Origin of the sequence: Serratia sp. OLAL2, from assembly GCF_002752475.1 — a bacterium.
Lineage (GTDB): Bacteria > Pseudomonadota > Gammaproteobacteria > Enterobacterales > Enterobacteriaceae > Serratia > Serratia bockelmannii.
The window spans coordinates 1-112,104 of record NZ_MSTL01000002.1 but is presented as its reverse complement, the minus strand read 5'-3'; the positions used below and the strand labels follow the sequence as shown (position 1 = coordinate 112,104).

The 112,104-nt window shown below is 56.4% G+C and carries 124 protein-coding genes, 2 tRNA genes and 1 pseudogene (1 of these 127 only partly in view); 87 read left to right on the top strand and 40 right to left on the bottom strand.

The features are described 5' to 3' along the window. Positions 1-559: the 5' portion of an MgtC family protein gene (locus tag BVU99_RS02660; protein WP_025303346.1), read on the bottom strand. It extends 140 nt beyond the left edge of the window; only the first 559 of its 699 coding nucleotides appear in the window; its start codon is at positions 557-559; its stop codon lies off the left edge, out of view. Positions 560-992: 433 nt separating this feature from the next. Here BVU99_RS02660 and BVU99_RS02655 point away from each other — a divergent pair, with 433 nt between their 5' ends. Together BVU99_RS02655 and BVU99_RS02650 are read left to right on the top strand one after the other, a co-directional pair. Then, positions 993-1,250 carry a glycoside hydrolase gene (locus BVU99_RS02655; RefSeq protein ID WP_235614446.1) on the top strand — a complete coding sequence of 86 codons (258 nt, stop codon included), beginning with the start codon at positions 993-995 and terminating at the stop codon, positions 1,248-1,250. Between the two features lie 33 nt (positions 1,251-1,283). Next, positions 1,284-2,669, top strand: a complete 1,386-nt coding sequence (locus tag BVU99_RS02650; RefSeq protein ID WP_025303347.1) for a CoA transferase — start codon at positions 1,284-1,286, stop codon at positions 2,667-2,669. Here BVU99_RS02650 and BVU99_RS02645 read toward each other — a convergent pair. Continuing rightward, on the bottom strand, positions 2,666-3,541 hold the full coding sequence (locus tag BVU99_RS02645) for a LysR substrate-binding domain-containing protein (RefSeq protein ID WP_049203960.1): 876 nt from the start codon (positions 3,539-3,541) through the stop codon (positions 2,666-2,668). The genes BVU99_RS02650 and BVU99_RS02645 overlap by 4 nt on opposite strands. A gap of 101 nt (positions 3,542-3,642) precedes the next feature. Between BVU99_RS02645 and BVU99_RS02640 the strand changes: the two genes are divergently transcribed. Next, positions 3,643-5,058 (top strand): pyridoxal-dependent decarboxylase, encoded by a 1,416-nt coding sequence (locus tag BVU99_RS02640; protein WP_049296076.1) that lies wholly within the window; start codon positions 3,643-3,645, stop codon positions 5,056-5,058. 12 nt (positions 5,059-5,070) lie between these two features. Here BVU99_RS02640 and BVU99_RS02635 read toward each other — a convergent pair whose 3' ends face one another. Beyond that, positions 5,071-5,775: a GNAT family protein gene (locus tag BVU99_RS02635; RefSeq protein ID WP_025303350.1), complete on the bottom strand. Its 705-nt coding sequence runs from the start codon at positions 5,773-5,775 to the stop codon at positions 5,071-5,073. A 732-nt stretch (positions 5,776-6,507) separates the two neighbouring features. Here BVU99_RS02635 and rcsA point away from each other — a divergent pair. Next, positions 6,508-7,137, top strand: a complete 630-nt coding sequence (gene rcsA, locus BVU99_RS02630; RefSeq protein ID WP_025303351.1) for a transcriptional regulator RcsA — start codon at positions 6,508-6,510, stop codon at positions 7,135-7,137. 217 nt (positions 7,138-7,354) lie between these two features. On the opposite strand, the gene dsrB is transcribed toward rcsA, so the two are convergent. The 4 genes from dsrB to BVU99_RS02610 all read right to left on the bottom strand — a co-directional run bounded on the left by dsrB (position 7,355) and on the right by BVU99_RS02610 (position 9,885). Next, entirely contained in the window at positions 7,355-7,555 is a 201-nt protein-coding gene (dsrB, locus tag BVU99_RS02625) for a protein DsrB (protein ID WP_004935117.1), read from the bottom strand. 361 nt (positions 7,556-7,916) lie between these two features. Beyond that, a complete protein-coding gene (locus BVU99_RS02620) occupies positions 7,917-8,930 on the bottom strand; it encodes a tyrosine-type recombinase/integrase (protein WP_099817121.1) in 1,014 nt (337 codons plus the stop codon). Between the two features lie 2 nt (positions 8,931-8,932). After that, positions 8,933-9,496 carry a BRCT domain-containing protein gene (locus BVU99_RS02615; protein ID WP_099817120.1) on the bottom strand — a complete coding sequence of 188 codons (564 nt, stop codon included), beginning with the start codon at positions 9,494-9,496 and terminating at the stop codon, positions 8,933-8,935. Between the two features lie 86 nt (positions 9,497-9,582). Further along, a complete protein-coding gene (locus BVU99_RS02610) occupies positions 9,583-9,885 on the bottom strand; it encodes a helix-turn-helix transcriptional regulator (protein ID WP_343227011.1) in 303 nt (100 codons plus the stop codon). Positions 9,886-9,980: 95 nt separating this feature from the next. Between BVU99_RS02610 and BVU99_RS02605 the strand changes: the two genes are divergently transcribed. The 13 genes from BVU99_RS02605 to BVU99_RS02550 all read left to right on the top strand — a co-directional run bounded on the left by BVU99_RS02605 (position 9,981) and on the right by BVU99_RS02550 (position 17,951). Further along, positions 9,981-10,331: a hypothetical protein gene (locus BVU99_RS02605; protein WP_134942542.1), complete on the top strand. Its 351-nt coding sequence runs from the start codon at positions 9,981-9,983 to the stop codon at positions 10,329-10,331. A 15-nt stretch (positions 10,332-10,346) separates the two neighbouring features. Next, on the top strand, positions 10,347-10,547 hold the full coding sequence (locus BVU99_RS02600) for a hypothetical protein (RefSeq protein WP_099817119.1): 201 nt from the start codon (positions 10,347-10,349) through the stop codon (positions 10,545-10,547). Further along, complete coding sequence (locus BVU99_RS02595) at positions 10,544-10,816, top strand: hypothetical protein (protein WP_099817118.1); 273 nt, start codon at positions 10,544-10,546, stop codon at positions 10,814-10,816. The genes BVU99_RS02600 and BVU99_RS02595 overlap by 4 nt, the downstream gene beginning before the upstream one ends. A gap of 287 nt (positions 10,817-11,103) precedes the next feature. Next, positions 11,104-11,301, top strand: a complete 198-nt coding sequence (locus tag BVU99_RS02590; RefSeq protein WP_060417854.1) for a hypothetical protein — start codon at positions 11,104-11,106, stop codon at positions 11,299-11,301. Then, on the top strand, positions 11,298-11,441 hold the full coding sequence (locus BVU99_RS25080; protein WP_168186795.1) for a hypothetical protein: 144 nt from the start codon (positions 11,298-11,300) through the stop codon (positions 11,439-11,441). The genes BVU99_RS02590 and BVU99_RS25080 overlap by 4 nt, the downstream gene beginning before the upstream one ends. Before the next feature lie 9 nt (positions 11,442-11,450). After that, positions 11,451-11,669, top strand: a complete 219-nt coding sequence (locus BVU99_RS02585; RefSeq protein WP_099817117.1) for a TraR/DksA family transcriptional regulator — start codon at positions 11,451-11,453, stop codon at positions 11,667-11,669. Between the two features lie 3 nt (positions 11,670-11,672). Next, the gene (locus tag BVU99_RS02580) at positions 11,673-12,494 is read left to right on the top strand and encodes a Dam family site-specific DNA-(adenine-N6)-methyltransferase (RefSeq protein WP_099817116.1); all 822 of its coding nucleotides are present in this window, start codon (positions 11,673-11,675) and stop codon (positions 12,492-12,494) included. Then, entirely contained in the window at positions 12,491-12,760 is a 270-nt protein-coding gene (locus tag BVU99_RS02575; protein ID WP_033654158.1) for a DUF3850 domain-containing protein, read from the top strand. The genes BVU99_RS02580 and BVU99_RS02575 overlap by 4 nt, the downstream gene beginning before the upstream one ends. Further along, complete coding sequence (locus BVU99_RS02570; protein WP_099817115.1) at positions 12,754-13,671, top strand: DNA cytosine methyltransferase; 918 nt, start codon at positions 12,754-12,756, stop codon at positions 13,669-13,671. Before BVU99_RS02575 ends, BVU99_RS02570 begins: the two co-directional genes overlap by 7 nt. A 38-nt stretch (positions 13,672-13,709) precedes the next feature. Next, on the top strand, positions 13,710-16,196 hold the full coding sequence (locus BVU99_RS02565) for a replication endonuclease (protein ID WP_099817280.1): 2,487 nt from the start codon (positions 13,710-13,712) through the stop codon (positions 16,194-16,196). A gap of 1 nt (position 16,197) precedes the next feature. After that, positions 16,198-16,542 (top strand): hypothetical protein, encoded by a 345-nt coding sequence (locus BVU99_RS02560; protein ID WP_049187601.1) that lies wholly within the window; start codon positions 16,198-16,200, stop codon positions 16,540-16,542. Between the two features lie 123 nt (positions 16,543-16,665). Next, positions 16,666-17,175, top strand: a complete 510-nt coding sequence (locus BVU99_RS02555) for an S-4TM family putative pore-forming effector (protein WP_049298275.1) — start codon at positions 16,666-16,668, stop codon at positions 17,173-17,175. Then, entirely contained in the window at positions 17,172-17,951 is a 780-nt protein-coding gene (locus tag BVU99_RS02550; protein WP_075201102.1) for a nucleotidyltransferase, read from the top strand. The genes BVU99_RS02555 and BVU99_RS02550 overlap by 4 nt, the downstream gene beginning before the upstream one ends. Before the next feature lie 883 nt (positions 17,952-18,834). Here BVU99_RS02550 and BVU99_RS02545 read toward each other — a convergent pair. Both BVU99_RS02545 and BVU99_RS02540 read right to left on the bottom strand, forming a co-directional pair. Next, positions 18,835-19,869, bottom strand: a complete 1,035-nt coding sequence (locus tag BVU99_RS02545; protein ID WP_049233645.1) for a phage portal protein — start codon at positions 19,867-19,869, stop codon at positions 18,835-18,837. Further along, positions 19,870-21,639, bottom strand: a complete 1,770-nt coding sequence (locus tag BVU99_RS02540) for a terminase family protein (RefSeq protein ID WP_099817114.1) — start codon at positions 21,637-21,639, stop codon at positions 19,870-19,872. Positions 21,640-21,826: 187 nt separating this feature from the next. Between BVU99_RS02540 and BVU99_RS02535 the strand changes: the two genes are divergently transcribed. From BVU99_RS02535 to BVU99_RS02420, 25 genes are all read left to right on the top strand, one after another. Beyond that, positions 21,827-22,627: a GPO family capsid scaffolding protein gene (locus tag BVU99_RS02535; RefSeq protein ID WP_099817113.1), complete on the top strand. Its 801-nt coding sequence runs from the start codon at positions 21,827-21,829 to the stop codon at positions 22,625-22,627. A 60-nt stretch (positions 22,628-22,687) separates the two neighbouring features. Continuing rightward, positions 22,688-23,782, top strand: coding sequence for a phage major capsid protein, P2 family (locus tag BVU99_RS02530; protein WP_049187593.1), 1,095 nt, complete (start codon positions 22,688-22,690; stop codon positions 23,780-23,782). A 3-nt stretch (positions 23,783-23,785) separates the two neighbouring features. Further along, a complete protein-coding gene (gpM, locus tag BVU99_RS02525; protein ID WP_099817112.1) occupies positions 23,786-24,442 on the top strand; it encodes a phage terminase small subunit in 657 nt (218 codons plus the stop codon). Positions 24,443-24,533: 91 nt separating this feature from the next. Continuing rightward, positions 24,534-25,055, top strand: a complete 522-nt coding sequence (locus BVU99_RS02520) for a head completion/stabilization protein (protein ID WP_099817111.1) — start codon at positions 24,534-24,536, stop codon at positions 25,053-25,055. After that, positions 25,055-25,258, top strand: a complete 204-nt coding sequence (locus BVU99_RS02515; protein WP_033654167.1) for a tail protein X — start codon at positions 25,055-25,057, stop codon at positions 25,256-25,258. The genes BVU99_RS02520 and BVU99_RS02515 overlap by 1 nt, the downstream gene beginning before the upstream one ends. Positions 25,259-25,281: 23 nt before the next feature. Continuing rightward, positions 25,282-25,548: a phage holin gene (locus tag BVU99_RS02510; protein ID WP_099817110.1), complete on the top strand. Its 267-nt coding sequence runs from the start codon at positions 25,282-25,284 to the stop codon at positions 25,546-25,548. Next, positions 25,548-26,033 (top strand): lysozyme, encoded by a 486-nt coding sequence (locus BVU99_RS02505; protein WP_099817109.1) that lies wholly within the window; start codon positions 25,548-25,550, stop codon positions 26,031-26,033. Before BVU99_RS02510 ends, BVU99_RS02505 begins: the two co-directional genes overlap by 1 nt. Then, entirely contained in the window at positions 26,030-26,467 is a 438-nt protein-coding gene (locus BVU99_RS02500; protein WP_099817108.1) for a lysis protein, read from the top strand. Before BVU99_RS02505 ends, BVU99_RS02500 begins: the two co-directional genes overlap by 4 nt. Positions 26,468-26,475: 8 nt before the next feature. Then, on the top strand, positions 26,476-26,943 hold the full coding sequence (locus BVU99_RS02495; protein ID WP_033654171.1) for a phage tail protein: 468 nt from the start codon (positions 26,476-26,478) through the stop codon (positions 26,941-26,943). Then, on the top strand, positions 26,931-27,389 hold the full coding sequence (locus BVU99_RS02490) for a phage virion morphogenesis protein (protein ID WP_099817107.1): 459 nt from the start codon (positions 26,931-26,933) through the stop codon (positions 27,387-27,389). Before BVU99_RS02495 ends, BVU99_RS02490 begins: the two co-directional genes overlap by 13 nt. Before the next feature lie 56 nt (positions 27,390-27,445). After that, positions 27,446-27,658 (top strand): hypothetical protein, encoded by a 213-nt coding sequence (locus BVU99_RS24910; RefSeq protein ID WP_131164858.1) that lies wholly within the window; start codon positions 27,446-27,448, stop codon positions 27,656-27,658. A gap of 93 nt (positions 27,659-27,751) precedes the next feature. After that, the gene (locus BVU99_RS02485) at positions 27,752-28,390 is read left to right on the top strand and encodes a phage baseplate assembly protein V (protein ID WP_099817106.1); all 639 of its coding nucleotides are present in this window, start codon (positions 27,752-27,754) and stop codon (positions 28,388-28,390) included. After that, positions 28,387-28,734, top strand: a complete 348-nt coding sequence (locus BVU99_RS02480; RefSeq protein WP_244590488.1) for a GPW/gp25 family protein — start codon at positions 28,387-28,389, stop codon at positions 28,732-28,734. Before BVU99_RS02485 ends, BVU99_RS02480 begins: the two co-directional genes overlap by 4 nt. Beyond that, positions 28,734-29,642: a baseplate assembly protein gene (locus BVU99_RS02475; protein WP_099817105.1), complete on the top strand. Its 909-nt coding sequence runs from the start codon at positions 28,734-28,736 to the stop codon at positions 29,640-29,642. Before BVU99_RS02480 ends, BVU99_RS02475 begins: the two co-directional genes overlap by 1 nt. After that, positions 29,635-30,234, top strand: a complete 600-nt coding sequence (locus BVU99_RS02470; protein WP_099817104.1) for a phage tail protein I — start codon at positions 29,635-29,637, stop codon at positions 30,232-30,234. The genes BVU99_RS02475 and BVU99_RS02470 overlap by 8 nt, the downstream gene beginning before the upstream one ends. A gap of 1 nt (position 30,235) precedes the next feature. Continuing rightward, on the top strand, positions 30,236-32,395 hold the full coding sequence (locus BVU99_RS02465) for a hypothetical protein (RefSeq protein ID WP_099817103.1): 2,160 nt from the start codon (positions 30,236-30,238) through the stop codon (positions 32,393-32,395). Positions 32,396-32,399: 4 nt separating this feature from the next. Further along, on the top strand, positions 32,400-33,140 hold the full coding sequence (locus tag BVU99_RS02460; RefSeq protein WP_099817102.1) for a hypothetical protein: 741 nt from the start codon (positions 32,400-32,402) through the stop codon (positions 33,138-33,140). A gap of 34 nt (positions 33,141-33,174) precedes the next feature. After that, a complete protein-coding gene (locus BVU99_RS02455) occupies positions 33,175-34,257 on the top strand; it encodes a phage tail protein (RefSeq protein WP_256376341.1) in 1,083 nt (360 codons plus the stop codon). Positions 34,258-34,429: 172 nt separating this feature from the next. Continuing rightward, on the top strand, positions 34,430-35,602 hold the full coding sequence (locus BVU99_RS02450; RefSeq protein WP_099817101.1) for a phage tail sheath protein: 1,173 nt from the start codon (positions 34,430-34,432) through the stop codon (positions 35,600-35,602). 10 nt (positions 35,603-35,612) lie between these two features. Next, a complete protein-coding gene (locus BVU99_RS02445; protein ID WP_049233671.1) occupies positions 35,613-36,128 on the top strand; it encodes a phage major tail tube protein in 516 nt (171 codons plus the stop codon). A 71-nt stretch (positions 36,129-36,199) separates the two neighbouring features. Beyond that, positions 36,200-36,526 carry a phage tail assembly protein gene (locus BVU99_RS02440; RefSeq protein ID WP_099817100.1) on the top strand — a complete coding sequence of 109 codons (327 nt, stop codon included), beginning with the start codon at positions 36,200-36,202 and terminating at the stop codon, positions 36,524-36,526. Positions 36,527-36,537: 11 nt separating this feature from the next. Further along, positions 36,538-36,660 (top strand): GpE family phage tail protein, encoded by a 123-nt coding sequence (locus BVU99_RS02435; RefSeq protein WP_072008420.1) that lies wholly within the window; start codon positions 36,538-36,540, stop codon positions 36,658-36,660. Next, complete coding sequence (locus BVU99_RS02430; protein WP_099817276.1) at positions 36,653-39,571, top strand: phage tail tape measure protein; 2,919 nt, start codon at positions 36,653-36,655, stop codon at positions 39,569-39,571. The genes BVU99_RS02435 and BVU99_RS02430 overlap by 8 nt, the downstream gene beginning before the upstream one ends. Positions 39,572-39,580: 9 nt before the next feature. Beyond that, positions 39,581-40,045 (top strand): phage tail protein, encoded by a 465-nt coding sequence (locus BVU99_RS02425; protein ID WP_084969780.1) that lies wholly within the window; start codon positions 39,581-39,583, stop codon positions 40,043-40,045. Beyond that, a complete protein-coding gene (locus tag BVU99_RS02420; RefSeq protein WP_064290908.1) occupies positions 40,042-41,133 on the top strand; it encodes a phage late control D family protein in 1,092 nt (363 codons plus the stop codon). Before BVU99_RS02425 ends, BVU99_RS02420 begins: the two co-directional genes overlap by 4 nt. Before the next feature lie 147 nt (positions 41,134-41,280). Here the strand turns inward: BVU99_RS02420 and BVU99_RS02415 are convergent, their stop codons facing one another. Further along, the gene (locus BVU99_RS02415; RefSeq protein WP_099817099.1) at positions 41,281-42,090 is read right to left on the bottom strand and encodes a chaperonin; all 810 of its coding nucleotides are present in this window, start codon (positions 42,088-42,090) and stop codon (positions 41,281-41,283) included. Positions 42,091-42,397: 307 nt separating this feature from the next. Here BVU99_RS02415 and BVU99_RS02410 point away from each other — a divergent pair, with 307 nt between their 5' ends. Next, positions 42,398-42,619, top strand: a complete 222-nt coding sequence (locus BVU99_RS02410) for an ogr/Delta-like zinc finger family protein (RefSeq protein WP_072008418.1) — start codon at positions 42,398-42,400, stop codon at positions 42,617-42,619. Positions 42,620-42,812: 193 nt separating this feature from the next. On the opposite strand, the gene cspE is transcribed toward BVU99_RS02410, so the two are convergent. After that, entirely contained in the window at positions 42,813-43,025 is a 213-nt protein-coding gene (gene cspE, locus BVU99_RS02405; protein WP_004935122.1) for a transcription antiterminator/RNA stability regulator CspE, read from the bottom strand. Between the two features lie 375 nt (positions 43,026-43,400). Between cspE and BVU99_RS02400 the strand changes: the two genes are divergently transcribed. The 3 genes from BVU99_RS02400 (at position 43,401) to BVU99_RS02390 (ending at position 45,659) form a co-directional block, all read left to right on the top strand. Beyond that, the gene (locus BVU99_RS02400; protein ID WP_025303352.1) at positions 43,401-43,778 is read left to right on the top strand and encodes a hypothetical protein; all 378 of its coding nucleotides are present in this window, start codon (positions 43,401-43,403) and stop codon (positions 43,776-43,778) included. Positions 43,779-44,288: 510 nt separating this feature from the next. Then, positions 44,289-44,498: a hypothetical protein gene (locus BVU99_RS02395; RefSeq protein WP_004935132.1), complete on the top strand. Its 210-nt coding sequence runs from the start codon at positions 44,289-44,291 to the stop codon at positions 44,496-44,498. Between the two features lie 153 nt (positions 44,499-44,651). Further along, entirely contained in the window at positions 44,652-45,659 is a 1,008-nt protein-coding gene (locus tag BVU99_RS02390) for an NAD(P)H-quinone oxidoreductase (RefSeq protein ID WP_049203962.1), read from the top strand. A gap of 44 nt (positions 45,660-45,703) precedes the next feature. Here the strand turns inward: BVU99_RS02390 and BVU99_RS02385 are convergent, their stop codons facing one another. Next, positions 45,704-46,756 carry an SDR family oxidoreductase gene (locus BVU99_RS02385; protein WP_049203963.1) on the bottom strand — a complete coding sequence of 351 codons (1,053 nt, stop codon included), beginning with the start codon at positions 46,754-46,756 and terminating at the stop codon, positions 45,704-45,706. A 110-nt stretch (positions 46,757-46,866) separates the two neighbouring features. Between BVU99_RS02385 and BVU99_RS02380 the strand changes: the two genes are divergently transcribed. Then, positions 46,867-47,799, top strand: a complete 933-nt coding sequence (locus BVU99_RS02380) for a LysR family transcriptional regulator (RefSeq protein WP_049203964.1) — start codon at positions 46,867-46,869, stop codon at positions 47,797-47,799. Between the two features lie 3 nt (positions 47,800-47,802). Here the strand turns inward: BVU99_RS02380 and BVU99_RS02375 are convergent, their stop codons facing one another. From BVU99_RS02375 to BVU99_RS02365, 3 genes are all read right to left on the bottom strand, one after another. Beyond that, on the bottom strand, positions 47,803-48,192 hold the full coding sequence (locus BVU99_RS02375; protein WP_025303356.1) for a YidB family protein: 390 nt from the start codon (positions 48,190-48,192) through the stop codon (positions 47,803-47,805). Between the two features lie 95 nt (positions 48,193-48,287). Then, positions 48,288-48,536 (bottom strand): GlsB/YeaQ/YmgE family stress response membrane protein, encoded by a 249-nt coding sequence (locus tag BVU99_RS02370; RefSeq protein ID WP_004935146.1) that lies wholly within the window; start codon positions 48,534-48,536, stop codon positions 48,288-48,290. A gap of 14 nt (positions 48,537-48,550) precedes the next feature. Beyond that, the gene (locus tag BVU99_RS02365) at positions 48,551-48,748 is read right to left on the bottom strand and encodes a membrane protein (RefSeq protein ID WP_025303357.1); all 198 of its coding nucleotides are present in this window, start codon (positions 48,746-48,748) and stop codon (positions 48,551-48,553) included. Between the two features lie 628 nt (positions 48,749-49,376). Between BVU99_RS02365 and BVU99_RS02360 the strand changes: the two genes are divergently transcribed. Both BVU99_RS02360 and yjdN read left to right on the top strand, forming a co-directional pair. Continuing rightward, entirely contained in the window at positions 49,377-50,297 is a 921-nt protein-coding gene (locus BVU99_RS02360; RefSeq protein WP_043140536.1) for a Kdo(2)-lipid IV(A) acyltransferase, read from the top strand. A gap of 176 nt (positions 50,298-50,473) precedes the next feature. Further along, entirely contained in the window at positions 50,474-50,893 is a 420-nt protein-coding gene (yjdN, locus tag BVU99_RS02355; RefSeq protein ID WP_025303359.1) for a VOC family metalloprotein YjdN, read from the top strand. Positions 50,894-50,908: 15 nt separating this feature from the next. Here yjdN and BVU99_RS02350 read toward each other — a convergent pair whose 3' ends face one another. Next, on the bottom strand, positions 50,909-51,103 hold the full coding sequence (locus BVU99_RS02350; protein ID WP_060447861.1) for a hypothetical protein: 195 nt from the start codon (positions 51,101-51,103) through the stop codon (positions 50,909-50,911). 160 nt (positions 51,104-51,263) lie between these two features. On the opposite strand from BVU99_RS02350, the gene BVU99_RS02345 reads away from it, so the two are divergent. Beyond that, on the top strand, positions 51,264-52,817 hold the full coding sequence (locus BVU99_RS02345; RefSeq protein ID WP_099817098.1) for a sensor domain-containing diguanylate cyclase: 1,554 nt from the start codon (positions 51,264-51,266) through the stop codon (positions 52,815-52,817). Between the two features lie 479 nt (positions 52,818-53,296). Then, entirely contained in the window at positions 53,297-54,190 is an 894-nt protein-coding gene (locus BVU99_RS02340; RefSeq protein ID WP_025303361.1) for a Kdo hydroxylase family protein, read from the top strand. Between the two features lie 43 nt (positions 54,191-54,233). On the opposite strand, the gene paaZ is transcribed toward BVU99_RS02340, so the two are convergent. After that, entirely contained in the window at positions 54,234-56,300 is a 2,067-nt protein-coding gene (gene paaZ, locus BVU99_RS02335; RefSeq protein WP_099817097.1) for a phenylacetic acid degradation bifunctional protein PaaZ, read from the bottom strand. 317 nt (positions 56,301-56,617) lie between these two features. On the opposite strand from paaZ, the gene paaA reads away from it, so the two are divergent. From paaA to paaY, 13 genes are all read left to right on the top strand, one after another. Next, positions 56,618-57,556, top strand: coding sequence for a 1,2-phenylacetyl-CoA epoxidase subunit PaaA (paaA, locus tag BVU99_RS02330; RefSeq protein ID WP_033647856.1), 939 nt, complete (start codon positions 56,618-56,620; stop codon positions 57,554-57,556). 21 nt (positions 57,557-57,577) lie between these two features. After that, the gene (paaB, locus tag BVU99_RS02325; protein ID WP_004935173.1) at positions 57,578-57,865 is read left to right on the top strand and encodes a 1,2-phenylacetyl-CoA epoxidase subunit PaaB; all 288 of its coding nucleotides are present in this window, start codon (positions 57,578-57,580) and stop codon (positions 57,863-57,865) included. Between the two features lie 8 nt (positions 57,866-57,873). Then, positions 57,874-58,632: a 1,2-phenylacetyl-CoA epoxidase subunit PaaC gene (gene paaC, locus BVU99_RS02320; protein ID WP_049203969.1), complete on the top strand. Its 759-nt coding sequence runs from the start codon at positions 57,874-57,876 to the stop codon at positions 58,630-58,632. 9 nt (positions 58,633-58,641) lie between these two features. After that, a complete protein-coding gene (paaD, locus tag BVU99_RS02315; protein WP_025303365.1) occupies positions 58,642-59,139 on the top strand; it encodes a 1,2-phenylacetyl-CoA epoxidase subunit PaaD in 498 nt (165 codons plus the stop codon). A 13-nt stretch (positions 59,140-59,152) separates the two neighbouring features. Next, positions 59,153-60,211 (top strand): 1,2-phenylacetyl-CoA epoxidase subunit PaaE, encoded by a 1,059-nt coding sequence (paaE, locus tag BVU99_RS02310; protein ID WP_060433462.1) that lies wholly within the window; start codon positions 59,153-59,155, stop codon positions 60,209-60,211. Between the two features lie 8 nt (positions 60,212-60,219). After that, on the top strand, positions 60,220-60,993 hold the full coding sequence (gene paaF, locus BVU99_RS02305; RefSeq protein WP_099817096.1) for a 2,3-dehydroadipyl-CoA hydratase PaaF: 774 nt from the start codon (positions 60,220-60,222) through the stop codon (positions 60,991-60,993). A 3-nt stretch (positions 60,994-60,996) separates the two neighbouring features. Next, positions 60,997-61,788 carry a 2-(1,2-epoxy-1,2-dihydrophenyl)acetyl-CoA isomerase PaaG gene (gene paaG, locus BVU99_RS02300; protein ID WP_060433466.1) on the top strand — a complete coding sequence of 264 codons (792 nt, stop codon included), beginning with the start codon at positions 60,997-60,999 and terminating at the stop codon, positions 61,786-61,788. A 2-nt stretch (positions 61,789-61,790) separates the two neighbouring features. Then, the gene (locus BVU99_RS02295; protein WP_099817095.1) at positions 61,791-63,323 is read left to right on the top strand and encodes a 3-hydroxyacyl-CoA dehydrogenase; all 1,533 of its coding nucleotides are present in this window, start codon (positions 61,791-61,793) and stop codon (positions 63,321-63,323) included. Beyond that, positions 63,320-63,760: a hydroxyphenylacetyl-CoA thioesterase PaaI gene (gene paaI, locus BVU99_RS02290; protein WP_016927190.1), complete on the top strand. Its 441-nt coding sequence runs from the start codon at positions 63,320-63,322 to the stop codon at positions 63,758-63,760. Before BVU99_RS02295 ends, paaI begins: the two co-directional genes overlap by 4 nt. Further along, a complete protein-coding gene (gene pcaF / locus BVU99_RS02285) occupies positions 63,757-64,962 on the top strand; it encodes a 3-oxoadipyl-CoA thiolase (protein ID WP_025303370.1) in 1,206 nt (401 codons plus the stop codon). The genes paaI and pcaF overlap by 4 nt, the downstream gene beginning before the upstream one ends. Before the next feature lie 15 nt (positions 64,963-64,977). Then, positions 64,978-66,285 (top strand): phenylacetate--CoA ligase PaaK, encoded by a 1,308-nt coding sequence (paaK, locus tag BVU99_RS02280; RefSeq protein WP_016927188.1) that lies wholly within the window; start codon positions 64,978-64,980, stop codon positions 66,283-66,285. Between the two features lie 79 nt (positions 66,286-66,364). Next, on the top strand, positions 66,365-67,303 hold the full coding sequence (paaX, locus tag BVU99_RS02275; protein ID WP_049209448.1) for a phenylacetic acid degradation operon negative regulatory protein PaaX: 939 nt from the start codon (positions 66,365-66,367) through the stop codon (positions 67,301-67,303). A gap of 12 nt (positions 67,304-67,315) precedes the next feature. Beyond that, positions 67,316-67,912: a phenylacetic acid degradation protein PaaY gene (gene paaY / locus BVU99_RS02270; RefSeq protein ID WP_021505794.1), complete on the top strand. Its 597-nt coding sequence runs from the start codon at positions 67,316-67,318 to the stop codon at positions 67,910-67,912. A gap of 37 nt (positions 67,913-67,949) precedes the next feature. Here the strand turns inward: paaY and BVU99_RS02265 are convergent, their stop codons facing one another. The 5 genes from BVU99_RS02265 to BVU99_RS02245 form a co-directional block, all read right to left on the bottom strand. After that, positions 67,950-69,347 (bottom strand): amino acid permease, encoded by a 1,398-nt coding sequence (locus tag BVU99_RS02265; RefSeq protein WP_099817094.1) that lies wholly within the window; start codon positions 69,345-69,347, stop codon positions 67,950-67,952. Positions 69,348-69,367: 20 nt separating this feature from the next. Beyond that, complete coding sequence (locus BVU99_RS02260; protein ID WP_099817093.1) at positions 69,368-70,555, bottom strand: amino acid aminotransferase; 1,188 nt, start codon at positions 70,553-70,555, stop codon at positions 69,368-69,370. 58 nt (positions 70,556-70,613) lie between these two features. Then, positions 70,614-70,985: a RidA family protein gene (locus BVU99_RS02255; protein ID WP_025303374.1), complete on the bottom strand. Its 372-nt coding sequence runs from the start codon at positions 70,983-70,985 to the stop codon at positions 70,614-70,616. Between the two features lies 1 nt (position 70,986). Then, on the bottom strand, positions 70,987-71,784 hold the full coding sequence (locus tag BVU99_RS02250; RefSeq protein ID WP_099817092.1) for an alpha/beta hydrolase: 798 nt from the start codon (positions 71,782-71,784) through the stop codon (positions 70,987-70,989). A gap of 147 nt (positions 71,785-71,931) precedes the next feature. Continuing rightward, positions 71,932-72,843 carry a LysR family transcriptional regulator gene (locus tag BVU99_RS02245; RefSeq protein ID WP_099817091.1) on the bottom strand — a complete coding sequence of 304 codons (912 nt, stop codon included), beginning with the start codon at positions 72,841-72,843 and terminating at the stop codon, positions 71,932-71,934. 98 nt (positions 72,844-72,941) lie between these two features. On the opposite strand from BVU99_RS02245, the gene BVU99_RS02240 reads away from it, so the two are divergent. Together BVU99_RS02240 and BVU99_RS02235 are read left to right on the top strand one after the other, a co-directional pair. After that, positions 72,942-73,559, top strand: a complete 618-nt coding sequence (locus tag BVU99_RS02240; protein ID WP_049295914.1) for a glutathione S-transferase — start codon at positions 72,942-72,944, stop codon at positions 73,557-73,559. Positions 73,560-73,563: 4 nt separating this feature from the next. Then, complete coding sequence (locus BVU99_RS02235; RefSeq protein WP_099817090.1) at positions 73,564-74,478, top strand: pyridoxamine 5'-phosphate oxidase family protein; 915 nt, start codon at positions 73,564-73,566, stop codon at positions 74,476-74,478. 37 nt (positions 74,479-74,515) lie between these two features. Here the strand turns inward: BVU99_RS02235 and BVU99_RS02230 are convergent, their stop codons facing one another. Next, positions 74,516-74,731, bottom strand: coding sequence for a glycogen synthase (locus BVU99_RS02230; RefSeq protein WP_004935234.1), 216 nt, complete (start codon positions 74,729-74,731; stop codon positions 74,516-74,518). Between the two features lie 214 nt (positions 74,732-74,945). Between BVU99_RS02230 and gabD the strand changes: the two genes are divergently transcribed. The 3 genes from gabD (at position 74,946) to BVU99_RS02215 (ending at position 77,325) form a co-directional block, all read left to right on the top strand. Continuing rightward, on the top strand, positions 74,946-76,421 hold the full coding sequence (gene gabD, locus BVU99_RS02225; RefSeq protein WP_025303379.1) for an NADP-dependent succinate-semialdehyde dehydrogenase: 1,476 nt from the start codon (positions 74,946-74,948) through the stop codon (positions 76,419-76,421). A gap of 99 nt (positions 76,422-76,520) precedes the next feature. Further along, positions 76,521-76,934, top strand: coding sequence for an effector binding domain-containing protein (locus tag BVU99_RS02220; protein WP_025303380.1), 414 nt, complete (start codon positions 76,521-76,523; stop codon positions 76,932-76,934). 22 nt (positions 76,935-76,956) lie between these two features. Beyond that, a complete protein-coding gene (locus BVU99_RS02215; protein ID WP_025303381.1) occupies positions 76,957-77,325 on the top strand; it encodes a glyoxalase superfamily protein in 369 nt (122 codons plus the stop codon). 6 nt (positions 77,326-77,331) lie between these two features. Here BVU99_RS02215 and BVU99_RS02210 read toward each other — a convergent pair whose 3' ends face one another. Beyond that, positions 77,332-77,727, bottom strand: coding sequence for a cupin domain-containing protein (locus tag BVU99_RS02210; protein WP_060433478.1), 396 nt, complete (start codon positions 77,725-77,727; stop codon positions 77,332-77,334). 172 nt (positions 77,728-77,899) lie between these two features. Here BVU99_RS02210 and BVU99_RS02205 point away from each other — a divergent pair, with 172 nt between their 5' ends. Beyond that, the gene (locus BVU99_RS02205; RefSeq protein ID WP_043140030.1) at positions 77,900-78,793 is read left to right on the top strand and encodes a LysR family transcriptional regulator; all 894 of its coding nucleotides are present in this window, start codon (positions 77,900-77,902) and stop codon (positions 78,791-78,793) included. Here the strand turns inward: BVU99_RS02205 and BVU99_RS02200 are convergent. Beyond that, positions 78,790-79,779 (bottom strand): aldo/keto reductase, encoded by a 990-nt coding sequence (locus BVU99_RS02200; protein WP_099817089.1) that lies wholly within the window; start codon positions 79,777-79,779, stop codon positions 78,790-78,792. The genes BVU99_RS02205 and BVU99_RS02200 overlap by 4 nt on opposite strands. A 362-nt stretch (positions 79,780-80,141) precedes the next feature. Between BVU99_RS02200 and pqqU the strand changes: the two genes are divergently transcribed. The 3 genes from pqqU (at position 80,142) to BVU99_RS02180 (ending at position 85,332) form a co-directional block, all read left to right on the top strand. Beyond that, positions 80,142-82,223 carry a TonB-dependent receptor PqqU gene (gene pqqU, locus BVU99_RS02195; RefSeq protein WP_099817088.1) on the top strand — a complete coding sequence of 694 codons (2,082 nt, stop codon included), beginning with the start codon at positions 80,142-80,144 and terminating at the stop codon, positions 82,221-82,223. Positions 82,224-82,370: 147 nt separating this feature from the next. Continuing rightward, positions 82,371-84,743, top strand: coding sequence for a glucose/quinate/shikimate family membrane-bound PQQ-dependent dehydrogenase (locus BVU99_RS02190; RefSeq protein ID WP_025303386.1), 2,373 nt, complete (start codon positions 82,371-82,373; stop codon positions 84,741-84,743). A 409-nt stretch (positions 84,744-85,152) separates the two neighbouring features. Continuing rightward, a complete protein-coding gene (locus BVU99_RS02180) occupies positions 85,153-85,332 on the top strand; it encodes a hypothetical protein (RefSeq protein WP_019453466.1) in 180 nt (59 codons plus the stop codon). A 30-nt stretch (positions 85,333-85,362) separates the two neighbouring features. Here the strand turns inward: BVU99_RS02180 and BVU99_RS02175 are convergent, their stop codons facing one another. The 3 genes from BVU99_RS02175 to BVU99_RS02165 form a co-directional block, all read right to left on the bottom strand. After that, complete coding sequence (locus tag BVU99_RS02175) at positions 85,363-86,796, bottom strand: EmmdR/YeeO family multidrug/toxin efflux MATE transporter (RefSeq protein ID WP_099817087.1); 1,434 nt, start codon at positions 86,794-86,796, stop codon at positions 85,363-85,365. Between the two features lie 113 nt (positions 86,797-86,909). Then, positions 86,910-87,308: a type II secretion system pilot lipoprotein GspS gene (gene gspS / locus BVU99_RS02170; RefSeq protein WP_099817086.1), complete on the bottom strand. Its 399-nt coding sequence runs from the start codon at positions 87,306-87,308 to the stop codon at positions 86,910-86,912. A 76-nt stretch (positions 87,309-87,384) separates the two neighbouring features. Next, positions 87,385-87,585, bottom strand: coding sequence for a hypothetical protein (locus tag BVU99_RS02165; RefSeq protein ID WP_016927170.1), 201 nt, complete (start codon positions 87,583-87,585; stop codon positions 87,385-87,387). A 183-nt stretch (positions 87,586-87,768) separates the two neighbouring features. Between BVU99_RS02165 and BVU99_RS02160 the strand changes: the two genes are divergently transcribed. Beyond that, the gene (locus tag BVU99_RS02160) at positions 87,769-88,101 is read left to right on the top strand and encodes an NIPSNAP family protein (protein WP_099817085.1); all 333 of its coding nucleotides are present in this window, start codon (positions 87,769-87,771) and stop codon (positions 88,099-88,101) included. Positions 88,102-88,136: 35 nt separating this feature from the next. After that, a complete protein-coding gene (locus BVU99_RS24905) occupies positions 88,137-89,186 on the top strand; it encodes a hypothetical protein (RefSeq protein ID WP_144334740.1) in 1,050 nt (349 codons plus the stop codon). Between the two features lie 194 nt (positions 89,187-89,380). Here the strand turns inward: BVU99_RS24905 and BVU99_RS02155 are convergent, their stop codons facing one another. The 4 genes from BVU99_RS02155 to BVU99_RS02140 all read right to left on the bottom strand — a co-directional run bounded on the left by BVU99_RS02155 (position 89,381) and on the right by BVU99_RS02140 (position 92,676). After that, the gene (locus tag BVU99_RS02155; RefSeq protein ID WP_025303392.1) at positions 89,381-90,013 is read right to left on the bottom strand and encodes a helix-turn-helix domain-containing protein; all 633 of its coding nucleotides are present in this window, start codon (positions 90,011-90,013) and stop codon (positions 89,381-89,383) included. Positions 90,014-90,168: 155 nt separating this feature from the next. Further along, positions 90,169-90,639, bottom strand: coding sequence for a MarR family transcriptional regulator (locus tag BVU99_RS02150; protein ID WP_049209459.1), 471 nt, complete (start codon positions 90,637-90,639; stop codon positions 90,169-90,171). Beyond that, positions 90,629-92,116 (bottom strand): UbiD family decarboxylase, encoded by a 1,488-nt coding sequence (locus BVU99_RS02145; protein ID WP_099817084.1) that lies wholly within the window; start codon positions 92,114-92,116, stop codon positions 90,629-90,631. Before BVU99_RS02145 ends, BVU99_RS02150 begins: the two co-directional genes overlap by 11 nt. Before the next feature lie 470 nt (positions 92,117-92,586). Then, positions 92,587-92,676: transfer RNA gene (locus BVU99_RS02140), tRNA-Ser, on the bottom strand. A 92-nt stretch (positions 92,677-92,768) separates the two neighbouring features. Between BVU99_RS02140 and mtfA the strand changes: the two genes are divergently transcribed. The 3 genes from mtfA (at position 92,769) to BVU99_RS02125 (ending at position 95,174) form a co-directional block, all read left to right on the top strand. Beyond that, positions 92,769-93,569 carry a DgsA anti-repressor MtfA gene (gene mtfA, locus BVU99_RS02135; protein WP_025303395.1) on the top strand — a complete coding sequence of 267 codons (801 nt, stop codon included), beginning with the start codon at positions 92,769-92,771 and terminating at the stop codon, positions 93,567-93,569. 99 nt (positions 93,570-93,668) lie between these two features. Further along, positions 93,669-93,744: transfer RNA gene (locus tag BVU99_RS02130), tRNA-Asn, on the top strand. Positions 93,745-93,905: 161 nt separating this feature from the next. Further along, positions 93,906-95,174 (top strand): integrase arm-type DNA-binding domain-containing protein, encoded by a 1,269-nt coding sequence (locus BVU99_RS02125; RefSeq protein ID WP_047739401.1) that lies wholly within the window; start codon positions 93,906-93,908, stop codon positions 95,172-95,174. Between the two features lie 149 nt (positions 95,175-95,323). On the opposite strand, the gene BVU99_RS02120 is transcribed toward BVU99_RS02125, so the two are convergent. Together BVU99_RS02120 and BVU99_RS02115 are read right to left on the bottom strand one after the other, a co-directional pair. Then, positions 95,324-96,070 (bottom strand): sulfite exporter TauE/SafE family protein, encoded by a 747-nt coding sequence (locus BVU99_RS02120; protein WP_197769051.1) that lies wholly within the window; start codon positions 96,068-96,070, stop codon positions 95,324-95,326. After that, positions 96,057-96,953 carry an oxidoreductase gene (locus BVU99_RS02115; RefSeq protein ID WP_047739400.1) on the bottom strand — a complete coding sequence of 299 codons (897 nt, stop codon included), beginning with the start codon at positions 96,951-96,953 and terminating at the stop codon, positions 96,057-96,059. Before BVU99_RS02115 ends, BVU99_RS02120 begins: the two co-directional genes overlap by 14 nt. 75 nt (positions 96,954-97,028) lie before the next feature. On the opposite strand from BVU99_RS02115, the gene BVU99_RS02110 reads away from it, so the two are divergent. From BVU99_RS02110 to BVU99_RS02100, 3 genes are all read left to right on the top strand, one after another. Beyond that, positions 97,029-97,913: a MurR/RpiR family transcriptional regulator gene (locus BVU99_RS02110; RefSeq protein ID WP_099817083.1), complete on the top strand. Its 885-nt coding sequence runs from the start codon at positions 97,029-97,031 to the stop codon at positions 97,911-97,913. Further along, complete coding sequence (locus tag BVU99_RS02105; protein ID WP_047740689.1) at positions 97,913-98,770, top strand: DMT family transporter; 858 nt, start codon at positions 97,913-97,915, stop codon at positions 98,768-98,770. The genes BVU99_RS02110 and BVU99_RS02105 overlap by 1 nt, the downstream gene beginning before the upstream one ends. 467 nt (positions 98,771-99,237) lie before the next feature. Further along, positions 99,238-102,012 carry a winged helix-turn-helix domain-containing protein gene (locus BVU99_RS02100; RefSeq protein WP_047740687.1) on the top strand — a complete coding sequence of 925 codons (2,775 nt, stop codon included), beginning with the start codon at positions 99,238-99,240 and terminating at the stop codon, positions 102,010-102,012. Here the strand turns inward: BVU99_RS02100 and BVU99_RS25390 are convergent. Beyond that, entirely contained in the window at positions 101,989-102,483 is a 495-nt protein-coding gene (locus BVU99_RS25390) for an MFS transporter (protein WP_323808333.1), read from the bottom strand. The two genes, BVU99_RS02100 and BVU99_RS25390, sit on opposite strands and share 24 nt — an antisense overlap. Then, positions 102,417-103,175: an MFS transporter gene (locus tag BVU99_RS25265; protein WP_227505319.1), complete on the bottom strand. Its 759-nt coding sequence runs from the start codon at positions 103,173-103,175 to the stop codon at positions 102,417-102,419. The genes BVU99_RS25390 and BVU99_RS25265 overlap by 67 nt, the downstream gene beginning before the upstream one ends. Positions 103,176-103,347: 172 nt before the next feature. Here BVU99_RS25265 and BVU99_RS02090 point away from each other — a divergent pair, with 172 nt between their 5' ends. Both BVU99_RS02090 and BVU99_RS02085 read left to right on the top strand, forming a co-directional pair. Beyond that, positions 103,348-104,154 (top strand): SDR family NAD(P)-dependent oxidoreductase, encoded by an 807-nt coding sequence (locus tag BVU99_RS02090; protein ID WP_099817082.1) that lies wholly within the window; start codon positions 103,348-103,350, stop codon positions 104,152-104,154. Positions 104,155-104,389: 235 nt separating this feature from the next. After that, a pseudogene (locus BVU99_RS02085) lies at positions 104,390-105,308 on the top strand (hypothetical protein). A 573-nt stretch (positions 105,309-105,881) separates the two neighbouring features. Here BVU99_RS02085 and BVU99_RS02080 read toward each other — a convergent pair. From BVU99_RS02080 to BVU99_RS02065, 4 genes are all read right to left on the bottom strand, one after another. Further along, positions 105,882-106,238, bottom strand: a complete 357-nt coding sequence (locus BVU99_RS02080) for a helix-turn-helix domain-containing protein (protein WP_040206012.1) — start codon at positions 106,236-106,238, stop codon at positions 105,882-105,884. Positions 106,239-106,350: 112 nt separating this feature from the next. Continuing rightward, a complete protein-coding gene (locus tag BVU99_RS02075; protein ID WP_012539941.1) occupies positions 106,351-107,214 on the bottom strand; it encodes an HlyD family secretion protein in 864 nt (287 codons plus the stop codon). Then, positions 107,211-107,426, bottom strand: coding sequence for a DUF1656 domain-containing protein (locus BVU99_RS02070; protein WP_004899298.1), 216 nt, complete (start codon positions 107,424-107,426; stop codon positions 107,211-107,213). Before BVU99_RS02070 ends, BVU99_RS02075 begins: the two co-directional genes overlap by 4 nt. Beyond that, positions 107,416-109,455 (bottom strand): FUSC family protein, encoded by a 2,040-nt coding sequence (locus BVU99_RS02065; RefSeq protein ID WP_099817081.1) that lies wholly within the window; start codon positions 109,453-109,455, stop codon positions 107,416-107,418. The genes BVU99_RS02070 and BVU99_RS02065 overlap by 11 nt, the downstream gene beginning before the upstream one ends. A 76-nt stretch (positions 109,456-109,531) precedes the next feature. On the opposite strand from BVU99_RS02065, the gene BVU99_RS02060 reads away from it, so the two are divergent. The 4 genes from BVU99_RS02060 (at position 109,532) to BVU99_RS02045 (ending at position 111,971) form a co-directional block, all read left to right on the top strand. After that, the gene (locus BVU99_RS02060; protein ID WP_040206914.1) at positions 109,532-110,338 is read left to right on the top strand and encodes a helix-turn-helix transcriptional regulator; all 807 of its coding nucleotides are present in this window, start codon (positions 109,532-109,534) and stop codon (positions 110,336-110,338) included. Positions 110,339-110,937: 599 nt separating this feature from the next. Further along, positions 110,938-111,123: an AlpA family transcriptional regulator gene (locus BVU99_RS02055; RefSeq protein WP_032936812.1), complete on the top strand. Its 186-nt coding sequence runs from the start codon at positions 110,938-110,940 to the stop codon at positions 111,121-111,123. 61 nt (positions 111,124-111,184) lie between these two features. After that, positions 111,185-111,772 carry a DUF2857 domain-containing protein gene (locus BVU99_RS02050; protein WP_047740678.1) on the top strand — a complete coding sequence of 196 codons (588 nt, stop codon included), beginning with the start codon at positions 111,185-111,187 and terminating at the stop codon, positions 111,770-111,772. Next, complete coding sequence (locus tag BVU99_RS02045) at positions 111,762-111,971, top strand: TraR/DksA family transcriptional regulator (RefSeq protein ID WP_047740676.1); 210 nt, start codon at positions 111,762-111,764, stop codon at positions 111,969-111,971. The genes BVU99_RS02050 and BVU99_RS02045 overlap by 11 nt, the downstream gene beginning before the upstream one ends. Positions 111,972-112,104: the final 133 nt, after the last annotated feature.

Genomic DNA, 112,104 nt, shown 5'->3' with positions numbered 1-112,104 from the left:
GGCTGGAGATATCGGCGCTGCGCAAGGATTGCAGCCGCAAGGCCACGCCGTTCAGCGCCTGCAGAATCAGGGTGCGCACCAGAATTTCGTCCTGCTCGCCGCAGGTCACCTGAATGCGATAGCACAGTTCCAGATCGGTTGCCTGCTGATGCGGCTGCAGATTGATACGCTGCGCGGCTTCGCGCAGCAGGATATTGGCGCACAGGATCACCAGCGTAGCAACCACCGCATCCCAATGCTGGCCCAGGCCGCACAGGACGCCGATCCCCGCCGAACACCACAGCGTAGCGGCGGTGTTAAGGCCGCGAATGTTCAGCCCTTCACGCATGATAACGCCGGCGCCGAGGAAACCGATACCGGATACGATCTGCGCAGCCACCCGGCCGGCGCTGGCCGGATCGGTGGACATGGAGCTGAGAATAAAGACCGCCGCACCGGTCGCCACCAGCGCATTGGTGCGCAGGCCGGCCATGCGTTGGCGCCACTGGCGCTCGGCGCCAATGACCGCGCCCAGGCACATCGCCAGCAATAAATTTAAAACGAAAGGAGTCATAGCCATGACTGTCCCCTTAATTAACCGCAGGAGATAAAATCATGTGCTGTTTAGCACACGCGAAAGCGCGCTGAAAATAAATCAGCGAATCAGCGTGTCGTGCCTGGAGGGAAAAGGCTGTGGCTGCAAAATACCATAATAACGTCCAACTCGATTCACCTGAAACCGTCAGGCATCAGGAAACGTTTATTACTCGGGTATGCACAGCTCAGAAATAACTGGAGAGGGGTGCTGCCCGCCGATAACGGCAAGCAACAAATCAGAAGAGAATTGGTCAGCTTGCCTTATTTGTTTTATTACAACTACAACTGTCCAATTGGGTTTCTCCACCGAAATTTTTGCTGAGTATAGTGACGTCGGATAATGAAGTAAAGGCTAATTTATTAAACGAAAAATAAACTGGAATACGGCGATTATATTTCGATGTCACAAATAGAAGGTGCCAACATTGGGCGCCGACGCCGCCTTCCGGCCGCTGCATCAGGCTCTATGGGACAAAGCGTTGTTGGACTTCCGCTGGCTCGATCGGGACGGCTGGGTGCAGCAGACGACCTTCAGCGACGGTTCGACGCTGGCCGCCAACTTTACGCGCAGCCTTTCACTGTCATCGCGGCCCACAGCCTGCGCGCCAAACTGGCCGACGGCCGCACATTCGACGTTACGCCTTAGCAAGGTCGCCGGCGGTGGGCTACGCTAGGCTATATTTCCGACAACCCGTAAGGAGTGGCCGATGACGCCTCTGATCCACACTCTGCTCGACGAGATTTGGCGAAGCCTGGGACAGCGCCCCGCCCCTACCGACCGGTTAACCATTAGCGGCGTCGGCGCATTGCCTTCGGCTTTTCCCGTCACAGAATTGGCGACCGCCGCCTGGAGCGCCGCCGGTTTGGCCTGCGCCGAGTTGCTTCGCTGCGAGGCCGCCGACGCGCCGCAGGTCTGGATCGATCAACGCCTGGCCTCGCTCTGGTTTGGCTGGACGCTGCGGCCGCTGGGATGGACGCTGCCTGCGGCCTGGGACGCACTGGCCGGCGACTACGCGACGGCGGATGGCTGGATACGTCTGCATACCAATGCGCCGCACCATCGGCGAGCGGTGGAACAGGTGCTGGGTTCGGCATCGGATAAAGGCACGCTGGCGGAACGTGTGCTGGACTGGAAAAAAAGCGAGCTGGAGGAAGCCGTGATCGAGGCCGGCGGCTGCGCGGCCCAAATGCGCTCGGCGGCCGCGTGGCGACAACATATTCAAGGCAAAAGCGTAGCGCTCGAACCGCTTATCCACGCCTCGCTGCAGCCGGAAGCGCCACCGCCGGGCTGGGCGCTACCCGTCGCCCGGCCGCTGCACGGCGTGCGGGTGCTGGATCTGACGCGCATTCTCGCCGGGCCGATCGCCACCCGTTTTCTTGCCGGTTTGGGCGCCGACGTGCTGCGCATCGATCCCTACGGCTGGGATGAACCCGGCGTCGAGCACGAGGTGATGCTGGGCAAGCGCAGCGCACGCCTCAACCTGACCAATGCGCGCGATCGCCATACGTTTGAACATCTGCTGAAAAACACCGACGTGCTCGTGCACGGCTACCGTGCCGGTGCGTTGGAGAAATTGGGCTATGGCGCGGAGGAAAGACGCGCGCTGGCGCCGGGCCTGATCGACGTCTGCCTGAATGCCTACGGCTGGAGCGGGCCGTGGCGGACCCGGCGCGGTTTCGACAGCCTAGTACAGATGAGCTGCGGGTTGGCGGAGGCGGGTATGGTTTGGCGCAGCGCCAGTTTGCCGGTGCCGCTGCCGGTACAGGCTCTGGATCACGCCACCGGCTATTTGATGGCGGCAGCGGTGCTGACCGGTATGACACAGCGCCTGAGCCGCGGTACCGGCTACCACGCGCGGCTGTCGCTGGCGCGCACGGCGCAACTGCTGCTGGCGCACCCCTGTTCGGCAGATTATCGACCGGAACCGCTGGCACCGGCCGGCCCCGCCGACGAGAACCCGGAAACAGAACTGACTTACTGGGGGGCCGCGCAACGCCTGCGCGCCCCGTTAAGCCTGCAGGGTACGGCGCTGCAATGGGCGCTGCCGGCGACTACGCTCGGCACCTCGCAACCGGAATGGCTACGCCGCTAAATCGCCGCCAACTGTCGCTGAAGCCACTGCAGCAAGCGGGTAACCGCCGGCGTCAACCCGGCGGTCTGCGGCCACACCAGGTAAACGTCGTCATCGCTCAGACGACGGGGCGCGGCCAACGCCACCAGTCTCCCCGCGTCAAGCGCATCCTGCACCAGCAGCTTTTTCGCCAACGCGATGCCAAACCCTTGCTCCGCCGCGCGAATCAGCAATCCGGCATCGTTGAATAACGCCTGTTGTCGCCCGCATAACGGCCGCCCCTGCGCGTTGAACCAGTCGCGCCAGGGACTGACGTCGTGCTCGAGCAACGGAATATCGCCACCGTTCTCGAACGCCGCCCTCCATTCTCGCGCTATATCCGGCGAAGCGACCGGCAGCACGTCACCCGACGCGATGCGCTGCGCCTGCAGCCCCGTCCATTGACCACTGCCGATACGGATCGCCGCATCGAACCCTCGCTGCGACAGATCCTGCAGCGCCAGCGACGCATCAATATCCAGCGCAATATCGGCGCAGGCCTCATGAAAAGCAGGCAGACGCGGCAACAGCCAATAATGGGCAAAAGACGGCAACACGCTGATACGCAGCGTCTGGCTTGTCGCCGCACGCCGGGCGCGGGCGACGCCCTGCTGCAGTGCCTGCAACGCCGGCTCTACCGCCGCCAACAACTCTCGCCCGGCGGCATTCAGGCGTACACCGCGCCCGCGCCGTTCAAACAGCGGATAGCCGACCGCCTGCTCCAGCAACTGAATTTGCTGGCTGACCGCGCCGTGCGTCAAATGCACCTGTTGCGCCGCAGCGCGCAAATTTTCCAACCTGGCGGCGATCGCAAAGGTCGGCAAGACATGCAAGGGAATGCGTTCATTCATCATTGGTTAACCAGGCTATCCAAAAAGGTTATTTTTCATCGATTTTGACCGGCAGGCAAATGCTCTATGTTTACCCCATCATCCCTGACGCTTTCGGAGCCACCATGCACCCACGTTTACAACAGGACCTCGCGCAGTTTCCGCAGATCCTCGACCACACCCGCCAGTTGGCGGAGGATTTCCTGGCCGGGCTGCAGCAACGCTCGGTCTGCCCACCGCTCGAGCATCAGCAGCTGCAACCGGGCGACGATCGGCTGGAGGAAAACGGCGAAGGCGCCCTGGCAGCGCTGGAGCGCTTTTGGCAACGTTATCAGGCCGGCATTTCCGCCAGCGCCGGCCCGCGTTATTTCGGCTTCGTCACCGGCGGCGGCACCCCGGCGGCGGTCGCAGCGGACTGGCTGGTTAGCGTGACAGACCAAAATAGCCTGCTCAGCCATGATACCATTGCAGCCACGATCGAGCTGGCGGCCGTGACGCAGTTGAAATCCCTGCTGGGTCTGCCGGAAACGTTCAGCGGCAGCCTGGTCAGCGGCGCGACCATGGCCAATTTCACCGGGTTGGCCATTGGCCGGCAGTGGCTGGGACAACAGCAAGGCGTGGATATCGCCCAACAAGGCCTGGCGGCGCTGGGCCCCATCCGGGTATTGGCGGCCAATCCGCATTCCAGCAGCGTGAAGGCGCTCAGCATGCTCGGCATCGGCCGCGAGGCGTTGACGATCGTCGCCAGCCTGCCGGAGTCTGAAGCCATGGATATGGAAGCGCTGGCGCGGCAGCTCGCCGCCGGCGCTGGCCAGCCAACGTTGGTACTGGCCAGCGCCGGTACGGTCAACACTGTCGCTTTCGACGATCTGCCGCAGCTGCTGGCGCTGCGGGAGCGTTATCCATTTTGGCTGCATGTCGATGCGGCATTCGGCGGCGTGGCGGCCTGCTCACCGCTATACGCCTCAAAGCTCGAGGGCTGGCAGCATGCCGATTCCATCACCGTCGATGCGCATAAATGGCTGAATGTGCCTTATGACAGCGCGATCCAATTTACCCGCCATTTGGATCTGCAAATGCAGGTATTTCAGAACCATTCGGCTTACCTGGAAGCACCGACGCTGCGGCCAGACAACTATCTGCATCTGACGCCAGAAAATTCGCGCCGCTTCCGCGCCTTGCCGCTTTGGCTGACGCTGAAAGCCTATGGTCGCAGCGGTATACGAGATATCGTCGAGCGCAACGTCGAACTGGCGCAGGCGCTGGGGGCGGCGTTAGCGGCCGATGACGGTTTCCATCTGCTGGCGCCGGTGAATTTGAACGTGGTGTGCTTCGCCCTCAGTCATCCACAGGGTGAGAGCGAAGCGGCGCGCGATCGCTTTCTCGAACGCCTTAGCCGGCATGGCGTGGTGCGTTGCACCCCTACGCGTTACAACGGCCAGCCGGGGATCCGCGCCGCGCTGGTCAACTGGATGACAGAGGAACAGGACATCCGCTTGACGTTGGACTCGCTGCGCCATTGCCTGGCGGAAACGGCCTAACGCGCGCGGCGATTACCCGAGTTGGAAGGCCTGCAAACGACGTTCTTGCCGCCCGTCTTCGCTGATGTTATCCGGCGACAGCCAGGCGGCAAACGCCGCGTATCGTGCCGGCCATTCTCCATCAACGATCGACAGCCAGTCGGTGTCGCGCGAGCGTCCTTTAACAACGACGGCCTGGCGGAACGTGCCTTCATAGCGGAAACCCAAGCGCTCGGCGGCCTGGCGTGAAGGCAGATTGAGGCTATCGCATTTCCATTCGCAGCGCCGGTAGCCAAGATCGTCGAAAAGATGCCGCAGCATCAAGAAAATCGCCTCGCTGCCCAGCGCACTGCGCTTCATCAGCGGCGACCAGTTGATGGTGCCCAGTTCGGCCACGCCGTTGCCAGGATCGATGCGTAAAAAAGCGCAGGTTCCCACGGCGTGCCCGTTCGTCTGATCGATCACCACCATCGTGTTTCTGTCTGCGCTGGACACCTGCGCCTGAAGATAACGCTGGAAATCTGCGTGCGACTGCGGCCGTTCCCAAAACAGATAGGTCCAGTCACGATCGTCCTCAGCGGTTTGGTAAGCCTGATAAAGCGCATCCCCCCAGCGCGCGAGGTTAAGCGGTTCGAGGCGGCAAAACCGCCCTTGCAGCGGCGTGTGCCCGGGTATGCCTGCCGGCTGCCAATGAGGAAGGGCCTCACCTATCGGCTGCCCATACTGATTCTGTCTCACCGCGACATCCTGTTTTTGAAAGGTGGAGAGGCAAGTTAAAACCAACGCGGGCCAGAGACAACTCCGACCTGCCATTCCTCCCCGTGGATCGGACTGCAGGATGATAGTTTAGAGAAATCACTCAATCACCGTTAAACATTCACGAAAACTATTTCATGCGAAATAAATATCTATATAACTCATTGTAAAACGGTGATTTATAGCAACAATTAAGCTACACATTCCGGTCATAATGTTAACTTTTGTTTGTTGTTATGATAAAAAAAGAAGTGCTTATCATTAGCATGGAGAGCAAAAATATCTATAAGATAATGATTTTTATATGTAAAAAGTCAAAAACACCAGGGGGAGCGCTTTTTGACCACTCAAAAAACGCGCTGAAAGACATCAAAAAAACGACACATGAATTTTTTTTAAGACTTTTCCTAGCAAACTAAAATTTTGTTTCGTGACATGATGAACAGATTAGCGGCAAGCAATGCAGACAGGCACGGGCGCCAAGCGCAAATCAGGCTCAACATGCCTAAGCTGGACGAGCAGCAGATCGCCCTGACTTAAGCCAAACTTATAGATTCATGCAATTAATAAGTTTAGTATGAAAATATCATTGAGTGCCGTCGTGTTTATTGATAGAACACTCGCTACACTGAATTATTGTTCCATTTTGCCTTTCGGCTTTTTAGGCTTTTTCTCATATTACCGCAGTAAAACGGATTTAAGTGGGGGTGCGATATGCCAACGATTATCATGGATTCATGTAGCTATACCAGATTGGGGTTAACCGACTATCTGACTTCGCATGGCGTGAAGAGGCGCCATATTAATGCCATCGAGGACATTGACAGCCTGCATGAAAAATGCAGCAAGTTAAATCCGAGCCTGGTGTTTATTAACGAGGACTGCTTCATCCACGAAGCAAACGCCACCGAGCGAATAAAACGGGTGATTTCACTGCACCCGGATACGTTATTCTTCATCTTCATGGCCATTACCAACGTACATTTCGACGATTATTTATATGTTCGCAAGAACGTCATCATATCGTCAAAATCCATCAAACCAGAGACTATGAATCAGCTACTTAGTCACTATCTCGAGAGAACGTCCCTCCGTACGGAGAAATCCTCTCTGGATCAAACGCCGGTAACGCTGAGCCAGACTGAATCAAACATGCTACGCATGTGGATGTCCGGTCAAGGTACCATCCAGATATCAGACCAGATGCAAATAAAGGCCAAAACGGTCTCTTCCCACAAGGGAAACATCAAGCGGAAAATAAAAACGCACAACAAGCAGATCATTTATCACGTTGTTCGTTTGACCGATACATTGACCAGTGGAATATTCGTCAATAGCCGCTGAACCACAGAGAACGCCCCCGCTCTGTTTTACCAGCCGTTAAATACCCGGTGATAATGTCATCTGGATAGCAGCCGCTGGAACCACAAAAAAATACCTGCTGCGTTATCCCCCGCTAGCGCAACGGGTATTTTTTTGCCGTCGATAAAAAAAATCTTACCGCAATGAAATAATCTCAAAATGGACAATTTCATTAGCAAATTAATGAGATTAACCTAAGTTACTGCCCGTGCTCGCGGCAGGGCTCCACAAACGTGCCGTCACGGCTGTCGATTTCATTAAAAAACCATACGCCCGCCGGGTAGTCGTCAAGAGAAACCAGATACATGGTGCCTTCGTTGAACACCTCTACGGCCAAAATCACGCCTTCACGCCGCGGGCCTCCGTCTGTTTTTACCGTCACTCGATCGTTAACCTGCATACCCTTCCCCATTATTTGCGATTGCCGTCAGTGTATTACAAAAGCGAGGGCGATGGACACCACTCCAGCCCTGCCGGCCTCTGCTATCAGCGTAGCAGCCGCCTGGATTTTCACTTTCTTAACGGTTTGGCCGCAGAATCTTAAGCCGGTCTCGCGTAGCCTGTCTTCAGGCGTTTCCCCCCCAGAGAAGCGCTCGCAAATGAAGTAACAAGGAACTTTTGCCCGCAGACTTGCGGGCTTTTTTTTGATCTCCTTGTGGATGTAAGGCGCTGAAGGTGAAATTCATCACTTTAAAATCAATTAATTACTAAAATCACATAAATCAATGAAACGAATCTAAGCGAACCGAGAGCAATCAGGCTCAACCTAATTTTGGCAAAATGTGGACACTATCATCCTGGTGATATTCCAGCGGGTTGAATCTCACGGCATCGAGCAGATAATCAGGCGCAAAGTGCGCATAGGTCATAGTTTGCTCAATGGTGGCGTGCCCTAAAATCTTTTGTAGGGCAAGAATATTGCCGCCGTTCATCATGTAGTGAGAACCGAACGTGTGCCTGAAAACGTGCGTTGCCTGCCCGTTCGGCAAGTCGGGGATCAGTTTTTTCAGTAACTGACGCACCCGTGTGTAACTCAACTTAGGGAACACTCGACGCTCAACAATGGAGCCTTTGATGTCCTTGAACAACTCCGGCGAGATAGGGACGGTTCTATCCTTCCCGTTCTTTGTGTCCACATAGGTGACGCGATTTTTAATGATGTGTTCGTCGAGCAGGCTTTCGACTTCGCCGAAACGAGCACCAGTAGCCAAAGCAAGCCGAACGGCCCGTATGTCATTTGGGTGCGTTTCCTGCAACAGCTGCGCGATCTGAGGCTTGGTCAAGAACGCCATTTTAGAGCGCTTTGTCTTCGCCCGCTTCAAGCCTTTCATCGGGTTTTCGCCATGAAATTTACCGGCGGCCGTCAACGCGGTAAAAACCCCACTTAGTCGGATCTGCATATTGTTGATAGTCCGAGGGCTAATCCCTTCCGTGAGACGGGCAGCGCGATAATCAGAGAACAGCTCATGCGTGATCTGATCGGCTCGCGGGTATTTCATGTACGCATCAAAGGCAATCAGTGCCAAATATGTGCAGCGGCCCGCCTTGAGCGTTTGGCCGTAGTGCAACCACCATAGCTCTATCAGTTCCGAGAGCGGCCGGCGATCTTTGGGCTTATCCATCCACCCCTTATTATGCTGGGTGGCAATCACCCAGCGTTCGAACGCCTGCGCCTCTGCTTTCGTTGGAAATTTCTTGCGAACGCGCGGCCCGTCACGCCCTTGTGGACGAACATCTACCAACCATTCGCCACTGCCACTGGATTTTATGCTCATATCTACCTGTCATAGTCATCAGGCAACTCACCAGTTGCGACCAGGGATAAAAACTCGTCCTCCCTTAAAATGAGAGTGCCTTTTTTTCGGGCTACCTCTAATTTTTTCGGGCCGGCGTTGTAGCCGCCGCAAAGGAAGTGAAGGTTTACGGTGACGTCGCTTCTAACGATCATTCCATGCTCTGAGGCAACAGCGGCAAGCCGCGCCTTGTCATCCTTCTTGAATCCGGTAAAGCAGATTTCCATCGGCCCGCTGAAGTCAAGCGGCCTAAGCATCGCGGGGGATTCATAACGTTTATATTGTTTTTGCTCCCGCAGCTGAGCAAAAATCGGCAACTCTTCAGCGTCGGGGGACTCAAGCAGGAACTGGCGTACCTTCTCGGTATACTCTTCGGCTTCCTGCATGTCGCCGAAAAAGCCGATAAAACGGTCTAACCGAAATGTTTTATAGCTGGCACTACGCATGCAGATGCCTTGGATATAGTCGCCAACTCGTTCAGGTGATGACAGGCCGTAAGATGAAACCTTCTTGCTCGCTGTGATGTAGGTAAAAAATAAATCTTCCACTTAAAACTCCTTTTATGGTTATTCCCAGAAATACGACTCTTTACAAATTCCGCCCGCACCCCAATTTGTCCATATTTTATATATAGTTAGCCAACCTTCCGGCCGCTTTGGTGGTTGGGTGTGCTGTTTTGCCCATCAGGGGAGAGAGCCGGGGAGATTTGCCCAACTTCGGGCATTGTCTTCCCGGTCATGATCCACATCGTGTATTTTTCGAACTGTGGGTGTTTAACAATCTTATCCAGAACGCCAAGCCCAACCTCTCGCTGGCCGGTTTCATAGTTTCTGATCGCGCCCAGACTTACCCCCGTTAGTTGCGCTAGCTCCGGCTGCGTTAATTTCTCTGCATTACGAACCGCTTTAAGTTTTTCGCCGTACCCGCTTGACATCATCCTCTCCTGAAGATTATCCTCACCCAATACATCCTCAATTGAGGATTATTTAAGTGAAGCGAAGTTAATTTAGGTTGATCTGCCGAGGATAACGCATGAAAGGCCAAGCTCAAAGAAAGGTAAACGAAGTTAATCAACCGCGATCACAGGTCCGTGTCGGGCGTCATGCCGGGCGCTCAACCTCAGAAAATCGCGCTACCGAATTGGCGTTGGAGTACATCACGAAGAACGGCATCAAGCCGCGTATGACCCTCAAAGAATTCGCCGAATTCTTCAAGATGCCGCTGGAACAGGTGCAAAGCGATGCGCGCCGCAACTACCTGCCGTTGATGCCTCGCACGACCCCAGGCCGCCGCGAACTGTTGCAGGTGAACATGGTTGCCTACTACGCCCACAGCCTGGCGGCCAGCGGCAACTACATCGCGAACGCTACGGCATTTCAATAAGCCGGGAGGATAGCCATGCACGCATTAATTAAAGTTAGCCGGCATTCATCGAGTTATCGCGGATTCGTCATTACCCATAGGCCACGCACAGCCGTAAACAAGATCACCAGATATGAAGTAAGCCAAGGCGATCAGTCTTATGGCTTATTCGATGCGCAAGCACAGGCGACCGGCTATATCGACCAACTTTACTCACAGCACCAGGCGGCAGCATGAAACAGGCATATATCACATTAGTGGGCGACCTGCTGGCGCAGTACCACGCCAAAGCCAACAACATCAACGCCGCCTCGGCGATCGCGCCAGCTGTACGCGCTGTTTCACTGAACGATTACGCATTCCGTCTGTGCATCGGCCTAACTGGCCTGCTGAGTACAGCAGAAGCCGCCGGCCACGCCCCGGACGCCGCCGTTATCGACTGTCTGATCATGCGCTGCAACAACGGCGATATTCCTCACCCGCGAGCGGTTGAACAGTCCGCATGAGCCGGGAAAGCCCGGCCCTATCTGAGAGCGCACCCTCCCATCAACGTGTGGGGGATTGGCGTCCGGGGTGTGCTTCCAGATAGGCAATGAAACCCGGTTGCGTCCTTACAAAAGAATGGGCTGCTTAGATCGGACGATTGCCTTCTCATGCGCCGGGCATGGCTAAAACCCGGCATATATTTCAGTGGGCACATTAAGCGCTTACTGAAATATATCCACCACCCGAAATAAAAAATGCCGCCTTTTTGGTGGCGGGTTTCCTACATCCTGAATTCAGGGGGGGTTTTATGAACGAAGCCGAATTAATGAAGTTGCTTGCGGATGCCCGCTGCGTTTCACGGCTGCAACTTCTGGAGTTGTTGAGCACGAGGATTGAACGCCTTGAGGCCGACAACGCCACCCGCGATCAAATCCTTTCCATGCTGAAAAGCTGGATTTCCGCCCGCCAAAAGGTCGGCACTCAACAAGAAGGTGCCGCGAAATGATGAAGTTATGTTTTGTCATCGCCGCCATCTGGGCCGTCGTTGCTTTCGGGCTGGTCGGCCTGCTCACCTACCGTTACTGCAAATTCTGTCGTGCCTTCAATCGCCAGTGTTTGCAGCCTGAAGAACGCAATTACGACTAAGGACGCCCAATGGCCGATCAGATCGACATGGCACAGGAACGGCATCAGCTAATCCTTGACGCCCAAATCAAAAACGCCCGCCCGCAGCCTTGCGGGCCTTCTGCATTTCACTGCGAAGAATGCGGATCACCCATCCCTGAGCAGCGCCGCCGCCTGATTCATGGCGTCAGCACCTGTGTGCACTGCCAGGCCACCAGAGAAGCAAAATCACGCCATTTCAAGGGGTAAACCATGACCAGAACAGCCCTTAAGTGGCTGGGCAGCAAGGCCGGCATCATTGACACCTTGCGCCCGTACCTGCCAGCCGGTAAGCGACTGGTTGAACCGTTCGTCGGCAGCGGCGCGGTGTTTCTCAACACCGACTATGAAAACTATTTGCTGTGCGATATCAACAGCGATCTGATCAACTTCCACAACGTCGCCAAAAACCTGCCGGACGTCCTGATCCGCGAAGCGCGCAACCTCTTCAGGGAGCACGCCAGCGAGGCCGGATATTACGCCGTGCGAGCCGATTTTAACCTGCGCTGCGACACTAATTTCCTGTACCGCGCCGCGCAGTTCCTTTACCTGAATCGCCACGGCTTCAATGGTGTTTGCCGCTACAACCTGCGCGGCGAGTTTAATGTGCCGTTCGGTCATCGAAAAGCGCCCTATTTCCCCGAAGACGAGATCCGAGCTTTCTCTGAGAAGGCGCAGGCCACAAAGGCGATTTTCCTGTGCTGCGCATTCCAGGAAGCGATCAGGATGGCACAGGTCGGCGACGTGATTTATTGCGATCCGCCCTACATCCCGGCCAGCGCCACAGCCAATTTCACCAGCTACCACACCGACGGCTTTACCTGCGAACAGCAGAGAAAGCTGGCGCGCATGCTGCGCATTGCGGCAAAACGCGGCAGCCACGTCGTAGCCTCGAACAGCGAAACCGAAGCCGCGCGGGCGCTGTACTCCGATTTCACCATCACCACCGCCACCGCACGCCGTTCTGTCAGCGCCAAAGCTGCCAGCCGCGCAACAGCTGGCGAGATCATCGCAACTTTGAAGGCAACAGCATGAAAAAACACGAACTAAAGATCCTGCCGGAGCATTTCGCGGCAGTAGTCAGCGGTGAAAAGAAAGCAGAGTTTCGCATCAACGATCGGGGCTATTCCGTCGGCGATCTGCTGTGCCTGTTCGAATACGGATGGCTGAAGGATTGCGATGGTCTTGAAGGATTTTCAGGTCAGCACGTTTGGGTGCGAATCACCCATGTTACCGATTTACACCCGTGGAAACCGGGTTACGTCATGTTGAGCATCGAACGAGGGCCATTCAAATGCTGAAAGTGAGCGATCTCTTTGCCGGCCTAGGTGGTTCATCTACCGGCGCAAAAATGGCAGGTGCTGAAGTGGTTTGGGCTGGTAATCACTGGCCCGCCGCCGTCGAAGCCCATAAGGCGAATCATCCCGACACGATCCACGTTTGCCAAGACCTGCACCAGGCTGACTGGTCAATGATGCCTCAGCACGATCTGATGATGGCCTCACCGTGCTGCCAAGGCCACAGCAAAGCACGCGGCAAGAAGGTAGGAAACCCGCAGCACGACGCCAGCCGTTCCACGGCGTGGGCGGTGGTATCTGCTGCCGAATTCCACAGAATGCCGAAAGTCATCATCGAAAACGTGCCGGAGTTCCTTCAGTGGGGGCTTTACCCAGCATGGGAAGCGGCAATGCAAGCCCTGGGATATTCTCTTGCGCCGCACATCGTGGATTGTGCTGATCTTGGTGTTCCGCAAAACCGCGTGCGACTGTTCATTATCTGCACCCGTAGCAAAAACCCACTGTTCCTGAAGTTACCAAAAATGCCGCATGTGCCGGCCAGCACCTTTATCGACTTCGACGCCGGTAAATGGCAACCGATTGAAAAACCGGGGCGCGCCGCTGCAACGCTGGAGCGCGTTAAAAATGGCCGCGCACAATTCGGCGATCGATTCCTTTTCAGCTACTACGGCAACACCAAAACAGGCCGCTCTATTTCCCGTCCGATCGGCACGATCACCACGCGCGATCGATGGGCGGTTGTCGACGGCGATCGCATGCGCATTTTGACCCGCGACGAAAACTTGCTGGCAATGACGTTCCCGGAGGACTACATCAAACCGCCATCGCACAAGTTGTGCGTTCACATGGGAGGAAACGCCGTTCCACCGAAAGCCATGTGTGAAATTATCACTGCGTTGGAAGCGCAAGCGTGAGTAAAGCGTCACGTGGCCGCTATGAACCATCACCGCCGTTGCCATACCCTGGCAGCGGCGCGCCTGCTTTTGAATGGGCCTTTCCGTGGAACGCCCCACGCCCGGCGATCGAGCCACCTGTAGACCTGCTGGCCGAAAGCCAGAAACAGACCGAAGAACAGATCTCCGCCACCCTGCGCGCGCATCATCTGCTTGAGCAACAGCCGCAACTGATCCAGCGCGATGTGCGTTACCACGTCAGCAAGTTGGAAGAATCCCAGGGCATCCGCCGGGGCAATGCGTACTTGACGAAAAACTTTGTCGAGCGCGTATTGCCACGGCTTGATCTCGTCAACAAGAAATACCGCATTTCAGAAAACAACATCGACGCCGATCTGTGCCAGCGGTTCAATCGGTTGCCAGATGCCAGCCGCGCCGACGTCGAGCTGTTAGCCAAGGATATCGCAATCACCATCAAGCGCGAGTTAAGCGTGATCGATGAAGATGCCGGCAGTGCTTCAGAGTTCCTGAGCGTGTTGGAACTATACCTGGGCGCTGCCGCCCTGACCCGCCGATTCAAACAAACACCGCCGCTGTGGGATACCTATCAGTCTGACAGCGAAAAAATGACGGTCGAGAATACCGGGCCGGCGGTGCGGCGCATGCTGTCCGAAAACTGGTGGCTGCGCCGCCTACGCCGGCATGCTGACCGATGGAAAGAGCACTTGCATATCGCGATCGGCCACGTCAGCAAGAAGGCGACGCCATACGCCAGCCGGCCAACCGTCGGAGACTGGCGGGAACAGAAGCGGCGCACGCGCGAATTTCTCAAGTCGATGGAACTTGAGGACGACGAGGGCAACCGCATTTCGCTGATCGACAAATACGATCACAGCGTGGCGAACCCAGCGATCCGCCGTTGCGAGCTGATGGCGCGCATCCGCGGCTTTGAGAATATCTGTAATGAAATGGGCTTTGTGGGAGAGTTTTACACCCTGACGGCCCCTTCTCGCTTCCACGCCACCAACAAGCACGGCCACCGCAATAAAAAATGGCGCGGAGCCAGCCCGGACGAAACGCAGCGCTACCTGCGCGGCGTCTGGGAGCGCGCCCGCGCCAAGCTGCACCGCGAAGACATTCGAATTTTTGGGATCCGCGTGGCCGAGCCGCATGCCGACGGTACGCCGCATTGGCATATGTTGCTGTTCATGCGTCCTGAAGCCGTGGAACAGGTGCGCAGTATTCTGCGCAGCTACGCCTGCGAGGAAGACGTCGGCGAGCTGTACAGCGAGCGCACCAGAAAGGCCCGTTTCCACGCTGAAGCCATCGACCCGGAGAAAGGCAGCGCCACCGGCTACATCGCTAAATACATCAGCAAAAACATCGACGGTTACGCGCTGGACGGCGAGCTTGACGACGACAGCGGCAAAGAGCTGAAGGAAGTCGCCCCGGCGGTGTCTGCCTGGGCGGCCCGCTGGCGTATTCGTCAGTTTCAGTTTATCGGCGGCGCGCCGGTAACGGTTTACCGTGAGTTGCGCCGCATGGCCGATCATGAAACCGCCGTCGGCCTGAGCGTCGAATTCGCTGCCGTGCACGATGCCGCCGACGGCGGGCTGTGGGCGGAGTACGTCAACGCCCAGGGCGGGCCGTTTGTCCGCCGCGATGATCTGGTCGTGCGCACCTACTACGAGCCGGCAGAAACACCCAACGATTACGGCGAAGACGTGATCCGGATCCGTGGGGTTTTCTCTCCACCAGTCGGCATCGACACGCCAATCATCACCCGCACGACAGAATGGAAGTTTGTTCCGGCGCGTGCCGTTGACCTGGCCGTTGACCTTAAGGGCGCGCCTGCGCCCTCTCGGAGTTCTGTCAATAACTGTACGGCATCGCCGGAAAGGTTAAAAACCAAACAGCTACCGGAGCCACCGCCACCACCTGAAAACCTCAATTTTGAGCAATTAACCGACAAAGAACGGCGGTTGTTGCTCCGGCGGATACGCAGCACACCACCAGAAAGAGTGAAAAACCCATACGCGGCAGTCGCCGAGGGCTTCGCCTTACCTGATGAGGGGGATTATCTGCCCCAAATCCGGGCAAAACAGCCAGATCCGGACAGCCTAGCACGCTGGCGCGAACAGATTCGCCAGGAACAGCAGCAGCGTGCGCTGGCGTATTTCTACCTGGGCGACATTCAGGATGCAGAAGCTGACAGACCGGCGGGCGCGAGCGAGGGGATCGGCACGCTACACCGGCCACTCAGTCCGCAGGAACGCCGGATAGAAAGCTTCGCTGAGTCGATAGGCTTCAGCCTGGACGACAACATTTTGAAGGCGGCGGCCAAAGGAGCAACGGTGATCGTTGATGGGAAGCGATATAGAGCGCGGGCTGACGGTTGCTTGTACCTACAACCGACGCCAGCGGCCACACCAAGCGTGCTGACTCGCCTTACTGCGCTATGGAAACAGCAGGTATCCGAGAAGGAAAGGCTTATCGGCAATCATTTGAGAAGAGAAGCGGTAAAACAAAAGGAATCGGAGGAATAGTATGACTACATCAGCAGAACGTAAACGCAGCCAGCGCCAACGCGACAAGGCCAACGGTATCACCACAATAACCCTGCGCGTCGATAGCCAGGAAATGGCGATGATCCTGGAAGGTTGCCGGCAGCGCCGGATCGCGAGGGAACCTTACGAGGTGACGGAATACCTGATCGGTCTCATACGGCAAGACAACAAGCTGTTGCATAAACAGCTGGCAGAGTTGCGTAAAAGTAGCTGCGGGAAATGCGGCGACACCTTGCCAGGTGAGCCAAACGGATGTTGCATGCAGGGTGATTCCCAGTGTTGGCAGACGACCGGCTACAGAAAGTTGATGTTGACAACACTATAGCACTATCAGCAGACATCATATTGCAACAGAGGAAAAATGAGTGTAAAAACTGAGATTTGAGGTATGGAACTATGCGCTATAATTAACCCCCTCATGTTAAAAAATATTATTATTAGGTTTGAAATGAATAGACAACTTATAGAAAAAATTAAAAATGAATGCCTTCGCATTGAAGAGGATGCGCTCTATTCGTCGAAGTCACATTATAATGCCTCTGTTCCATGGGATAAATGCAATTTAATAGTTGGCGTGGCTATAGCAATATTAGCTGCACTTACTGGATTAAGCGCTGTAAAAGATATGACAATAGTAACAATAGTTATATCCATAATACTGACGATTTTGACTGCAATAAATACTGCTTTGAACCCAAGCAAGAAGGCGAGTCAGTACAAATCCGCAGCAGGAGAATATAATAACCTTAAAAATAATGTACGGATATTTCGCGAGATCGAACTACATGAAACAAACTTGCCAGATAAAGAATTGAAAGAGAAAATACAAGTACTTTCTGATTATAGGAATCAGTTAAATATTACTTCACCAACGATCCCTCGCTGGGCTTATAAAATGACCCAATCTGACTTCAAAAATGATTTTGTTACTTACGACGTTGACAAGGAAAATAAATGAGCGTTCAATCATATTTAGATTCTATAGCTAGAAATGCGATTTTGAAAGATAGCTCGGTAACAACATCGATAGCTACATTAAAAGCAAGACTGAATTTATATTTTAATGCTACAGATGTGACTAATCATTTTACATTTGGTTCAAACACCAGATATACGATGCTGCCAAGAAAATACGATCCTCAGTCTGATGTTGACTATATGATTGTATTTAACAATACCGGCTACCAACCACAAACCTATCTCAATAAATTGAAAAACTTTGTTGAATATTATTATACATCATCAGAAATAAAGCAAAGCCACCCAACTATAAGGTTAAACCTTAATCATATTACTTTTGAATTAGTCCCAGCAATATATAACATATTTTATGGATATCAAATCCCCGCCCCTGCTGATAATTTCCAATCATGGATAAATACAGATCCTAATGCTTTTAATCTTAGCTTAACAGAAAAAAACAAGAATAATTATCACCTAATAAAACCATTAATAAGAATTTTAAAATACTGGAATGCTAATGCCGGATATGTTTTTGAGTCTTATGAATTAGAAAAAAACATCGTGAGCATGAACTTTTTCTTTTGTCATAACATAAAAGATTACTTTTACAGTGCGGTAGAATCAATTTATTGCTCCTATTTAGCGCCACAATGGAAACAAAACGCCGTAAACAAGCTAAAGAATGTGGTAGCAGAAACGAAGTTGAACGAAGCTAATGGATGGAACTTCTTAGCTGAAGCAGAAATAAAAAAAATACTACCTGAAATTTGAAATAAATAGAAATCTAAAACTATAAGCACAGATAAAAAAACTGTGCTTATTTATGTGCTGCATCTGTAGTTTATAAAGTTAGCGTAATTATACTCGTTTACACCAGCCGTATGAAAACACGAGAACACCGACAATAGCGTATTTTACTGTGCGTTTTCTCATATTTAACTTTACTCTCACACATTATGCCCCAAACTAAAATCTGTGGTAGTAGATAGTTGCGGTGAATTAATATTCAAAAAAGTGAATAACACCAGCCCGGCGACATAAAAACCCGCACATTACCGCCTCCACCAAAGCGCCTACACGCCACACAGCGAGGCGCTTTTTCTTTGCACCAACGATCGCACATCAAATCTGATCGCCTCGCAGCGATGCGCAGGTGAATGCGGTGCGGGGTTTGCGGCGGATAGGCAGGAAAAACGATCCCCATCGATCCCCTGTTCCGTGCCGTCCCCCCCGCCCCCACGCTGCATGCTTAACAATTCACTTTTTATGCAGTAGGAAAAAGGCGCTAAAGCCTTGTCTGGTGCGGTTTTGAGGGGTGATTAGGTATGCAATGAACTATGCGGATTGTTGCACTTAGGATATGCGGCGTTTTTTTGGCAAAGAATCACTTTCGATCTCTGCAAAAACCGCGTTTGCGGGTTGAGTGCCGACATTGAGCATGGCAGGCGACTTGGCGTTATCCTGCCACGTCACATTTTAATTTTCAACAGCTGTGTGACGCGACATTTTAATGAAAAAAAACGCCTGTGACATGTCACAATAGCGCACGGATAATGAATGCGATATGAATAGCGCCGCATAAGAATGCAAAAACCGCCTTTCGGCGGTTCACATTACATACATCAAGCAAGCAACTTAATAAGCTAGTAACTCATTATTCATTTTTGAGCAGTTCATACGGGTTGAAGCTGATCACTTCCTCCCCTACCCAGTCGTTTAGCTCGCAAAGGCGCTCTTGCAACGGGGCCAGCTCATTAATCGCAAATACCCGCGCGGCCTTTTCCACATCCCCGAATCCGCCGGTGTTATTTGGCAAAATCCCCATCAACTGCGGCGGCGTGCGCTGGGACGCCAGCTGATCGTCGCGCGTCACGTTCTTGATGTTCAAAAACTCATCTTTCGCCGCCACCTCGGCCAGCGGGATAAGCTGCAAGCCGTCCGGCTTACCGCCAGGCGCATACATGAACAGATTGCGGAAGTTGCCAGGCCCTTTCGATTCCTTCAGCGCTTTGCGCAGGTTGTCGATATCCTCCTGTTTGTGCGCGGCATCGTTCATGTACAGGATAAAGCCGGCATGGCTGCCGTTGAGGTAGTATTTCCGGCGAAACAGCGTTGCGGCCTCGTTCAGCCAGATGGAGTTAAGCGAGGAAAGATATTCAGGAACGCCGTAGATCTCCTGATTAATGTCCGGGTCAAGCAGGTGGAAAATGGTGCCATCTTCAAACTGATGCGGCTCCGCCCACGATTGAACGAACCAATAGGAGTCCGTATTGACGCCACGGCGGGTATATTTCGCCAGGCTGGGAACCAGCTTCATTATCCCGCCGAGGCGGTTGTAACGCGACTCCATAAAGCTGTTGCCGAACACCATAAAATCCTGCGCATAGCGGCTGAAATCCTGCTTTGACAGCAGTCGGTGGGGCTTGAACATGCTCACTAAGATGTTGCGCTTCATCGTGATCGGTGAACTGTGATGAACCGCCGCGCGGAACGTCTTCGCCAGGCCGTTGAACGAGATAGGCGGTTCATACCAGCGATCGACGACGCAGCACTCCAGATAATCCAGAATCTCGCGCCGATCCAGCATCGGGATCGGGTCGCCGAAGGTGAACGCCTCGACGTGTTGCGCGCCAGTCTGTTTCTGTGTCGTCGGCTGGGCGTGCTTGCGGCCCCGGTTGCGCTTGCTCATTTAGTAGATCTCCATAAAACCTGTATTGCTACCGGTTGCCCCTTCGAGCGGTTCATTGAATAAGGCGTGCATGACGGCCCAGGCCACATCGCCGTGGCTGACGCCTTCGGCGCGGCTGGTGACATAGGTTGCCCGGCGGCCGGTGGCCGTCATTTGCTTGCGGATGGACATAAACGCCTGGGCGATATCCAGCGCGCCGGCATCAAACTCCAGGCGGCCGGAACGGATCACGTCGCGGGCCTTCAGCACGAGGTCGGTTTTCATTTCCAGGCTGTAGTTGATGGCGTTCACCGCCGGGAAGAATTGGCGCACCAGTTGCGACACCGCACGGCCCAGGCCGGTGTTGTCGATACCGATATAGCTCACGTTGTAACGTTCGGTCAGCGCCTTGATGTTGCGGGCCTGCGCCGCAAAATCCATCCCGCGCCACTGATGGCGCTCCAGCACCCGGAATTTTCCGCCGGCAACCAGCGGCGGCAGGATGACCGCGCACCCGGCGCTGTCGCCATCCTCAGAACTGGCAGGGTCATAACCGAGCCAGACTTCGCGCGACGCTACCGGACGCAACGCAAACGGCTTGACGTCCGTCCAGTGCTCCCAGCTGTCCACCATGCAGCGCTGCATTTCGCCCATCGGGAAGACGGACGATGTATCGTCGATGAAGTTGCACATGAACAGGTTGTCAAAATCTTCATCGCTGTTTTCCTCTCGCAGCTCGTCAAGGTCAAACAGGTCGCAGCCGCCGCGCAACGCATCTTCAATGTTGACGATCTGGCGGAATTGCTTGTCCTCGCAGAGCACGCCGCCGGCCAGGCGTTTATAGCTAACGTCAATTTCACGGCGGCGATCCTTGGATTTCCCCTTGTTGAAGAACGTGCCATTCCAGAAGGCATAGGCCTCATGCGTCATGCTCGACGGGGTGGAAAAGTAGGTCGAACGGTAGCGGGTTTGCGACGCCATACCCGATGCGGCGCGGCGCAGTTTCTTGAAGCCGGGGATCCAGAAATATTCGTCCAGATACAGATTGCCTGGCCGGCCCTGTGCGGTGTTGGAGTTGGTGCCGAGGAAATGCAATTCCGCCGCGTTTGGCAGGATGATGGTTTCCCCGCGCAGCTCCACATCGACCTCTTGCGCAAATGCCATGATGTAGTTTTTGAACTGGTGCGCCTGTGCTTTCGAGGCGGAAACAAACATCTGATTGCGCCCCGTGTCCAGGGCGTCGATCAGGGCTTCTCGTGCAAAATAGTACGTCGCGCCGATCTGGCGCGATTTCAGGATGTTGCGGATACGAAAATCTTTTGACAACCCCGCCTCGTACCAGCGCCGCTGATAGGCAAACATCTGTTCGAGAAAGATTTCTTTCAGCCGGGCATGCTGTTCGTCGGTGAAAACGTTCTTTTGCGTGCGCCGGCGCGGCCCGGCGTTTCGGCTCTCAATGTTGGGGTTGAGATCGGCCTCATTGCCGCCGCCGTTGTATTTGCCGATGCGCGCGTGCCGTTCCGCCTGGCGCGCCAGCAGGTCAATTTCCTTGAGGTCGCGCCCTTCTTTGTCCGGCTTCAGTATCAGCTGGCAATAGCGGGCGGCGGTGGTGATCTGCATCTGATCGAGCGGGCCGTAATCGTCCCACTTGTCGCGGCGTTTCCAACTGTGTACCGTGACGGGATTCTCCCCGATCATCTCGGCTATGCGAGTGACGCGAAGCCCCTGCCAATACAGGTACATGGCCTGACGGCGGGGATCAAGATCGGTGCTGATAGTAATAGCGCTCATGCTTTATCGGCCTGAATTTCAACGTTTCAATACCGAAAGGCTACCTACGCGCCACAACCAACACCCCTAAAGCGCCTTGTGCCATCGACCACACAAAGCCGCCGCGTTGTCCCGCCATCCCGCCCCAGCCAACATAGGCCAAACACGGCCAATACCGGCCCATCTGCTGACTGATCGGGGCTTACCCATGCCAATATCAAAATTTTTCCGCGTCGCCGTTGAAGGCGCGACCAGTGACGGCCGCAAAATCGAACGCCGGCATATCGAAGAAATGGCGGAAACCTTCTCGCCAGCATTCCGCCCGGCGCGTGCCAACCTTGAGCATTACCTGAGCATTTTTCCAAACGGCGACTTTAAGGCCCAGGGCGATGTTGTCGCACTGAAGGCGCAGGAAATCACCTCCGGCCCACTGAAAGGCAAGCTGGCGCTGCTAGCGCAGGTTGATGCGACGGATGGGCTGGTGAAGCTGAACAACGATCGGCAAAAAATTTACACCAGTATCGAGTATTACCCGCAATTTGCCGACACCGGCAAAGCCTACCTGACCGGGCTGGCGTTTACCGACAATCCGGCGTCGCTGGGTAGTGAACCCATGAAATTCACCGCCAACAACCTGGCCGAAACCAGCGGGCTGCACTTCGGGGCGATGGAAGAAACCGTTATGGAATTTGACGCGCCAGAAACCGAAAAACCAAACCTTCTGACCCACATCAAGGCCATGTTCAGCAAAAAACAGCACTCCGATGACGGGCGTTTTTCCGACGTTCATCAGGCGGTGGAGTTTGTCGCAGAACGTCAGCAAGGGCTTGAAACCAAAGTCGAAGCATTTTCCGGTCTGAAAACCACCGTCGAATCGCTGGAAAGTCAGCTGAAAGACGCGAAAACAGAGCTTTCCGAGCTGAAAACCACCCTCAGCACTACCGACCGATCGACGCACCGCCGAGACCTGTCAACCGGCGGCGGCGATGAAGTTTTAACCGACTGCTGACGGACTAACGGCGAAAACAGGCACCGCATCGACATAAACGACCGGAACAAGGAACAATCAATGAAACCGAATACCCGCAAGCAATATAAAATGCTGCTGAGCCAGGTCGCGAACCTGAACCACATCGAACCTGAAGACGTAGCCGCAAAATTCACCGTTGATCCGACGGTAACGCAGCGTCTGGAAGACAAGATTCAGGAAAGCAGCAGCTTTCTGAAACAGATCAACATCATTCCCGTTGACGAACAGAGCGGCTCTAAAGTCGGTCTGGGCATTGACCGCCCTATCGCCAGTACGACCAATACCGACGACAAAGAACGTGAACCGATGGATCCAAGCAGCCTGGACGAAGTGGGCTATGTGTGTACCCAGACCAACTTTGACACCGCGCTGAAATATTCCAAGCTGGACGCCTGGGCCAAGTTCAAAGACTTCCAGATCCGTATTCGCAACCAGATCGTGAAGCGCCAGGGCCTCGACCGCATTATGATCGGCTGGAACGGCATCAGCCGGGCTAAAACCTCGGATATCACCGTCAATAAGCTGTTGCAGGACGTTAACATCGGCTGGTTGCAGAAAGTTCGCAAAGGTGCGCCAGAGCAGGTGATGGATAAGGTGCTGGGCGAGGACGGCAGCGTTGTGTCGGAAAAAATCCGCATCGGTATCGATGGCGACTATCACAACCTGGATGCGCTGGTGATGGATGCCGTCAACGAGCTGATCGCGCCCTGGTTCCAGGACGACACCGAGCTGGTCGCCGTTGTCGGCCGCTCCCTGTTGGCGGACAAATATTTCCCGCTCGTCAACCAGGAACAGCCGAACACTGAAGCCCTGGCCGCCGATATCATCATCAGCCAGAAGCGGCTGGGCGGCTTGCAGGCGGTGCGTGTTCCGTCCTTCCCTGACAACACCATTTTCATCACCCGACTGGATAACCTGTCGATCTACTGGCAAGACGGCACGCGCCGCCGCCATATCATCGACAACCCGAAACGCGACCGCATCGAAAACTACGAGTCCGTCAACGAAGCCTATGTCGTTGAAGACTACGAGGGCGTGGCGCTGATCGAAAATATCCAGATCCTGAAAGCGAAAGCGCCAGCGCCAGCCGGCCAGCAGCCAGTGCAGCAACCAACGGAAAATCCGGAGGGCTAATCCATGAGCAGCCCGGCACGCAGACACAAGCACTACATTGCCGCGCAGCAGTCCGCCTCACTGGATGAGGCGGCCAGCCTGAGCCATCTGGGCAACTACGACCTGCTGCTGTTCAAGATGCAGCAGGATCTGGCGCGGCTGAGCGGCGTCGAGTCCCACGAAACCAAAGCCGAGTTGAAGCGCGGCATGCTGCCTACTTACATGCCGTGGGTAGCCGGTGTGCTGCAAAGCGACGCAGGCCGGCAGGATGCGATCCTGATGCGCGTGCTGGTATGGTTTCTGGATATTGGCAACCTGGAATATGCCCTTGATATCGGCGAGTACGCCATTCGGCACGATCTGGTTGCGCCCGACGGTTTCGACCGCTCGACCAGTTGCCTGCTCGCCGAAGAGATCGCCGCCGCTGCACAGCGCGATCTTTCCGCCGGCCGGCCGCTGAACACGGCGCAGCTGCAACGCGCGCAGCAACTGCTGGCAAATCAGGACATGCCCGATCGGGTGAAAGCCCGTCTGTTCAAGTTTGTTGGCTATGCATTGCGCCAGGACGGCGACGCCGTGCTGGCACTGGACATGCTGAAAAAAGCCCTGCTGAAAGATGAAAACTCCGGCGTAAAAACGGATATCAAGCAGCTGGAAAAAGCCATTCAGGCAGGAAGTTAACCGAATCGCCCCCGGCGAGGGCGGCACGGGAGCCGCGACAGGTTTAAACCGCATCAACGCTCCCGTCCACCGCCCATCTACAGGAAAACGTATGGTCAGCATCGCAATAGAACCCGCGCCCGGCGACAAAAAGCCCGGCAACGCGCTGGAAATCGACATCGCCAAGCAGCCGACGCCGCCGGCCAGCACCGTCATCAAAAATACGGACTTTTGGCCGGATATCGACCTGAAACAGTACCGCGAAGACATGCGGCAGGACGGCACCATCACCCAGCCGCGTCTGCTTGAGGCGGCGCGGAACGCCATCAACGAAGTCAACGATCGGCTGGCAGGCTGGCGCAAGCAGCAGCAACGCGCGGGCTACAGCGAACTGGAACAGGTTCCCGCCGATCACCTGGACGACGAGAGCACCCGCCTACAACTTTATCGCCGTGCTGTGTTCTGTCTGACTCAGGCCAGCGTTACCGAGCGTTTTCGCAGTTTCGACGCCACGGCCTCCGGTTCAAAGCGCGCCGACGCTATCGAACCGTCGATCGATGATCTCCGCCGCGATGCAGATTGGGCCATCAATGATCTGCAATCGCTGCCGCGCATGACGGTCGAGCTGATCTGATGAAGGTGTATGCACACCAGGGCGACACCGTTGATGCGCTGTGCCAGCGCTACTACGGCAAGACGCAGGACGTGACCGAGCAAGTATTGCTGAATAATCCAGGTCTGGCAGACCAGGGGCCGATATTGCCGCACGGCTACCCGGTCGATATGCCGGACATTGTTCAATCCGAATCGGTTCAGACCCTGCAACTGTGGGATTAATCCCAGCGCGCGGGAGGTGGAGAATGAAACTCATGACTGAAAAGATTGCCGCCGGTATTAACTATTGCATTGCCGGCGGCTTATGCACTGGCGGGCTGATCGACTGGTTTCGCCACGTTGACTGGAATCAGGTAGCCGTGATCGGCGGTTTTCTCCTGGGCCTGATCACCTATCTCACGCAGACCTATTTCGACTGGCGGCGCACGCGGGCCTATGAGAAAGGCGTCAGCGCCGGGATCATTACCGAGCCACCGGCGAAACGCGGGCTTTTTAATAAGGAAGCCGATTAATGGCAATGTCATCTGCCCTGCGTAAAAAGCTGTTCGGTGCGGCCGGCACTGGCGCGCTGGCGATCGCCACGTTGATGATCCCTGAGCTTGAGGGCGTCAGATTTGAACCCTATCGCGACGTGGCCGGCGTGCTGACCGTATGTTACGGCCATACCGGGGCCGATATCGTGCCGGGCAAGCGCTACACCCAGGCGGAATGCAAGGCAATTCTGGACAAAGACCTGATCCCCTTTGCGCGATCGGTCAATCGTTCGGTAAAAGTGCCGGCGACAGAGTACCAAAAAGCCGCCCTGATCAGTTTCAGCTATAACGTGGGCGTCAGCGCCTTTGAGCGCTCGTCCCTGCTGCGCAAGCTGAACGCCGGCGACTATGCCGGCGCATGCGACGGCCTGCGCCAGTGGATTTATGCCGGCGGTAAGCCGTGGAAAGGCTTAATGAATCGCCGCGATATTGAACACGAGGTCTGCACCTGGGGGCAGAAATGACCCGCCTGACCGCCTGCGCCACGCTGATCGCGCTTTGTGCGCTGGCGTTTCTGGTTTACAGCAATCAGGGGCTGCGCCAGGAACGCGAAACGTTGCAACGCGACAACAAAAGACTGGCCGGCCAGATCGAGTGGCAGAATAAAACACAAATAGCCGTCGCCACTATCGACGAAAACCGAAGCCGAGAGCTGACCGATGCAAAAAATAAAATTGATGATCTGCAACACGATATTGATGCTGGCCGCCGCCGGCTGCGCCTCAACGCCTCATGCCCGACCTCCGGCACCGCCGGCATGGTTGATGCAACCGCCGCCCGACTTACTGACGCCGCTCAACGGGATTATTTCACCCTCAGAAAGCGAATAGAAACCGCCAATAGCCAGATCGCCGGGCTGCAAGACTACATTCGCGACGTCTGCCTGACGCAACCGTAGGAACTGCCATGTTAAAACCCGACTCCCTGCGCGCCGCCCTGGGCGACGCCGTCAATCACATCAGAGAAAACCCTGATTTCCTGCATATTTTTATTGATAAGGGCACGATTTACAGCACCTTCGCCCCGTCGCTGTCGTTTGAGTATCAATACACCCTCAATATGATCGTGACCAACTACGCCGACGACGCCAATCTGTTGATCGTCCCTATTCTGCATTGGCTACGCACCAATCAGCCGGACATTATGGCGAACCCGGACAAGCGCGGCGACGGCTTCACCTTCGAGGCGGATTTCTTGAATAACGGGGTGAGAGATATCAGCATTGATCTGAAACTGACGGAGCGCGTGATCGTCAAAGAAGAGAACGGCAAGCTGCACGTCAGCCACGTCGAGGAACCGCCACCGCCACCGAACAACGTCACCGAGTTTGAAATCTGGATGCAGGGCCGGAAGGTGGCAGCATGGGCCGCTTAGACGATTTCCAGACGCTGGACGATACCCTTTCTGTCTTGCTCCAACAGCTTTCCCCGCAGTCGCGGCGCGTATTCACCCGCCAGGTGGCGAAAGAATTGCGCCAGCGCCAGCAAAAGCATATCCAAGAGCAAAAAAACCCGGACGGCTCCCCCTACGTTCCGCGCAAACACAAGCGCCGGGACAAACAGGGCCGCATCCGCCGAAAGATGTTCACGCGCTTGCGCACCGCGCGCTTTATGAAAACGGAATCCGGCCCCGATGAAGCCGCCGTCACCTTCGCCGCCGGCGTGACGAATTTGTCCGCCGTCCACCATTACGGCCTGCGTGATAAAGTCAGCCGGAACGGCCCAACAGTGCGTTATGAGCGCCGGCAACTGCTCGGCTTTACTGACGACGATATCGAATGGATCAAGGATCTGGCGCTCAGTCACATAGCATCCCGATGAATACCGTTTTTCTGATAATATTTCCTATTCCACGGATATCAGTAACAGGTGAAAAAATGCTGAAGGAAGAGTTTGCTCAGGCACTACGTCAAAAATTATCTCAAATCCCCTTAGAAACGCGTCGAACTTGGGATGAAAACAACCTTTTCGCTTGGTATATGAACGCCATCCGCGAAGACAGTTATTTGCGTTGGGAACGTTGCCCAGGCGACCCATGGCAATGGGTTAAAGGCTTCTGTGAAAATAGTTACGGCTCAAAAGCCTGGTAATATCTAACTCCCACAACTCTCCGTCGCCTTGTGCCAGCGATGGCACAAAGCGCATCGCATGCCCCCCGCGCCCGCCCGCGTCACACTGGCGGTATGAATGCAATCCTCACTGAACTACGCCGCCGCCTGGCTAACATCGTGCGCATCGGCACCGTGTCCGACGTGGATACGGCGAAAGGCTTATGCCGCGTATTAACCGGCGCGAATGAAACCGACTGGCTGAACTGGCTGACGCTGCGCGCCGGCCGGGTGCGCTTCTGGTCGGCCCCGTCGGTGGGCGAACAAGTGATCGTGTTGAGCATTTTCGGTGAGCTGACCACCGGCTTTGTGCTGCCGGCTGTGTTCTCCGATCAGCACTCTGCGCCATCCGCTTCACCTGACGCCGTCCGCATTGATTTTCCCGACGGCGCGGTCATTGAGTACGAGCCGGAAAACAGCACGCTAACGGCGCGTGGCATGAAATACGCCGATATCCAGGCCGCTGAGAAAATCAGCGCCACGTCAAACGTCGTCGTCGTTACCGCCAGCCAGATGATCACGCTGGATGCGCCCGTCGTGGAATGCACCAACAAGCTGATCGCCGGATCGCTGCTGCTGAAATACGGCGGCGAAATGTACGGCAATATCACCCACACCGGCGGAGGCTTTAACTCCAACGGCGTAATCGTCCATCTGCATTATCACGGCAACGTGCAGAACGGCGGCGGCAACACCGGGGGGCCAACATCATGATGTATCTCGGCATGAACCGTAACAGCGGCCAGGCTATCAGCGAGATCGACCACATCCGCCAGTCTGTCAGCGACATTTTGATCACCCCCGTCGGTAGTCGCGTCATGCGCCGCAAATACGGCTCGCAGCTGTCGGCCCTGATCGACCAGCCGCAAAATCCGGCGCTCAAGCTTCAAATGATGGCCGCTGTTTATGGTGCGGTGCTGCGCTGGGAAAACCGCATATCCCTGACCGCCGTCAACATCACATCGAACATGGACGGGGAAATGGTTGTTGACCTGGTCGGCAACCGAACCGATACCGCCGGCCGTGTTCAATTTTCATTACCGATCAGGGGGCAATAATGGCGACGATTGACCTGAGTCAGCTACCCCGCCCCAATGTCATTGAAGCGCTGGACTATGAAACGCTCTTTGATGCGCGCAAAGAGCGATTGATCAGCCTGTACCCGGAGGAAGAACGGGAAGCAGTGCGCCGCACGCTGGGCTATGAGTCCGAGCCGATCGTCAAAGTCCTGCAAGAATCCGCCTACCGTGAGGTGTTGTTACGCCAGCGCGTCAATGAGGCAGCGCAGGCCGTAATGGTGGCCTACGCCATGAGCAGCGACCTCGATCAGTTGGCCGCCAACAACGACGTGAAACGATTGGTGATCGATCAGGGTGATCCGGGTGCTGTGCCACCCGTACCGCCGACGATGGAAAGCGATGCCGACCTGCGCCAGCGCATCCCCGCCGCGTTCGAAGGTATGAGCGTCGCCGGCCCGACCGGGGCCTATGAATTTCATGCGCAGAGCGCTGACGGCAAAGTCGCCGACGCCTCAGCGATCAGCCCTGCGCCGGCAGAAGTCACCATCAGCGTGTTATCCCGCGACGGCGACGGCACGGCATCGCCGGAGCTGCTGGCCGCCGTCAGCGCCGCGCTGAATGACGAGGAAGTCCGCCCGGTTGCCGACCGCCTGACCGTGCAGTCTGCAAAAATTGTTAACTATCAGATTGATGCCACGCTCTACGTTTACCCCGGCCCGGCGATTGAGCCGATCATGGCCGATGCCGAGCTGCGTCTAAAAAACTACATCAACGAGCAGCGCCGGCTGGGCCGCGATATTCGGCTATCAGCCATCTATGCCGCACTGCATACCCAGGGCGTGCAGCGCGTTGAACTGGCCGCGCCGCTCGCTGACGTGGTGCTAGATCGTACCCAGGCCGCCAACTGCACCGATTACCACATCAGGATCGGCGGTTCAGATGAATAGCCTGTTGCCGCCTGGTTCATCGCAGCTTGAGCGGCGAGCAGCGGAGGCGTGCGCCGGTATCAGCGATCTAAGCGTCCCGCTGCGTGACCTGTGGAACCCGGCGCGCTGCCCGGTAAAATTTTTGCCCTATCTGGCCTGGGCGTTTTCAGTAGACCGCTGGGACGAGAAATGGACGGCGGCAGAGAAGCGCAAGGCCGTGACGGATGCATTTTACATTCATCGCCGCAAGGGAACGGTTGCCGCCATCCGGCGTGTCATTGAGGCAATGGGTTTTTCAATGTCGATCGCTGAATGGTGGGAGGTCGCCGACCCGCGCGGCACGTTCCGTCTCACCATCGACGTGAACGACGTCGGGATCACTGACGAAATCGTCAGGGAGCTGAAGCGATTGATTGGCGACGCCAGGCCGGTTAGTCGCCACATTGCCCAGTTGAACATTGCGACCGCCGTCACTGGCGTTATCTACTCCGCCATTACGGTACATGACGGCGATATCGTCACCATTTATCCGGCCGACTACGAGCCGGACGACAGCATCAAATATAACGGCGTTGCGGGTTTCAGCGGCGACTACCACTATTCCGGGGAGTGATATGACGAAAATTAATGAAAGCGGCCAATGGGTAGATAGCGTTTATCAAATCCAGCGCGGCGACAAAGTGATCGGGGGCCGCGATGGAGTTGCAAATATCCAGCCGCAGCAGCTGGCGAACCGCACGCAGTATCTGAAACAGGCGATCGAGGGATTATCCGTCGGCGAACAGCCTTTCGACAACGTGGAAAAGGCACAGGCAAAAATCAATGAAGGTAGCATTCCGCTGAATGCGCGTTTTTCCGTGCGCATTGAAAGCACCGACGCATGGCTAGCCGAATATAAAAATATGGGTGGCGTCGCCACGGCAACGGGAAAAACGTTACCGACTGGCGAGCTGGTTAAAAAAATAACAGATTACTTTTATTTAAATGATGCGATCGGTAATTTGCTGGTTGATATGGTTGATGAAGATTATTTCTCTGTGTGGCGCTTATTCGATAATGGCGCTTTCGGTACGATTAAAAGTCTGTTATCGCCACAGGGTATATTTTTGGACGACCTGAAAATTACCCACGTCGGCGATCGGCCCGGCATCACTTATCAGGACGTAGATGATTTTGTCGTTGAAATCGTCGGGCGCGATGGAGTACCAGCGCCAAAAGCGCTACAGGGGCATGGCAAATTTTCCACCCTCGAAACGTCGGACGCCTGGCTACGACTTGAGGACGTGGACGGCTTTTACCGGGACTATATCGATCTGGATGGCAACCCGCTAAACGCTGGCAGCGGCGGCGTGAGTGAGTTCGATTTAGTGGCGCATGATGCGCAGAACAAAGCCTATTCACAATCTGTACGCGACAGGTACAACGCCGATATTCAGCGCCTTGTGTCTGCCCTGAATCACCTGGTTATGTACAGCCAGAGCCTGGGCACACAGCAGGAAGGCTGGCCCTCGCTCACCAAGGAGCCAACGGCAGACTATGACAACCTGATGCTGGGCGACAGCGTGCGCCCTAAAAGCCGCACAGCTGCTGAGTTTGTTCCTGTGGGCGATGCAGTGCTTAAACCGCTGAAAGCTGTAGTTCAGTCTGGCGACGGAAGCACCATTCTGACCGATGAGCAAGTTGCCGCTCTTGGGGTAGGTGCCGGGAATGAAGGTGAAGGCGGTGCGGCGCTGACAAATTTCCTGCGTAAGCTATGGCTGCAAAAAAATTGCCTGGAGCGCGATCCGGGGCGACGCTTTGTCGTATCAAGCACTGGCGTTAACGGCCGCACTATCGAAGAACTTTCAAAAGGCGCTAAACCGGAGTTATACCAGCGCCCGCTGCAAGCAGTGAAACAAGTCAAAGCTATCGCCGATGGGCTTGGCGTCAGTTATGCCATTGCCGCATTCATTTTCATCCAAGGTGAATGGAACTACAACGGCACACGCGGCGGCGTACAGACCAAAGACGGATATAAGAAAGAGATGGGGACATTATTCCCTGACATGACAAACGATATGGCGAGCGGTATTGCCGGGCAAAAATCACCGCCTGCGATATTTATGTACCAAACCGGGGCCGGCTATACCGTCGATAAATATGACCTTGGCATAGGTATGGCGCAATGGGAATTCTGCAAAGAAAACGCAAACGCCTACCTGGTGACGCCGGCTTATCCCTTCCCAGATAAAGGCGGCCACCTGACAAGCAATGGCTATCGTTGGATGGACATGCAATTCGCCAAGGTGATGCACCGCGTGCTGAATGAGGGGCAAGGCTGGGAACCGCTCGGCCCTATCCGCATCGTGCGTATCGGCCGCGTGGTGTATGTGCTGTATCACGTCCCCAGCCCGCCGCTGCAATTCCGCCCGGCATATGTCGGCCGCGTGCCGACGATATATGCCGATAAGGGATTCCGTATCACTGACAGCACCGATAGCACCGATAGCACCGTGCCGATTCAGTCAGTGGAAATTGCCGCCGACACCATTATAAAAATCACGCTGGCAGCGTTACCGGTAGGTGAGGCAAAACTGTGGTATGGCGATAAAGCAGCCCATAACGGTAACGGTAACGTTTTTGACAGTGACAATTTTGCATCACTGGCAAATTACGAGTATCGGGCGGGGAGCGGCCAATATGCGGATGAAAATATTCCTGAGCTGGTCGGCAAGCCCTATCCATTAAATAACGCATCGGTGCAATTCTGCATGCCGATTGAAATCGGAGAGTAATATTATGGTCATGGTCATTAAATCAAACGTTGCCGGCGCGTCTATTTCTAAACCAGACGGCTGGAATCCGCCATTCAGTACTGAAGGGCTGACATATGCCAATATCTTTGGCCGCGGAAATTTGACGGCTAACCTCGCCCCCGGAGGCGCGCCAGCAGTCCCACACGGGAACCCCATTCAGAAAGGCGAGGCTTTCGAGTTTTCGACAAGTAATTACATCGATACCCGCGTGCCGACAAGCGAAAAGGCAACGCTGATTTCTATTGCGACCGCGCCGTCGACAGCGACAAGCCGCTGTTTCCTGATTTCCAGCTTCAAAGGAAGCACTGATGCGGGTAAATCGCTGTTGATGCAAGGTGCTGCACCGCCTGCAATCTATGTTTACTCGCATTACAAAGGCACTGATGCGAGCGGAAATCCCTTCAATAACGCCTACAGTTTGGGAATGAATACCAGAAGCACAGACAGCACCCCCGCTTTCTTCCATGGCCGTGATGTGGGCAAGGGGCTATTAATCGGAGACATGACCAACGACCAGGTCAAAACTGTTACCCCTGGCTGGCCTGTGGCGTCGTTCGCAAATCCAGCCCTCACATATCTTATTGGGCAGAGTTGGGCAGAAGGATCGGCCCCACATCTTAACTACGCCTCGCTGATTTATGACCGCGCACTGAGTGATGACGAAATCGCGCAAATTTATCAGTACTTCCAGGGGTATTACAGCCGCCGCGGGATCACCATTTAATGAGCGGCAACGACCTGATTTAGGAGGGCTGAGCGTGAGCGAGAAAAAATACAGCGCAATGATCACCACCGCCGGCGCAGAGAAGCTGGCAAATGCAGCTGTTACCGGCACGCCGATAGCCATCAAGGAAATGGCCGTCGGCGACGGAGGCGGGCGTCTACCCCAGCCCAGCACCGCCAACGCCGGGCTGATCGGTGAGCGGTATCGCGGTGAGCTGAATAAGCTGGTGATCGCTGACAGTGACGCCAGCGTCATCGAAGTTGAAATGATCATGCCGCCGCAGGTCGGCGGCTTCTGGCTGCGTGAGCTGGCGCTTTATGCCGACGATGGCGAATGCGTCGCCGTCGGCAACATGCCGGAGACGTATAAGCCGCTGCTGGCAGAAGGTTCGGGCCGCTTCCAGATCATCAGGATGCAACTGAAGGTCAGCAGCACGGCAAACGTGGAGCTGATCGCCGATCCGTCGGTGATTTTGGCAACCGCCGAGGATGTCAAGGGAGCGGAAGACGCGGCAAAGGACTACACGGACGAAGCGATCGGCGAGCTGGGCGAAAGCGTAAACAAGGCGATCGCCGCCGCAGTAAAAACGGCAATCCGTGACGCCTGGGAGCAGGACAACCCCGTCGGATCGTCGCGCCTGTTCAATCAGAACGTGAACCCTAACACTAAATGGCCGTGGTCAACATGGGAGTACGCCGGCGAACACCTGACGATCAGAACGGCAAAAGCGGACGGTTCAGACGTCGGCACTTTGGGCGGCAACGATACGGTAAACATCACGCGAGCCAATCTGCCGCAGTCGGTGCTGAATGTGTCGGGAAGCACAAGTGAGCAAGGGGCGCAGACGCTACAAACAACGCCGGCGGGTAGACACCGGCACCAGGGAGGAATGTCCGCGCCCGGCGAGGCGTGGGATGGCGATTATATTGTCGGCTCCGACAACGACAGCCACAGAACGCGCAACTACACCAGCGAAGCTGAAGACCATATCCACTCCGCCACCGTGCCGGCGCACACTCACACCGTTTGGGCGCAAACCGAAGCGCTCGGCCAGGGCCAGGCGATCAACGTTGTCGAGCGCCATAAGCTGCAAATGCTGTGGCACCGCGTAGCCTAAGCCCCATGCGGGGCTTTATTTTTACGGCAAATAGCGTCATTGTAATCACCGTCCATCTTGCCGCGCGCTGATTTCGCGCCGCCTTGTGCCAGCCACCACACAAAGCCCACCGCATGCATTAACCGCGCACCGCCGCCACCATAGGGGAACACCGTTACAGGAGATCCGCCTAATGGCTCAAGACTATCACCACGGCGTGCGCGTGCAGGAAATCAACGAAGGCACCCGCACCATCACCACTGTCAGCACCGCCATCGTCGGTATGGTCTGTACCGGTGACGACGCCGACGCAAAAGCATTTCCGTTAAACACCCCTGTGTTAATTACCGACGTCCTGACCGCCAGCGGCAAGGCTGGCGAAACCGGCACCCTCGCCCGCTCGCTGGATGCCATCGCCGCTCAGGCCAAGCCCGTCACTGTCGTGGTGCGTGTCGCCCAGGGCGAAACCGAAGCCGAGACGACAACCAATATCGTCGGCGGCGTGACCCCCGAGGGCAAGAAAACCGGCATGAAAGCCTTGCTCGCCGCACAAAGCCAGCTTGGCGTTAAGCCCCGCATTCTGGGTGTGCCGGGCCATGATAACGAGGCAGTTGCCTCCGAATTGCTGGCCGTGGCGCAAAGCCTCCGCGCCTTCGCCTACCTCAGCGCCTATGGCTGCAAAACGGTATCCGAGGCGATCGACTACCGCAAAAACTTCAGCCAGCGCGAAGCTATGTTGATTTGGCCGGATTTCCTGAGCTGGGATACCACGACCAATGCATCCGCAACCGCGTTTGCAACAGCCCGCGCGCTCGGGCTGCGCGCCAAGTTGGATCAGCAGGTCGGCTGGCACAAAACCCTGTCCAACGTCGGCGTTAACGGCGTGACCGGCATCAGCGCCGACGTCTATTGGGATTTGCAGGATGCGACCACCGATGCCAACCTGCTGAACCAAAACGACGTTACCACGCTGATCCGAAAAGACGGATTTCGCTTCTGGGGGTCGCGCACCTGCTCCGATGATCCGCTGTTCCAGTTTGAAAACTACACCCGCACCGCGCAAGTACTGGCCGACACGATGGCCGAGGCGCAGATGTGGGCGGTAGATCAGCCGCTGCACCCTTCCCTTGCCAAAGACATTATCGAGGGCATCAACGCCAAATTCCGCGAGCTGAAAAACGGCGGTTACATCGTTGACGGGAATTGCTGGATTGATGAAGCGGCCAACCATAAGGACGTCCTGGCATCCGGCAAGCTGGTGCTGGATTACGATTACACGCCTGTGCCGCCGCTCGAAAACCTGCTGCTGCGCCAGCGCATCACCGATCAGTATCTGATGAACTTCACTCAGAACGTGAACAGTTAAGGGGGACGCGATGGCCTTACCACGCAAACTGAAGTATCTGAATCTGTTCAATGACGCCAACAGCTACCAGGGCGTTATTGAAGAAATCACCCTGCCGAAGCTGACCCGAAAGCTTGAAGCATTCCGGGGCGGCGGCATGAACGGCAGCGCCAGCGTTGATCTGGGGCTGGATGATGGCGCACTTGACGCCGAGATCACTCTTGGCGGCATTGAGGCGCAGATTTACAAGCAATGGGGCATCGCCAAAGTTGACGGCATCCTCCTGCGCTTTGCCGGTTCATTCCAGCGTGACGACACCGCCGAGATCATTGCCGTCGAAGTGGTCATGCGCGGGCGTTTCTCCGAGTTTGATCATGGCAACTATAAGCAGGGCGACAACACGCAGACCAAGCTGAGCGCCAAAAACACCTATTTCAAGCTGACATGGGACGGCAGCGTCCTGATGGAAATCGACACCGTGAACATGGTCGAGATCATTGATGGCGTTGACCGCCTGGCGGAGCACCGCCGCGCCATCGGCTTGTAATCGCCTGCTGACAGGTATTTCATGCGGCCCGCAGGGGCCGCCTAAACAGCACCAATCATTAGGATAACGTGATGAAAGAAAAACAGACGACAGACGGCGCAGAACTGGCGACCTACCAGCCGATCACCCTGGACGTTCCGATCGTGCGCGGCACCACGCAAATCACCGAGGTGACAGTCAACAAGCCGAATTCCGGCGCGCTGCGCGGCACCCGTTTGCAGGCACTGATCGAAACCGACGTCGATTCCCTGATCAGGGTATTGCCGCGCATCACCACGCCGAACCTGACGGCGGCCGAGGTTGCCAACCTCGATCCGGCTGACCTTTATCAGCTGTCGCAAGCTGTGGCGATTTTTTTCTTACCGAATTCGGTCAGGTCAGATTTCCTGAACAGCTGACAGTAGAAGATCTGACGGCGGATATTGCCGCCGTCTTCCATTGGCCGCCGACCGTCACCGACTCAATGCCGCTGGCCGAGCTGCTGGAGTGGCGGCATAAAGCCATAATCCGCAGTGGGGCAAGTGATGAGTGACAAAAACCTCCGATTGCAGGTTTTACTGAGCGCGGTCGATAAAGTCACCCGCCCGTTTAAATCCATGCAGGCCAGCAATAAAGCGCTGGCCGCTTCTGTTAAAGCCACCAAAGACCAATTAAAACAGCTGGATAATCAGGCTGGGAAAATTGACGGTTTCCGCAAGACAAAAGCCCAGGTAGCCGCCGCCGCGCAGGCGCTAAGCACTGCCCGCGATAAAGCGCGCAATCTGGCTATCGCCATGAAATCAACGGAAACCACGACGGCCAGGCAGGCGCGCCAATTTCAGAAAGCCAGGGAGGAAGCGGCCCGCCTTCAGCAAAAATATTCCGATCTCCGGCTGTCACTGCAAAACCAGCGCACCGCACTGCAAAACAGCGGCATGGCGACTAACCGACTTGGTGAGGCCCAGCGATCGCTGCGCGCCAATATCAGCGGGACAACCGACGCACTTGCAGCACAGCAGCGAAGACTTGAGCAGCAGGCCCAGCAGCAAAAACGGCTGAATGCTGCGCGCCATCAATTCGACGAGAGTAATCAGCGAAAAGTCATGGCTGCCGGGGTGGGTTATACCTCGATGGCCACCGGGCGCGCGATGGGTCGCGGGCTGGCAAATGCCTTGCACGTCGGTTATGACTTTGACGCGATGATGAGCAAAACACAGGCTGTAACGCGCATCCCGTCCAAGTCAGACCCAGCAATGATGGCCCTGCGCCATCAGGCGAGAACCCTGCCGCTATCGTCAAAATTTACCGATCTCCAGGTTGCCGAGGGGCAATACTTCCTCGGAAGAACGGGTTATTCACCGCAGCAGGTATTAAAAGCCATGCCGGGGATGCTGAATCTGGCATCGGCCGGCGACATTGACCTGGGCACGACAGCCGATATTGCGTCAAACATTCAAACCGCGATGGGGATCCCGGCGGAAAAAATGGACAGAGTGGCGGACGTGCTTACCGCGCTGTTCACACGGAACAACGTTGATATTCCGATGCTGGGCGAGTCATTGAAATATTCCGCCGGCGTCGGCCGCGAATATGGGCAAAGCCTGGAAACCGTTTCAGCCGCCACGGCGATCATGGGGAACGCGGGCATTCAAGGTAGCCAAGCTGGTACAGCAATGCGCGCTATTCTCAGCAGAATTGGCAACAGCCCCACCGTCAGAAAACTAGGCGTCGAAACCAAAGACAAAGACGGCAATATGCGCGACTTGGTCGATATTTTGAAAGATATCGACAAGAAGACGTCAAAAATGGGGAACGTCGATCGCGGTAAGATTTTCAAAGATATTGCTGGCATGTATGCGGTCACTGGATTCGGTGAGTTGATGCGTGCGGTATCAGATGGCAAGCTGCAAAAAATGCGCGGCGCGCCGGGTGAGTATGATGGCGAGGCCGCGCGCGTATCCGGCACCATGCTGGATAACATGAAAGGCGACATGACGATGCTGCATGCTGCCCTGGAAAATATCAGCGTTGAACTGTTTGAAAAAAACGACGCCTGGCTACGAAAAACGGCCAAAGGCATCAGCAACGTTTTGCACGGCGTTGCTGAGTTTTTAAAAGCGCACCCCAACATAAGCGCCGCCATAGTTAAGATAGGGGCAGCAGCCGCTATTGCAACGACCGTTTTCGGTACGCTGGCGATCGCCGTAGTCGGGCTGCTCGGCCCGTTTGCCCTGCTCCGGTTCAGCACCCGCATGTTAGGTATTCGCCTGCTGCCTAACCTCTCACTCAGCATGCTGAAATTCGCCAGTACGACGCCTATCACTAAAAAGCAAGTCGGGAGCTTCAGCCGCTCATTACTTGAAGCAGGGAAAAGCGCGCTGACATTCTCCAAGCAAGGGTTAGGTAACGCCAGCCGCGCAGTAATGACATTTGCATCATCACCACTACAGACAGCCGCCAAGGGGATGAAAGGAGTTGGGCGCGTATTTACCTGGCTGGCAACCTCACCACTGAGATTCCTCCGCTTCGCCCTCGGCGGATTGGCGAGTATGTTCGGCATTCTACTCAGCCCGCTGGGACTGATTGCGGCCGCGATCGTTGGCGCTGGCGTGCTGATTTACAAATACTGGAAGCCTATCAAGGCGTTTCTCGGCGGTGTTGTCGAAGGCTTCAAAAGCGCCGCAGCACCGATCAAGGACGCTTTTGCGCCATTGATGCCGGTATTCAACTGGATAGGCGACAAGGTTAAAGCGTTGTGGGGCTGGTTTACAGATTTGCTGACGCCAGTGAAATCGACAAAAGACAGTCTGGACAGCGCAGCAACGGCCGGTAAGACGTTCGGAGAATTTCTGGCAGCAGGCATTGAGATGGCGCTAACCCCGCTGAAACTGCTGACGGACTCAATCAAGTGGGTGTTGGATAAGCTGGACGAAATCAAGGTACGGTCGGCAGAAACGCGCAAACTGGCGCAGGAAAACCCTGCCGTTGCCGATGCGGCCCGCCGCGCCGGTGTCATGATGACGCCAGGGCCGACAGGAAATTCAGCTGATGCAATACGCTATCGCTACACAGGAGAGCATGATAAAGGCGGCCGTATCCCGCTGGGTAAATTCGGCATTGTCGGAGAGTATGGGCCGGAAATCGTCAGCGGGCCGGTAAACGTCACCAGCCGCCGAAACACCGCAGCAATGGCCGCCGTTGCCGCCCTGTTCATGAATGGTGCAACAGCAGCAGACGCCCCGCTACATCCACACAGCCTGGCCGGGAACCAATATCGCTCAGCCGGCAGCGCGTCATATCAGCGTACCAGTGCGCCAATTGTCGAGATCCACGCGCCGATAACCATCAATCCGCAGCCTGGACAAAGCGCGTTAGATATCGCGCGGGAAGTCGCCAGACAACTTGACGCGAGAGAACGGCAGGCGCGCGCCAAGGTGAACAGCAGTTATAACGATTTTGAGTGAGGATTCATTATGATGATGGCATTAGGCATGTTCGTGTTCATGCTGCAAACCGTTCCATACCAGGAATTTCAGCACCAAATGTCATGGCGACACCCGACAAACAGCCGCGTCGGGCTTCGACCTCAAAGCCAGTTTTTGGGGCCGGACGATGAAACGATCACATTGAGCGGCGTCCTATTGCCGGAACTGACCGGCGGCCGAGTGTCGCTAATGGCGATCCAGCTGATGGCGGAAACAGGCAAGGCGTGGTCGCTTATCGAGGGCAGCGGCGCGATTCATGGCATGTTCGTGATCGAGAGCCTGACCCGAAGCAAAACCGTTTTCTTTCAGGACGGTTCGGCCCGGCGCATCGAGTTTACCATCACACTGAAGCGCACGGATGAAGGGTTAAAAGACATGTTCGGTGATTTATCCCAGCAATTTGAAGATCTCGCCTCTCAGGTATCTGACACCGTTGGGGGACTTTTATCATGAGCCTGCTCGACACCCTGGACAAGATCGGCGGAAGCAATACGCCGGCCTATACGTTGAAGATTGGCGGCGTCGATATTACCGGGAAAGTGAACGAAAAATTGCTGAGCCTGACTCTAACCGATAACCGAGGCTTTGAGGCTGACCAGCTGGAGATCGAGCTTGACGACAGCGACGGCAGCCTGATACTACCCCGTCGCGGCGTCAGCATCGCCGTGGCTATCGGCTGGAAAGATACCGGCACCATCGACAAAGGGCTGTTTGTGGTGGATGAAATCGGGCATTCCGGCGCGCCGGATAAGTTGACGATCACGGCACGCAGCGCTGATTTTCGACAAACGCTAAACGTGCAGCGCGACAACTCCTATCACAAGAAAACCCTGGGCGATATCGTGAAAACCATCGCCACTCGCAACAAGCTAACGCCGGTCATCAATAAAAATATGGCTGATATCGCCATTCCTCATATCGACCAAACCAACGAGTCGGACGGGAGTTTCATCACCCGTATAGCGAAGGAAAACGGCGCTGTCGCCGCTGTTAAGAATGGTAATCTGCTGTTCTTCAAACAGGGGCAAAATCAGACCGTCAACGGCAAACAGATCCCTGAAATGCTAATCAATCGCCAGTCGGGCGACAGTCATCAATTCACGTTGACCGATCGCGGGGCATATACGGGCGTGGTGGCAAACTGGTTAAACACCCGCGCCGCGAAAAGCGAGCCGGTCAAGGTCAAGCGCCGCCGCAAGAAAAAGCCAATGGTTGAGGAAGAAAAACAGGGGGAATATTTAGTCGGCAGCGATGAAAACGTCCTGGTGTTACGCCATACCTACGCGACAAAATACAACGCCCAGCGCGCGGCAAAGGCCAACTGGGAACGGATACAGCGCGGTGTCGCCACTTTCTCGATCCAGTTGGCGCGCGGCCGTGCAGAGCTTTACCCGGAGGCCCCCGTTACGGTCAAAGGCTTTAAGCGTGAGATCGACGAAGCAAAGTGGACGCTGGTTACAGTAACGCACAGTTTGAACGGCAGCGGGTTTACGACGTCGCTGGATCTTGAGGTAAAAATCGACGAGCTGGAAATGGAATAATGTGCATTAATTCAGATTTTGTCTAGCACCTTTACGACTCAGGGCTATGCCTAATATGACTGCCAGCCCTGAGCCAAAATCGGAGATTGCTCACATCATTACGATGCCCACAGATAGAAAAATATAGCCCCCCATTTTCAGCAACAGTCATTTTATAATTGGATAACTTACACAAGTGTGACCATTACTAATAGCATACATTTGATTGCCACTAAGACTTACAAAAGGAAAAGTTGTAAATTCATAGTTCCTTGAAGTCATATTAAATGTTAGGAACTTGTCTGTAAGGCATAGTTTTGATGAATGGGCTGGAAAAGTCCCTTGATTTTTTACTGTAACCATAAATCCGATAGGAAAAAAATGAAGAGCACATATAAATGCAACATGTCCGTCATTCATGAAACCAACACTTTGAGCCGATATGTGCATCCTGTGCGGATAAAACCAGTAGTAGATATCATGCGTATCCTCAAAGCTTGGTTTATTACCTAACACATAATTTTTCAAAGGTGTATAGAAGGGACTATCTACTGGTTCCTTTTTGCAGTCCTCAACTGAAGTAGCTGATAGTATGTGACCAATCATTGCTCTGGTGAAAGATACACTGTCAAATGGAATTCTGATGAAAGGAAATGCCACTGTACCAGTCATATACTTACTCAACTGGTCTTTAAAAGACATAGTGACTTGTTCAATCGATTTATCAAGTCCACCTAAGACATCGTTATTACAATGACTGCAAATTGTTCGGAAATAGGCACCATTTTTAGCATTTATTGGCTTTACAGGTTCCTGTACGTGAAAAAACTCACTAACTGTTTTCTGAAGAACAGGCCCTAATGTTATAGCGCACTTTGGTGGAACATGATCCTTAGTAAGCACACCATATATCCCACAAATGTTGCAGTAACCTTTAACAATTCCATTATGCTTCCATCTTTCGCTAATTTTTGCCATTTTCTGCCTTATGTAAAATAAACTATCTATGCTATATCGAATTCTATCAAAGGACATTTTAACATCTGATGAGTCAACATGTGGAGCAACATAGGTAATATTTTAGAAGGCACTAGAATTTAGACACTCTCATGCCATTTCTACTGTCAGCAAAGAGTCTACTGCAAGATCAATACCGATACCTAACTTGATCGCGTACCGAGCAAAAAACCGTCAGAACAGATTTTAGCTAATGCAAACGCCCCTTAATCGTGCATAATTACCAGCAATACTGGCCTTAGCCGGGAACATGACGGAGAACCCCGCCATGATGCATTGTCCTGAATGCGGCCAAGCCGCACACACCAGATCATCGAGCTACATCACCAATACGACCAAAGAGCGCTACAACCAGTGCACAAACATCAACTGTGGATGCACGTTTGTCAGCCATGAAACCTTTACCCGCGTCATTTCAAAACCGCATAACGTTAATCCGGTTCCCCCTCACCCACAAAGCGGCGGCCAGGCTTCGCTGATTTTTGGGTAGGTACAAGAACAAGAGCCAAAATGTGGACAAATAAAAAAATATAAACAATAAAAAACAATAAGTTAAATCATCAATAAAGATTTAACAAGGAACTTTTGCCCGCAGACTTGCGGGCTTTTTTTACGCGCTGCCAAATTGCAGGCATAAAAAAACCCGCCGCAGCGGGTTCTTTTCAATCAGCGGTAGACGCCAATTAGATAGCGGTAACGTTAGCCGCAGATGGACCTTTCGCACCGTTCTCGATAGAGAACTGTACGTTCTGGCCTTCAGCCAGGGTCTTGAAGCCTTGATCCTGGATAGCAGAGAAGTGTACGAATACGTCTTTGCTGCCGTCTGCTGGGGTGATGAAACCAAAACCTTTAGCTTCGTTGAACCACTTCACTTGACCTTTGATCATGTTGGACATGTCTAATTTCCTTCAATAATAATGTTAGCCGCCATGGGCGAGATAGCCGGTCATCAGTTACTTATGGAGGCACTGGAAAGGAAATTCGTCAGAGAAGGGCTATCCGGGATAACGCTTTAAATTTGAACTACTTTACTCAAAATGTCGTGCATAAATAGGTCTGTACCACAGGCCGACATCATTAACTCATGAGCGAGCGGCAATAGCAACCTTTTTCGCCGTGATGGGGCGTGAATCTCGGCTAAACGCACAGGATTTGACCCTGTCGGACGATGGAATCACCGCCTGCCCCCCCGTAACAGCCAAGGTAAATGATAGTAATTCTCGTTCTGCTGTTTTATAGTTGCCTACAGAAATCATTCAGGGAGATTCATCATGCCGAGATGGCTTACCTTACCAACTGCCAGTGCCGCCGCCCTGCTGGCCTTTGCCGCTTACAGCGCTCCGCAGAGTGCACTGGAGCTGAATTATCAAGCTCCAGAACCCAGCGTGACTCCCGCTCCCAAGCCGACAGCACCGTCAGGGCCAGCCCCTAAGGCGGCGAAACCGCCGATTACTTGGGCAGAGGCACGCGACAAGAACGGCTTTCGCGTCGATATCGAATGCGATCATCCGGGCTGCAGCAAACCGCGCACCAAACCTTATCCCGCGTATGAAGGCCCGGTGAAGAAAACCGATCGCCGCCGCCAATCCGATCCTTACTCCACCAACCAGGATCCCGATTACAACATCCAGTTGGGCTATGAGTGGTAGCGCCGCTTTCGGAGTAATACCTATATCAGCCGCCCTCGCCGCTGCATAGAATAGCGCCAGTTCACCACTCCTCCTGGTGTTGAACACAACAAGCTGTGTTGCAAATCTTTATGCGCCTCCCTATAGGCGCTTTTTTTTTGCTCCTCCCTCATGCCAGTTTCCCGATTACAGATTGCTCTCATTGCCCCGTAAAGTGATGAATGTCACAAATACGCCTCCTTGCCATTCTTATTCGGAGGTGATGTTCATGGCCACAGGATCCCTTGCCCTCTTGGCTGTCTTAGCCGGCATTGCGGGCTATTCGCTCTATAAGCATTTCAAATCTCAGAAAAAAAGCACATTCGTTCGCCCGCACGATCGGTAATCGATAACGCATTTTCACCGCGAAGGCGCGGCACGCCGCACGCCGCACCTTCGTGGACCGTCATGTTTTCATCACAAAATTGTCACACTATGGCCATATGATGATTCGCGATTATCCGCTCTGGCTTAACACCAAGGATTTCGCCCATGACCATAATTAAAGCTGCAAACCATCAGGAAGCAGAAAAGCTCATCCGCGCCGGCACAGCCAAGAAAATCGAACTGGCCTACGATATCGGCAGCGATGACTTCTTCCAGCTTGCCAGCCTGTGGTGCGATAAAGGCGCCAAGATCTCCAAAGGGAAAGAACATTTTATCGTCTCGTTGAAAGGCTTCCGCATCCCCCCTAACGATTGATATCCAGCCGCCCATCGCGGCGGCGTCCTCTCCTCCTCGCAAAACCGCTCTATTCGACCACGCGCACCTCCTTCGATTTCGCTAAGCTAACAGCAGACTTTATTGCGGGCGTTCAGCCTGATAACCACGTCCGCCACGATGAGGAGAGTGACCATGTCAACAAATGCAGCGCAGCCCGGCACGATGAAAGCGATTGAGATTAGCCAACCGGGCGCCCCCGAGGTTCTGGTTGTCACCGAACGCCCGGTACCCGAGCCACAGGCGGGCGAACTGCTGGTGAAAATCGCCGCCGCTGGCGTTAACCGCCCCGACGTGCTGCAGCGCCAGGGGAACTATGCGCCACCGCCCGGCGCCTCGGATATCCCCGGCCTGGAAATTGCCGGCGAAGTGGTGGCCATCGGTGAAGGCGTGACCCACTTCGCGCTCGGCGATCGGGTTTGCGCCCTTATCGCCGGGGGGGGCTATGCGGAATACTGCACCGTGCATGAAAGCAATGCGCTACCGGTACCGGCGGGTCTGAGCCTGACCGAGGCCGCCGCACTGCCGGAAACCTTCTTTACCGTCTGGGTCAACGTGTTCCAGCGCGGTCATCTCAAAGCCGGCGAAACCGTGTTGATCCATGGTGGCACCTCCGGTATCGGCACGGTCGCCACCATGCTGGCGAAAGCCTTCTGCGCCCAGGTGATCACCACCGTCGGATCCGAAGAGAAACGTCAGGCCAGCCTGGCGCTGGGCGCCGACGTGGCGATTAATTACCGCAGCGAAGACTTTGTCGCACGCACCAAAGACGCCACCAACGGCAAAGGCGCCGACGTCATCGTCGACCTGATCGCCGGCGATTATGTCGCCAAAAACTATCAGGCTGCGGCGATGGAAGGCCGCATCGTGCAAATCGGCACGCAAAACGGCGTGGTAAAAGAGCTCAATCTGATGCCGCTGCTGTTGAAACGCCTGACCCATACCGGGTCGACGCTTCGCTCACGCAGCGTGGCGGACAAAGCGCAGATTGCCGCCGAGCTGCGCGAGAAGGTTTGGCCGCTGCTGGAGCGCGGCGTGCTGAAACCGCAAATTTTTAAAACCTTCCCGCTTGAGCAGGCCGCCGCCGCGCATACGCTGATGGAGTCCAGCGAGCACATCGGCAAGATCATGCTGACGTTCTGAGGCCATTCCCCGCAGCCTGTGCTGCGGGGAGACCGATGCCACGCTCAGGGAATGATGCGGCGGCGGCGGAACTCCTCGAACAGCGAGAAAAACATGGCTTCGGTTTCGACAAACTGATGGAAACCGAAACGCCGCGCCTTGCTGCCATCCGCGAACATGTCATAGTCCCAGGAAAAGACGAAGTCGGCGAAACGCCAGCCGGCCACCGCGCGATAGTCAGGCTCGGCCAGTTGGTGCCGTTGCACCAGCTCTCGCCACAGCGGCGCTTTGTCCGCCATCGTGCTCTCCAGCGGCATCGGCAGCGGCGGCGCGCATTCCAGCCCGAAGTAAGCGGCGATTTTCGGCCACATCTCGCTCCAGCGAAAGAGATCGCCGTTGTTGATATTAAACGCCTGATTGGCCGCCGCCGGCTCGGTCGCCGCCCAAAGCGTGGCGCGCGCCAACAGCCCGGCGTCGGTCATTTCCAGCAGACTGTGGTAAGCGCCTGGCTTACCGGGAAAGCGCAGCGGCAGCCCGAGCGCTTTACTGATTGAGGCATAAACCGCGATGCTCAACGCCAGGTTCATCGGATTGCCAAGAGAGAAGCCCCCCACCACGCTCGGACGAATGGCGCTCCAACGCCATCGCTTGCCGGCCTGCCGCTGCGCCAGATACTGCTGCTGCGCCACGTTAAACTCCGGCGGCATATGCCCGGCGTCGCTTTCGCGCGCCGGCGTTTTAAACGGCCCCAAATGCGCGCCATACACTTTGTAACCTTGCATTAGGCTGATATGCTCCAACGCCGGCGCGACCGGCTCCAGCCCCTCGACGACGTGTTGCAACATCTGCAGATTGGGCGCCACCAGCCCCGCCCAGTCCGGCGCATCCTGATAGGCGGCATAGAAAACGTGGCTAATCGCGCTCAGCGGCCGCAGCGCGTCCCGCGTCGCCGCCGCATCCAGCAGATCAACCTGAAGGTGGCGCACCCCAGATGCCGGTTCGCCCCCCCGGCGGGAGACGCCCACCACTTGCCAACCTTGATCAATCAGCTCCTCAATCAATCGGCGCCCAATCACGCCATTGGCGCCGATCACCAATGCCTGTCGCTTTGCATTCATCTTGCCACTCCTCAGGTTATCGATACCCTGAGTGTTATTGATTAGTAATGCTTGCGGTAGAAGAGGATTTTCACTAACACTTATAAGAAAAATCTATAGGCAAGATCGACATGGATAAGCTGAACGCAATGAAAACCTTTATGCGAGTGGCCGAACTGGGCAGTCTATCGGCCGCCGCTCGCGATCTGCGTTTGACGCAGCCGGCGGTCAGTCAGCAAATCGCCAGCCTGGAGCAGCAACTGGGGGCCCAGCTGCTGTTTCGCAGCACCCGGGCGGTCACGCTGACCGATGCCGGCAGCGGTTATTATCAGCGCCTCAAACCGATTCTGGCGGCGGTCGACGAAGCGGAAGACGCACTGCACGACCAGCACCACCAGTTGCAGGGCAATCTGCGCATTCACGCCCCTACCGGATTCGGGCAGTTGCACGTCACACCGCTGGCCATCGCTTTCCAGCAACGTCATCCGAACCTCGCCATCGAACTGCTGCTGGACGATCGCCGCGCCGACGTGATCGGCGAAGGCATCGACGTGGCGCTGCGCTTCGGTGAACTCCATGCGCCCGGCATGGTGGCGAAACGTTTGGGCGAGCTGCAACGCCTGCTGGTGGCATCGCCGGCCTATCTGGACAAGCATGGCACGCCCCGTTCGCCGGCGGAGTTGGCGAAACATGCGCACATTCGTTACAGCGGCTTGAACGACGGCGATACGCTCACTCTGTTCGGGCCGCACGGCCCCGAGATGGTTGCTCTGCGGCCCACGTTCCGCGCCAACAATACGCTATCGCTGCTGGCCGCCATCGAGGCTGGAGCCGGTATCGGCGGCGCCCAACGGCCTTTAATCGCCGAGCAGCTGGCGACGGGGGCGCTGGTGCCCGTTTTGCCGGAATACCGCTACCCGCCCATGGCGCTGCACGCGGTCTATCCCGCCTTACGATTTATTCCGGAGAAAGTGCGCGCCTGGGTGGCGCATCTGCAGCAAGCGTTGACGGCGATCGAGGGAATTAGCGGAGTGAATGCTCCCGGCCAGATGCCGGGAGCCTAATCATTATTTGAACAGTTTGCCGACCATGTCGCCCAGTTCGTTGCTGTCTTGCTGCACTTCACCATTTGGCGAGGCGGCATCCGCGACCGTTGGCAAGAACTGTGCAATGGTGCTGGAGGCTTGTGCAGGATCGATGCCCAGCTTTTCAGCCAGTTGGTTGATCGCATCGCTACCCAACGCCTGCTGCACATGATCGCCGGTAATCTGCTGATTTTCGCCATTGCCGAGCCAGGAACCGACGATATCGCCGAACTGCCCCTGACGGAATTTGTCCAAAATGGCCTGTAGGCCGCCTTGTTGCTCAACCCACTGCATAATGGCGATGTAGTCGATGCCTTTACCGTTGGCGCCGCCACCCAGAATGTTACCCAATACGCTATCGAACAGACCCATGATATTCCCCTTTCAGCCGGTACGGCCCGCGCCGCACCGCCGGATTGATTTCACGAAAAAGGGCCGCCGCGGCGACCCTGTTGAGCAACGGCTGCTTAGCCTTTGATCTTCCTGTAGACAAAAAGCACCACCAGGGCACCGATTACCGCCACCACAAAGCTGCCCAGGTTAAAACCGTCAACGCGGCCCATACCGAAGAAGGTGCTGATATAGCCGCCGACGACGGCGCCCACGATCCCCAATATAACGGTCACAATAAAGCCGCCGCCGTCTTTGCCCGGCATAATCCACTTGGCCAGGATACCGGCGATTAAACCAAAAATGATCCAGGAAATGATGCCCATCTTTACTCTCCCTATTACCTTTTGCCTAACAGAAATCCTATTACCAGGCCCACGACGGCGCCGGCGCCTATCCCCGCCCAAGGGTTATCCTTAAGGCAGGCACATGATTGCTCGAGCGCCGCTTTTACACCGCTGCGCACTTCGCAGGCGGTGGCTTTCACGTAGTCGCTCGGTTGCTCAACACCGTTTAGTTCGTCATTTTCATATGACATGTCAAATCCTTACAGACCAACCCTCTGAGAATCTCGTCACATGTTTCGCGCCAGGCGCCGTCCGCTCCGCGATCTTGCTCTGGGCAACCTGCCCGCTGCCGCTCAATGCAGAGGCGTACGCCGACAAACGCACAACTTCACACTATGACTATAGTAAAAAATCAGCGGTTTACCCATTTCCGTCCGTCTGAATTTCACCGTACAAAAAACGATCTAACTTCATCCTACCGTCATCTCGAGAGGCTAAACTTTAAACAAATCCTCATGGAGGAAACATCCATGTTCAATGCCCCCTTTGTCCTGATTCTCGCGCTACTGTACGCACTGGCCGCCGTTTGGGACGGTTCCGTCGCGTTACTGTTTCATTAAGGTTACATAGCAGTTGTCACTTTTGCGATGCGCTTAATTGTGTCTTTATTTTTCAATTGCACCAGCCGGTTGAAATAGCGGAAAATATCTTCCCTTCCCTCGGTAAAAATCCTATCTCACTCCATTTTTCGCCTGCGCTTAAATAAAGTGAAAAAAAAGCATTAATGGAAAATCCTATTTAGCACGAAATGTTCTACTATTCGCCTTATAAAAATTTGGGTTAAGGTCCCATTGGGAAAGAAAAGGAATCATAGAAAAAATGCTTTCTAACCAACGCTTTGAGCGCAAATTCTTGCGCCCTCGTTATTGGTTGCTGTGGATAGGGCTGGGAATACTCTATCTCTTGGTGTTACTGCCCTACCCGCTCATTTATCGACTCGGACACGGCCTTGGCAGAATAGCCATGCGCCTGATGAAACGCCGGGTACAAATAGCACGCCGCAATGTAGAACTCTGCTTCCCTGAGATGCTCGCCGCCGAGCGCGAGGCGCTGATTGTCAAAAATTTTGAGTCCGTCGGCATGGGCCTGTTCGAAGTCGGCATGGCCTGGTTCTGGCCTGACTGGCGCATCGCCCGTTGGTTTAAGGTGAGCGGCATGGAAAACATGCAGTTGGCGCGTCAGGACGGGAAAGGCGTGCTGCTGATCGGCCTGCATTTCCTCACTCTGGAGCTGGGTGCGCGCATCTTCGGCATGCAAAACCCCGGCATCGGCGTGCATCGCCCGCACAATAACAAACTGATGGAATGGGTGCAGACCCGCGGCCGGCTACGCTCGAATAAATTCATGATCGATCGTAAAGATATCAAAGGCATGATCCGCAACCTGAAACAGGGTGAAATCCTGTGGTATGCGCCGGACCACGATTATGGCCCGCAAAGCAGCGTGTTCGTACCGTTCTTCGCCGTGGAAAACGCCGCCACGACGACCGGCACCTATATCCTGGCGCGCATGGGGCGGCCGTCGATCGTGCCATTCGTGCCGCGCCGCCTGCCGCATGCGCAGGGTTATGAGCTGATCGTACAGCCACCGCTGACGGACTTCCCGCTGGACGATGAAACGCGCGCGGCGGCTATGATGAACCGCGTGGTGGAAGAACAGGTGCTGCTGGCACCCGATCAATACATGTGGTTGCACCGCCGCTTTAAAACCCGCCCACCCGGCGAACCTTCGCTGTATTAACCGCCTTCGCGCCTTCGCCCGCCCTGCCGGCGGCGAAGGCGCTCACCTCGCACGAGCATTCTGCGTCAGGGGAACTACACTAATAAGTCACCGACGGCAATTATTGCCGCCAGCAACCATTTCTTCCTGCCCGAGGGCCGGTCGTTGCCTGTCGGGCCACAACCGAGGTCAATGTCATGCTGGTACAACCCTATTTGTTTTTCAGCGGTAACTGTGAGCAAGCGATTAACTTCTATGTACAGCAGTTGAATGCCAAAATTGAAATGGTCATGCGCTTCAAAGACATGCCCGAAGAAGCCCGCCAAGGCGGGCCGCAGGACGCCAATCCTGAAGCGATCATGCATGCGCGTCTGCTGATCGGCGACGGTGTACTGATGGCCTCCGATGGCTGCCCACAAGATGACAGCGGCGGCGCTTCTCACAAAGGCTTCTCGCTGTCGCTGAACCCCAGCGATGCGGAGCAAGGACGCAAACTGTTCGACAATCTGGCGCAGGGCGGCCAGGTGACGATGCCTTACCAAGCCACCTTCTGGGCCAAAGGCTTTGGTATGCTGACCGACAAATTCGGCGTCAACTGGATGATCAACGTCGAATAACCCGTCATGGCGCCGCTAGCTGTAGCGGTGCCAGTCATACGCCACCTTGGCGAACAGCACGAACAGCACCGTCAACAGCACCAACCCCAACCGCCAATAGGGCGACCGGCGCCGCCGCCAGGCGAAGAACATCATCACCGCCAGCCCCCCCAGCGTGAGGGGGTAATACACCGCCAGCGTCAGTAAAGCGATAATGATGTAATCCGACATGGCCCTTTTACTCCTTCGCGTTCACGCCGCCGCAAATGCGGGTTGCGATCGCCCTTTCGCCTTATCGCCTCGTTAAGGGCTAGAGGTCTGGCGCGTTTATGCATAAAATATAAGATTGCTCTTAACTCGAACTAAATAGTAATCAAACAACAAGGGTGACATGACTCAGCAGCAACCCATACAGGATGCCGTGCCGCCGCGCAGCGTTAAAAGCTCCCCATTATTATTTCAGGCCGGCGTGTTTGTCATCATCGTTGCCGCCACGCTGATCCTCTTTAACAGCTGGCAAATCTGGAGCGCGCACCAGCGCGATCTGCGCAGCGCCGAGCATGAATCCGCCAACCTCGCCCGTTCGCTGGCGCAGCATGCCGACGATACTTTCATGCAGGTGGACGGCAATCTGCTCGATCTGACCGAACGTCTCCAGAACGACGGGCTGGGTCCATCGCAGCTGACGCGGCTGCAGCGCGTCATGCAGACGCAGGTCGGCAACCTGCCGCAGCTGCATGGGCTGTTTCTCTACGATGCGCGCGGCCGCTGGCTGGCGACCTCCTCGGGCAAATTCATCAAGAACGCCAACAACGCCGATCGCGATTACTTCAAATACCATCAAAACCGCGACGGCGGCGGCCTGTACATCGGCAAGGTGATCCGCAGCCGCACCACCGGCGATCTGATCATTCCCGTTTCGCGGCGCTTCAACCACCCGGATGGCAGCTTTGGCGGCGTGGTGCTGGCGACGCTGTACGTCGATTATTTCCGCCAGTTTTACGACAGCTTCGCCCTCAACACTGACGCCTCGCTGAACCTGCTGCTGGCGGACGGCACCATCCTTTACCGCCGCCCCTACTCGGCGGCGTCGATCGGTAAAAACATCGCCAAGGGCGTGCTGTTCAGCGAAATTTTGCCGCATTCGGAATTCGGCAACGCCACCATCACCTCGCTGTACGACAAAGTGGAGCGCATCTACGGCTATTCGCGGGTCAACCGCTTTCCGCTGGTGATCGCCGCCGGGCTATCGAAACGCGACGCGCTGGCGGACTGGCGCACCGACGCCGGGCTGTTCGCCGCCGGTGGCCTCTCGCTGCTGATGATCCTGTTGGCGATGGGCATGGTGCTGCTGCGGCAAATCAAGCACAGCATGCAAACCGAAGCCGAGCTGATGCGCACCCGCGATCAGCTGACCAGCATCAACCAGATGCTCGAAGAACTGGCGCTGCTGGACGGCCTGACCGGGCTGGCCAACCGCCGCCAGTTTGATATCGCGCTGAAGAACGAGCTGGCACGGGCTTCGCGCAACTACCGCAGCGTGGCGCTGCTGATGCTGGATATCGACTATTTCAAACAGTACAACGACAGCTATGGCCACGTCGCCGGGGACCAGTGCCTGCAGCAGATCGGCCAAACGCTCAAAGGGTTGGCGTGCCGCAGCAACGACGTTTTAGCGCGCTACGGCGGCGAAGAGATGGGGATTATCCTGCCGGATACCGACATTCAGGGCGCACTGATTTTCGCCGAACGCGTCATCCAGGCGGTACGCGATCTGAAGATCCCGCATCAGGGCAACCCGCACGGTATCGTCACCATCAGCATCGGCATCTGCGCCAAAGTGCCACATATGTATAACGATACGCCGATCAGCTTTATCAATGAGGCGGACAGCGCGCTGTATCAGGCCAAGAAAAAAGGCAAAAACTGCATTTACGGTGCTTAATCAATAATCGGGTCTCCAAATTTGGCGGCCCGATTTATTCCCGACAAGATGAAATAATTCCACTCCGCAACATTATTTCCCCGGTTTGCCCTGCTATTTGAATGAAATAACGCCAATAAATAAGCAGCATATTTATTTCCATTACAATTCAATAAGATAAAAAACACACCATTCCGCAGACAATTCGTGCCATTTTTGATTATTCGTGCCTACACGCAGCCCCGTTTAGCCCTCGTTTACTTTTCATTGGTATTGCCGGTGATATCCTTATTGGGAATATTCTCTCTATCAGGAAGCCATCGCACGCTTCGGCGCACTGCGCCCTGCTGATACATCCATAATAGAACCCACAAATTTCACGTTGCAATTGAGCGGCCTGCTGACGCCGCTCCAGCCAGCCACTGCGCAAGCCAGTGCAGCCAATCACGCGGCAACCTGAAAGACGGGAATAAAGCGATATAGATTTGCGAGGAGATCTCATGCCTACTGGCGATATTATGCGTGAACAGGCCGTCCTGACGCTGCCGTTGCGACAATGGGCGGCAGCGGAAGCATCCAGCGCGGTCAGCGAACTGGAACAGGGCAAGGTACTGTTTCTGCCCGAGCTGGCCTTCACCCTGTCTGAACAGGAAATGCCACTGCTGGATCCGACGTTGGTCGATCCGAAGCGCAAAAACATCAGCTATCAGCCGCTGTCCGGCAAGCTGACCGGCGTCGCCGTCGCGGAACGCCGGCAGCAGGTTCAGCAACTGCTGGAGCGCTATTACCAGTCGTGCCGCCAGCTGATCGCCGGGCTGTTGCCCGAGTATCAGGAGGCGCTGCACCATCCGACCGGCAGCCTGCGTTTGCACCCGGTTTCCGCCTGGCGGGCGACCAGTTCCTGGCGCAAAGACGACAGCCGCCTGCACGTTGACGCTTTCCCGTCGCGCCCGAACTACGGCGAACGCATTCTGCGCATTTTTACCAACATCAACCCGCACGGCGAGCACCGCCAATGGCGCGTCGGTGAACCGTTCCCTGAGCTGGCGGCACGCTTTATGCCGCGCCTCGCACGCTACTCCGCCCTCAGCAGCTGGCTGCAGCATCAGGTGCGCATCACCAAGACCCGCCGCAGCCATTATGACCACCTGATGCTGCAGTTGCACGACGCCATGAAGGCCGACGGCGATTATCAGCAGCAGGGGCCGCAGCTGGCGCTGGCGTTTCCGCCGGGCAGCAGCTGGATTTGTTTCTCGGATCAAACGCCGCACGCCGCGATGGGCGGCCAGTTTATGCTGGAACAGACCTTCCTGTTGCCGGTGAACAAGATGCAGGATCCGCAGCGCTCGCCGCTGAAAGTGCTGGAACAGCTGCGCGGTCAGCCGCTGATCTGAATAGATTGCCGCCGCCGGGGCTGCCGGCGGCGGCAAACGCGTATTACGCCTCGAAGTCCCCCTGCTGGCGCGCCACCAGCGTCAGGATGCTGTACAGCGCCACCGGCTGCTGTTCCTGATTCAACACCTGCACATCCCACACCACCACGCCGTGCGGCCGATCCTCGGCGGTTTTTTGCGGCTTGCGGATTTTCTTCTTGCAGGTCAGCCGCACCTGAATGGTGTCGCCGATCTTCACCGGTTCGATAAAGCGCAGATTCTCCATGCCGTAGTTGGCGATCACCGGCCCGACGGCGGCATCGACAAACAGCCCGGCCGCGGCGGACACCACAAAGTAACCGTGCGCCACTCGCTCGCCGAACAGGGAATCGGCGGCGCCGATCTTGTCCATGTGCGCGTAGAAATGATCGCCGCTCAGGCAGGCGAAGTTGACGATATCCGCTTCGGTCACGGTGCGGCGCGCGGTCAACAGGCTGTCGCCCAGCTGCAGCTGCTCGAAGTATTTACGGAACGGATGTACCGGATGCTCGGCGACCGGCGCGCCGCGCACCCATTCACCGCCGATGGCCGCCAGCATCGCCGGCCTGCCCTGGATCGCCGTGCGCTGCATATAGTGCTTCACCGCACGCAGTCCGCCCAGCTCTTCCCCGCCACCGGCGCGCCCCGGGCCGCCGTGTACCAGCATCGGCAGTGGCGAACCGTGGCCGGTGGACTCCGCCGCCGCCTGTTCATCCAAAATCAGCATTCGGCCGTGGGCGCAGGCCGCCGCGCGAATGAAGCGCTTGGCCAACGCCGGATCGGCGGTCACCAGCGATCCCGCCAGGCTGCCCTGCCCCAGCAACGCCAATGCGATCGCCTGCTCGGTATCCGCATACGGCATCAGCGTTGCCACCGGCCCAAAGGCCTCGGTGCCGTGCACCGCCTGATGGGTGAACGGATCGGCGCAATACAGCAGGGTCGGTGGATAAAACGCCCCACCGCGCGCGCCGTCGCCCAGGATCTCCAGCTTATCCAGCGCCGCGCCACAGAGCGGTTCGCAACCATTGCGCAGCAGGAACTCTACCTTGCTTTGCACATCCTCACGCTGCTCGTGGCTGACCAACGCCCCCATGCGCACCGGCTCCAGCTGCGGGTCGCCCACCGTCACCCCCGCCAGGCGCTGCAACAAGGCCTGACGCACCGCCGTCACCTGCGCCGCCGGCACGATGATGCGGCGGATCGCAGTACATTTCTGCCCCGCCTTGGCGGTCATTTCACGGCACACTTCTTTGATGAACAGCGCAAACTCCGGCATCTCGGGCGTCACGTCCTCCGCCAGCACGCAGCAGTTGAGCGAATCCGCCTCCATGGTGAAGGCGATCGATTTTTCCAGCAGGCGCGGATGCGCACGCAGCCGCTGCCCGGTCTGCGCCGAGCCGGTGAAAGTCACCGCATCCTGATAATCCAGGTGCGCAAACATGTCGCCGACGCCGCCGCAAACCAACTGCAGCGCCCCTTCCGGCACCAGCCCACTGTCGACGATCAGCCTGACCATCGCCTGCGTCAGCTGCGCAGTAGCGGTGGCCGGCTTGATGATGGCCGGCATGCCCGCCAGCCAGGTCGGCGCCAGTTTTTCCAGCATGCCCCAGCACGGGAAGTTGAAGGCGTTGATGTGCAGCGCCACGCCAGGGCGCGAAGTGAGCACGTGGCGGGCGGCGAACTGCGCCTGTTTCGACAGCGGGATCAACTCGTCTTCCGGCCACAGCGTATCATCCGGCAGATCGCGGCCGGCCATGCCGGCATAGGCGAACAGCGTGGCGATGCCGCCTTCGATATCGACCCACCCGTCGCTGCGCGTCGCACCGGTTTGATAGGAAATCTGATACAGCGCCTCTTTATGCGCCAGCAGGTGTTTCGCCACCGCTTTCAGCATCTGGGCGCGCTGCTGGAATGTCATGTTCGCCAGCGCCGGGCCGCCGTGGCTGCGGGCATAGCTCAGGCTCGCCGCTAACGGCAGGCCGTCGGAGCAGACCTGGTACAGCGCTTCGCCGGTCACGGCGTGACGGATCTCGCGGCCCTCTCCCTGCCCATACACCCAGGCGCCAGATAGATAACTGTGTAACTGCTGCATGTGCCCTCCAAAATTCATAAATTTTCACCCTACAGCTTAATTACGTATCACATAAATGCCAGTCAACGCCAAATCAAATTTTAACAAAAACAGAACAAAACCCGTTTTCAAGCCGCTTACCCTGTCATTAATACGGAATTGATGGTTTTATTTATCAAATTAAATCAACAAAATAACAAAAAACCTTGTGAGTGAACTCGCAAAACCACATGAATCTCGTTTGATCTTTTTGTTATCAGTTTGTAGCCTTATGGTTAGTTAAAGTGATTCACATTTTTATATCTAATGTGAAAAACACGAATCACCAAGAGGCGAGCATGACAACTGACGCACAATATCAGCAGCATTTCGACGACAAGATCGCGGCGGATATCGCCATTGAGGCCAAAGACTGGATGCCGGACGCCTACCGTCAGAACCTGATTCGGCAGATCGGCCAACACGCCCACTCGGAAGTCATCGGCATGCTGCCGGAAGCCAACTGGCTGACGCGCGCCCCCACGCTGCGCCGCAAGGCGGTGCTGCTGGCCAAAGTGCAAGATGAGGCCGGCCACGGTCTGTACCTCTACAGCGCCGCCGAGACCCTCGGCTGTTCGCGCCAGGACATCTACCAAAAGATGCTCGACGGCAAGATGAAGTATTCCTCCATCTTCAATTACCCCACGCTCAACTGGGCGGATATCGGCGTGATCGGCTGGCTGGTCGACGGCGCCGCCATCGTCAACCAGGTAGCGCTGTGCCGCGCCTCCTACGGCCCCTATGCGCGGGCGATGGTGAAAATCTGCAAAGAAGAAAGCTTCCACCAGCGCCAGGGCTACGAGGCGGTGATGGCGATGGCCAACGGCAGCGACACGCAGCGTGCCATGTTGCAGGACGCTATCGATCGCTTCTGGTGGCCGGTGCTGATGATGTTCGGCCCGAGCGACGCCGACTCCCCTCACAGCGCCCAGAGCATGGCGTGGAAAATCAAACGCCACAGCAACGATGAGCTGCGGCAGAAATTCGTCGACAACACCGTGCCGCAGCTTGAGGCGCTGGGCATGACGGCGCCAGACCCGAGTCTTACCTGGGACGAGGCCGCCGGCCACTATCGCTTCGGCGAGATCGACTGGAGCGAACTGCATGAAGTGATCAAAGGACGCGGCCAATGCAACCACGAACGCCTGCAGGCCAAACGCCGCGCCTGGGAAGACGGCGCCTGGGTGCGCGACGGCGCCATGGCCCACGCCGCGAAAAACGCCGCTTCCGCCGCATAGCCAACATAAGGAACCGAGATCATGAGCCACGTTGAATGGCCGCTGTATGAAGTGTTTATCCGCAGCAAACAAGGGTTGGCGCATCGCCACGTCGGCAGCCTGCACGCCGCCGACGACCAAATGGCGCTGGAAAACGCCCGCGACGCCTACACGCGCCGCAACGAAGGCTGTTCGATCTGGGTGGTGCAATCGCGCCATCTGATCGCCTCGCAGCCGGAAGATCGCGGCGCGTTCTTCGATCCGTCCGAAGACAAGATCTACCGTCATCCGACGTTTTACACCATCCCCGACGGCATCAAGAACATGTAGAGGCGACCATGACGGTTAACGATCCGCGCATCAGCTATTTGCTCCGCCAGGGCGACACGCCTCTGATCCTCGCCCAGCGTCTGTGCGCCTGGTGCGGCCACGCGCCCGAACTGGAAATCGATCTGGCGTTGGCCAACATCGGTCTCGATCTGCTCGGCCAGGCGCGCCACTTCCTGGGCTACGCCGCCGAACTGGCCGGGCCGCCCTGCAGCGAAGACAGCCTGGCCTTCGGCCGTGACGAGCGCCAGTTCCATAACCTGCTGCTGGCGGAACAGCCGAACGGCGGTTTCAACGACACGCTGGTGCGCCAATTCCTGCTCGACGCCTACCACGTGCAGCTGCACCAGGCGCTGAGCCGCAGCCGCGATGCGCAGATCGCCGCCATCGCCGCCAAATCGTTGAAGGAGGCCGATTATCACCTGCGCTTCAGCCACGGCTGGATGATCCGCCTCGGTGACGGCAACGACATCAGCCACCGCAAGATCCAACAGTCGCTGGATAACCTGTGGCGCTTTACCGCCGAGCTGTTCCACGCCGACGCGTTGGAACTGGTGTTGGCGGAACAAGGCATCGCCGTCGATCCGCGCACGCTGCAGGCCCCCTGGCTAGCGCAGGTGGAAGAGACGCTGCGGCAGGCGACGCTGGCGCTGCCCGCCGAGCAGGCGTTCCGTCACGGCGGCAAGCAAGGTCAGCACAGCGAACACCTCGGCCCGTTGCTGGCGGAGATGCAGTTCCTGCAGCGCGCCTACCCAAACAGTCAGTGGTAGGAGGCCGCGATGAACGTCACTCGTTTGCAACCCGCCGAAATCCCGCAGATTTGGCACTGCCTGCAGCAGATCAGCGATCCCGAGCTGCCGGTGCTGTCGATCACCGATTTGGGCATGGTGCGCGACGTGGTACGCGACGGCAGCGGCTGGCGCGTGACCTTCACCCCAACCTATTCCGGCTGCCCGGCCACCGAATTTTTGCTCAACGCTATCGAGCAGCGGCTGGCGGCCGCCGGTTTCAGCCCGGTGCAGGTGGACATTCGCCTCAGCCCGGCCTGGACCACCGACTGGATGAACGCCGACGCCCGCGAGCGGCTGCGGCAATACGGCGTAGCGCCCCCGCAGGGCCACACCTGCGATCGGCCGCATGCCCACGGCCCGGTCGCCTGCCCGCGCTGCGGCAGCACCCACAGCGAGAAGATCAGCGAGTTCGGATCCACCGCCTGTAAAGCGCTGTACCGCTGCTGCGACTGCCGGGAACCGTTCGACTATTTCAAATGCATATAGGAGCGCTGACACCATGACGGTCTTTCATCGCCTGAGCGTCGCCGCCATCGAGCGCGAAACGCCTGACGCCGTAGCCATCACCCTGCGGGTGCCTGAAGAGCTGCAAAACCAATACCGCTATACCCCCGGCCAGCACCTGACGCTCAAGGCGCTAGTCAACGGCGAAGAACTGCGGCGTTGCTACTCCATCTGCAGTTCGCCGCAGGAAGGCCTGCTGCAGATCGGCGTAAAAGCGATTGATCAGGGCCGTTTCTCCGGCTTCGTCAACCGCATGCTGAAAGTCGGCGACGCACTGGAGGTGATGGTGCCGCAGGGGCGCTTCGGCTACCAGCCGCAGGCAGAGCGCCACGGCAACTACCTGGCGATCGCCGCCGGCTCCGGCATCACGCCGATGCTGTCGATCATCAAGGCGACGCTGCTGCTCGAACCGGGCAGCAGCTTCACCCTGATCTACGGCAACCGCAACAGCCGTTCGATGATGTTCAAAGAGGCGCTGTCGGATCTGAAAAACCGCTACCCGCAGCGTTTTCAGCAGCTGTACCTGTTCAGCCAGGAGAGCCTCGACAGCCCGCTGCTCAGCGGCCGCATCGACCGTGAACGCCTGACGGCGATCGGCGGCACGCTGCTGGATTTCCGCGACTATGACCACGCCTTTATCTGCGGGCCGGAATCGATGATGGACGACGCGCAAACCGTGCTGGAACAGGCCGGCGTCCCGGCCAACCACATCCACAGTGAACGCTTCAACACCAGCGGCCTGGTCGCCCGCCCGCGCCACAGCGGCGATCGCAACGCTACCCGGGTGGCGCTCCTGCTCGACGGGCGCCGGTTGGATATCGAGGTCGGCGAACAGGACGACAGCATTCTCGACGCCGCGCTGCGCCAGGGCGCCGACCTGCCCTACGCCTGCAAAGGCGGCGTCTGCGCCACCTGCAAATGCCGTCTGAAGGCCGGCCAGGTGGAGATGGGAGTCAACTACAGCCTGGAGCCGGATCAGCTGGCGGCGGGCTACGTATTGAGCTGCCAGTCGTGGCCGAAAGGCGACGGCGTGGTATTGGACTTCGACGTCTAGGAGCCGCGATGGACACCCCCTTTATTTTGCATCAGCAGCAGCACCGCGTGGTCACGCTGACGCTGCACCGCCCGGAGGCGCGTAATGCCCTGAGCACGCCGTGCCTGGAACAGCTGGTTGCCCGCCTGGAGCAGGCCGACGCCGACAGCGGCGTAGGCGCCGTAGTGATCGCCGGCGCGGCGCGCTTCTTCGCCGCCGGCGCCGATCTGCGTGAACTGCAACAGCAGGATCTGCCGGCCGCGCTGGCGGATCGCCGTCCGCAGCTGTGGCAGCGTCTGGCCCAGTTCAGCAAGCCGCTGCTGGCGGCGGTGAACGGTTATGCCCTGGGCGCCGGCTGCGAGCTGGCGCTGGCCTGCGACATCGTCATCGGCGGCGAAAGCGCCCGCTTCGGCCTGCCGGAGATCACCCTCGGCCTGATACCGGGCGCCGGGGGCACCCAGCGCCTGATCCGCTGCGTCGGCAAGGCGCGCGCCAGCCAGATGGTGCTGACCGGCGAGCCCATCGACGCCCGCACCGCGCTGCAGGCCGGCCTTATCAGCGAAGTGTGCGTCGATGCCCTGACGCTGGAACGCACGCAGCAGATTGCCGATCGCATCAGCCGTCAGGCGCCGCTGGCGCTGCGCGCCGCCAAACAGGCGCTGAAACAGGCCGAGGAGATCGGCCTTAGCCAGGGGCTGGCGATGGAGCGTCAGCAATTTGTCACCCTGGCCGCCACCGACGATCGCCGCGAAGGCATCGCCGCCTTTTTCGAAAAACGTACGCCAAACTATCAGGGGCGCTGATTTATGGATAACGCATTGGTTCTCAGCCATCTCGACGCCGGCGTGTTGACGCTGACCCTCAACCGGCCGGATCGGCTCAACAGCTTTAACGACGAGATGCATCGCCAACTGAGCGAAGCATTGACGCAAGCCGAGCGCGACGACAGCGTGCGCAGCCTGCTGATCGCCGGCGCCGGGCGCGGTTTCTGCGCCGGGCAGGATCTCAACGATCGCAACGTCAGCGCCGACCAACAGGCGCCGGATCTCGGCCTGTCGGTCGAACGTTTCTACAATCCCCTGATCCGTCGCCTGACCGCCCTGCCGAAGCCGGTGGTGTGCGCGGTCAACGGCGTGGCGGCCGGTGCCGGCGCCGCGCTGGCTCTGGCGTGCGATATCGTCATCGCCGCCGACAACGCCAGCTTTATTCAGTCGTTCTGCCGTCTGGGGTTGGTGCCTGACTCCGGCGGCAGCTGGTTCCTGCCGCGGCTGGCCGGCCACGCCCGCGCGATGGGTATGGCCTTGCTGGGTGACAAAATCAGCGCCCAGCAGGCGCTGGAATGGGGCATGATCTGGCAGGTGGTGCCGGCGGACGAGCTGGTCGACCGCACGCAAACGCTGGCGCGCCATCTGGCCACCCAGCCGACCTACGGCCTGGGACTGATCAAGAAAGCCCTCTACAGCTCGGCCACCAACAGCCTCGATCAGCAGCTCGATCTGGAGCGCGATCTGCAGCGATTGGGCGGCCGCAGCGACGACTACCGCGAAGGCGTCAGCGCGTTCTTTGCCAAACGCACGCCAAACTTCAGCGGGAAATAGCCATGAACGCGCCCCTTCTTAACGGCCAGGTGGCGGTGATCGGCGCCGGCACTATGGGCATCGGCATCGCCCAGGTGGCCGCTGCCGCCGGCCATCCGGTGCGGCTGTTCGATATCGCGCCCGCCGCCGCCCAGCGCGCGATCGACGATCTCGCTCGCCGCCTGCGCCAGCGGGTCGACGGCGGCAAGGCCGACGCCGCGACCACCGAAGCGCTGCTGGCGCGCCTCGAACGCGCCGATTCGCTCGAGCAGCTGGCCGACTGCGCACTGGTGATTGAAGCGGTGGCGGAAAATCTGGCGATCAAGCAGAGCCTGTTCCGCGATCTGGAAGCGGTCTGCTCGCCCACGGCGCTGTTCGCCAGCAATACCTCCTCGCTGTCAATCACCGCTATCGCTGGGGCACTGCAGCGCCCGGCGCGCATGGCCGGGCTGCACTTCTTCAACCCGGCGCCGCTGATGAAGTTGGTGGAGATCGTCAGCGGTCTGGAGACCGGCGCCGAGACCCTCGCCGCGCTGCAGGCCCTGGCGCAGCGCTGGGGTAAGCAGAGCGTTGTATGCCGCTCGACGCCGGGATTTATCGTCAACCGCGTAGCGCGGCCATTCTACGCCGAAACCCTGCGCGCGCTGGAGGAACGGGTGGCCGACGCAGCCACCCTGGATGCAGTCATGCGCGACGCCGGCGGCTTCGCCATGGGCCCGCTGCAGTTGACCGATCTGATCGGCCAGGACGTCAATTACGCCGTGACCGACTCGGTGTATCAGGCCTTCTACCAGGATCCGCGCTTCACCCCCTCACTGGTGCAGCAGGAGCTGGTGGCCGCCGGACATCTCGGCCGCAAATCCGGCCGCGGCTTCTACCGCTACGACGCGCAACGGCCCGCCGCAGAGATGATCGCCTTTGCGCCGCCGGCGCAGGCCGCGCCGCCGCAACGCGTCACGCTGCACGGCGACTGGTCTTCGCTGGCCGATTTGGCGGAACTGTTGATCGAAAATGCGGGGGCGATCAAACAACCTGGCCAGACCAGCCCGTACCTCACGATCGACGACGTTACAATGATGTTAACCAATGGTAAAACCGCCGGCCAACTGGCCGACGAACGTGGAACGCCCGTGGTGCTGTTCGATCTCTGTGCCGACTATGCGCATGCCTCCGCCATCGCCATCAGCTGCGCTGCGCAAAACGGCGCGCAACACAATGCCAACGCGATTCGCCTGCTGCAGTCCCTCGGCAAGCAGGTCATTCAACTGCCGGATTATCCCGGCCTGCTGACGATGCGCACTCTGGCCATGCTGGCCAACGAAGCGCTCGACGTGGTGAACAAAGGCGTCGCCGGCGCCGAAGATACCGATCTGGCGATGCTGCGCGGCGTCAACTATCCGCGCGGCCCGCTGGCCTGGGGCGCCGCACTCGGCTGGCGCCACATTCTGACGACGCTGGAAAACCTGCAACGCTATTACGGCGAAGCGCGCTATCGCCCGATGCCACTGCTGCGCCGCTACGCTTCCCCCGCCTCTTTCTCAGGAGCCGAACGATGAACGCCAATACGCCGCGCGCGCTGGCTCAGCGCTGTGCCGAACAGATGTTCCAGCAAGATACCTGCGCTCAGGCGATGGGGATGCATATCGACGCCGTCGACGCCGGGTACGCACAAGTCAGCATGACCGTCGGCCCGCAGATGCTCAATGGCCACCAGACCTGCCACGGCGGCCAGCTGTTCAGCCTGGCGGATACCGCCTTCGCCTACGCCTGCAACAGCCAGGGATTGGCGGCGGTGGCCTCCGGCTGCAGCATCGATTTCGTCCGCCCGGCACTGGCCGGCGATCGCCTCACCGCCAGCGCGGCGGTGCGCCACCAAGGCAAAGCCACCGGGCTGTACGACGTCGAGATCGTTAACCAACTGGGCAAAACCGTCGCCTGGTTCCGCGGCCGCGCGCACCGCCTCGGCCACAGTATTTTAGGAGATCAGGCATGAATCAGGCATTTATCTGCGACGGCGTGCGCACCCCGATCGGCCGCTATGGCGGCGCGCTGGCCCAGGTGCGCGCTGACGATCTCGCCGCCCTGCCGCTGCGCGTGCTGCTGGAGCGCCATCCGCAGGTGGATTGGGCGCAGCTGGACGATGTGATCCTCGGCTGCGCCAACCAGGCCGGGGAAGACAACCGCAACCTGGCACGCATGGCGCTGCTGCTGGCCGGAGTGCCGATCGGCGTTTCCGGCACCACGGTGAACCGCCTGTGCGGTTCGGGCCTGGATGCGCTGGCGATGGCGGCGCGCAGCATCAAGGCCGGCGACGCCGGGTTGCTGCTGGCGGGCGGCGCGGAATCGATGACCCGTGCGCCGCTGGTGATGGGCAAGGCCGACAGCGCCTTCAGCCGCCAGGCGCAGCTGTACGACACTACCCTCGGCTGGCGCTTCGTCAACCCGCGGATGCAGGCCGAGTTCGGCACCGATTCGATGCCGGAGACCGCCGAAAACGTCGCGGCGCAGTTCAACATTAGCCGCGCCGATCAGGACGCCTTTGCGCTGCGCAGCCAGCAGCGTGCCGCCCGGGCGCAGGCGCTGGGCCACCTGGCGCAGGAGATAGCGCCGGTCAGCCTCACCGGCAAAAAAGGCGCGGTCACCCTGTTCAGCCAGGATGAACACCCGCGCGCCGACACCACCTTTGAGCAGCTGCAGGCGCTGAAAACCCCGTTCCGTCAGCCCGGCAGCGTCACCGCCGGCAACGCCTCGGGCCTGAACGACGGCGCGGCGGCGCTGATCGTCGCCTCTGAAGCGATGGCAGCGCGCCAGGGCCTGACGCCGCGCGCGCGCATCGTTGCCACCGCCACCTGCGGCGTGGAACCGCGGCTGATGGGCATCGGCCCGCTGCCGGCCACCCGCAAGGTGCTGGAGATCGCCGGGCTGAGCCTGGCGCAGATGGACGTCATCGAATTGAACGAAGCGTTCGCCGCCCAGGCGTTGGCGGTGATGCGCCAGCTTGGCCTGCCGGACGATGCCCCACAGGTTAACCCCAACGGCGGCGCGATCGCTCTGGGGCATCCGTTGGGCATGAGCGGCGCGCGCCTGGCGCTAGCCGCCCTGTTTGAACTGGAACGGCGAGCCGGCCGCTACGCCCTGTGCACCATGTGCATCGGCGTAGGCCAAGGCATCGCCATGATCATTGAGCGTGTCTGACCCCTGAGGCTAACCATGACAATAAATCCACAGCCCCTCGAAACGATCGAATTCGCCTCGCGCGATGAGATTGAAGCGTTGCAGTTGGCGCGTCTGAAGTGGACGCTGCACCACGCCTACGACAATGTGCCGATGTACAAACGCAAATTCGACCAGGCCGGCGTACACCCCGACGATCTCAAACAGCTGAGCGATCTGGCGCGCTTCCCCTACACCACCAAGCAGGATCTGCGCGACAACTACCCGTTCGACACCTTCGCAGTGCCGATGGAACAGGTGGTGCGCATCCACGCCTCCTCGGGCACCACCGGCCGCCCGACGGTGGTGGGTTACACCCAGCGCGACATCGATAACTGGGCCGATATCGTCGCCCGCTGCCTGCGCGCCGGCGGCGCCACCGCCAAAGACAAGGTGCACGTCGCCTACGGCTACGGCCTGTTCACCGGCGGCCTCGGCGCGCACTACGGCGCGGAGCGGCTCGGCGCGACGGTGATCCCGATGTCCGGCGGCCAGACGGAGCGCCAGGCGCAGCTGATCCTCGACTTCAAGCCCGACATCATCATGGTGACGCCGTCCTATTGCCTGACGCTGATCGACGAACTGGAGCGCAAAATGGGCGGCGATGCGCGCGGCTGCTCGCTGCGGCTCGGCGTGTTCGGCGCCGAACCCTGGACCGAAGCCCTGCGCCACGAGATCGAAACCCGCATGGGCATCAAGGCGCTGGATATTTACGGCCTGTCGGAAGTGATGGGGCCGGGCGTAGCGATGGAGTGTCTGGAGAGCGGCGGTGGCCCGACCATTTGGGAAGACCACTTCCTGCCGGAGATCATTTGCCCGGAAACCGGCATTGCCCTGCCGGACGGCGAACACGGCGAACTGGTGTTCACCACCCTGACCAAAGAGGCGCTGCCGGTGATCCGCTACCGCACCCGCGATCTTACTCGGCTGCTGCCGGGCGACGCGCGCCAGATGCGCCGCATGGGCAAGATCACCGGCCGCTCCGACGACATGCTGATCATTCGCGGTGTCAACGTTTTCCCGTCGCAGGTGGAAGAGCAGATCATGCAGTTCGAGCAGTTGTCGCCGCACTACCAGCTGCAGGTCAGCCGCAGCGGGCATCTGGACACGCTGGCGGTGCGCGTCGAGCTGAAAGAATCGGCGCTCAGCCTCAGCCACCAGCAGCGTTGCGATATCTGCCACCAGCTGCGCCACCACATCAAATCGATCGTGGGCGTCAGCACCGACGTCAGCATCGCCAACTGCGGCGATATTCCGCGCTCGGAAGGCAAGGCGCAGCGCGTGGTCGATCTGCGGCCGCGCTGAGGTGCACGGCGTCACGGATGACGCCGCCCCAAATTAGGCGTAATGTTATGGCTCATCGAAAGCTAACCCATGGAAAAATATGGAACATAAACTGGATGAGTTCATTCGCCATGCCGTCGACGCGCAGCCGATCAGCGGCACTTCGCTGATCATTTCGCTGTACGGCGACGCGCTCAGCCACCGCGGCGGCGAAGTGTGGCTCGGCAGCCTGAGCGCGCTGCTGGAGGCCTTCGGTTTCGGCGATCGCTTCGTGCGCACCTCGGTGTTCCGCCTGCAGAAAGAGGGTTGGCTGGCGGTGGAGAAAATCGGCCGCCGCAGCTTCTACCGCGTGACCGAGCAGGGAATGCGCCAGTTCCGCCACGCCGAGTCGAAAATCTATCTGCGCGAGCAGCCCGCCTGGGACGGCAAGTGGGAGCTGTTGCTGCTGGAAAGCGCCGAAAAAAACGCGCGCGCACGGCTGAAAAAAGAGCTGGGCTGGCTCGGGTTCGGGCAGATCGCCAACAATCTGATGGCCGCCCCCACCCATGCGCAAACCGACGTGACGGCGCTGCTCGGCGAATTGAACGCCAGTGAGCAGGTGATCTACTTTCGCGCCGATTACCCCTACAACCGCTCCGAGCAAACGCTGCAGAAACTGGTGGCCGACTGCTGGTCGCTCAGCGATGTGGCGGCCGGCTATCACGAGTTTATCGTCTCCTTCCGGCCGCTGATGGCGCTGCTGCGCGAAGTCGACCCGGCGGCGCTGACGCCGCTGCGCGGTTTCCAGATTAAGCTATTATTGATTCACTTCTTCCGTCGCGTGGTGTTGAAAGATCCGCTGCTGCCGGACGCGCTGCTGCCCGCGCAGTGGGAGGGCCAAATCGCCCGTAATCTGTGCATCAATCTCTATCAGCAGGTCGATCGCGCCGCGACGGAGTACGTCAGTGCGCTGGCGGAGACCACCATCGGCGCCCTGCCCGCGCCGGCCGCCGGTTACTATCGGCGCTTCGGCGGCCTGCCGCGCGACCCTACATATTAAGGAACTCACGCTATGCCTGTGTATCAGATTGACGGCCTGACGCCGGTCGTTGACCCCAGCAGTTACGTGCACCCGACGGCGGTGCTGATCGGCGACGTGATCGTCGGCAAACACGTGTATATCGGCCCGAACGCCAGCCTGCGCGGCGATTTTGGCCGCCTGGTAATCTGCGACGGCGCCAACATTCAGGACAACTGCGTGATGCACGGCTTCCCGCAGCAGGACACGGTGGTGGAAGAAGACGGCCATATCGGCCACGGCGCCATCCTGCACGGCTGCCGCATTCGCCGCAACGCGATGGTGGGCATGAACGCGGTGGTGATGGACGGTGCGGAGATCGGCGAGAACACCATCGTCGGCGCGATGGCGTTCGTCAAAGCCGCGGCGGTGATCGAAGCCAACAAGCTGGTGGTCGGCAGCCCGGCGCGCGTGCTGCGCGATCTGACCGAACAGGAGCTGGCCTGGAAGATCGCCGGCACCCGCGAGTATCAGGATCTGGTACAGCGCTGCAAATCCTCGCTGCACGAAGTGGCGCCGCTGACCGAAATCGAACCGGGCCGCCAACGCCTGAGCTTCGGCGACCACCTGATCCCGAAAAGCCAGCTTTAATCCCCGGGGCTGAGATGCGCCTCAGCCCCTCCCCTTATTACTCCACCTCCGGCGCCTTGAACGGCGACGGTGTAGCCGCGCGGCGGCTCTGGAAGTGATAAGCCACCACCAGCAGCAAGGTGAACGGAATACCGAACCACAGCGTCATGCGGAAGAATTCGGTAAACGCCGTCGAGATCATCAGCGCCGCCATCAGCCCGGCGCCGAGCAAGGTGGTATAAGGAAAGCCCCACATGCGGAACTTCAGGTGGGTCTGCCGATGCCGGCGGCGGAAGAACAGGTGGGTGACGAAAATCATCAGCCAGGTAAAGCAGGCGCCATACACCGAGATAGACATCATGGCGGCGAACGAGGTTTCCGGCGCCACCAGGCTCAGCACGATGGACACCACGATACCGATGCACGACATCGCCAACGCATTGACCGGAATGCCGCGCCGGCTGACGCGCCCCAATGCCGCCGGCGCCTGCCCGGCACGCGACAGCGAGAACATCATGCGGGTGGTGATGTACAGCTGGCTGTTCATTGCCGACAGCGCTGCCACCAGCACGATAAAGTTGAAAATACCGGCGGCGGCGGGCAGATGGATCACGTTCATCGCCATCAGGAACGGGCTTTCGCCGGTGCCGGACTGGCGCCAGGGCACGATGGCCAGCATCAGGGCGATCGACAGCATGTAGAAGATGAACAGCCGCACGATGGTGCCCTTGAACGCCGCCTTCACCGCAATCACCGGATTTTTCGCCTCGCCGGCGGCCACCGCAATCATTTCAATGCTCAGGTAGCTGAAGATGGACACGATCACCGCGAACCACATGCCCTTGACGCCAAACGGCATGAAGCCGCCGGCGGTCAGGTTGCGCAGGCCGTAGGCCGGGTTGCCCGAGAATGCCAGAATGCCGATGCCGATCAGAATAAACGCCACGATCGCCGTCACTTTGACGGTGGACAGCGCGTATTCCACCTGGCCGAACGACTTCACCCCGATCACGTTGACGACGATCACCGCCGCCGAGAACAGCAGCACCCACGGCCAGGTCGGCGTCGCCGGGAACCAGAACTGCATGTACATGCCGATGGCGGTGACTTCGGTACCCACCGCCAGCACCACACAGGACCAGTAAGAATAACGCACCAGAAAACCGAACAGCGGGCCGAGATAGAATTCGGCGTAGTCGCCGAACGAGCCGGGCGTCGGGTGTTCGGAGGTCATCTCCGCCAGGCTGCCCATCAGCAGCAGCGCAATGACGCCGCCGATCAGGTAGCTCAACAATACCGACGGCCCCGCCATCTGAATGGCGTAGGCGCTGCCGAGAAACAGCCCGGTGCCGATGGCGCCGCCGATCGCCAGCATCGACATCTGCCCGGCAGTAAGATGCTTGTTCAACCCGCCCTGACGGCGGGTGATATGCTCAAAATCATTCATCTGTGGCATGGCTGGGTTCCCGAGCGGAGTTAGGCGGTACGGGTGACGTCGAGAATGGCGGCGGTCACGTAGTCAATGTTGCCGGGATTGAGCCCCGGCAGGCACATGCGGCCGGGCGAGACCAGATAGATGGCATAGCGCTGCCGCAGGGTCTGCAGCTGCGCTTCGTTCAGGCCGGTATAGCTGAACATGCCGCGCTGATCGCGAATACGCCGGTGATCCAGCGAAGAGCCCCCCTGCGCCAGCCCGGCGGCCAGCTGTTCACGCATTTGCTTGATGCGAGAGCGCATTTCTGCCAGCTCATTGCGCCAAAGCTCGCCAAGTTCGGCGTCGCCGAGCAGGGTTTCCACGATCTGGCTGCCGTGCGTCGGCGGGCAGGAGTAGCTGCGGCGGATCAGCGTTTTTAACGCCCCTTTGACGTTGGCGGCATTTTCCGCGTCGGCGCAGCGCACCGACAGCGCGCCCAGACGCTGGCCGTACAGCGCGACATTTTTGGAAAACGAATTGCAGACCAAAAACGGCAGATCGGTTTTCAGCGCTTCGCGCAACGCAAAGCAGTCCTCCTCCAGCCCGTCGCCGAAGCCCTGATAGGCGATATCGAACAGCGGCAGCAGGTTACGCCGCTGCAGCACGGCGAGCGTGGCGCGCCACTGCTCCGCCGTCAGATCGGTGCCGGTCGGGTTATGGCAACACGGGTGCAGCAAGACCACGCTGCCGGGCGGCAGGCTGTCCAACGCGTCGAGCATGGCGGCGAAACGCAGGCCGCCCGCCGCTTCATCAAAGTAGGGATAGGTATTCACCCGCAGCCCGGCGCCTTCGAAAATCGCCCAGTGATTGGCCCAGGTGGGATCGGACACCCAAATTTCACCCCGCGCCAGAAAGTGGCGCAAAAAATCCGCCGCCAGCTTCAACGCGCCGGAGCCGCCGACGGTCTGCACCGTGGCGATCTCGGCCGCCTGTTGCTCACCGAACAGCAGCGCCTGCACCTGGCGGGCGAACTGCGGCGAACCTTCGATCGGCGGATAACCGTGCGGGCGGCGCAGCGCCAGCAACCGCTGCTCGGCGGCCTCGACCGCCTGCATCAGCGGAATATTCCCCTGTCGGTCGTAATACAGACCAATGCCTAAATTCACTTTTTGCGGATTGGGGTCCTGCAAATAGGCTTCCATCAGCGACATAATAGGATCGGCCGCGGAAGGTGCAATCTGTTTAAACATGACACATCCTTAACTCGTTATTGAATTAATATAAAGGCGAACTTAATAAGAAATTAAATCAGGCGATGGCGCTGACGGTAATTTCTATTTTCATTCCCGGCACCACCAATTTTTCGACAATGACCGTGGAGCGATTGGGATAAGGATAATTAAAGTATTTCCGGTAAATATCATCGAGACATTTAACGTCGTTGACGTCGGTGAGATACACGATCACCTGCAGAACCTTATCGCTGTGGCTGCCCGCCGCCTTCAGCGTCTGCGCCAGATTATCGAAGGTCAGCGTAATCTGTCGCTCCGGCGCGCCGGTGTCGATGCTGCCGTCCGCCCGCACCGGGCCGTGAGCGGTAAACAGCATGCCGCCGCCCCGGGTGGCCCAGGAAAAAGGCTGGCCGATCTCCGGCAGCCCGGTATCTACGATCTCGCGCATGTCAGTGGTTCCCGTGGTGGTTAAGTTGGCGAAGCAGCGCGCCGTCGGCGGCGAACAACGCATCCAGAATGGTGAAATGATTGGCGCCGGGCACCGCGACCAGTTCTGCCGACAACCCGCGTTGGCGCAGCGCCGCATGATAGTGTTGCGACTGGCCTCTCAGTTCCGGCAGCTCCAATGCCCCGTAATACAGCGTAAGCGGCTTGCCGCGCGTCGGCAGGTGGCGCGCCGGGCTGAGCGTTTCAATTTGCCGCGCAGTCAGCTGCAGCGCCCGATTGACATAGCTTTGTTGCAGCGGCGCCAGCTCGAACAGGCCGCTGATGGGAAAGACCGCATCCACCAACGCATGCTGCTGCCAAAACGCCGCCAGATGGCCGCCGGCGGAATGGCCACACAGATGCACCGGATAGGCATAGTGCGGCGGCAGGCGGCGCTGAATGGCATTCAACGCCACACCGATCTGTCGGCATATTTCGTCGAGATCCACCGCCGGCGCGAGCGCATATTCCACCAACACCACGTCAAAACCCAACGCCAACGGCCCGGCGGCGATAAAGGCGAAATCTGCCTTATCGCAGAATTGCCAATAGCCGCCGTGAATAAAAATTAACGTCCCCTGATGCTGCTTTGCAGAATAGAGCCAATCCAATGTTTCGCGTTCGCCGTTGCCATAAGCAATATTATTTACATGGCGCGTCTGTTTATAAACAGCCGCACTGCGGGTTTGAAATGAAGTCAAAATAGCCGCTTCATTATCCACCGTGGCGCCGTTGTCATAACTCCCCGCAAGTGGTTTCATATATTAAACTTCGTTTATTATTTAAGATGTGAATTAACTATTAGCACCGGCAACATTATTGTCAAGACGGGCGCATCAGCAATGCGCGCCCGGTAAAATAAAACCTGATGAATAATGAAAAAGTTTAACCCATGAAACTTTTTGCGCTTATTTCCCCCGCCCACCCGGCTGAATTTGCGGCAAGGCGCTGAGCCGTTCAAATGCATAATCCCAAAAGGCGCGCACCTTCAGCGGCATGTGCTGCGCCTGCTGCGCCACCAGCTGTACCGGCATAGGCAACGGCTCGTGATCCGTCAACAGCCGCACCAGCGTACCGGCGGCCAAATCGTCCGCCACCTGATACGAGAGCAACCGGGCGACGCCCTTGCCGGCGCGCACCGCCAGCAGTTGCGCTTCCACGTCGTTGAGCAATAGCCGGGGAGTCAATCGCACCCGCTCGCCGTTTTCCTGCGGGCCGAAGCGCCATTCGCGCAGCGACGGCCGCTGGGTGCCGACGATGGTGGCATGATCCGCCAGTTGCGCCGGCGAACCCGGTTCACCGCAGCGCGCCAGGTAATCCGGGCTGGCGACCGTCACCCGGCTGACCTGCCCCAGCCGCCGCGCCACGCGCGAAGAGTCCTGCAGATGACCGATGCGCACCGCGATATCCAATCCTTCGTCAATCAGATCGAGATTGCGATCGTTCAATACCATTTCGATCTGCATCTGCGGGTAATCATCGAGAAACGCCATCACCACCGGCGCCACATAGCGGCGGCCGAACTGCACCGGCGAAGTGACGCGCAGCAAGCCGCTCAGCTGCGCTTCGGCGGTATCCTGCACCACCGCCTGATAATCCTGCAGCAGCTGTTGCGCGCGTTCCAACAGCCGCATACCCGCTTCGGTGGGCGCCAGCCGCCGGGTCGTTCGCTCCACCAATCGGGTACCGAAACGCTGTTCCAGCGCGGCGATCGCCCGGGTGATCGCCGGCGCCGAACGCCGCAGTTTGCGCCCGGCCGCCGCCAGGCTGCCTTGCTGCACCACCGCCACGAAGATCGCCAACTCGTCTAACCGATCCATAGATTCTTCCGAAAAGTGAAATTATCAATTTCCACATTGCCGGATTTCGCTCGTTCAACGCAAGAGTATGCTGACAAAAAGCACTGAGGAGAAACGCCATGTCCACCATCACACTCTACGGCACCCCGCTTTCCGGCCACGTTCATCGCGTGGCGTTGCTGCTGCGTATGCTGGCGCTGCCCTATGCATGGGTCGAAGCCTCGGCGGACGTACGGCAGAGCGCAGCCTTCCGCCAGCTCAATCCGTTCGGCCAGATCCCGGTCTTACAGGATGGCGATCTGACGCTGGCCGACAGCAACGCCATTCTGGTCTATCTGGTGAAGCGCTATGCGCCGGACAGCCACTGGCTGCCGGAACAGCCGGCGGCGGCCGCGCGGGTGCAGGCCTGGCTTTCCAAAGCCGCCGGTGAAGTTCGCTACGGCCCGGCCTCTTGCCGACTGATCGCCCAGTTCGCGGTGCCGGAGGATTACCAGGCGGCGCGGGCAATCAGCGATCGTTTTCTGCCGCAGATGGAGCAGCACCTGAGCGAGCGCGGCTACCTGGCCGGCGAACAGGCGACCATCGCCGATCTGGCCTGCTACAGCTATGTGGCGGTCGCAGGCGAAGGCGGCATTTCGCTGGCGCCTTACCCCGCGATACGGCGCTGGGTGGCGCGCATCGCGGCGCTTCCCGGCTTCTTCGCCATGCCGGCCCTGCCGGAACCGGCGGCGAGCTGACGCCATGATCCCGCAACGGTTCCACCCCGATGAGCTGCGCGCGCAGACGCTGGCCGGATTCGATCGCGTGGGCGGCGGCATCTACCCCGCGATGCCGGATCAGCACCGCGCGTTTTTCGCCGCGCTGCCCTACCTGTTCGTCGCTACGCTGGACGACCAGGGCTGGCCCATCGCCACCCTGTTCAGCGGCCCGCCCGGATTTTTACGCACGCCGGACGACACGCACCTGCGCATCAGCGCGCCGCGCCGCAGCGACGATCCCGCCCAGGCGCTGTTGCTGCCCGGCAAACCGGTCGGCGCGCTCGGGCTCGACTTCAGCAACCGGCGGCGTAACCGCGCCAACGGCACCGTCGGCCGCACCGACAAAAACCGGGTGGAGATCGTCGTTCACCAAAGCTTCGGCAACTGCCCGCAGTACATTCAGCGCCGCGAACTCTACCCGGTGGACAGCCGGCCACAGCCGGTTGTGCATTTAACGTCGCTCGATGCGGCGGCGCAGGCGCTGATCCGCACCGCGGACACCAGCTTCGTCGCCAGCGGCGCGCACCTGGCACTGGCGCAGGGCGGCGTCGATATTTCCCATCGCGGCGGGCGCCCCGGCTTTATCCATCTGGAAGGCGACACGCTGTGGATGCCGGACTTTCGCGGCAACCGCTATATGAATACGTTGGGCAACCTGCTGGCCGAACCGCGGGCGGCGCTGCTGTTCATCGATTTCGAGCGCGGTGACGTACTGCATCTGCAGGGGGAAACGCAGATCCTCTGGCAAACGGAGGGGCATCCCTCCGTTGAAAGCGCAGAACGCTATTGGCGGTTTGACGTGCGCCACGCCTGGCGTTTTGCGGCAGCGCTGCCGTGGCGGGGACGAAATCTGGAGTATTCGCCGGCAACGCTGGCGACCGGGGTGTGGCACCGCTGAAATGAAAAGCCCCGCTGCGGCGGGGCTGGATCGGAAATTACAGGCTGTGTTCGGCCGCCGATGCGGCCTGATAAAGCTGACGAAAATAATTCAACCGCGCAAAGAACAGGCGGCTTTGCTGCTCCGACATATTGCCGGCCACCTGCCCGGCGTCAATCTGCCGCCCTTGCCATTCCATCAGAGCGATGCTCGACGCCAAAAAATCCATTTCGCTGCCGTAGGCCGCGAGATGTCTGTCCACTGATTTCATCATTCGCACACTCCTTTTAATTACATCGAAAAGGGTCATATGCCTGCTCTTTCAGTATCGGCCCGACGGAGGATATTTTTTGTACAGAAGGTGCGCATAAAGAAAACGACCATCTTGTTGCCGCGCGGGCAAACGGCGGCGGCAAAATTTGCTAGGGTAAAGGGTAGCCGTATGGGATAGACCACTCTGTTGAACTCAGGAAAGAAGGAAGAGACTCATGAGCACCAGCATCTGCGCTACCCTCAAGGATCCCACGCTGTTCCGCGAGGCCAACTACATCGACGGGCAATGGTTGCCGGCCCAGGAAGGCCGTTCGATCGCCATTCATAACCCCGCCAACGGAGAACGGGTCGGCCACGTACCGGCCTTCGGCGCCGAAGAAACCGCTCGCGCCATCGCCGCCGCCAGAAAAGCGCTGCCCGCCTGGCGCGCGCTGACCGCCAAAGAGCGCGCCGGCAAGCTGCGGCGGCTGTTTGAATTGATGATGGAAAATCAGGAAGATCTGGCGCGCATCATGACGGCGGAACAGGGCAAACCGCTGGCCGAAAGCCGCGGTGAAATCGCCTATGCCGCCTCCTTTATCGAATGGTTCGCCGAAGAAGGCAAACGGGTATATGGCGACACCATTCCGCAGCCGCAGGCCGGTCGCCGCATCATCGTGCAAAAAGAGCCGATCGGCGTGTTCGCGGCCATCACCCCGTGGAACTTCCCGGCGGCGATGATCACCCGCAAAGCCGGCCCCGGCTGGGCCGCCGGCTGCACCGGGGTGATCCGCCCCGCCAGCCAGACCCCGTTCTCGGCGCTGGCGATCGCCGTGCTGGCGGAGCGCGCCGGGCTGCCAGCCGGGGTATGCAACGTGATAACAGGCCCCAGCAAAGGCATCGGCGGCGAACTCACCGCCAACCCGGACGTGCGCAAACTCTCCTTCACCGGCAGCACCGAAGTCGGCGCGCAGCTGCTGGCCCAGTGTGCGCCCACCATCAAGAAAACCAGTATGGAGCTGGGCGGCAACGCGCCGTTTATCGTGTTTGATGACGCCGATCTGGACGCCGCCGTGGCCGGCGCGGTCGCCTCAAAATACCGCAACGCCGGCCAGACCTGCGTCTGTACCAACCGTTTTCTGGTGCAGGACGGCGTATACGATGCGTTCGCCGCCAAGCTGAAAGCTGCCGTCGCCAAGCTGAAAGTCGGCAACGGCCTGGATGATGGCGTCACCATCGGCCCGTTGATTAACTCGGACGCGGTGGAGAAAGTGCGCGAGCATATCGCCGACGCCGTCGAGCACGGCGCCTCGGTGCTGTTGGGCGGCAAGCCTGACGCGCTGGGCGGCAATTTCTTCACCCCGACTATCCTGACCGATGTGCCGCGCACGGCGAAAATCTTCCGTGAGGAGACGTTCGGCCCGGTGGCGCCCTTGATCCGCTTCAGCCAGGAGGCCGACGCCGTCGAACTGGCCAACGACACGCCGTTCGGCCTGGCCGCTTACTTCTACAGCCGCGACATCGGCCGGGTGATGCGCGTGGCCGAAGCGCTGGAGTACGGCATTGTCGGCATCAACGAAGGGCTGATTTCCACCGAAGTGGCGCCGTTCGGCGGCATGAAGCACTCCGGTTTGGGCCGCGAAGGCTCAAAATACGGCATCGAGGACTATCTCGAAATCAAATACCTGTGCCTCGGCGGTTTGGGCGCCTGATGTGATGGCCCCCCGCGCCTGCGGGGGCCCTGTCTGGCGGTTTTGGGGAGCTTTTGCTACCTTTAGGCATCTTTTCAGCGGTTAAAAGGAATTGCCTCTATGCAGCCCCTCTCGGTGCACCTGCCCGATTTTTACGTCGCCGGCCAGACAATCAGAACCACCAATCAGGACGAAACCCAGCCCGAGACGGCTAAAATCCCCGCGCTGTGGTCAGACTTTTTCGCCACCTCGCCCGCCATGCCGGTTTACGGGGTCTACTCCAACTACGCCTCCGACGCCAGCGGGCCGTTTGATGTCACCGCCGGCAGTGAGGCACAGAGCGGTTTGCACATCCAACCTGGCCGCTATCTGGTGTTCCAGGCCCGAGGCGCCATGCCGGCGGCGGTCATCGAAGGCTGGCAAGCCATCTGGGCCTACTTCGAGCAACACCCGGAAATCGAACGTCGCTTCCTGACCGACTTCGAAGCCTATACCGGCCCCGACGCGGTCGATATCCATATCGGCTGCCGCTAACGCGACAGTGAGGTCAACAATGATGACGCTCTCCCCCGCCATTCCGATCCTGCGTATCTTTTCCGTCGACAAGGCCAAAGAGTTTTATCTGGATTTTCTCGGTTTCACGCTGGCGTGGGAGCACCGCTTCAGCGAAGACCTACCGCTGTACATGCAGGTGACCCGCACCGGGCTGACGCTGCACCTGAGCGAACACTACGGCGACAGCACGCCCGGCGCCGCCATTTTCATCCCCGTGCACGATATCGACGCGCTGCACCGGGAGCTCACGGCCAAAAACTATCGCTATGCCCGGCCGGGCCTGGAGATTGTCGACTGGGGCAAAGAGCTGAACCTCACCGATCCGTTCGGCAACCGGCTGCGGTTTTGCGAACAGAGCCCCTCGGCCTGATCGGCGTTATGGCCGATATTCCGCCTCGCTGACCGGCTCAAGCCAGGTCACCGGGCTGCCGTCCACCGCTTCGGCGATGGCGATATGGGTCATGGCGGTGTCCGATGTCGCACCGTGCCAGTGTTTGACGTCGGCCGGTATCCAAACGATATCGCCGGGATGCATCTCCTGCGTCTTCTCGCCCCACATCTGGATCCACCCGCGCCCCTGAGTGACGATCAGCGTCTGGCCGAGCGGATGCGTATGCCAGGCCGTGCGGGCGCCGGGTTCGAAGGTGACGGTCGCGCCGCCCACCCTGGCCGGCGCGTCACCGGCGAAGGGGGCATCGATGCGTACCTGCCCGGTAAAGTAATCCGCCGAACCGCGCTGTGATGGGATAGAACCGCTGCGTTGTATTTTCATCTGTCGTGTCCTCCACGTCGGCTTTCCAACCGACGCTGATAGTTATAAGTCAGCGATGCCAAGATAGCGCCATGCTTTTCCGGTGACTAGCGGGTAAAATGCGCAAGGAGCTATGAGCTCAATTCATAAATCTACGCGCGGCAGCGCCCCAACTTTGCTCTCCGGTGCCGGTATGTTGAAAGAAAACTTTAACGATCTGATCGCTTTCCTGATGGTGGCCAGGGAGCGCAGCTTCACCAAAGCGGCGGCGCAGCTTGGGGTTTCCCAATCGGCACTCAGCCACGCTATTCGCGGCCTGGAAGAACGCCTGGCGCTGCGCTTGCTCACGCGCACCACTCGCAGCGTCGCCCCCACCGAGGCCGGTGAGCGGCTGCTCAACAGCATTGGCCCGCGCTTGGCGGAGATTGAAAGCGAGCTGAACGCGCTGGGTGAAATGCGCGATCGGCCCGCCGGCAACATCCGCATCACCGCCGGCGAACACGCGGTGGATGCAGTACTGTGGCCGGTGCTGCGCACTTTTCTCGTCGATTACCCGGATATCAACGTGGAAATCACCGTCGACAACAGCCTGACCGACATCGTCGCCGGGCGATTCGACGCCGGAATCCGGCTGGGGGAACAGGTGGCGAAGGACATGGTCGCGGTGCGCATCGGGCCGGACATGCGCATGGTGCCCGTCGCCTCCCCTGACTATTTCGCCCGTTACGGCCTCCCCGCTACGCCGCAAGCGCTGCAAAACCATCGCTGCATCAACATGCGCCTGCCCACCCTCGGCGGGCTGTACGCCTGGGAATTTGCCCGCGATGGCCGGGAGATTAAAGTGCGGGTGGAGGGGCAACTGACCTTCAACAGCCTGCGCCAGCGAATCGACGCCGCGCAGCTCGGCCTCGGCATCGCCTTTGTGCCGGAAGATACCGTCGCCGAGCCGCTGGCCGACGGTCGGTTGCTAATGGCGCTGGACGACTGGTGCCCGCCGTTTCCCGGTTATTACCTCTATTATCCAAGCCGCAGGCAACACACTACCGCCTTTGCGCTGCTGATTGAGGCGCTGCGACGCGGGGCTTAACGCCCGACGTTCTTCTGCAGATACGCCGGGTAACGATCGCCGATCACGTCGATAGCGGAGAGCACACGCTCGATCGCGCCCAGTTCGTCCGCCGCCAACACCACCGACGCCGCCGCAAGGTTTTCTTCCAGCCGGTGACGCTTGGTGGTTCCCGGGATCGGCACGATCCACGGCTGCTGGGCCAGCAGCCAGGCCAGGGCGATCTGCGCCGGCGTCACGCCTTTGCGCTGCGCTATCTGCCCCAGCACGCTCACCAGCGCCTGATTGGCTCGGCGCGCTTCGGCGCTGAAGCGCGGCACCAGGTTGCGAAAATCGCCGCTGTCAAAGGTGGTGTCCTCGGTAATGGCGCCGGTGAGAAAGCCTTTGCCGAGCGGGCTGAACGGCACCAGACCGATGCCCAGCTCTGCCAGCGTCGGCAAGATTTCACGCTCCGGCTCGCGCCACCACAGCGAATATTCGCTTTGCAGCGCCGTGACCGGCTGCACCGCGTGAGCTCGCCGAATGGTTTGCGCGCCGGCTTCCGACAGGCCGAAATACTTCACTTTCCCTTCGCGAATCAGTTGCTGCACCGTACCGGCCACCTCCTCGATAGGCACCTCAGGATCGACACGGTGCTGATACAGCAAATCGATCGTCTCTATCCGCAGGCGCTTCAACGAGCCTTCCACCGCCTGGCGAATATGCTCCGGACGGCTGTTCAACACCTGTTGCCCCGCCGGCTGCGGCAGATCGAAACCGAACTTGGTGGCGATGACGACCCGGTCGCGCACCGGCGCCAGCGCTTCGCCCAACAATTCCTCGTTGGTGAACGGACCATAAATCTCGGCGGTATCGAAGAACGTCACGCCCTCGTCAACCGCGGCACGGATCAGATCGACCGCCTGCCGTTTGTCGGTGGCCGGGCCGTAGCCAAAGCTCAGTCCCATACAGCCCAACCCCAACGCCGAGACTTCCAGCCCTTCGCGCCCCAATTTGCGTGTTTGCATCTTCACTCTCCCACTGATTGATACCGGCCCCGCGTGACGCGGAGCCGTTCCGGTGTGGTGACTGTAAAACGCGACTGCCGCCATGACTATGGGGCGAAATACGCTTGAGCTTATGAGCCAGGCTCATGAATCCATTAACCGTCGCTGGGACCGGAGTTTTTGCGGGAACGTTCCTGCCCAAGATACTCTATACTGATATCAGGATGCCTTACCCTTTTCGTTTAGCGTCATGTAGATGGAGCGACAGATGGCTAACTCTGAATCGACCTGCAATTCCCTTTCAATACCAGTGGCAGATTTATTCCATGACCAATAAGAAAAGCGCCGTGCTTACCCCGGCTGCAATGCTATTGCTACATCCCATGTTTGCCAGTCAGGCGCTGGCGGCAGAAAATAATGAAGAGAAAAGCGACACCCTAGTGGTGATGGCGCAACCCACCGGATTGACCGAGCTGGGATCGCCGGTGTCCGTCAGCGTGATCGACGGCCAGGACCTGCGCAACGCCGCACCGCAGATTAACCTGTCGGAAAACCTCGGCAGCGTGCCGGGCCTGCAGCTCCAAAACCGGCAAAACTATGCGCAGGATCTGCAGCTGTCGATACGCGGATTCGGCAGCCGATCGATGTTCGGCGTGCGCGGGGTGCGCATGTACGTCGACGGCATTCCCGCCACCATGCCCGACGGCCAGGGACAAACCTCCAACATCGACATCAACTCCGTCGAGCGCATCGAGGTGCTGCGCGGCCCCTATTCCGCGCTGTACGGCAACGCTTCGGGCGGGGTGATCAACGTTGACACCCAGACCGGCACCCAGCCGCCAACGCTGGAGGCCGGCGGCTATTTCGGCAGCGACAATACCTGGCGCTATGGGGTGAAAGCGACTGGCGCCACCGGCGACGGTACCCAGGCCGGCGACGTCAACTACGCCATCTCGGGCACCCGCTTCACCACTCAGGGCTACCGCGATCACAGCGCCGCGCGGAAAAACCTCGGCAACGGCAAGCTCGGTGTGCGGCTGGACGACGTCAGCACCCTGACGCTGATGTTCAACAGCGTCTCAATCGATGCCGGCGATCCGGGCGGCCTGACCGAGGCAGAGTGGAAGGAAAACCCGCGCCAGGCGCCGCGCGCGGATCAATTTAACACCCGCAAGTCGCTCGATCAGACCCAGGCCGGCCTGCGCTATCAGCGCCAGATGAGCGAGCGCGACGAACTGACGCTGACTGCCTACCACGGCGAGCGCCACACCACGCAGTACCAGTCCATCCCGATGGGGCCGCAGCTCAACCCCACCCACGCCGGCGGGGTGATCGTGCTGGAAAGAAAATATCAGGGCATTGACACTCGCTGGAAGCATGAGGATACTCTCGCATCGTTACCGGTAACACTGATCGGCGGTCTGGATTATGAAACCATGACCGAACGCCGCCAGGGGTTCGAAAACTTTATTCTGCGAGACGGCACTGTGGACTACGGCGAGAAAGGCGACCAGCGGCGCAACGAGAAGAACCGTATCTGGAACCTGGATCCTTACCTGCAAACCTCCTGGCAACTGACGCCGCGCTGGACGCTGGACGCCGGCCTGCGCTACAGCACCGTCAGCTTCGACTCGACCGACTATTACATCACGCCGCGCAACGGCGACGACAGCGGCAGCAAACGCTACCACCAGTGGCTGCCGATGGGCTCGCTCAACTACAAGATCAATCCGGCGTGGAACGTCTATCTCTCCGCCGGCCGCGGCTTTGAAACCCCGACCATCAACGAACTCTCCTACCGCCCCGACGGCCAGACGGGCCTCAATATCGGCCTGCAGCCGTCCACCAGCGATACCGTCGAACTGGGCAGCAAGCTGCGCCTCGGCAACGGCCTGGTGAGCGCTGCGCTGTTCCAGACCGATACCAACAACGAGCTGGTGGTGGCGGAAAGCAGCGGCGGACGCACCAGCTACGCCAACGCCGGCAAAACCCGGCGGCGCGGCCTGGAGCTGGCGCTGGATCAAGAGTTCGCACTGGACTGGCGCCTGCATATGGCCTGGACGCTGCTGGACGCCACCTACCGCAGCGATATGTGCGGTAAATCCGGCTGTACCCCCGCCGGCAATCACCTGCCAGGCATCGCCCGCAATATGGGCTACGCCTCGCTGGCCTTTGCACCGCCGGAAGGCTGGCACGCCGGCGCGGAGCTGCGCTACATGAGCGACATTCAGGCCAACGACGCCAACAGCGCGCAGGCCCCCTCTTACACCGTGGCCGGCGTAAACGCCGGTTATCGCTTTACCTGGAACCGCTGGGCGCTGGACGTGTTCAGCCGGGTGGACAATATTTTCGACCGCCGTTACGTCGGTTCGGTGATCGTCAACGAAGGCAATGGCCGCTATTTCGAGCCGGCGCCGGGTCGCAACTGGGGTGGCGGCGCCACCTTGTCTTACCGCTTTGAATAAGGCAAAGCACCTTAAGGTTAAAAGACGGGATGGGTTTTACGTCACCCTAGCGGCTTCCCGCTGAAATAATAGGGAGAAACCGCGTGTTTTTTCCGATTTGGCTTAATCTCTAAATCGGGGACTTTCATTTTTGGTAAGGGTATTGCTATGCAAAATAAAGCGTCACTATCGCCGCTTATCGTCATAACGGCGCTGTTTGCCGCGCTGAGCGGGCTTTATCTGCTCGGCGGCGGCATCTGGCTGGCCAAGTTGGGCGGTTCGCTGTATTACATCATCGCCGGGCTGGTGCTGCTGGCGACCTCCTGGCTGCTGTTCCGCCGCCGCGCCACCGCGCTGCTGCTGTACGCGGTGTTCCTGCTGGGCACCACTATTTGGGCCCTGTGGGAAGTCGGCCCGGACTTCTGGGCGCTGACGCCGCGCCTGGACGTCACCTTCTTCTTCGGCCTGTGGCTGGTGCTGCCGTTTATCTACCGTAAGCTGGTCGCCAACGGCAAATTCGCCTACGGTGCGCTGAGCGCGGCGCTGGCGATCACCGTCATCGCACTGGCCTATGCCGTATTCAACGATCCGCAAGAGATCAACGGCACCCTTGACGCCGCGCAGGTCCAGCCGAAAGACGCCACCGGCGCCGACTGGCCGGCCTATGGCCGCACCCAGGAAGGCACCCGTTACTCGCCGCTGAGCCAGATCAACGACAAAAACGTTGGCCAGCTGCAAGAAGCCTGGCGTTTCCAGACCGGCGATCTGAAGACCGCCAACGATCCGGGTGAGATCACCAACGAAGTCACGCCGATCAAGATCCGCGATACCCTTTACATGTGTACGCCGCACCAGAAGCTGTTCGCGCTGGATGCCGCCACCGGTAAAGAAAAGTGGAAATTTGATCCGCAGCTGAAGTACAACCCGACCTTCCAGCACATCACCTGCCGCGGCGTGTCTTACCACGAAACCGCTGCAGCCGCGGGCGCCGCCGGCGATGCCGCACCGGCGATGTGCGCACGCCGCATCATTCTGCCGGTCAACGACGGCCGCCTGTTCGCGCTGGACGCCGAAACCGGCAAACCGTGCCCGGACTTCGCCAACAACGGCGAGCTGAACCTGCAGAGCAACATGCCGTATGCGACGCCGGGCCACTACGAGCCGACCTCGCCGCCGGTGATCACCGATAACGTGATCGTCGTTGCCGGTGCCGTGACCGACAACTACTCCAACCGTGAGCCTTCCGGCGTGATCCGCGGCTTCGACATCAACAGCGGCAAGCTGCTGTGGGCCTTCGATCCGGGCGCGAAAGATCCGAACGCCATCCCGGCGGACGAGCACCACTTCGTGCCGAACTCGCCGAACTCTTGGGCGCCGGCCGCCTATGACGCCAAGCTGGATATCGTCTATCTGCCGATGGGCGTCGCCACGCCGGACATCTGGGGCGGCAACCGCACCCCGGAAATGGAGCGCTACGCCAGCGGCCTGCTGGCGCTGAACGCCTCCACCGGCAAACTGGCCTGGTTCTATCAGACGGTCCACCACGACCTGTGGGATATGGACGTGCCGGCGCAGCCGACCCTGGCGGACATTACCGACAAGAGCGGTAAAAAAGTGCCGGTCATCTATGTGCCGACCAAAACCGGCAACATCTTCGTGCTGAACCGCACCAACGGCGAGCTGGTGGTGCCGGCGCCGGAGAAACCGGTACCGCAGGGCCCAGCCAAAGGCGACCGCCTGTCACCGACCCAGCCGTTCTCCGAGCTGACCTTCCGTCCTGAGAAGAAGCTGACCGGTGCGGACATGTGGGGCGCGACCATCTATGACCAACTGGTCTGCCGCGTGATGTTCCACAGCCTGCGTTATGAAGGCACCTTCACCCCGCCTTCCGAGCAGGGCACGCTGGTGTTCCCGGGTAACCTGGGCATGTTCGAATGGGGCGGCCTGGCCGTCGATACCGATCGCGAAATCGCCATCGCCAACCCGATCGCGCTGCCGTTCGTCTCCAAACTGATCCCGCGCGGCCCAGGCAACCCGATTGAGCCGCCGGAAGGCGACAAAGGCGGCAGCGGCACCGAGTCCGGCGTACAGCCGCAATATGGCGTGCCGTTCGGCGTTACCCTGAACCCGTTCCTGTCACCGTTCGGCCTGCCGTGCAAACAGCCGGCCTGGGGTTACATTTCCGCCGTGGATCTGAAAACCAACGACATCGTGTGGAAAAAACGCATCGGCACCGTGCGCGACAGCTCACCGCTGCCACTGCCGTTCAAAATGGGCATGCCGATGCTGGGCGGCCCGGTAACCACCGCCGGTAACGTGTTCTTCATCGGCGCCACCGCTGACAACTACCTGCGCGCTTTCAGCGTGACCAACGGTGAAAAACTGTGGGAAGCACGCTTGCCGGCCGGCGGCCAGGCGACGCCGATGACCTATGAGGTCAATGGCAAGCAGTACGTGCTGATCTACGCCGGTGGCCACGGTTCCTTCGGCACCAAGCTGGGCGACTATGTGATCGCTTACGCCCTGCCCGATCAGAAGTAACCACCGCCGTTAGTACCTCGCAAAGCACGCCGCAAGGCGTGCTTTTTCTTTTCCCTCCCCGCTGACACCCCTCTCGCAATACCCTTAATTTTTTCACTTTCATTATTGATAATGGTTATCATTCGCAATATTATGAATGCATGGCCCCGGCAGCGGCCTGCAATCCTACTCCAGCTTAATGGTAATACTACGATCAGCCGCCTGCGGGCGGCCTTATTCGGAGGCGCATGGTCGACCATACTCGGAAGCATAGAAAGAAAATTCTGCAAGCGGCGGTGAACACGCGGCGCGCCGGCCTGCCGTTCGCAGCGGATCCCCCTGTCGCCCCGCCCTTTATTGGCTTGGCCCATCAGACGGAGGCGGTGCTGGTGCACCTAGTCGGCCATGATGACGTACAGGAGAAGCATAAATGAACCTGCAACCCTTTACCGCCATGCTGATGTTCGCCTACGTGCTGCTGATGGTGCCGCTGCTCTACGTCATCGACAGCCGACTGAGCGCCAGCAGACTGGTGCGCAAGGCCACGCAAAACGTCATTATTATCGCGTTGACGCTGTTGTTCTTCAGCGCGATGACGCTTTTATACTGAGGCCATCTCGCCGGTGCCCCGCGGCCGACGTTACTCGGCCTCCCGGCGTTTGGCCCGCGGATATTTCCACAGCCAGCGCCCGCTGATCATGCGCCAGTAGAACAAGGCGCCGCGCACCGCCCAATCGAAGAACATCCCCAACCAGACACCCACCACGCCCATGCCCAGTTCGATACCCAGCACATAGCCAGCCACCACACGGCAGCCCCACATGCCGAGCATCGTCACCCACATGGCAAAGCGGGCGTCGCGCGCGCCTTTCAGCCCGGCAGGCAACACCCATGAAGCGGCCCAGAGCGGCATAAAGGCGGCGTTGAGCCAAATCAGGGTTTTCACCACCGTTTTCACATCATCCTGCGAGGTATAAAACGCGGCGAATACCCCGGCCAGCGGTGCCGTGCCCCAGGCGATGGCGGTCAGCCCAAGGGTCGATAGCCAGAAAATATGGCGCAGTTGCCGCTTCGCCTGACCGATCTCGCCCTTGCCGAGCCGCCGACCGACGATGATGGTCGAGGCCGATCCCAATGCGTTGCCCGGCAAGTTAATCAACGAAGCGATGGAGAAGGCGATGAAGTTGCCGGCGATAACGTTGGTGCCCATGCCGGCGACGAACATCTGCGTCAACAGCTTGCCGCCGTTGAACAGCACCGATTCGACGCTGGCGGGAATGCCGATCCCCAACACTTCCCACAGGATGCTCATCTTGAGCGGCGTGAAATAACTTTTCAGCGTAATGTGCAGCGCCGGATTAAAGCCGATCGCCAGCACATAGAGGATGGCGATGGCGCCGATATAGCGGGAAATCGTCAGCCCCAGCCCGGCGCCGACAAAGCCCAGCCCGTGCCAGCCGAGCATGCCGTAAATCAGGATGCTGCTGATGATGATATTGAGGATATTCATGCCACCATTGATCAGCAGCGGGATCTTGGTATTACCCGCGCCGCGCAACGCGCCGCTGCCGATCAGCGCAATCGCCGCCGCCGGGTAGCTCCACACCGTGGTCTGCAGGTAAGAGAGCGCCAGCGCTTTCACCTCCGGCGACGCCGCGCCGGCGATCACATCGATGATCGATTCGCCCGCCAGGTGAATGCCCGCCGCCAACAGCACCGCCACGCCGGTCATCAAGACCAGCGACTGACGCGCCGCCGCCCGCGCACGCCGGCGATCGCGCTTGCCGAGGCTGAAGGCCACCACCACGGTGGTGCCGAGATCCACCGCGGCAAAAAAGGCAATGATCACCATGTTGAAGCTGTCCGCCAGCCCCACCCCGGCCATCGCCTCTTTGCCGAGCCAGCTCACCAGAAAGGTGCTCAGCACCCCCATCAGCAAAACGCAGGCATTCTCCAGAAAGATCGGCACCGCCAGCGGCGTGATCTCGCGCCAGAACAGCACGCGGTAGCTTTTCCGTTTGGCGTACCAGGGCGTATTTTCCACGCGCTGACGCAGTGCGGCATACAGATTCAAGGTGGGCTCGATGGATAAAAGTGAAACATCATTTCAAATGATGATCGATAAATCGTTATCCTGCAAAGAATTTTTAGGCGCCCGTAACGAGCACCCGACAGGCTTACCCAACGCTACTCCATGTAGTCTTCCTGATCGGCCTGCGCCGCCGCGATAAAACGCGCGGTACTGCGGCTGAGCGTGGCGCATTTGTCCGTCAGCAGCTGATTGTCCTGCTGCAGAGTCAGGTAACGCGCCTGGGTGAGCGTCGGCAACTGTCGATACCCTACCGCATGCGTATCCCAGCCGCGATGCTGCGCCGCACGCATCGCGGTGCGTTGCAATTTCACGTCGTCCGGCACGTCGCTGCGCCCGCAGTCCACGCGCAGGAAATGCCCGCCGGCCAGCATCAGAGCGATGTGATCCAATTGCGCCTGCAGCGGCGGCACCGGTCGATGCGCCGTCTGCTGACAACCCGCAAGCAGCAGCAACGCCACCGCGCCGCAAAGAGACGTGCGAAACAGAGTAGACATGGGCGCTCCCGGAAACCTGTGGGTGATGCAATGATCTTAGGTGAGCGGATGCCGGGCGGCAAGGCGGGCAGCGCGCTTAGCGCCGGCCGCTGCTGACCTTGGTGGCGCGAGCGGGGTTGCCGGCGACAAATTCCAGCGTAGGGGAATAATAAAACGGCAGCCAGGCGTTATAGCCGCTCTCCCACTCCCATTTGACCGGGCAGGGCCACAGCATGTCTTCATGCAGGATGTAATAAATCCACCGCCCGGGCGGACGACGGGGTTTGCGCATTTTCATAGCGAGTACGACGGCCTGATGACGTGCGATAAGGTGAACTGCTGCATTTTACCGCGATTTGGGTCGCGGGGACAGCAGCTAAAACTACCATGACACCTAAGCATCTGTACCTGTACAGCGAAAATACTGTTTGTAAATACAGTACTCAGTATGGCATTATTATTTAAAACCCAAGGAGGGAATATGAAGATTATTGAGATAATTTTATATACTTTAAAACCTAATAGTGGATTACGATTTCATAACATCATGAAAGATATTAGTATACCGCTACACATACGCTACGGAATAGATGTCATCGATTATGGGAATTCCCTACACGCTACTGATTCTTATTATTTAATACGCGCTTATGACAGTTTGGAGCATCTCAAATCCGCCCAAGAAGAGTTCTATAATAGTTCTGAGTGGATAAATGGTCCGCGAGAATCCATCATCGAATTGATTGTCGTCAGTGTTAAATCAGTGATGGAGTGGGAAGATAGAGTTATCAACCAATTACGAGCCGATCAATAGAGTCACTTTACCCACTAAATATAGGAGATAGTCTGATGGAGACAGGCCCAGAGAATTCATTCGAAAAACTAATTAACATAATAAAGAAAAACTATGGATGGATTATAGGTATCTTGTCACCGATATCAATTCTACTATGCTTCCTAACCTTGTGGACTTACACCCGGTACATTGGCAGACCTGATATATTTGGTGAATCTATTGAGGTAACCCCACAAACGATATTAATACTTTTCACTGCAACACTCTCTTTGATGGCTTTTACTTTCTTGATTTTCGCCCCCTCTATCTTTCTTGTACAAGGCAGATTAGGATTGGTCATAAGCAATAATAACAGAAAAAAATCAGTCTGGTATATTTTAGCTATTACAGTAGTAAATATGATTTTACTCGCCCTATCTTTGTTAAACTCCTGGACATCAAATAACTCTGCGCTCTGGCTAGCTCCAGGTGCCATATCATCGTTACTTTTAACTTGGTTGTTATTGAAAAAAAATCCTTATCTCACCACTGGATTTTGGACAAGCTTGTTTATCACGGGAAGTTCTTTATTTATATCAGCCGCCTGTTCTACGTCTTCATTACTACTGATATATGCCGACAATCAAGATAGCGCCCCCTTCTTACTGATATTACTGTGGCTTTCCATTATGTTCCTGTCTCTTACACCTGGACTGATCTATCTTTATTCCGAAAGCAATAGCACTGCCATTAAAATGAAACGAATCTCTCTTGGTATAAGCACCGTCACAATGTTGATCATTTTATTCGCGCCATCATTAATTAATCATGTTTCTCATAGGGCTATGAGCATTGCCCGGTTAATTGACCTTCAACCCAGATATTATCAAGTATCTCAAAGTAGCTATAACACCTCCAACCTTGACAAAGTAGAATGGAATATTGACAACATCAATAAAAACAGCTATCGAATTATAGCGTTTAGTCTATATAGTTTTGGCAGCAAACGTTTATTATGTCCATTCCCCTTGAATAAAAAACCCATACCAGAATTGAGAAAATATACTCACCAATGCATACTCTTTGATAAATCCGCACTTAAAACGTTGAATAGATTTATATAAAAATAGAATAAAAGGTGTTTAACCAAAACGTAAAAAAACCCAAATAAATTATTAACCAGCCACCAACCACATGTAGTTAAATAACGGCTACAACATCAGCTTTGATATTTTTATCGCCAAGCTTATTGGCTTTGCATCGCATAAATAAATGCGAAATAAAGTATTTAACTTCTGAACAAGTAACCAACCAGTCATCAACTCTCGGCCAGGCGGTACACTGGGACCTTGCGCGTCGTGCCGGTCAGGGTGTCGAAGATCTCCGTTTCCGCCGTCACGATCGCCATGCCAGTTTTTCTTAGCCTGCGCACCTCGGCAGCAATGCGCTGGATGCCGAACCAAAACAAGCCATCCAGCGCCGTCACCGGCAACCCTTGCTCCAGCGCCAGCTTAAGCCGCTCACGCGGCGCCTTGAGCGCTTTGGCAATTTCCCGGTAAGGCAGCGCATCCACGCCCGACGCAGATGTTCGGTGAATACGGGTCGACAGGCCGTATTGGAAAGCCTCCGGCACGCCGCTCAAATCGCTTTTCAGGCTGTAGACACAGCCAAAGCGCTTGCCGTTGAACACCACATTTTTTTGACTGATCGACAACTCATCACGCAGGCCGGCAATCAGCTGCGGTGCCCGCACCAGCAATAAGCGAAATGGCAATTCGAAACTGGTCACGTAGTCCACATTGAGCAGCGCAATGCGCAGACGCTCTTCCGCCCCGGCCTGCGTCTCGCGGCACTCGTTCAACACCTCGCTCCACTGGTGCGCGAGCCGCGGGGCTTCATCCAGCGGCGCGAAATGGTATTTCTCGATGTGGTAGTCGATTCTTTCGTTCATGTCCGTTGCCCCCGCGTCAGTCATCATTGCCATCAGCAAATTACCTTACCTGCGGTCAACAGTACAACACCGCATCGTGCAGCAGAATGCGGTCAAGCGGGATAAAACGGCGCCCCCGCCACCGAGCGTTTTCTCCGCAACTGGGACCGGAATAGCTAAGGGGTATCGATAAACAACATCATGCGTTGCAAAGCGTTATCCAGGGCACTGAGCCCCGCGTCATCCAGGCAGGCCATCAGCTGGGCGTCATAATCCGCCACCCATTGCCTCGCCTGGTCAAAAATGGGGCGAGACGCCGGCATGACGCGCAGATATACCGCGCGCTTATCTTCCGGATCGGGGAAACGCGCGACCCACCCCCGATTAACCAGTTGGGTGATCGTACGGCCTAGCGCGGTGCGATCGGTCTGCGAATGCGCTATCACCTCGCTCATGGCCACGTCGCCCGGAAAACTGTAGAGAATACGCAACGCGCGCCACTCATGGAGGCTGAGCCCTTGCAATGCGAGTAACGCAGACAGCCGTTTTTCGCGGTGACGCACCACCTCCGTCATCCTGTAAAGCGCACCGTCGGGCAATCCCATTCCCTGTCGGCCGCTATGCCTGTCTTTTTTTTCAGAACCCATACTGTTTCCAATTAGCCTCGACTTTTACCCTGACCTGTTCCGGATACGAGTGCCTGAAAGAGGCGGTACCCGCACGTGTTACGCCGCTGAACTGCTCGGGGAACAGGCAGTTGATGATGGCTTTGCCGCCGCTGCCGCGCGCCTTGTCTTCTTCCGACAGGTACGGCACCATCGGGAACTCGCGTACGTCCGGGAAAATAAAATGATCGCGCGCCGGATGTGAGCGCGTAGCCAACGCCCAAACCACCTGATTGATATCGACAATATCAATGTCATTGCCGACCAGAATCAGTTTGGGGATCAGGTAGCCCGCATGCGAACCGAAGACTACTTCCGCCACCTTACCGGCAAAATCAGCAGCATTGGTCCTCATGTCGGCCAGTTTTTCAATATCGACGGACACCACCGCCCAACAGGTCGCCGCCTCATAGGAACACCAGACAAAGTCGACGGGCAATGCCGCGCTCTGCAGGGTTTCCAGCAGTTGGGCCGATATCATGGTGCCCCAGATCGTATGATTTTCTTCCGGCGGCGTGCCGGCGACGCAAATCGGCAAAATGGGGTCATCGCGAAACGTCACCGCACGCACATGGAACACCGGCTGTTCATGGCCCTGCTGGTGTTGATAGCCGTGATACTCCCCCATCGGCCCTTCCAGCGCCGTCTCCGTCAGGCTGATTTCACCTTCGAGCACAATTTCCGCATTGGCCGGCACCCAGAGATCGTTGGTTTCCGCTTGGATGAGCGTGACACTCTTACCGAGCAACGCGCCGACATAGTCAGGCTCACTGACGCCGGCCGGCAACGGCATCCCCGCGACCGCCACCGCGGCAGGCGGCGCCCCGAGCACCATCGCCCACGGCGTAGGTTTCCCTTCCCGACGCCACATTTCACGGATCATGCCGATGTGCTGGGTGGGGATTGCCGGGCCGGTGAGACGATTGCGATCGAGCATCATGAGCCTGCCGATGCCCCAGCTGTGCCACTTCCCGTCCGGGGATTGCACGACATGGAACCCGTAGGTGCCGAAATAGCGCCCGCCATCCCGTTCATGCAGCAGAGGCACCGGGAAGCGTGCCAGATCAACCTCGTCACCTCGCCAAATATTCTCTTTCACCGGGCCGGTCGAACAGTAATCGGGGGCAAGCGGTTCCGCCTTCACCGCCCGGCGAATCGCCGCCACGATATCTCGCGGGGAGCTCTCTGGCGGTAGGCCAAAATGGAGGGCGAGGCGAGAATAGGCATGTTCCGCAGAAGCGAGCATGCCGGCCGGCGCGCCGAGAATGCGAGCCCCCGGCATCGCGCCCGCCACATGATGAAATAGCGGAGCCGAAAGCCGTTGCTCATAGACCCGGCGGCAGACAGCCGCTATCTCCAAGTCGGCGGAAACTTGCTGATGCACGTCGACCAAATCGTTTCGGCGACGCAACTCCTCAATGAAGTGACGAAAATCCAGTGCGCAATCGAGCAAACTCATGGCAAATCCTCCAGTTTCCGGGCGTTCAGTCCCTTCTATTCCCATCGCGGCGGAGAGGAGACCGTTTTTATGTGCATGCGCACACATATTAGTGCACGAAAAATCGCGTGTAAATACACGCTACCCTGGAGATGTGGGGCATGTTGTCAGTCTGGCAAACTCTTCAAGGGATAGCGGAGTCAGGCCATGCACGCCCCTGCCGGCAGGCATTATCACCGTGGCAGTTTCACACCTTCAGCATGATTGGCCTGCGCCTGGCACTGGGCTTACCACAAGCGCCGCACCGGGTTTAAGCGCAACATGGCTCACAAAATGAAGAACATAATCGCAAAATGCTATTCGTTGATATTGCACGGGTTATAATGCGGAAAAGGATCTCGGCCAACGCAAACCGGTTTCAGATCGAACGGTTTACAAGCATTAGCGAAAGAAAAGGATTTTGATTCGATAGGGAACAACGAGGGGTAAAGTGGCGGAGAGAGGGGGATTTGAACCCCCGGTAGAGTTGCCCCTACTCCAGTTTTCGAGACTGGTCCGTTCAGCCGCTCCGGCATCTCTCCTAACAACGCTTGCTATCATGCCCGCTTTTACGGCATTTTTACAGCATTAGCACACCGCTGAACGTTCAAGTGACGACTTTACGAGCAACCTGATGATTAAATGGCCGTGGAAAGCGACTCAACCCTCTCAACCCCAGGCAGACACTCAGGCCCAGTGGCAGGACGCGCTGGCGATCCCGCTGCTCTCGCCGCTGAATGAGCAGGAGCAGCAGCGGCTGGTGGCCGTTGCCGGGCAGATCTTGCAGCAAAAGCGCATCGTGCCGCTGCAGGGGCTGCAGCTCACCTCGCAAATGCAGGCGCGCATCGCCCTGCTGTTCGCCTTGCCGGTGCTGGAACTCGGCGCGGAGTGCCTCGACGGCTTCAACGAAATTCTGCTCTACCCCACCCCGTTCGTGGTGGAAGACGAATGGCAGGACGAGATCGGCCTGGTGCACTCGGGGCCAGTGGTGCAGTCTGGCCAAAGCTGGGAACAGGGGCCGATCGTGCTCAACTGGCAAGACGTGCAGGACTCTTTCGATCTCTCTGGTTTCAATCTGGTGATCCACGAAGCGGTGCACAAGCTGGATATGCGCAACGGCGGCGTCGCCACCGGCGTGCCGCCGATCCCGCTGCGCGAGGTGGCCGCCTGGGAGCACGATCTGCACGCCGCGATGGAAAGCCTGCAGGACGAGATCGACATGGTCGGTGAAGAGGCCGCCAGCATGGATGCCTATGCCGCCACCGATGCGGCCGAGTGCTTCGCCGTGCTGTCGGAGTATTTCTTCAGCGCTCCCGAGCTGCTGGCCGAACGCTTCCCGGCGCTGTATCAGCACTTTTGCCGCTTCTACCGCCAGGATCCGCTGGCGCGCCTGTTGCGCGGCCAGGTGGAAAACGACGCGCAATGGGCTGATTGACGGGCTTATTGCTCAGATACCGAGCAGTCGCACCGCCTGGGGCAATTTAGCGTTGACACACCCGGGGCCGCTGGATATCATGCGCCCCGTTCACACGATTCCTCTGTAGTTCAGTCGGTAGAACGGCGGACTGTTAATCCGTATGTCACTGGTTCGAGTCCAGTCAGAGGAGCCAATTTCCTGTTTGCATGCATCTTTGCGAATCCTTATCTGATATTGATTCAAGAGGTTAGCGTGAAAACTCTTCCCGGTGCATTTTGATTTTACCCTTCGCATCGGGAAAAATTGGTGGTCAAATCTGGGGTCAGGTTAGTTCGATAATGGAGTGACCCCCATATGTCCCTTACCGACGCGAAGATTCGCACTCTCAAAGCCACCGATAAACCCTATAAAGTCTCCGATTCCCACGGTCTGTATCTGCTGGTCAAACCTAGCGGTTCCCGTCACTGGTATCTCAAGTACCGTATTAACGGTAAAGAATCCCGCATTGCACTGGGTGCCTATCCTGCCGTCTCACTGTCTGATGCCCGCCAGCAGCGCGAAGGTATCCGTAAGATGCTGGCGCTGAACATCAACCCGGTAATGCAGCGGGCCGCAGAACGCGGTGCCTGCCCAACTGAGAAGGTGTTTAAAACCGTGGCGCTGGCCTGGCATAAAAGCAATAAAAAATGGTCGCAGAATACCGCTGACCGCCTGCTCGCAAGCCTGAACAATCATGTCTTTCCGGTTATCGGATATCTGTCAGTTACCGAACTTAAACCCCGGCATTTCATTAATTTGCTGAAAGGAATTGAAGAAAAAGGCCTGCTGGAAGTCGCGTCCCGCACGCGGCAGCACGTCAGTAACATCATGCGCCATGCGCTCCACCAGGGATTAATCGATAACAATCCGGCTGCAAACCTTGAAGGCGTGACAACACCTCCTGCCAGACGGCATTACCCCGCCCTACCGCTGGAGCGGCTGCCTGAACTGCTCGAACGCATTGAGGCATATCATCAGGGCCGTGAACTGACGCGGCTGGCCGTCCTGCTGACGCTGCATGTGTTCATCCGCTCCAGTGAACTGCGCTTTGCCCGCTGGTCAGAGATTGATTTCAGAAACCGGGTCTGGACAATACCCGCGACGCGAGAACCCATTCCAGATGTGCGTTATTCCGGGCGTGGTGCCAAAATGCGCACTGCTCATATCGTGCCCCTCTCACAGCAGGCTATAGCTATTCTGAAACGGATTAAGGAAATATCCGGGGTTTATGAACTGGTATTCCCCGGCGACCACAACCCGTACAAGCCGATGTGTGAAAACACGGTCAATAAAGCACTGCGCCTGATGGGATTCGACACGAAAAAAGACATCTGTGGTCATGGCTTTCGGGCGATGGCATGCAGTGCCCTGATGGAGTCTGGTCTATGGTCGCAAGATGCAGTGGAACGCCAGATGAGTCACCAGGAGCGCAACACCGTGCGTCTGGCTTACATTCATAAGGCTGAGCATCTGGAAGCCCGCAAGGCGATGATGCAGTGGTGGTCGGATTATCTTGATATATGCCGGGTCGCATACGTACCTCCTTTTAACACAGGACGGGATAAAAACAACGAAGCGGCATGACCCATAACAAAAAGCTGTATCAGCATACCCTGGTACGGCTTTGTTCATTTCTAATAGCTTGTCAGACCCATCATCCCACCCCGTCGCTGCCTGTAGAAAGCTGTTATACGATAACAACACGCTTGCCCCGTCAGCCCTGGCGTGCCATTTCATTTAAGAGCAAGGATCATCCCTACTGCCCCAGCTACGAGAACGGCATCAATGAGAAGCTCGAACGTGTGCGTCTGGAGTTTCTGGACGAGACGTTTCGCAATCATCGAACCGACGAACAATGCGATGCCGATGGCAAGTCCATGTGTGAGGACAGGCTGTGCGAGTGCGCCCGATATACCGAACGTAGCTAACTTGCCAGCGTAGAGCAGGATTGCGCTTGCCGCCTCTGATCCCAGAAATACGCCGCCACTCATTCCGTAGCCGGTGAATACTGGCACACTGAGCGGCCCTGTAGAGAGCACGAATCCTGTCAGAAACCCGACAATCGCCCCGGCAAAACTCATGTGCCAGAGATTCAAGTGGAGGTTCGATCGTCTGATGAGACGGCGCAGCGGGATCATCGCAAGGAAGAAAGCTGCCAGGAATACCTCCACTGTGCCAGGAGAAATCGTAAGTAACGTGTGCGCCCCGAGAACAGCCGCAGGAACTCCCGCGAACGAATAGGCAAACACCGGTCGCCAACGAATCTCATGCCACCAGACAATCACCCGTCCGATGTTGCCGAAAAGGGAGGCGATCGCCATAACAGGCACTGCAATCCTTGGCCCGTATATGGTGACGAGGACGGGGAGCATGATTAGCGACGAACCAGTGCCGACGACACCGCTGAGCACACCGGCACCGAGGGCCAGGCAGAAGAGAAGTAATAGCGCGATCATCTGCCTGGGATCAACCTGGGCCATCGCTAGCAGCCGCAAGAAGCGGCACCAGGATGTCGCTGACAGGCGTTGGAATGCTGTGAACCCGGCCGCGACGCGCAATGACACCGTTGCGGATATCCCATTCGAGCGGTCGGCCTGCTTCTCGATCCGTAAGGATGGAAGTGCTCATGTCTGCGGGAGCCGCCCGGAACTTGTCGAGGATCTCCTGCGGCACTTCGTCGCCGAGTTCTGCTCCTTCTGCCCGTGCCACGGACAGACATTCCTGTAAATAAGCCAGCGTAAGCCTGGCGATGTCAGCGCGGGCGAACATGCCCGAGCGGCGGTGCGTGAGCGCCATGAGTCCAGCCACCGCGTTCTGCATCAGTTTGCGCCAGGCCAGGGAGCTGAAGTTTGCGGCCAAATCTACGGAGCACCGCGTGCCTTGTAGCGCTTTTGCCACTAAGAAGGAAGCTGACGTGTCTGGAAGGCTCAGGCGCGCGTCGCCACGCAAGCGTACTGAGCCATCTGACTGCGCCTGTGCGGGAAACCACACGACTGCGGGGACAATCTGTCCGGGCAGAGAGTACGTCGCGAGCCTGTCCAGCTGTTCGACCCCGTTCTGAAGCACGCATACAACCGTCTCCGGGCCGGTCAACGCCCTGAGCCATTCTGCTGCCGCGTCGATTTGTGTGGACTTGACTGCCAGAAAGACAAGATCGGCTGTGCGAGTAATTTGCGCCGGATTCGTCTGTACCGGACCGGGTACGGTGATAAAGCGGTCGCCGTCTTGCAGGGTCAGGTGATCGCGGGGAGTACGTCCACACAGCAATGGTGTGCGGCCGACTTCGTGTAACGCCGCCGCGACTGTGGTGCCGATGGCACCCGGACCAACAACAGCGACAACCGTCTTGATTTCAGTGTTCATGATGCGGACTCCTTTTAACAGAATCTACTTACGTGATGGTTGTGCCCTTCGCAAAGGGAATGTAATATATTACACATGAAAAATGAAAATGGTAACAGAGTTTCAGAAAGCGAGCAGCGGTTACAGCAATGGCTTGGCAGCATTCACGCCCGAAGCGGCGACCTCACTGCAAGTGAGGCTAAAGTTGTCGATCTCCTGCTTGTCGATCCTTTGTTTGTCGGTACAAGCACGACAGCACAGGTTGCCACCCGCGCAGGTGTATCACCGCCGACAGTAATACGCGCTGCACGAGCGATTGGGTTCACCGGGTTCACTGAACTTAAGATAGAGATTGCCCGGGCTCGTGGTACTGCCCGGTTCTTTGCACCGCCTGAAGTTCTCACAGCGGATGCGACGTTGGCATCGGTGCTGGAAACATCAGTTCGTGCTGGTGCAGACGCGCTGACTGCGCTCAGTGGTGCTATTGAAATCTCCGCCCTTGATGAGGCGGTCGATTTAATCCAGAGCGCACGCCAGGTATTTGCATTTGGTGCCGGCCCCTCTGCGACGGTTGCCGCTGATGCTGTATTTCGTCTGCGGACGGCTGGTGTGATAACCATCAGTATCCAGGATTATTTATCAGCGATGATTGCTGCCCGCCTACTCGGTTCAGGCGACGTGATGATCGTCGTCAGCTCGACAGGTCGCACATCATCCACACTCGCCGTTGCTGATGCCGCATCCTCGGCCGGAGCATCGCTTATCGCAATAACTAACCAGTACGATACACCACTGGCGACACTCGCCAACGTTTCGCTCGTGGTTGGCGGAGCGCCATTACCGGCACAGATGGCCGCTGCCGGCAGTAGACTGGCCCAGCTAGTCGTTATTGATACGCTGGTCGCTGCCCTCACTCTGCGGGATAAAGAACAAAGTCGCCGGGCTGAACGAGCGGGTATTGATTTGCCGGATATGTCCTGATGCAGTTCAGCACGGTTGCGATGATTCTTACTGCTTCAGTAGCTCATGCAGTATGGAATATAGCCTCAAAATACAAGAAGGAAGACACACTTTTGTTCGTCTGGGCCTACAGCTGTGCCTCAGCATTGTTGTGGGTTCCGATCAGCCTCATTCTGACAGTTGAGGGACAACAGGAGCTCGACTGGCGACTCGCAGTCGGGGCAGTTATCTCATCTGCGCTTCATATCGCTTATTCTCTAATCTTGCAGGCTGGCTACGAGCGCGCCGAACTTGGTGTTGTTTATCCGATTGCCCGGGGGAGCGGACCGGTTCTGACGATACTGTTTGCAACCCTTCTGATGGGGGAACGGCTTTCAGCAAGCGCTTTACTCGGCGCGCTTCTCGTTATCGCTGGTATTTTCGTTGTCACCGGCAATCCATTCAGGAGCGGAAGCCGGCCACTTAAAGGAATGATATGGGGGGCAGCGACAGGCACCGCCATCGCTGGCTATACCCTCTGGGATGGTTATTCGGTAATCTCTCTGCACCTGGATCCAGTTAGTTACTACGCCAGCACACTCCTGCTACAGAGTCTTATTCTGACCCCTGGTGCGATGCGACGACGGTATCGAATCCCAACGGCTGTACGTGTAGATAGAGTTCCGATCCTTATCATCGCTGTATGTTCTCCACTTGCCTACATCCTTGTGCTGACAGCCATGCAGAGCATGCCACTGGCACTCGTCGCTCCTCTCAGGGAAACATCTATTATTGTCGGCTCTCTTCTCTCGTACTGGTTGTTTCGTGAAAATCATCTGGCACGCCGGATTGCCGGTGCAGTGGTGGTGCTGACCGGCATCGCAATAATTAGCCTTTGATCGCTTCGTTGGATGCCAATTGTCGTCTCATTGTCAGCGTGGATCGTTCGTCGATATACTCTGTTTATGGTACAGGTATCAAGTCCGCTTCCTCTGTCTGTGGCTGTTAGCGCCATTGAGATAAGACTGTATATACCGCCATCAGTCCTAGTATTGGCATCCCGTACCACCATTATTTAAATGTTCTATGGACACACGCTGTTATTTGAAGGTTAATCCCTGGTCGAATGATTATCCATGTGAGTGCTTTTCCAGCCAGGCCTGATGGGATATGGCTGGCATAGATAGTTCAGTTTTCATCACCAGTTTGATCGCAAAGCTATGCCACATAGCACTATTGGCTTTATAATCATTAACGGTAAAAGTGGTATTGAATAGTGATACTCCTATGCAACACATTCAACATGTAGCCTGATTCTGATAACCGCTTTCGTTAGAAATGGCTTACTCCATAGCGAGAGTTCGTGATGCTCAAAACAGAAGATCTCAACACTATGATATCAATTGATGAGATTCACTTTGCTGACTGGCAAATCTGGCCACAGCTAAGGATTCTGTTACATCGGGGTAAGCCAGTAAGAATTTCTGCCAGAGCTTTTGATGTTCTAGTTGCTCTGGTGAGTGCCAGAGGTAAAGCGGTAAGTAAAGAATCTTTACTTACGCAAGTGTGGGGAAATGAAATCGTCGAAGAAAATAATCTTCAGGCACAAATTTCAGCTATACGCCGCATACTGGGACATGACCGCCATCTACTGGTTACTGAATTTGGTTGTGGTTATCGCTTTAATATCAACAAATCGCCAACTGAACCGCTCTCTAAATCAAAAATACCTGAGCCCGCTATTACCCCTTTTCTAGCGTCGATTCTGGGGCGTGATAAAGCTGTGCAGGAATTATGCGCCTTATTGGATCAATACCGTCTGGTGACGATTACAGGCTCAGGGGGCGTGGGTAAGACTCGTCTGGCATGGGAAGTCGTCAGTCTTACACACACGCATTTTCCTGATGGAATATGTGTGGCTGAACTGGCTCATATCACCGAAGCATCCAGCTTGCTATCCGTTATTTCACAAGCGCTCCATCTTCCATTAGCTGCCATTCATAATGATGCCGATTTACGGCAACAGCTTGCACGGCGTCGATGTTTACTGCTGATTGATAACTGTGAACATGTAATTAATGAACTTGAACCAGTGATTACGTTGCTCCTGCACCTAGCTCCCCATATCAAACTGTTGTTGACCAGCCAGGTAGCGTTGCAGGTTGCCGGCGAGCAACAATATCTACTACCACCATTACAAGTTCCTGAGAGCGAAGAGGCTGATACCCACGAGTTACTGACTTTTTCCAGTGTCCGCCTCTTTATCGAACGCGGGCAGGCCAATCGACATGATTACCATCCATCAGCCAGCGAACTGTCTTTGATTGGCGAGTTATGCCGTCATCTTGACGGTCTGCCGTTGGCGATTGAACTTGCGGCCTCCCGTCTGCCAGTCATGAGTGTCAAAGAGATCTATAGCCGACTGGAAGACCGTTTCCAGCTATTGAGCAATACGCACAGATCTCTGGAGCCCAGACATCAGAAAATACTGACCGCGCTGGAGTGGACTTATCAGTTGCTCAACACACGTGAACAACGATTATTTTGCTCTCTGGGGATCTATACCGATATGTTCAGTGTGAAATCAGTAAGCGACCTTCTGCTGATTAAAGACAAGCATCGCTGGCAGGTTGTTGACGATCTGCAAAGATTGCTGTCTTTATCCCTGATTCAGGTCAGTACTCAGGTACCAGAGACCCGTTTCCGCCTGCTGGAAACCATGCGCCAGTTCGCATGCGATAAACTCAGGCAACAGGGTGAATATACTGTTCTTGAGGCCCGTTTTGCCGACTATTATAAAGTTATGGTAAAAGAGGCCCAAGATGATTGGTTTATGCTGCCAACAGGACAATGGCGTGAACGTTATAGCCATATACTTAATGATTTGCGGAGTGTATTACAGCAAACGTTGATTGAGGGAGCTGCTCCCTCTAAAGGGCTTGAGATCTTACAAGCTATGACCCCTTTTTGGATTGAATATTCACTATACGATGAATGTCAGCGCCATATTTATCCTCTGCTTTATGAAAATACTTCGCAGGTAGTATTAACGCTACGCCAGAGAATGAATCTCAGCGCTGTAGCAGGTAAGGCGTCAACCTGGGCAAAAGGCCCCACGCCTGAAACACATTCAGCCTGGAAAACCGCGCTGACAATTGCAGAAAAGCTCGACGACAAAGAAATACGTTTACAGGCACACTACGGATTATGGTTGTATTATCTGCGTACTGGCGAGTTGGATAAAGCGCTTGAGCATGCGCAATCTATGTGCGAGCTAGCACGGTCCATTACCGACGAGGAGGCGATGGCAACCGGGCTGCGTATTCTCGGTGTATCCCTGCATTTTTTGGGCCGTCATGATGTAGGGCGTGATTATCTCCAGCAATCTCTTGATTGGTATGAACATGGTGAATTAAGCCACTCTTTCCGTTTTGGTCTTGATCAAGAGAGCGCCGGTCAGGCCTTTCTGTCTCGTTTACTCTGGTTACAGGGTGAGTATAAGGCCGCGAAACAGATGGCATGGCGCGGTGTTAAAAAAGCCGCTCGTTTGCAGCATGTCTGTTCTCTTTGCTGTGCACTGGCTGAAGGCGCTTGTATGACAGCAGCACTGGATCGTAATCCGCGTTGGGTTATAAAGGTCGCAAACTGGCTGATTCATCTGGCAAAAAGGCATGATTTATATTTCTGGAAGACATACGGCGAGCTGTTTCTTGTTTGGGCCAAACAGTTCAGTCATACCGATGTTAGTCAAACCACACTGTTTAGCTCGTTGCGGGCGATGGGATTAGACTGGCAATATTCCCCCTTGTTGTCAGAAATTGATACCGGGGTATCACTGAGAGCCACCCGCCAGGATCATGAAAACTGGTGCACGCCTGAGCTGATGCGTCTTTCTGCCACTCAATTACCTCCTCAGAAACAACGCCTGCTGTTGGAGAAGGCCCTGGACAAAGCGCGCCAGCAACAGGCTCATGGCTGGGCCCTCCGTATTGCTTATTCATTGGCGACATTGCAGGCTGAAGCTGGGGAAAAATGGGCTGCTAAGCAATTGATACAGGACGCTTTACATGATGTTGAAGACTCAGACAATGCGACGGATGTAAGAAGTGCTATTGCGCTATGTGCCCGAATAGGGGCCTGAATATTTACGTCTTACGGCTATCAACATCCCCATGATCACGAGTCCGCCCCCTGCTGAAGAAATCAGCGCCCAGCTATGAGTTGTCTCCCATAACCAGGTGGCAGTCAGTGAGCCACATGCTCCGCCAATAAACATAACGCACATAAATAATGTATTAAGACGGTTTCTGGCATCCGGACGCAAAGAATAAATCGTGTGCTGATTAGCTATCAGTACACATTGCTCACCCGTATCCAGTAGTAGAATGCCCACCACCATACCCACAATACTGTTCCATCTCCAAAAAACAGTCCAGGCTAGCAGCATGAGTATCACACCAAAAACAACCATTCGGAATGGTCCCTGCCGATCGCTGAAACTTCCCGCCAGAGGCGCACACAGAATACCGATTAACCCCAAAGCAGCTAGGGTGCCGTTATCCCTGCACCGTAATCGTAGCGATGAGCTAACCAGAAAGGGAGCACGGTCCACAGCACGCTGAAGGAGGCAAACAGCATTACTTGTGTAAGAGTTGCACCACGCACCTGCGGCTCGTTTTTCCACAGCAGTCCTAATGAACGTAATACCGCCAGATAGTTAAACTTTGGCGTTGACAACGACTGAGTAGGCAAAATGCGTAAGATGAAAAATATAGCCAGCAATGTCATGATCGCTCCGGATAAAAAGACGCCACGCCAGCCGACATACTGACCAATAAGGCCTCCGATAGCCCGGCCAGCAAGGATACCTGCCAGGACACCGCTCATCACCGTACAAACGGTTTTACCTCGTGCAGAAGTTCTTGAGAGCGAGGCGGCAAGCGGCACTATCTGTTGAGCTACTGTTGCAGCCATCCCGGTAAGGAAGGAGTAGAACACCAACACTGTCGCCGTTGGGGATAACATCATGCCGATCATTGCCAGGAAAAGCACCTGCGCTTGACGCAGGATAAGCCGCTGACGTTCAATATAATCGCCTAGGGGTATCAGAAAGAATAAGCCCACCGCATAGCCTACCTGGGTGACCATGGGGATCAAAGAAACAGCTCCCCATTCATTGGGAAATGATCCGGCAATTAAATTCAGGACAGATTGATTAAAATAAATATTAGCCACAACAATACAACAAATAATCCCCAGCATAAGAATCCTGGTAGAAGAAAGCTCGTGATTGTCCGAACGCATTGACCACTCCTGGCACTAAACTCAATATTGTCTGGAGTATAAGCAAAGGCGACACCCAACTCTTTGACCGCTTTTTTCAGACATCTGAATTCTGATGCACAAGCTCCTGAAAAAGAGATTTGTTACTAATACTGCTCATGTTATTGACTGTGCTTAACTTGAGGAGCAACAAATGGATTTAAAACTGACTGGAAAAGTGGCTCTGGTAACTGGAGCCCGTACCGGAATTGGTTTCAGCATGTGTGAAGAATTGGCCATGAATGGTGTGCATTTAATCATGGTGGCCAGACGAGAACCTGAGCTGATTCTTGCTGCGAAAAAAATTTCAGAGAAATACGGTGTTTCGGTGCTGCCTATTGCCGGGGATGTGACTGATCCCAAACTACCTTCTTTAGTGGTTGAACAAGCGGAAAAGGTTTTTCAGCGTATTGATTTACTGGTGAACAATGCCGGAAGAGCCCATGCGGGCACGCTGTTAACCACTTCGGAAGAAGACTGGCAGATAATGACTGAGACCAAATTCTCCGCCATGCGACGTTTTTGTAAGGTAATCATCCCCGGGATGCAGAGACGAAACTGGGGGCGTATTGTCAATATCTCATCCATTGGCGGTATCTACCCTAATCCGCAACTTACCGTCTCACACGCACTGAGCGCCGCTATCAACAACCTGACCCGTAGTTTAGCACTTAGCGTGGCTCCGGATGGCATTCTGGTCAATGCGATCGGAGTGGGTGCTGTCGCGACGGATAACTGGGCGCAGAACATGCTACCGAATGTTCGCAATCGTCGTCCTGAACTAGCTGACAGAACAGACGAAGAGGTAATGGCATTACTGGGTAAAGAGAAAACGCCTGTGGGCCGCTTTGGACTTCCTGAAGATATTACTGCAATTGCTGCGTTCCTACTTTCTGGGAGGAATCAGTTTGTTACTGGACAGACAATTGAAGCATCAGGCGGAGCAGACAGATTTATGTAATGTCTTCCATTCAACTTAAATAATGTTTGAGGATTGAATTAGTTTAACCTGATATTTGTTCTTCTTTTCAATCACTGCGAAATATGAGGCCGGACATGGGGGGCTGAAACGCTAAGAAGCCCCCGCGTCAATATAACCCAAATATTATAACGTAATAGATCCCGCACCATGAAATTAATCTCACTGGAAAATTCATGGTATTTTTTTAAAAAAATAGAAATAGAGGCAAACCACTATGTCAAAAAAACAAACACTATCAAATACAAACTATAGTTCGCCTGACTGGCTGACTATCCGTGAAGCAGTCGAAGTGATAAATAAAAAAGGACTGAAAATTAAAAAAAAGTGACATTTACAGGTATGCATTACATGGCAGCATTCATCTCTCTATTTACTTTCAGTCGCCAATTACATTACGAAAAATACAGAGGTCGGGCTACAAAGTAAGGCTCAGACCATCTGATACGTCATCAATAAATCGTTTATGCCTTCTTGACAAAAAAGCGTTTATTGAAGGACATAATTTTATTGTTAGCACTACTGGGAAATATATCATTCCCACAGAGAGAGTTATTGACACTCTATTGATTGGATATGAATATGTTCTAGTACAAAAATTACTTGCCCAATCTCTTAAAATACCATTACCTGTAACAGGAGCTATTGATTTTAATCATGGCATAACAGTTAGCTTACAAGGAGAACCATTTCAACTATTCGATAAAATGACATGGGAAGAAAGAATAACACAAAAAATTATGCAACTCCCTAAAAACATTTCACCAGATGTACATGAAGATATATTCTCAAAGAGGATAAATAACTACCTGGGGAAAGAGTATTTCCCGGCTCATATTTTACCTCGGGATGCCTGGTTTGTTATTCGACATGCTGAACTTGATAAAGTCATTGACATCATAACCAATAGCAGAGTGCCCCCATTATCTGCGACGCGAATATCAACACCACTATCTCGTTTTTTCTGGCTGGCCTGTAAAAACAATGAAGTCATCCGTCCATTAATTAGTAAACCGTACAAACTACTATCTATTTTCGAACAATGGGCATCTGACGAAGGCATTACCGACAGGCTCAGTGGTGATACGTTAAAAACTGCACTCGTACGCGGTTCCCCCACATCAATGTCGGATTGACGCAAGTGAATTTTACCAAACCCAAATGTCCGTATTAAGGACTCTAAAATCAGTAATACGGACATAATTAGTTTTTTTGACTCTTTTTTCCTTGTCACCTCAAGGGATATTATATTTCTGCATTACGGGTATAAATACATATCATCAATTACCAAGCATTAGAAATGTAAAAACAAAACAGTACTTAAATGCTCACAGCCCCACATATACATAAAAACCACTCCTTATTCAAGGAGGATTTAGCCGACCTGCATAGGTTCGATCGAATCCAAAATGCGCAAAATAGATTAACCTTATTTTATCCAACCATTAAATACACACATGGGTTCGTAATTACATTCCAATTAATGAATCCAAAACTTACTCACCAATACATTACACATGTAAAAACACGAAAACATACATTGCACAGAAAGACTTAGATTCATTTACAATGAAATAAATGAGTGATTTCATTTCGTTCAACAAATCTATAACTGAGGTACTAAGACCATGATTACTAGATGAACCCGTCCGTAATCCAGATAGTTACTAACGATTTAAAAACTCATCCTTATGATACGAGTAATTACCTTACTCCCTAGAAGACTTGCTTTTAATATTTACGGCATTTTTTCTATACCGGTGCGGTGGGACATTATACCTTTTCCGAAATGCCCTGGTTAATGATTGCTGAGAGTCAAAGCCAAATCGCATCGCGATATTTATCAAAGGTTCATTTGTTGTGATAACAGCCTCTAAAATAAGACATAATTTTTTCTCTCTGATAAAACCTCCCAGGCTCTGCCCTGTTTCAGAAAAAAACAGTCTCTGCAAATGCCATTTTGAATATCCGGACCTGATAGCCACATCATCAATTTTTAGTGGCATCTCTATATTTTTGCTTATCCAGATAATTAAGTCATTTACAAAATCTTTTCTGTTTTTCATAACCGAAACCTTAGAATTACTCTACTAGAAATACATTTTCATCAGGCATATAGTTCAAGAGCTGACAATCCCTAAGTTCTGCATAAATCCTCAATAGAAACCATACTTTTTATTATGGTGTGATGGATATACTCGCAGACAGTCCAGCCACCAATTCAACTCCCTCCGGCAATCTGTCAATATGAATCCGAACCGGGATACGCTGCGCGAGCCGCACCCAGCTAAAGGTTGGCTCGACATTAGGCAGGCCAAGCCCCCCGGTCTCGTCATTGTTATCATCTATTCCGCGCCCGATACTCTCAACATGCCCCGTGATCACCGGCTTAAATCCCATCAGCGTAATGTGTGCAGTATTTCCCGTGCGGATATGTTGCAACTTAGTCTCTTCAAAATAGCCAACCACCCAAAAACTATTGGCATCAATGATGGAAAGTTTAGTTTCTCCCGCTGTGGCATAGTCACCAGGGCGAAGCCGCAAATGTGTGACATAGCCCGTAACCGGAGAGCGAACAATAGCATGCGATAAGTTAAGCTCTGCAAGGTCCAGCGCAGCCAGTGCACCGTGGTAATTAGCCGCAGCGACGCTTGCTGCGCTGGCTGTTTGTTGTAAATCCTCGCTGGAAATCACCCCTTTAATCTGAGAGCGTCGCCTCGCCGCATCCTGGCGCATCAGCATTTCATGACGTTTCGCCTCAACATCAGCCTGGGCGCTGACCACTGCCAACCTCAACCAGTGCGGGTCAATGGAATAGAGCACATCGCCCCGATTAACCCACTGATTATCGCGGACGGCCACATTCAGAACCGGTCCAGAGACATCCGGCGCAATCTGGACCACATCCGCACGAACCCGACCATCGCGGGTCCAGGGAGTTTGCACATAATGTTTCCAGAGAATAAAAGCCAAAAGCGTAGCAACCGCCACAGCGCTGAGCGTCAGCAAATAGCGGCCCAGTAGAGAAAGTAACGATTTCATTTTAAAAACCCCAGTTCGGTCAGTCCCTGCAACAACAGGTAAAAAGTAATAATAAAGATGGAAAAATCGATCATCGGGCGAAACGGCAAGCGACGGTAACCCTTGCTTAGCGAGAAAAGCTGCACGAGTAATAGCGTACAGGTGAGCGCGACGAGGGAAATTAACAGTAGACCGGGTACAAAAACGCCCTCAATATTGAAATCATTGATCATCGGCATGCTCCATTTCCTGAGTGCTTAATGCGCAGTACAGATCAACCAGTTGATTAACATGATGCCGCGATAGTTCATCTGCTACGGACAGGCTACGCTCAGTCAGGCTGACAATCCGTTCAAGTAAGGTGTTAATATCCGTCGAGTGTGTAAGACAAGTGAGAACCTCTTTTATTTCTTTGTCTGCATGCGCATCCCATCGGCGTAATCGCATTACACACAGGCCTATACGCAGGGTGTGCAAAAGATGATTCAATGCCTGTTCTGATGACTGTCCGCTGCGCGGCAAACGCGGCAGTATCAACGCAGCCCGATCGATCATCAGGTTGATCCAGAGAGTTTCATCAGTATTCAACACACCTTTCACGCTGCGGTTAATATCGCGCTGGCATAATTTAAGCAGGCGTTTTATTGCCGCATCTGCCTGCACAGTCTGCAGAAAGCCCATGCTGAATACCGCAAAGCCAGTTGCAGAAAATAATGCGATAGAGGTATTCACCGCCACGGCAAAATCCCCGCTGTAATGAGCACCCAGCTCGCACAAAATAGGCAGCGTCAGTGTGATCCCCATCGCCATAAAAGTAGTGGGCGGCCGTGCCTGGAGCGATCCGGCAAGCAGATATACCGGAGCTAGAACCACTACCAGCACGATAAAATCACTGACTTGCGGTAGGAGAACGAAGCTGTAGATCAGGCTTATCACAACTCCCCAGAGGGAACCAATGATGTATTTCACAATATGCGGGGCAGGCGTATCGAAGCTGCCAAACAGTGTGCAACAAACGCCAAGGATAGATACTGCCGTACCGCCATCAGGCCATGCCGAGAAAATCCACACCATGCAGCCGCTCAAAATGATGGTGAAAGCGCCCAATGCGGTGCGGGCAGCAGTAAGAGGATCGCGGTGGAATACATACCCTTTCATGTCATTCATTTCTGAGTGCGCAGGCATCTGATTCGCGTGATGAATGGCATCCGAAAGACGATAGCACTGCTGCACGAGGACAATGGCCTCTGTCAGGTAGCGCATAAAACTTACATGCAGTGCTTCTACAAACGTCAACTCATGTACGACATAGCGCTGCAGTAATTTTTCACTGCGTTTTTTGAGCGCTTCCCCCTCGCTTTTAAATTTTCCTTCATCTTTGCAGGCCAGCCAGACCTCAACATCATCCATTAAAATTTGCACATCGAAAGGTATCTTCGCTATCAGCGCTAAACGGTCACGTAACTCACAGTTAACAATGACTAATCGCGCAAGCCTGTCATGAAGCCTTTTTCTCGCTTGCCGGACCGGTACAGAGAACGCAAAATCATAAGGGATATGATGGCTGATGCCCTGCAGGAACTGCAATGCCAGTGCCATATGCAGCGGCGAGGAAACAGGATCGGGTTTGCCTGTTAAAGTCTCTGCGATACGCTGTCGCGCCGCGAGCAGCGTCTGCGATAATTTACTGTTGAACTGACCTGAGATGCGCGCGGGCAATACATAGCGATGAATAAGTGCCGCGCAGAAGATACCGATCATGATTTCCTGTACCCGAGTGATAGCGATGTCAAAAATCGCGCCAGGATCGGATACAGCAGGGAAGCCAATCAGACTCGCAGTGTAACCAGCAAGGACAAAACCATAGGCCCGGGGCGTACGTTCCAGCAAGGACAGATAGAGGCAGAATGTAATCCAGCCTGCCAGTATCACGCTGCAAAATACGGGTGAATTCACGAACGTGGGTACAATTAATACCGTCATGCCAGCGCCAATTACCGTTCCCACCAGACGATACAAACTTCTGCTTAGCGATGCTCCGACGGAGGTTTGGGAAACAATATATACGGTGATAATTGCCCAGGAAGGCCGCTCTAGGCCAATTGATAATGCAATATAGTATGCGAGCATCGCAGCGGTAAAACTCTTCGCCGAATAGAGCAGAGCGTTCGCATCATTCAGTAGTGAAGGAGAAGCCATACCGCGAAGACGATGGCATATCGTGTGTAAAAAAATGAAAGTAACTCGCGTTAATTTTTTCATGCCGGAAATTATTACCGGCTTGCATATCCACTTAAATACTCTATTCTGTCAAAAAATACCTAAATGTTGCCAATCTATGTTGCCCCCACTCGCCAATACGCTGTTCGATCCGGATACCACCTCCTGCCCCGCAGTCGCGCGTCATTTGGATTTTGTCGATTACGCGGCCGAAGTGCCTGTGCATACGCACCGCAAAGGGCAATTGATTATTGCCCTCTATGGAGCGGTCATTTGTCGCGCCGAAAATGATATCTGGATCGTGCCGCCTGATTGTGCCGTCTGGATCCCTGGGGGAGTGCCGCACAGCGCAAAAGCTACTTGGAATGCGCATCTCAACTATCTTTTTATCGAGCCTGGAGCCGCCGAGCTGCCGGAGCGATGCTGCACTCTGGCCATTTCTGGTCTGATCAAAGAACTCATTGCCCGTTTAACCCACGAGGGCGTCGGATACCCACCAGAAAGCCATCTAGCCAGACTGACCAGAGTAACACTTGATGAATTAGCCACCATGCCTCAGCAGAAACTGAGCCTCCCTGTGTCGTCGCATCCTAAAATCCGCGCCATGGCCGATGCTCTGGTCAGTCAACCTGATGACCGAAGCACATTCAAAACATGGGCAAAAAGACTGGCGCTTAGCGAGCGTTCTCTCGCGCGTTTAATGCTGCGCGAAACCGGGTTGACGTTCGGACGCTGGCGTCAGCAACTGCAACTGATAATTGCTCTCCGGGAACTGGCCAGCGGCGTTTCGGTTCAGAATGTTGCAGCTAATCTGGGGTATGAATCGGTTAATGCGTTTATCACCATGTTCAAAAAAACCATGGGCAGTACACCAGCACACTATTTTGCCGAACGGAAAACAAGCGCACACTTAACCGATAATTAGCGACATCAAGTTTTCCAAGAAACCAGAGGTGAGTCATAGAGCTGCCATATCCGTCTTCCTGTGCGGGGGATCACACTACAGAATCTTTACCGCATGGAACCTCCAGCCAGGACTTTATTGCCTCAGCCGCCTTAACGATAACAAGAATCAAAGGACGGTATTATATCTGTTGGATCGGTCTATACATGATCGGGAAGCACAATCAATTCAGCATTGTGTTAAGGAAGTAGTTGAGCATATATGTTTCGACCACACAGAACACTTCTATGGCGATGCTTCATAGCGCATTACCACCAGAGTGGTAACGCCCCCCTGACTGAAATTCACAATGAATGTATTTAACCGCATCTTTTTATTGTCCTCATTATCACGCTAAGCCATGACACCATTGCAGCAGCGAAACGCTGAAAACTACACAGCAGCACAACTATCCTTCTCCACATCCTTATACAACTAATAACGTATTATTTATTCACTACAAAACCGTACTAAGGATCTTCCCATCAGTAATAAGGTGCTATCGGCTTTTCCTAAGCTTACTGCTGTGTTCTTTTATTTTCTCTGGACATGCACCAGTCATTCCACAATAGGAGAATACAATGACATCACATCAGTTATTACGTTTAAAACAGGTCGAAGAAAAAACCGGTTTGAAACGCTCTCAAATTTACTTGTATATGAAAAATGGTTCTTTCCCACGTTCAATAAAAATTGGCCCGGCCAGTGTGGCCTGGCTCGAATCGGAAATTGATGAATGGATCAATCTTAAGTTAGCCGGACGTTAGATCAGTTAAAAATGTCCGTTTATTTGCTCAACTTTTCCATATAGCTTGAGGAGATAACAGAATGATTCCATTAATTAATTACACCATCTTAACTGATGCATTGCACGCTCTGAAAGAAGGCAATATTCGTCACTGTGAGTCCCTCGGATTCACGTTCGAAGAAATGAATGCTCTTAATCAGTTATCACTCGATGAACTGTTTGCTGTCAGCCGGGCGGCGGCTCCCTTTGTTTCGGTCAGTGTCCGCCATGATGTTCTGCATCATTTATTGGCGCAGGCCCGACAGGAATACCGACAGCAGCAGCAGATTAACCGGGCTATCCGGCTGGGCGGTTCTATCGCGTTGCTCAACCACTACTTTGGCCTGACGTCTAATGATGTCTGCCTTCAGCGACGGTTGCTGGGTGTCAGCGTGCCATATGGACGTACACCTGAGCCGGATGAAGAGACAGATGCCGAGATCTGGCGGCAATGGCAGAAGTGCCGGGTGGGCAACCTCGAATCGCCTGACGCACTGATTGCCATGATGCAGGTAACGGAAGCCCTGAAGCGTAAGGTCGAAGGGCTATCACTCACCATGGTCTGGAAACGTATCGCACTGTGCGAACAGGACGCTGCCGCTGACAGGAGGACGCCACATGCCGGATGAGATCGACCGCGATCAGGAATTTAATGAGCAGCGACTGGAGGAGATGATTGAACAGAATCGTTTTAAACCTGGGTCAGAACCGTCATTACTCCACTGTCGTGTATGCGGTAAACCCATTCCTGAAAAGCGACGACAGACATTGCCGGGCGTAACCACGTGTACGGAATGTCAGGAAAAACTTGAGCGCCGTAAACGTTAATCATGGCAACAATGACGTGCGAAGATATTATTTCTCTGCACGTCCTTATCATTCTCATTAAATTTAAATGAGTCTCTATTTTCTTTTTTATACTTTTATACTTTTATACTTTTATACTTTTATACTTTTATAC

Coding starts and splice junctions, on each gene's coding strand:
- BVU99_RS02650 (WP_025303347.1), top strand. CDS start 1,284: ATGACGCCTCTGATCCACACTCTGCTCGACGAGATTTGGCGAAGCCTG.
- BVU99_RS02645 (WP_049203960.1), bottom strand. CDS start 3,541: ATGATGAATGAACGCATTCCCTTGCATGTCTTGCCGACCTTTGCGATC.
- BVU99_RS02640 (WP_049296076.1), top strand. CDS start 3,643: ATGCACCCACGTTTACAACAGGACCTCGCGCAGTTTCCGCAGATCCTC.
- rcsA (WP_025303351.1), top strand. CDS start 6,508: ATGCCAACGATTATCATGGATTCATGTAGCTATACCAGATTGGGGTTA.
- dsrB (WP_004935117.1), bottom strand. CDS start 7,555: ATGCAGGTTAACGATCGAGTGACGGTAAAAACAGACGGAGGCCCGCGG.
- BVU99_RS02620 (WP_099817121.1), bottom strand. CDS start 8,930: ATGAGCATAAAATCCAGTGGCAGTGGCGAATGGTTGGTAGATGTTCGT.
- BVU99_RS02610 (WP_343227011.1), bottom strand. CDS start 9,885: ATGATGTCAAGCGGGTACGGCGAAAAACTTAAAGCGGTTCGTAATGCA.
- BVU99_RS02605 (WP_134942542.1), top strand. CDS start 9,981: ATGAAAGGCCAAGCTCAAAGAAAGGTAAACGAAGTTAATCAACCGCGA.
- BVU99_RS02600 (WP_099817119.1), top strand. CDS start 10,347: ATGCACGCATTAATTAAAGTTAGCCGGCATTCATCGAGTTATCGCGGA.
- BVU99_RS02595 (WP_099817118.1), top strand. CDS start 10,544: ATGAAACAGGCATATATCACATTAGTGGGCGACCTGCTGGCGCAGTAC.
- BVU99_RS02590 (WP_060417854.1), top strand. CDS start 11,104: ATGAACGAAGCCGAATTAATGAAGTTGCTTGCGGATGCCCGCTGCGTT.
- BVU99_RS25080 (WP_168186795.1), top strand. CDS start 11,298: ATGATGAAGTTATGTTTTGTCATCGCCGCCATCTGGGCCGTCGTTGCT.
- BVU99_RS02585 (WP_099817117.1), top strand. CDS start 11,451: ATGGCCGATCAGATCGACATGGCACAGGAACGGCATCAGCTAATCCTT.
- BVU99_RS02580 (WP_099817116.1), top strand. CDS start 11,673: ATGACCAGAACAGCCCTTAAGTGGCTGGGCAGCAAGGCCGGCATCATT.
- BVU99_RS02575 (WP_033654158.1), top strand. CDS start 12,491: ATGAAAAAACACGAACTAAAGATCCTGCCGGAGCATTTCGCGGCAGTA.
- BVU99_RS02570 (WP_099817115.1), top strand. CDS start 12,754: ATGCTGAAAGTGAGCGATCTCTTTGCCGGCCTAGGTGGTTCATCTACC.
- BVU99_RS02560 (WP_049187601.1), top strand. CDS start 16,198: ATGACTACATCAGCAGAACGTAAACGCAGCCAGCGCCAACGCGACAAG.
- BVU99_RS02555 (WP_049298275.1), top strand. CDS start 16,666: ATGAATAGACAACTTATAGAAAAAATTAAAAATGAATGCCTTCGCATT.
- BVU99_RS02550 (WP_075201102.1), top strand. CDS start 17,172: ATGAGCGTTCAATCATATTTAGATTCTATAGCTAGAAATGCGATTTTG.
- BVU99_RS02545 (WP_049233645.1), bottom strand. CDS start 19,869: ATGAGCAAGCGCAACCGGGGCCGCAAGCACGCCCAGCCGACGACACAG.
- BVU99_RS02540 (WP_099817114.1), bottom strand. CDS start 21,639: ATGAGCGCTATTACTATCAGCACCGATCTTGATCCCCGCCGTCAGGCC.
- BVU99_RS02535 (WP_099817113.1), top strand. CDS start 21,827: ATGCCAATATCAAAATTTTTCCGCGTCGCCGTTGAAGGCGCGACCAGT.
- BVU99_RS02530 (WP_049187593.1), top strand. CDS start 22,688: ATGAAACCGAATACCCGCAAGCAATATAAAATGCTGCTGAGCCAGGTC.
- gpM (WP_099817112.1), top strand. CDS start 23,786: ATGAGCAGCCCGGCACGCAGACACAAGCACTACATTGCCGCGCAGCAG.
- BVU99_RS02520 (WP_099817111.1), top strand. CDS start 24,534: ATGGTCAGCATCGCAATAGAACCCGCGCCCGGCGACAAAAAGCCCGGC.
- BVU99_RS02515 (WP_033654167.1), top strand. CDS start 25,055: ATGAAGGTGTATGCACACCAGGGCGACACCGTTGATGCGCTGTGCCAG.
- BVU99_RS02510 (WP_099817110.1), top strand. CDS start 25,282: ATGAAACTCATGACTGAAAAGATTGCCGCCGGTATTAACTATTGCATT.
- BVU99_RS02505 (WP_099817109.1), top strand. CDS start 25,548: ATGGCAATGTCATCTGCCCTGCGTAAAAAGCTGTTCGGTGCGGCCGGC.
- BVU99_RS02500 (WP_099817108.1), top strand. CDS start 26,030: ATGACCCGCCTGACCGCCTGCGCCACGCTGATCGCGCTTTGTGCGCTG.
- BVU99_RS02495 (WP_033654171.1), top strand. CDS start 26,476: ATGTTAAAACCCGACTCCCTGCGCGCCGCCCTGGGCGACGCCGTCAAT.
- BVU99_RS02490 (WP_099817107.1), top strand. CDS start 26,931: ATGGGCCGCTTAGACGATTTCCAGACGCTGGACGATACCCTTTCTGTC.
- BVU99_RS24910 (WP_131164858.1), top strand. CDS start 27,446: ATGCTGAAGGAAGAGTTTGCTCAGGCACTACGTCAAAAATTATCTCAA.
- BVU99_RS02485 (WP_099817106.1), top strand. CDS start 27,752: ATGAATGCAATCCTCACTGAACTACGCCGCCGCCTGGCTAACATCGTG.
- BVU99_RS02480 (WP_244590488.1), top strand. CDS start 28,387: ATGATGTATCTCGGCATGAACCGTAACAGCGGCCAGGCTATCAGCGAG.
- BVU99_RS02475 (WP_099817105.1), top strand. CDS start 28,734: ATGGCGACGATTGACCTGAGTCAGCTACCCCGCCCCAATGTCATTGAA.
- BVU99_RS02470 (WP_099817104.1), top strand. CDS start 29,635: ATGAATAGCCTGTTGCCGCCTGGTTCATCGCAGCTTGAGCGGCGAGCA.
- BVU99_RS02465 (WP_099817103.1), top strand. CDS start 30,236: ATGACGAAAATTAATGAAAGCGGCCAATGGGTAGATAGCGTTTATCAA.
- BVU99_RS02460 (WP_099817102.1), top strand. CDS start 32,400: ATGGTCATGGTCATTAAATCAAACGTTGCCGGCGCGTCTATTTCTAAA.
- BVU99_RS02450 (WP_099817101.1), top strand. CDS start 34,430: ATGGCTCAAGACTATCACCACGGCGTGCGCGTGCAGGAAATCAACGAA.
- BVU99_RS02445 (WP_049233671.1), top strand. CDS start 35,613: ATGGCCTTACCACGCAAACTGAAGTATCTGAATCTGTTCAATGACGCC.
- BVU99_RS02440 (WP_099817100.1), top strand. CDS start 36,200: ATGAAAGAAAAACAGACGACAGACGGCGCAGAACTGGCGACCTACCAG.
- BVU99_RS02430 (WP_099817276.1), top strand. CDS start 36,653: ATGAGTGACAAAAACCTCCGATTGCAGGTTTTACTGAGCGCGGTCGAT.
- BVU99_RS02425 (WP_084969780.1), top strand. CDS start 39,581: ATGATGATGGCATTAGGCATGTTCGTGTTCATGCTGCAAACCGTTCCA.
- BVU99_RS02420 (WP_064290908.1), top strand. CDS start 40,042: ATGAGCCTGCTCGACACCCTGGACAAGATCGGCGGAAGCAATACGCCG.
- BVU99_RS02415 (WP_099817099.1), bottom strand. CDS start 42,090: ATGGCAAAAATTAGCGAAAGATGGAAGCATAATGGAATTGTTAAAGGT.
- BVU99_RS02410 (WP_072008418.1), top strand. CDS start 42,398: ATGATGCATTGTCCTGAATGCGGCCAAGCCGCACACACCAGATCATCG.
- cspE (WP_004935122.1), bottom strand. CDS start 43,025: ATGTCCAACATGATCAAAGGTCAAGTGAAGTGGTTCAACGAAGCTAAA.
- BVU99_RS02400 (WP_025303352.1), top strand. CDS start 43,401: ATGCCGAGATGGCTTACCTTACCAACTGCCAGTGCCGCCGCCCTGCTG.
- BVU99_RS02395 (WP_004935132.1), top strand. CDS start 44,289: ATGACCATAATTAAAGCTGCAAACCATCAGGAAGCAGAAAAGCTCATC.
- BVU99_RS02390 (WP_049203962.1), top strand. CDS start 44,652: ATGTCAACAAATGCAGCGCAGCCCGGCACGATGAAAGCGATTGAGATT.
- BVU99_RS02385 (WP_049203963.1), bottom strand. CDS start 46,756: ATGAATGCAAAGCGACAGGCATTGGTGATCGGCGCCAATGGCGTGATT.
- BVU99_RS02380 (WP_049203964.1), top strand. CDS start 46,867: ATGGATAAGCTGAACGCAATGAAAACCTTTATGCGAGTGGCCGAACTG.
- BVU99_RS02375 (WP_025303356.1), bottom strand. CDS start 48,192: ATGGGTCTGTTCGATAGCGTATTGGGTAACATTCTGGGTGGCGGCGCC.
- BVU99_RS02370 (WP_004935146.1), bottom strand. CDS start 48,536: ATGGGCATCATTTCCTGGATCATTTTTGGTTTAATCGCCGGTATCCTG.
- BVU99_RS02365 (WP_025303357.1), bottom strand. CDS start 48,748: ATGTCATATGAAAATGACGAACTAAACGGTGTTGAGCAACCGAGCGAC.
- BVU99_RS02360 (WP_043140536.1), top strand. CDS start 49,377: ATGCTTTCTAACCAACGCTTTGAGCGCAAATTCTTGCGCCCTCGTTAT.
- yjdN (WP_025303359.1), top strand. CDS start 50,474: ATGCTGGTACAACCCTATTTGTTTTTCAGCGGTAACTGTGAGCAAGCG.
- BVU99_RS02350 (WP_060447861.1), bottom strand. CDS start 51,103: ATGTCGGATTACATCATTATCGCTTTACTGACGCTGGCGGTGTATTAC.
- BVU99_RS02345 (WP_099817098.1), top strand. CDS start 51,264: ATGACTCAGCAGCAACCCATACAGGATGCCGTGCCGCCGCGCAGCGTT.
- BVU99_RS02340 (WP_025303361.1), top strand. CDS start 53,297: ATGCCTACTGGCGATATTATGCGTGAACAGGCCGTCCTGACGCTGCCG.
- paaZ (WP_099817097.1), bottom strand. CDS start 56,300: ATGCAGCAGTTACACAGTTATCTATCTGGCGCCTGGGTGTATGGGCAG.
- paaA (WP_033647856.1), top strand. CDS start 56,618: ATGACAACTGACGCACAATATCAGCAGCATTTCGACGACAAGATCGCG.
- paaB (WP_004935173.1), top strand. CDS start 57,578: ATGAGCCACGTTGAATGGCCGCTGTATGAAGTGTTTATCCGCAGCAAA.
- paaC (WP_049203969.1), top strand. CDS start 57,874: ATGACGGTTAACGATCCGCGCATCAGCTATTTGCTCCGCCAGGGCGAC.
- paaD (WP_025303365.1), top strand. CDS start 58,642: ATGAACGTCACTCGTTTGCAACCCGCCGAAATCCCGCAGATTTGGCAC.
- paaE (WP_060433462.1), top strand. CDS start 59,153: ATGACGGTCTTTCATCGCCTGAGCGTCGCCGCCATCGAGCGCGAAACG.
- paaF (WP_099817096.1), top strand. CDS start 60,220: ATGGACACCCCCTTTATTTTGCATCAGCAGCAGCACCGCGTGGTCACG.
- paaG (WP_060433466.1), top strand. CDS start 60,997: ATGGATAACGCATTGGTTCTCAGCCATCTCGACGCCGGCGTGTTGACG.
- BVU99_RS02295 (WP_099817095.1), top strand. CDS start 61,791: ATGAACGCGCCCCTTCTTAACGGCCAGGTGGCGGTGATCGGCGCCGGC.
- paaI (WP_016927190.1), top strand. CDS start 63,320: ATGAACGCCAATACGCCGCGCGCGCTGGCTCAGCGCTGTGCCGAACAG.
- pcaF (WP_025303370.1), top strand. CDS start 63,757: ATGAATCAGGCATTTATCTGCGACGGCGTGCGCACCCCGATCGGCCGC.
- paaK (WP_016927188.1), top strand. CDS start 64,978: ATGACAATAAATCCACAGCCCCTCGAAACGATCGAATTCGCCTCGCGC.
- paaX (WP_049209448.1), top strand. CDS start 66,365: ATGGAACATAAACTGGATGAGTTCATTCGCCATGCCGTCGACGCGCAG.
- paaY (WP_021505794.1), top strand. CDS start 67,316: ATGCCTGTGTATCAGATTGACGGCCTGACGCCGGTCGTTGACCCCAGC.
- BVU99_RS02265 (WP_099817094.1), bottom strand. CDS start 69,347: ATGCCACAGATGAATGATTTTGAGCATATCACCCGCCGTCAGGGCGGG.
- BVU99_RS02260 (WP_099817093.1), bottom strand. CDS start 70,555: ATGTTTAAACAGATTGCACCTTCCGCGGCCGATCCTATTATGTCGCTG.
- BVU99_RS02255 (WP_025303374.1), bottom strand. CDS start 70,985: ATGCGCGAGATCGTAGATACCGGGCTGCCGGAGATCGGCCAGCCTTTT.
- BVU99_RS02250 (WP_099817092.1), bottom strand. CDS start 71,784: ATGAAACCACTTGCGGGGAGTTATGACAACGGCGCCACGGTGGATAAT.
- BVU99_RS02245 (WP_099817091.1), bottom strand. CDS start 72,843: ATGGATCGGTTAGACGAGTTGGCGATCTTCGTGGCGGTGGTGCAGCAA.
- BVU99_RS02240 (WP_049295914.1), top strand. CDS start 72,942: ATGTCCACCATCACACTCTACGGCACCCCGCTTTCCGGCCACGTTCAT.
- BVU99_RS02235 (WP_099817090.1), top strand. CDS start 73,564: ATGATCCCGCAACGGTTCCACCCCGATGAGCTGCGCGCGCAGACGCTG.
- BVU99_RS02230 (WP_004935234.1), bottom strand. CDS start 74,731: ATGATGAAATCAGTGGACAGACATCTCGCGGCCTACGGCAGCGAAATG.
- gabD (WP_025303379.1), top strand. CDS start 74,946: ATGAGCACCAGCATCTGCGCTACCCTCAAGGATCCCACGCTGTTCCGC.
- BVU99_RS02220 (WP_025303380.1), top strand. CDS start 76,521: ATGCAGCCCCTCTCGGTGCACCTGCCCGATTTTTACGTCGCCGGCCAG.
- BVU99_RS02215 (WP_025303381.1), top strand. CDS start 76,957: ATGACGCTCTCCCCCGCCATTCCGATCCTGCGTATCTTTTCCGTCGAC.
- BVU99_RS02210 (WP_060433478.1), bottom strand. CDS start 77,727: ATGAAAATACAACGCAGCGGTTCTATCCCATCACAGCGCGGTTCGGCG.
- BVU99_RS02205 (WP_043140030.1), top strand. CDS start 77,900: ATGTTGAAAGAAAACTTTAACGATCTGATCGCTTTCCTGATGGTGGCC.
- BVU99_RS02200 (WP_099817089.1), bottom strand. CDS start 79,779: ATGCAAACACGCAAATTGGGGCGCGAAGGGCTGGAAGTCTCGGCGTTG.
- pqqU (WP_099817088.1), top strand. CDS start 80,142: ATGTTTGCCAGTCAGGCGCTGGCGGCAGAAAATAATGAAGAGAAAAGC.
- BVU99_RS02190 (WP_025303386.1), top strand. CDS start 82,371: ATGCAAAATAAAGCGTCACTATCGCCGCTTATCGTCATAACGGCGCTG.
- BVU99_RS02180 (WP_019453466.1), top strand. CDS start 85,153: ATGAACCTGCAACCCTTTACCGCCATGCTGATGTTCGCCTACGTGCTG.
- gspS (WP_099817086.1), bottom strand. CDS start 87,308: ATGTCTACTCTGTTTCGCACGTCTCTTTGCGGCGCGGTGGCGTTGCTG.
- BVU99_RS02165 (WP_016927170.1), bottom strand. CDS start 87,585: ATGAAAATGCGCAAACCCCGTCGTCCGCCCGGGCGGTGGATTTATTAC.
- BVU99_RS02160 (WP_099817085.1), top strand. CDS start 87,769: ATGAAGATTATTGAGATAATTTTATATACTTTAAAACCTAATAGTGGA.
- BVU99_RS24905 (WP_144334740.1), top strand. CDS start 88,137: ATGGAGACAGGCCCAGAGAATTCATTCGAAAAACTAATTAACATAATA.
- BVU99_RS02155 (WP_025303392.1), bottom strand. CDS start 90,013: ATGAACGAAAGAATCGACTACCACATCGAGAAATACCATTTCGCGCCG.
- BVU99_RS02150 (WP_049209459.1), bottom strand. CDS start 90,639: ATGGGTTCTGAAAAAAAAGACAGGCATAGCGGCCGACAGGGAATGGGA.
- BVU99_RS02145 (WP_099817084.1), bottom strand. CDS start 92,116: ATGAGTTTGCTCGATTGCGCACTGGATTTTCGTCACTTCATTGAGGAG.
- mtfA (WP_025303395.1), top strand. CDS start 92,769: ATGATTAAATGGCCGTGGAAAGCGACTCAACCCTCTCAACCCCAGGCA.
- BVU99_RS02125 (WP_047739401.1), top strand. CDS start 93,906: ATGTCCCTTACCGACGCGAAGATTCGCACTCTCAAAGCCACCGATAAA.
- BVU99_RS02120 (WP_197769051.1), bottom strand. CDS start 96,070: ATGGCCCAGGTTGATCCCAGGCAGATGATCGCGCTATTACTTCTCTTC.
- BVU99_RS02115 (WP_047739400.1), bottom strand. CDS start 96,953: ATGAACACTGAAATCAAGACGGTTGTCGCTGTTGTTGGTCCGGGTGCC.
- BVU99_RS02110 (WP_099817083.1), top strand. CDS start 97,029: ATGAAAAATGAAAATGGTAACAGAGTTTCAGAAAGCGAGCAGCGGTTA.
- BVU99_RS02105 (WP_047740689.1), top strand. CDS start 97,913: ATGCAGTTCAGCACGGTTGCGATGATTCTTACTGCTTCAGTAGCTCAT.
- BVU99_RS02100 (WP_047740687.1), top strand. CDS start 99,238: ATGCTCAAAACAGAAGATCTCAACACTATGATATCAATTGATGAGATT.
- BVU99_RS25265 (WP_227505319.1), bottom strand. CDS start 103,175: ATGCGTTCGGACAATCACGAGCTTTCTTCTACCAGGATTCTTATGCTG.
- BVU99_RS02090 (WP_099817082.1), top strand. CDS start 103,348: ATGGATTTAAAACTGACTGGAAAAGTGGCTCTGGTAACTGGAGCCCGT.
- BVU99_RS02080 (WP_040206012.1), bottom strand. CDS start 106,238: ATGAAAAACAGAAAAGATTTTGTAAATGACTTAATTATCTGGATAAGC.
- BVU99_RS02075 (WP_012539941.1), bottom strand. CDS start 107,214: ATGAAATCGTTACTTTCTCTACTGGGCCGCTATTTGCTGACGCTCAGC.
- BVU99_RS02070 (WP_004899298.1), bottom strand. CDS start 107,426: ATGATCAATGATTTCAATATTGAGGGCGTTTTTGTACCCGGTCTACTG.
- BVU99_RS02065 (WP_099817081.1), bottom strand. CDS start 109,455: ATGAAAAAATTAACGCGAGTTACTTTCATTTTTTTACACACGATATGC.
- BVU99_RS02060 (WP_040206914.1), top strand. CDS start 109,532: ATGTTGCCCCCACTCGCCAATACGCTGTTCGATCCGGATACCACCTCC.
- BVU99_RS02055 (WP_032936812.1), top strand. CDS start 110,938: ATGACATCACATCAGTTATTACGTTTAAAACAGGTCGAAGAAAAAACC.
- BVU99_RS02050 (WP_047740678.1), top strand. CDS start 111,185: ATGATTCCATTAATTAATTACACCATCTTAACTGATGCATTGCACGCT.
- BVU99_RS02045 (WP_047740676.1), top strand. CDS start 111,762: ATGCCGGATGAGATCGACCGCGATCAGGAATTTAATGAGCAGCGACTG.